Below are 115,343 nucleotides of genomic sequence, written 5' to 3' on the forward strand. Positions count from 1 at the left end.
ACTGGTTTTTGCAGGATTATGGACAAGTGTTTGTATCGTTGGTCCTACACTTTCTGCCATCAGCGAAGGCTATGACGTGTATGTAATTACCGATGCCAGTGGCGACGTTTCTAAAGAAGCACATGAAATGGCCGTAACCAGAATGGTACAAGCAGGTGCAAAACCAATCACTTCTTTACAATATCTTTTAGAACTGCAACGCGACTGGGCACGTCAAGAAACGTACAAAGCCGTTACCGACTTGGTTAAGAAATACGGAGGTGCTTATGGCATAGGCGTACTATATGCACACGAAATGCTGAAACATTAATTAACAAAAATGGGCCGTGCCTCGGTACGGCCCTCTTTTTCTCTTTTACTAACCTTAGCTCTTCCAAACATGAAAAATTTTACACTACTACTTTACACATACTTTCTGCTCGCTACAATGCAGGGCATCGCACAAAATAGCCCTACGCTTATTGTCCACAATGCCAAAATACACACCCTAGACCACAACAACTCGGTCAAGCAAGCAATAGCCGTAGCCGATGGAAAAATCATCAAGACAGGTACCAATAGCGAAATCCTCAAGCTTAAAGCCAAAAATACGACCCTAATAGATGCCAAGGGCAGTACCATCATACCCGGCTTATTTGACTCCCACATGCATATCATCCGCGGTGGAAGATTCTATAATACCGAACTTCGATGGGATGGCGTACGCTCCCTCAAAAAAGCATTGTCGATGCTAAAAGAACAAGCAGAACGAACTCCTTCTGGACAATGGGTGCGTGTTGTAGGAGGTTGGAATGCCTACCAGTTTGAAGAAAAAAGACTTCCAACGCTAGACGAAATCAATGAAGCTACAGGCAATGTGCCTGCTTTCATACTCCATCTATACGGACATGCCTACCTCAACAAAGCGGGTATTGCAGCATTAAAGATAGATGCCGACACTCCAAATCCTAGCGGAGGACTGATTGAAAAAGATACCAACGGCAACCCAACCGGAATGCTCATTGCCGAACCCAACGCCTACATCCTTTACGCTACCCTTTCCAAACTTCCTGAATTGAGCAATGAAGAAAAAGTCAATTCTACAAAACTGTTCATGAGTGAAATGAACAGGCTGGGCGTAACCGCCATTATGGATGCCGGAGGCGGATTTCAAAACTACCCTGATGACTATGGCATCACCACAAAGCTTTGCGAAGAAAACGCCCTAACCGTACGCATGCCCTACTATCTGTTTGCCCAAAAAGCGGGCAACGAGCTTGCCGATTATACCAAGTGGATCAGCTCTGTAGAAATTGGCGACGGATGTGATGTCCCTTCAGACGGAGCCAAGCGCTTCGGAAAAATGCCAAAAATGGAATACCATGTGCAAGGCGGCGGAGAAAATCTGGTAATGAGCGCAGGCGATTTTGAAAATTTCGACAAGCCAAGACCCGAATTAAGTCCTGCCATGGAAGGCCAGCTAAAAGCAGTGCTGTCACTGCTGATAAAAAATAGATGGCCGTTCAGGATACACGCTACCTATAATGAAAGCATCACCCGATTCTTAAATGTCATCGAAGAAATAAACCAAGAAACACCCCTTGACGGACTGCTGTGGTTTTTTGACCATGCCGAAACCGTTTCTACAGAAAACCTGCAGCGAATCAAAAAGTTACAAGGCGGTATCGCCATACAGCATCGAATGGCCTATCAAGGAGAGAACTTTATCAAGCGTTACGGAAAAAAAGCCGCCGCCAATACCGTACCTATCAAAAAAATGATGGAAATGGGTATTAAAGTCGGTATGGGTACCGACGGTACTCGAGTAGCGAGCTACAACCCATGGGTAGGGCTATATTGGCTTTCGACCGGAAAAACACTAGGCGGCTTAAAATACATGAGCGAAGAAAATATACTTGACAGGACAACAGCCTTGAAACTGTTTACCCAAGGAAGTGCCACGCTCATCAACCTCGATAAAGACAGAGGCATACTCAAAGAAAACTATCTGGCTGATTTCATACTCCTTTCAGACGACTATTTTACAACATCAGAAGACAAGATACTCAACATCGAATCCAAGCTCACTATCGTAAATGGCAAAGTAGTGTATGCCAACGAAGAATACCGAAACTATGCCGCCCCTCAGCCTAAAGCCATCCCTGAGTGGAGTCCAGTAAACTATTATGGAGGATACCAAAAAAACTAAGCCATGAAAAAAGCAGCCTACCACATCGTAGCATCCGATCTGAAAAATCCGTTCTATAATCTCGCGATGCTTTTTTTCAGGACAGCCGTAGCCGTACAACTTATAGCCGTACACGGACTAAAAAAACTAGGCATTGGTGTTGAAAACGCAGAAGCCATTCCTAATCCACTAGGATTCCCATCGGCGCTCAATGACGGCATTGCTATTGCCGCAAATGTTTACCTGCCGGTACTGCTTATTTTTGGTTTTCTCACAAGGCTCGCTGCCTTGCCTGCCTTGGCCGTAACGCTGACCGGATATTTTATAGTGCACGCCCACGACCCCTTATCCGTAAGCGATATCCCATACATGTACAGCATTTCGCTGCTCCTAATCGTATTTTTGGGCAGCGGCAGATATTCAGCCGATTACCTCCTCAGCCAAAAAATCAAAAGACTAGCATGATATGAACCGAATCGTTTATTTGCTTTTAACCTTCGGGCTTGCCGCCTCCATGACGGCTCAAACCCAAGCCGACTTCAAACCGCTAAGGTATGATGATAACTTTAGCTATCTGGAAGAAGACACCCTTCCAAGTACCTACGAAAAGATTAAATACCTGCCCCTTGGAAATAAAAAGCACTACCTTTCGGTCGGAGGAGAAATACGGGAGCAGTACATCTATACCAAAAACAATGGATGGGGAGACCTTTCAGATGCTCCCGATGGCTACCTGCTGTCGCGCTATCTGCTTCATGCCGACCTAAAGTCTGGCCGATTCAGAACTTTTATTCAATTGCAAAGCAGCCTGGCTTATGGCATAGACAATCCCAGTCCGGTCGACCACAACACCCTAGACCTGCATCAAGCATTTATAGAAGCTGTCGTTTTAAGCGATGAAAAAAGCAAGCTCAATATTCGGGCAGGCAGGCAAGAACTCCTCTATGGCTCACAAAGGCTGATTGGCGTACGCGAAGGTCCCAACAGCCGCATCGCTATGGATGCCGCCAAATTGCTGTATAAGCAAGACCAATTTCAAAGCGATCTGTTCTATGCCCACCCCGTTGCCAACAAGCCAGGGACATTTAATGACCCTTTCAATGAAAAGGCTCTTTTATGGGGAAGCTATACCGTAATCAACAACTTGAAATTCTTAAACAATATCGACCTGTACTACTTAGGCGTATGGAAAAAACGAGCCGAATATGATGCCGCTTCAGGAGAAGAAATCCGCCATTCTTTAGGCTTTCGGGTATGGAAAAACAGCAACCGTTGGAAATACGATATCGAAGCCGTTTACCAATTTGGAAAACTGTCGCAGGCTACCGTATCGGCTTGGACCTTATCTTCCAACATCAGCTATAAAGCCACAAGCCTAAAATTCAAGCCCGTATTCGGACTAAAGTCCGAAATCATATCAGGAGACAAGACCAGCAACGACAACAAGATACAGACATTCAATCCGCTATATCCCCGGGGCGCCTACTTTGGCTTGGTAGCACTCATCGGGCCAGCCAACTTGTTTGACATTCATCCCTCTTTAGAGCTCGAAATAAGCAATTCGTGGAACCTCGGTATCGATTATGACCTATTCTGGCGCTGGAGTACCAACGATGGACTCTATGCTCCTAACATGCAGCTGCTCTATTCCGGACAAAACACGACCAAAAGCTTTATCGGCTCCCAGCTCGCTGCCACTATCGATTATACGCCAAGCCCTTTTTTGAGTCTTACGCTCGAAGGCGCCTGGTTTGACAGCGGTGCCTTTCTCAAAGAAGCCGGAGCAGGAAAAGACTATTTCTATAGCGCATTTACGGCACGAATACGGTTTTAACCTTACATTCGTTCTGGCAAGGCAGCTTATATCATAAATACACCTCTCGTAGGCGCTTGTCAAATGGCACAGAACCAAAGAGGCTCAAATTTTCCTCTTTATCATTCACCACCTCGCCTCCAAAGCCGCTAGAGAAGCATCCGCTGCAGGCTGCTTTTTGAAGTTGCAAAAATCATTCTCTGCTACCTGCCAGCATCTCGTTGTCATAAAAAGCGGACAGGCCTCCTGCACAAAAAATAAATCCAGTATCTTTGTAATGGCTTTAGGGGTATTCTGAAAAGAATTGAGAGAGTCCCTTTGAACCTGATGCGGTTAAAACCGTCGTAGGGAAAAGCGTGCAGGCACTATCGTGTCTTGCCCTGTCTTTTTATTCCAAAGCATCTCCTGCAGCCATTCAGTCATAAACTAAACCTAAATGGAATGGAACAGAACCTTTGGAAACACATCATCGCCGTCAGGCAATCTTCTCCCTTAGTGCATAATATTACCAATTTTGTGGTAATGAATACTACCGCCAATGCCCTGCTCGCTGTCGGTGCCTCGCCTATCATGGCACATTCCCATGCCGAAGTCGAAGAAATGACGAGTCTCTGCCAGTCGCTCGTTGTCAATATCGGAACCCTAGACGATTATTTTGTCGATGCCATGCTATTGGCCGTACAAAAAGCCAATGAGCAGAAAAAACCTTGGATACTCGATCCAGTAGGCGCTGGAGCCACCTCATATCGCGATGCCGTATTGTCGCAACTGTTAGCTCATAATCCTGCCGTTGTGCGCGGCAATGCCTCAGAAATACTTGCCTTGGCCAAAGCCAACAGCACCGCAACCAAAGGTGTAGACAGCACCGCAAAGAGCGATGAGGCCGTTGATGCCGCCCGTTTTATCCAGCAAAAATACGGTTCGGTAGTCTGCATTTCTGGCGAAACCGACATCATCGTCTCCCAAAACCAGACTGTCTTTATCCGCAATGGCAACGCCCTAATGACAAAAGTAACCGGACTCGGCTGTTCTGCCAGTGCCGTGATAGGCGCCTTTGTCGCCGCCGTTGCAGCTCCTGCCGAAGCCGTTGCCGCCGCTATGGCACTGTTTAGCATAAGCGGCGAGCTGGCTGCAAGACAGAGCAATGGCCCCGGTACCCTGCAGGTACTGCTGCTGGATAAGCTCTATACCCTTTCTGAGCAAGAATTTAACGACTCCCTAAACATCCGATATGCGTAGGCGATCCTTCCCTTACCTATTGTATCTTGTCCTTTCTGAAGCAGACTGCCTAGAAAAGAATTACCTGCACGTAGCCGAACAGGCCATAATCGGGGGCGTAGACATTATCCAGCTAAGAGAAAAAGACCTAACTGCCAAAGAGTATATCGCCAAAGCCCAGCGGCTCAAAGAAATTACAGACCGCTACGCCATCCCATTGATCATCAATGACAATCTAGAAGTCGCAAAAAAGATAGGCGCCTTCGGCATCCATGTCGGCAATAACGATGTCCCGCCTACCCACATACGGAAAGAATGGAAGAGCTGCCAGAGCCTAGGCTATTCTATCGAATTTATCGAGCAACTGCAGAGCAAAGAAACCGAAGCGGCAGACTGCCTCGGCATAAGCCCTGTCTTTCATACCCCTACCAAAAAAGATACGGTCACTACCTGGGGCATTGAAGGGATAGCTGCCCTGCGGAAACTGACAGACAAGCCGCTGATAGCTATTGGCGGCATGAATGCTGCCAATGCCGAAGCCGCCCTAAAAGCAGGAGCCGACTGTATAGCCGTGGTATCGGCTATCTGTGCCGCAGCCGACCCGCAAAAAGCAGCCTACGAACTCAAAAACATACTACTCCGAAACTTATGAAACACTACACCTATCCTTCTGTATTGGCAATAGCCGGATTTGACGGAAGCGGAGGCGCGGGCCTCCAAGCCGACATCAAGACCATTTCGGCCCTCGGCTGTTATGCCACTTCGGTCCTTACGGCCCTGCCAGTACAAAATACGCAGGGCGTGCGCAACATCTACCCTATTCCTTACCACGCCGTTAAAGAGCAGATTGAGGCCGTCATGGACGATATTATGCCTCAGGCCATCAAGATCGGAATGGTACACACCAGCGAATTGGTCGATGTCATTGCAGCCACATTGCAGCGCTATCCCAAAGTGCCCGTCATTTTTGATCCTGTCATGGTTGCTACCAGCGGACACAGGCTGATTGAAGAAGCGACTATCGAAGCCCTCATAAATACGCTATTCCCCATAGCCGCCCTCATTACGCCCAACCTAGATGAGGCCGCTCTGCTGGCTCAAATGGAGATAAAGACTGTCGAAGACATGTATCTTGCCGGAACCAAGATCTTGAAATTAGGATGCAACGGCTTACTGCTAAAAGGCGGCCACCTCGAAGGAAAAAAGATCACCTCTCTCTATTTCCAAAACGACGGGAAGGTACTTTCTTTTGAATTTGAAAAATTTGATACCACCAATACCCACGGTTCGGGCTGCACGCTCTCTTCTGCCATTGCCAGCTATAGGGCACAAGGAAAAAGCCTTGCCGAGGCTGTATTGCTCGGACAAGACTACGTGCACCAAGCCATCTATAATGGAAAAGACGTGCTCGTTGGCAAAGGAAACGGCCCGCTGAACCACTTTTTTAACCCTCAAAAACTAATCAAAAATGACCTGGACTGAACATGCCTGGCAAGCTATTGCCCCAATCTATAAAAGAATTATCGAGATGCCTTTTCTTGCCGAATTGTCCAAGGGCACGCTTGCGCAAGAGCGCTTCCAGTTTTATATTATGCAGGACTCGGGATATCTGGAACATTTTGGAAAGGCGCTGGCACTGCTGGGAGCCAGGGCCGCAGCCACAGAAGATGCTCTGGCCTTTATGCGTTTTGCCGAAAATGCCCTCGTGGTCGAAAGCCTACTGCACGAATCCTACCTTAAAGACTTTGGAATTCCGGACAAAGGAACGCTTGAACCTGCCTGCCACCACTACGTCCATTTTCTAAAGAGCACGGCTGCCCTAGACGCTGTAGAGATCGGAATGGCGGCCGTTCTGCCCTGCTTCTGGATCTATAAGGCCGTGGGCGACCATATCAGCAAGAGCCCGCAGGCCCCTGCCAATCCGTACCAAAAATGGATCGATACGTATGGGGGCGAAGAATTTGGGATTGCCGTACGACAGGCCATAGCCATCTGCGACCGTGCCGCCTCGGCAACAACGGAACAGACGCGCGCCGCCATGACCAAAGCTTTTATTACGGCTTCGCGTTTGGAATATGATTTTTGGGACGGTGCCTATCAATTAAGAATGTGGAAATAGGCTAAAGACAAGAGTACTGCCTATGCATACAGCGCTTCCCTGATATTAATTAAAATCTGTAGCGCTTTTTCCTCATCAGGACACCCTGACAGGGTTGACGTCTTATACTTCTCCTCAATCGAAGCAATCAGCCTATCAGCCAGATCCAACAGCTCGTCGTATTCTCTTTCGCCTGCCTTTATGGCCAGCAGTTCGTCCCGATTCGGAACGCGGATAGTTAGTTTTCCAGTAGCCAGAATCTGCTCGGCCGTCTGCAGCAGCCTAATCGTATGCATCATGTTCTTGCTGTCGTAGTTCTTTCCGTGCTGCTGGTTGGTCTGGTAGCGGTCTTCGTTGCGTTTGTCAATCCAGTTCCAATATTCTGTATATTCTTTACAATATTTCGAATAGCCGTCTTGGTTGCAAGACAGATAAGCTATCGACTCTTCCCATTTCGGAACAGACGAAAGCGACACCTCATTAGAGCTTTCTTTTTGGACAATCCCCTTATAGCCCAGCGAGCCGTCTGCATCATAAAACAACGCAAACATATCTCTAGAATTCGGCAGGTTGATGAGTCCGCAGCGCTCTTGGCGGTATGCTCGTTCTTCCAGCCATTGCAATAATGGCACGGTAGCATAGCCCTGCAGTATATAACAGAAATCCAGCAGGCTTTTCTTCTCCTTAGCCATCGGATTCACGATTTTCTTTTTCAGTCCCCTAGCCTTTCGGATCTGCGTCACGGCATAACCTGCAAAAGTATCCTTGCAGAGTTTCGACAGAAAATCTTCTATTCTCAAGCGTTCCATCAGCGGATGCTTATAAAGGATACAATCCTCTGGCGTCGCCAAGATTTCTAATATATTCGGATTGTTCTTGAGCAGCAGCTCCACAAAACGGCCGATCTCATAATACACCTCATCATTAGTGGCATTGGCAACCTGCGGAATATAGTCCAATCCGTAGAACTTTTCTTTCGGCAGGTAAAATACTCCCTTGATATCGGTATCAGAGGCAGGCGTATCCAGCCCAAAGGACTTGCTCCCTGAGATTGCTTCAAAGAGGATAAGATTTTGTGATTTAAGGTCTTGGATGGTCATTAAACAATTCTTTTTAAGATAGTTTCTACTTCTTCTAAAAAGACACTGCTGTCTTCTCTTATGGTGACTGCCCTTTTCTTTCCTTTCAACAATTCGGTAAATTGGTTGTCTTCAATATTGACATCAAAAACATAGCCTCCATACTGCAGCACCGTTCTTGCCAGTTCCATAGGCAGGTTGGTTGCTCCCGAAGTTCCGATGATAAACAATACGCCCGTATTTTTTGCAGCCCGCAAAGCCGATTCCGATTTAAAATAATGTTCATTATAATATTCATCAAACCAAAGCACGTTTGGTCGAAGGTCTTCCCCACATTTCGGACAGCGTACCAATTTCCATTCTGCTTCCGTAATAATGTCCTTATCTCTGTTCTTAAGGTCTATCCCTTCAGGAAAAGGATACAATTCTCTCGAACACTCGTCGCCGCACCTCACGAAATCAAAATCGCCATGAATCAGATAAGTTCGCTCTGCTGAACTTCCTGCTTTTTTATGCAGGCTGTCTACATTTTGAGAAATCAAGACAAACCTGTCCTGCAATAAATCCTCTATTTCTTTTAACTTATGATGTCCAGTGTTAGGCTGTGCCGCTTCCGTAATCGACTTCCGATACAAAAACCATTTCCACACCTCCATCGAAGCTACCTGAAACATCTTATAAGTTCCGATGTCCTGTGCCTTATAGTTTTTAGAACCCGAAACCCAGTATCCATCTTTTCCACGAAACGTAGGAATACCGCTCGCTGCCGAAATACCTGCACCGGTCAAGAAGGTAAAAAGGTTTTTCTTTTCTTTTGATAAGACTTCTTTTAGTATGTCTTCTAACTCTTTCTTGTTCATTCCTAACTTATTAAAAATGCTATACTACTTCTATTCTTATCGTATCAATCCCTTAAAAACCCTATCCAATTCCCCACTCATCTTCTTCCCACTACCCAAGCTTCCAGCATTCTCCTGATTAAATCGTATGGTCTCCATCAAAAAGTCCGTAATCAACACCTCTTTCGGATGCAGATAACTTTCGCCCTGTTGCGCCTTGATATCCAGCAGCTCCCTAACTTTTTCCTGTACCTCTAAAGGCGCAATCGGCAGCAGCTCGGCAAAAGCCACAGGCGGAAACGTATTTTTTTCAATAATCCACTTCCCTGCCAATGCCGTACGCAGCGCATAAAAATAACTTTTTAGCTTGACCTCTTCGGCAGAGCAGACTTCCATAAAATTCTTGGTCGTGCCCAGATAATGGTGCAGGCAGGCAACGGGCGAAAAGCAAGCCTCCGCCAAAGGCAGCAGCTGTTCCATAAAAGTCTCGTTTCTATAATACACAACAGGCGAATGTAGCCACTCCAGCAAAGGTGCATTCGATTTAGCCAATAACTTTACCGTTTTCCGCAAATCCCAGCCCGAACCGTCTAAGTCGTCTTCGGTCATAAACTCAATCACGTCGGCCTGTTCCCAAAGCGACAAGTAATAATCAAGGTCGTGCTTATAGATAAAACGTATGTCGTAGTCGCTGTCTGGAGAAGCAAATCCCCAGGCACGGCTACCCGATTCGCAGGCAAAAAGGATCTCTACTCCTTTTTCTTTTTCTACCTGCTCCAATTTATAAAGTATCTTATTTATCATCGTCAGTAATTTCTCAAATTTAATAAAAAAACAATCGCAAATACACTCAAAAAAACAACCTCTTTTTGAGCAAAATTTTAGGGGTTTTGTTCGGGTCTCGTTCGGGTCTTGTTCGGGTGACCTTCGCAAAAAAACATCTTTTTCCGAACAAGACCCGAACAAGACCGCAACAACACTGGGATAAACCCTAAAAAAACGCCTATTTTTATCAAAAACAAGCCAAAAAAAGAAACGATAGCTCCCTATAAACAAATTTATTTATAGACTGCCCCGCCACCTTCCTTACTAAACAGGATTCCAGCCTATTAAAAACGGTCTGGACAAGACTGCGAGGGTGGTTCAGGCTGTTGCCTGCGCCGGAGAAGCTACTTCCTGATAAAAATTATCAATTACAAAACGCAATATTTAATTTATTAGCCTAAGTTTGCAGTAGTGGCCTTATAACCAAGCTGCTGCCTTCCGCCTACCGCCCCTCAAATCAGAATCTGCCACACAGACCGTATGCCCCAAACAAGGCGGTTGCAGTACAAAAAGAGCGCCACCCATACCACAAAACCGACCAACACGAGCAATGCTTATGAAAAAAATTACCCTCTGGACAGCGGGCCTGCTGTTTGTATTTTCCTCAGCCTATAGCCAAAAAGAACTTTGGGGCTACCGAATGACTTCAATCGGTATGCCCGGCAGCAATGACGGCCAGATTATCAAGACTCCTCTTGTAGGAACCGATACCGAACCGGAAACGGTGTACTCTTTTGATCCTACGGGACTGACAGGACGGTATCCGAGAGGCAAACTGTTTCAGGCGTCTAACGGAAAATTATACGGTGTTACGAGCTACGAGACTACCGTTCCCGCTCCGGGAGTACCTTCGGGCGTTTTGTTTGAGTACGACCTTACGACCGACCGCTACAAGCTTCTTTATAGCGGTCTTGTCAACGCCATGCATGCCGTAATCGAGCCACTTCCGGGTGTGCTGTATGGCGTGACCAACGGCGGCAGTTCGGTGTTCAAGTACGTTATCGATTCAGAGCAGTTCAGCATCGTGGCTACCCTGCCTCCCTTTATATACAACGGCAGCAACCAGTACCCGAAATTGATAGCAGGAATGATGAAGGCTTCCGACGGAAATCTCTACGGCGTTACGTCTATGGCGCCTTCTACGCAAAATATTCCCTATCCGGGCGGCATCTACAGGCTCAACCTTGCTACGGGACAGCTCGTCAAGGTCTATGTCTTTGGCGTGGGCGGCTCTGATATCATGTATCCTATGTATGAGAGCGGATTGGTAGAAGGCGCCGCCGGAAAACTTTACGGCACGGCTCTGGGCGGCGCACATATAGGCCCTCAAGGCGTGGCTCCGCTCGGAAGCGGCACGCTCTATGAATTTACGATAGCCGGCGCTACCATGGCCAAAAAGTTTGATTTCGACTATGCAGTCAACGGGGCCAACCCAAGCCCGCTCGCCAAGAGCGCAGACAACAAGCTCTACGGTACCTTGGGCGGAAACAACAACAGCGCTCTTGCCAACGCAGACGGGCTGGTCTTTGAATATGATCTTGCCACAGGATCCTTATCGATGCCTCATATTTTTTCTTATGTTGCAGATGATCTGGTCCGGTCGCCCTACGGCGCGGTGCTAAAGGGGAGCGATAATGCTATCTATGGCAACAGTCCGCAAGGAACCTTCAAGCTCAACTTAACCAACAATACGGTCATCCGCAAGATGATTGCCAGCAATACGTCTGAGCTAAAAGACCTTATCGAAATCTGCCGCAAGCCGTCGTACCGATTCTTTGATACGGCCTCGTTTATCGTCTGCCAGAACAACCCGTTCGTGTTCGACGTGCACAATACCAACGCCGCAAGCTACGTATGGAGAAAAGGCTCTACGGTGCTGCCCTTGCAGACTACCGGAATACTCAATATTGCCAGCCTTACGCTGGCCGACAGCGGCATCTATACCTGCACCATGACCAACGCCTGCGGCACTACCGTGACCATGCCTTTGCAGCTTACGGTTGACGGCTGCCTAGGACTGGACGAGGCTATCGGCCTTAAAAATGCCATCAAGCTGTATCCTAATCCTGCCGCGAATGTCTTAAACCTAAAGCTTCCGGAAGCGGCCGATTTTGCCATACAGCACATTTCGATTACCAATATGCTGGGGCAGCTCGTCTATAGCGGCGCTTATGACAGTCCGGCTATAGAGATCAGCTTCCTAAAAACAGGACTCTACCAGTTGCTGTTGACAACGGACAAAGGCGACTGGAACGGCAAATTTGTCAAGGAATAATTTCCATACAAATTAGCTTCGTATCAACCTTATAGGCTATCAAACCAACCCAGAATAACAAACCGACCATGAAGATAAAACTACTATTCTTTGCAGGCCTGCTGCTCTGTTCTTTACAGAGCTTCGGGCAGTTCATCACCGAATGGAACACGGGCGCTTCGACCACTATCACGGTTCCGACTACCGGAACGGGCTATAATTATACGGCTACCATAGCGCGGCTGGATACTCCGGCCGTCATACTCACCACCCTGACCAACGTAACGGGCAATGCTTCTTTTACGGGATTGGCCATAAATACGGCCTATCAGGTCAAGATTACGGGTGCTTTTCCACGCATCCATTTTAACAATGCGGGCGACAAGACCAAAATAAAAAACATCACGCAGTGGGGCACTATTGCCTGGAGCAGCTTTAGCAATGCTTTTTATGGCTGTACCACGCTAAATATCACGGCTACCGACGTGCCCCTGCTTGCGGGAGTGACCTCTATGAGCCATATGTTCCAGTTTTGTACGGCCTTGAACGGCCCTGCCAATATCGGCAGCTGGAATACGGCTTCGGTTACCGACATGAGCTACCTCTTTAGCGGGGCTTCTCTTTTTAACCAAAATATCGGCGGCTGGAACACGGCTGCGGTGACCAACATGAGCAATATGCTGGCCAATGCCACCGCATTCAACCAGCCTATCGGAAGCTGGAATACGGGTGCCCTAATGACCATGGATTATCTTTTTTATGCAGCCAGGGCCTTTAACCAGCCTATCGGGAACTGGAATACGGCAAATGTCACAAATATGGACAGCGCGTTTTCGCAAGCTTCTGCCTTCAACCAGAATATCGGCAGTTGGAATACGGGAGCCGTGACCACTATGCGCAGCATGTTTACTGGCGCGACGGCCTTTAACCAGCCTATCGGGAGTTGGAATACGGGAGCCGTGACTACGCTAAGCGGCATGTTTAACGAAGCAACGGCCTTTAACCAAAATATTGGCAGCTGGAATACGGCTGCGGTGACCGACATGTCTACTCTGTTTTCTGGTGCGACCGCGTTTAACCAGAATATCGGCGGGTGGAATGTCAGCGCTGTTACCAACATGAACGCCATGTTCCGTCAGGCTGCGGCTTTTAACCAGAACATCAGCGGCTGGAATGTTTCTTCGGTCATCAACATGCTGAATCTATTCCTGCAGGCGACCTCTTTCAACCAAGACATCAGCAGCTGGGATATTTCCTCGGCGCTTTATATGGATTCCTTGCTTAAAGATGCTACAGCTTTTAACCAGAACCTTGGCCCTTGGGGAGAACACTTGAATCCGAATGTCATCTTGGGCAGCTTTTTCGGCGGCTTTTTAGAGAACTGCGGCATGAACGTCGCCAATTATGACGCGACACTGGTGGGCTTTAATACGCACGGTCCAAACGGCATTACCATGGGAGCTTTGGGAATGTACTATTGCAATGACGGCGCGGCTGCCCGTGCCAACCTGATCCTGCCGGTTGCAAGCGGCGGAAAGGGATGGAACATTTCGGGCGATACGTCGCTGGCGGCTTCTACCCCGCTGCTGGCTACGGCCGGCAGTGCCGTGACCTTGACCTATGCGGGCTGCAATTACGACTGGTCGAATCCGTCGAACCGTGCCCGAAAGATGCTGACGCTTAACCCGAACGGCAATAGCCTGGCATCGTCTGGCGTATCCATCAACCATAACAGTATCGGTACGCTTCCGGCGGGAATCGCTTCTTCCAGCGGCTACTACCAGATCAGCAACGGCACGAACAGCGCCAGAGTCAGCAACCGTCTGGTAACGGTTATCGATGCCGGAAACCATACCGCCAATGGGGGCGTCATCGCCAGGGTCTATTATTCGACAGCAGAATATACCAATCTCGTCATCAATACGCCTCCTGCGGGAGAAATCGTAGATGCGGGATGGTTCTTGTCTAGCACGACTACGGCTGCGGGCGTGGTGGCTGGCTTGTCTGCCGCTGCCTACGCGCTACCGGGTGCCGAAAAGATCGTTCCATTCAATTCGGGTTCTGAAAACGGCATTGCTTTCGTGGAGTTCAAGCTTTCAAAGATGGGGACTATCGGGCTGTATGCCAAGACACAGGATGGGCCGCTCTCGCCTGCCTTGTCTGTGCCAGACAATGGCAAGAACAGCCAGCTGGTACTGTATCCGAATCCTGCGAAGAACCTGCTGCACCTGAAACTGCCAGACAGCCAAGACGGACCGATACGAAAAATAACGATAACTAATTTGCTGGGACAGGCCGTGTACAGCACTGCCCAAAATATAACGGATATCGATATCGCTAGCCTGGCGGCCGGAATGTACCAGATTGTGCTTTCGACCGACCAAGGGCATTGGAGCGGGAAGTTCGTAAAGGAATAAAAGACTAGCCTTAATTCAGATCTTTAAGCTGATTTTGGATGTATAAAGAAGCTTGCATGCGCCATTTTCGGTTGCCAAGCTTCTTTAAAAATGGCCGCAGATGCTTTGCATATTCGCGGTTGCGGTATCTTCCTTTATTGTATAGATTTTTCATACTATCCCTAAGGTTAATCTTCACGACTTCCATCATCGGCCATTCGCACCATCTTGGGCGTAAACTTGGCGACCACGTCTACCAGTTCTTGCTGCGCGGCCATGACCTGGTTGATGTCTTTATAGGCCATAGGCGCTTCGTCTAGTCCGGCACCGATTAGGGTCACGCCATGCTGTTTTAAGATACCCTGCATCTCGTTTTTGGTAATCGTCTTGATGGCTTTGGTACGGCTCATCTGTCGTCCGGCACCGTGCGAAGCCGAGTTGATAGCATTTTCTTCTCCTTTTCCTCTCACCAGAAACCCGGGCGCGGTCATGCTTCCGGGTATGATTCCCATCACGCCCTTTCCGGCCGGAGTGGCTCCTTTTCGGTGTACGATGACTTCTTCTCCGTTCCAGACCTCTTTCCATGCAAAATTATGGTGGTTTTCGACCTTCGCCAAGACCGTAGCACCCAGCGCCTGCTGCATCTTGTTATGGATAATCTCATGGCAGGCAGAAGCATAATCGCCCGCCAGGTTCATGGCAATCCAGTATTCTTGGCCCAGTTCAGAATCCATATCCAGATACGCCAGGTTTCGTGCGGCTTCAGGCAGTCGGCATACTTCTTTGGCGATCTTGGTATAATGTCCGGCAACCGTAGCGCCAAAACCTCTGGAACCGGAATGCGTCAGCAGCGCCACGTATTTTCCTTTGGGAATGTCCAGTACTGCATCATCGGCTGCAAATTCCAAGATTCCGAATTCGACAAAATGGTTTCCTCCGCCAGACGAACCCAGTTGCGACCAGGCTTTGTCTTTCAGGTTCTTGATAAACGGGTTGGTCTCAAAATCGGGACTTTCCAATACCGCATGGTCCGATTTGTACTGTCCGTGGAAACCGTGTCCGGCTCCAAATTTAGAATGGGCTATCAGCTCTCTCTTGAACTTATCTTCGTTCTGGTAATAGAAATCTTCTGGAATATCGTATACCGACAGCGCCATACGACATCCGATATCCACGCCCACTCCATACGGAATGATGGCATTTCGGGTGGCCAGTACGCCTCCAATAGGCAGTCCGTAGCCTTGGTGCGCATCGGGCATCAGGGCACCGGCAGCCGTAACGGGCAGCTGCATTGCTACCTTCATCTGCTGGATAGCGCCTTCTTCGATATGGTCGAGTCCGTAAGACGAAAAGGCTTTCGGCTGTGGGTTTAGTGATATAAAATCTTCTGGCTTTTCATTTGCTTTTTCGATCAATGCCGTGGCCAGCTTTCCGAAAAGCGCATCGTCTATATAGTTTTCTGGAGCTTGCAGCACTTTTTTATAGTGGTCGAGCATCTGCTCTTTGGTAAGTCCATTTCTCTTTTTGTTTATCTTTAAGGCCGTCCCGATGATGCTTCCTTGCGGGTATCCTAATTCTAGGAGGTCTGTACCGTTGATTGGTGTTTTCATGTCTTTTGTTTTTTGATGGTACAAAGATGCAACCACACCTACGCAATTATTTTGCGCAGTTATTTTTTATTCTGAAATTGACACTTTAAGCAAATTTATGTAGTATTGTATATAAATAGCTTGAAATGGATTCTTATGATATACTTTTAAATTCTTTAAGGCAGATTACGGCACTTGAGCCCGAAGAAGAATTACTATTCAGACAGGCTTTCAAGCCGTATGTAGTAAAGAAGAATGATTTCTTTTTGCAATCGACCGAAATAAACCGTCGATTAGGATTCTTATGCAAAGGACTCGTACGTTATTTTGTTTTTAAGAATGATGAAGAATCTACTTTAGAATTTACTAAAGAAGCCGAATTTATTGCAGATTATGGCAGTTTTCTATCCAAAGAGCCTTCGCTTCAGAACATCCAGGCTCTGGAAGATTGTGAGTTGCTGGTAATTGAATATGAAGAATTGCAAAAATTATATAAAGTCTCTAGAAACGCTAACCTGTTGGGCAGGGTCATTATTGAGCATCGCTTTATTATTATGGTCAACCAGTTACTGACTGTTCATCGCTATACTCCCGAAGACCGATACCGTTATTTTTTAGAGCACTATAAAGACCTTGTGCAAAGAATTCCCCAATATATTATAGCTTCTTTTGTAGGCGTAAAGCCGCAATCCCTCAGCCGGATAAGAAAGAGAATTTTGTGATGATTTGTTAACCCAGGTGCATCATTTTTAGTAGAATACGCCATTACATTTGTTTTGATTACACTTTAAAAGAATTGTAAACCCGTGCGCTGTCAAAAAACACCGCACCTAAATCAAATCAAAATGACATTACTCATCATCTTTATCGTATTTGGATTTTGCTTTTTAATCGAGCGATTGGTACCCGGCTGGAAATTACCCGAGGTTCCAACTTGGACTATCAGGGTTCTGGCTGTAAATTTTATCCAGCTCGGCATTGTGGTATTGGCAGGATATACTTGGGAAGTATGGCTGGCCAAAGTTTCTTTATTTAAATTATCAGAATTTGTAAGTCCCTTTTGGGGAGGGCTGATCGCTTACTTTATCGCTACTTTTATTTTTTATTGGTGGCATCGATGGAGACATAAGATTGATTTCTTGTGGACGCATTTCCACCAAATACACCACAGTCCCCAGCGCCTAGAAGTAATTACCTCTTTCTATAAACATCCTTTAGAAATGACAGTCAATTCAATTATAGGGAGCTTGTTGGTTTTTACTACGTTGGGACTGAGCCTCGAAGCAGGCGCCATATATACGCTATTTACCGCGCTGGGAGAATTCTTTTATCATACCAACGTCAAAACACCACAATGGATAGGCTATATTTTTCAGCGTCCGGAAATGCACAGGATTCATCATGAATATGACAAGCATACTAATAATTATGGCGATATTGTTTGGTGGGATATGTTATTCGGGACTTATGAAAACCCCAGAGAGTTCAAATCGGCCTGCGGCTTTGACGACGAAAAAGAACAGCGGTTGGTTGACATGCTCAAATTTAAGGATGTGCATAAAGAATAAAATATGCTTTCATTTTTTAATCTGATTCTAAAAAGCCGGGCCAATCATGGGAATTGGCCGGGCTTGCTTTTGTAACCCTGATGAGATTCGAACTCACATTCCCTCTCGGGCATTGCGGCTGTAAATACGCTTCCCTACTTTCCCTAACGATTTCGGTGCTTCTGTAAATTCTACCCATTAGTCCGCGCAGGTCTAACCGGAATATCCGCAAACACTATGGTAAGTAAATTTTGCCATAGGCTTTTCCTTTTAAGCTACAAGGCCGTAGGACTGTCATTCTTGACAAAACAAAGATGATTGCTCTTGTACGCAATTATTTTGCGCAGTAAAAAAGAATTTCTATTTTTGGCTGTAAGGCTTTATCGAGCCTGCCTATCTTGCATCTTAAAGCTAAGAAAAAATGTCTCAAAACAAAAATGCGCTTATCCGGTATAAGACGATTGACAAGTGCCTGCAGAACCACTACCGGAAATGGACTTTGGAAGACCTGATGGAGGCCTGCTCTGATGCCTTGTTTGAATATGAAGGCAAGGAAAACTCCGTGAGCAAGAGAACGACCCAGCTCGACATCCAGCTTATGCGCAGCGAAAAGCTGGGCTATAATGCGCCCATAGTGGTCTATGACAAGAAGTATTACCGCTATGAGGACGAGGAGTATACGATTACCGATATTCCCTTGACAGAAACGGATATCAATGTGCTGACGGAGACGGTTTCTATGCTCAAGCAGTTCAAGGATTTTTCTCTTTTTAGCGATGTGTCCGACATCTTGCAGCGGCTCGAAGATAAGATCTATGCCGAGAAATCGCATACCAAGCCGGTCATCTACCTCGACAAGAACGAGAACTTGAAAGGACTGCATTTTTTGGATACGCTATACCAGGCCATCATAAAAAAGGTGGTCGTGCTGCTCACCTACCAGTCGTTCAAATCGAAAGAGCCGCAGCAGTTTGCCTTTCATCCGTTTGTGCTCAAAGAATTCAACAACCGCTGGTTTTTGGTCGGCAAGAAAAAAGCATCGCTGCCTGTGGTCAATCTTGCCTTAGACCGTATTGTTGCTGTTGATTTTGATTTTAACCTTCCGTATATCGAAGAAAACTTTGATGCCGAAGATTTTTACAAAGACATCATCGGGGTCACGGTCAACCAAGGACTCAACGCTCGAAAAATAAGCCTTTGGGTCGATGCTGATAATGCGCCTTATGTACTGACCAAGCCGTTTCATCCATCGCAGACTATTGAAGAGCAGCGGGAAGACGGAAGTATCGTCTTCTGCCTGAGGCTCAAGGTTAATTATGAGTTCGAAAGGCTGCTGCTGGGCTTTGGCGAAGGCATCGAGGTCTTGGCACCGGAAAGCCTGAGACAGCGCATCAGGGAAAAGCTGAAAAAAGCGCTGAGAAATTATGAATAGGCCGTTAAACAAATCATAATGGCCTGCATCCGTATCAGATAAAAACAGAACTTCGCCAAATGCAATTACAGTACTTCACGCCGAAAAGCAAGCTTCTTGCCCGATACCTTGAGGGATATTATTTCTTGGAAAAGGAAAGGGACGAGCCTGCGGTAGAATACCTGACGTTTCCAAACAATTTCAGCATCGTATCGCTGCTGCAGGATACGCAGCTGACCTTGGCTGGTAATAGCGTGCTTATTGAAGAAAAAACAGGGGGCGATTTTACCTCGCAGCTTATCTGCCATTACGAGAAGCCTATCAAGATACGCTACGAAGGGCGGGTTCGAGAGATTACGTTCTATTTTAAGCCGCTGGGACTGAATGCTTTTATCGAAAAGCCGCTGCAGCAGTATCTGGGAGATTCGTTCCGTTCGTTTCTGCCGTTCGAAGATTATGAGGCCGCGATGAAGTCGGTATTGGCCGAAGAGAGCCTGGACGAACAGCGGAACAGCATCGAAAACTATTGGCTGTCAAAGTTTTTGGGATTTGAGCACGAACTCTTGCAGGATATCTTGTCTGACCTTACGGACAAGACAAAAGACTATGCTATAGAGGAGCTGGCGGAGAAATACCATACCAGCCGGCAGAATATCAGCAGGCAGTTTAGCATCCATATTGGCAAGACACCGTCGGAATTCAAGAAGACGCAGCGCTTTCGGCAGACGATGGCGAAGAACATGGAGGGCACGAACCTGACCACCTTGAGCTATGACAATTCTTTTTATGACCAGTCGCACCTCATCAGGGACTTCAAGTCGTTTACGGGGCTGACACCGAAAGCGTTCTTTAAGTCGATATCGCTGCAGGAAAATGCGACCATAAACTGGCTGTTCTTATAGCAGCGCAGATTGTTTTGACTTCTTTTGCTTACCGTTTTTTCTTGACGAGCTTTAGGGTATGCTGGAGTGCCTTGGGACTGTCCCAAGCAAAATGTCCGGGTATCACATAGCTCGGCTTCGGGTATTTGTTGATCAGCTTTTTCATTGTTCCTTCCCAAGCATCGATGTCGGCATCGCCAGTATATCCGAGATCATTGTTTTCGGTACTTTTTATAAGACATCCGCCATACAGTACTTTTTCCTTTTCGAACCAAACAACGATATTGTCCTGAGTATGGCCTGCACCTGGATAAAAAGTCTCAAATTTCTTATTTCCGACAGTAAAGACGGTGTCCTTTTCAAAATGGTAGGCTGCCTTGGCATTGCCCTCTTGAACGGACAGCTCATGTGTCAGCTTGGATGTATAGGTCGGGATGCCGTGCTTTTTATAATAGTCAAGCCCTGCCGAACTGTCGTCATGAAAGTGCGTAGCGATGCAGAGCACTACTTTTTTCTGGTGCCTTTTGTAGATGCTGTCTAATAGCGGCTGAAAGTCGGATTCGTCCCAAGGGGTATCGATCAAGATAACGCCTTTGTCCGACACCACATACATGCTGTTGGATGGGAAGGGCTTGCCGTCGAGGTCTTTGTAGGTCGTATAGACGTAAAAGTCATCCGTCAGGGGCGTGATCGTAAGCTTGGGTGTTTCTGCCTGCCCGAAAAGGGTATTGGAGAACAGCAGCAGGATAGCGAATGCTGCTGTGACATATACGGGCTGTTGGGTGCTGGTGTTGTGTTTTTGTAGGATCATTTTTGATTTTGGATTTTTGATTTTGGCGGGGTGTCTTGTCTGGGTTCTAAGAGGTTTTGGGCATGATTACTCGTTTCCTTTAGGAATCCATTTTCCTACTTCGGGAGCTTTATAAGCTTCCATCTTCTGGAAAAGTGTTTCGGCATCATCGCTCACAAGAATCATCTGCTCGTTGATGGGCTTTAAAAAGCCTTTCTGGGTCATGTTGGAGACAAACTCGAGCAGCAGGTCATAAAATCCCGCCACGTTCAGTATGCCTATCGGTTTTTTATGGAGTCCGAGCTGGGCCCAAGTGAGCATCTCAAAAAACTCTTCGAGGGTACCAAAGCCGCCCGGCAGGACAATCACGCCGTCGCAGAGCTCGTTCATCTTGGTCTTTCTTTCGTGCATGCTCTCTACAAGAAGCAGTTCCGTCAGTCCTTGGTGTGCTATTTCTTTGTCTTTCAGAAAATACGGCAGGACTCCGTAGGCTTTTCCGCCCTGCCCTAGAACGCCGTCGGCTACGGCACCCATGAGTCCTACATTGGCACCTCCGTAGACCAGTTCGTAGCCGTGTTTTGCCATAGCTTCTCCTAGGGCGAAAGCTTGTTTTTCAAAGGCCGCATCGGTACCGAAGCTGGAACCGCAGAACACTGTTATTCTTTTTATGCTCATAGCATTTCTTTTTTTGTAGGGTTCAAATATACGAAATGGGCCCGAGAGCCCATTTATTATTTGTTTGTATACGACTGTTAGACTGGCTTTGCCAATTCCTTAATGTCTTCTATTTCGAGTATGGATTTCGGATAGCCTTTCTGCACGGCATGAATCATGGCCTGCCCTACTTGCTGCATCGTGAGCGATTTTTTCGGGAACAGAATCGGAATTATCGGTATGATGATCTTAAAGATAGCCTTTATGTTCTTTTGGTCTTTGAAGGGCTTCATGAATCCGGGACGGAAATTGTATTCGCCCCTAAACGGCAACTTTAGCAGCGCATTTTCGGTGCGGCCTTTTACTCTTGCCCACATGATGCGGCCTTTTTCAGAACTGTCGGTATGACTGCCGGAAACGAAAGTAAAGACCATGTTCGGGTTGATTGCTGCCAGAACTTTGGCAAAAGCGAGCGTCGTATCGTAGGTGATGTACGTATAGTCGGCTTCGTTCATCCCTATCGAGCTTATGCCGGCGCAATAGAAACAGGCGTCGTATCCGGTTAAGGCAGCTGCATATTGTTCCAGCTTCATAAAATCCGGCACGATAAGCGCTTCTAATTTTGGATGGCTTAAGGGCGATGGCTTTCGGTTGACCATCAGTACTTGCTTTACGGCTGGGTTCTGCAGGCATTCTAATAGCACTCCTTCTCCAACCATGCCTGTCGCTCCGGTAATGATTACTTTCATATCGTATTGGGTATTTGCTGTATGCTAGTGATACAGTCGTTATCTTTTAGGGCAAAAGTCCGTAGTCTGTACGCTTTCTGCTTTGCTGTAAGGTTCAATTGTGCTTTGTTGTAAAGTCCACAAATGCATTATGAATTAGGAATTACGAATTATGATTAGAAGACAGGATTAAGGATAGAGTGCCTTGGCGTGTTTTGTCGAGGCAGTGATGAGCTGTTTCATGATGTCGATGTCGATATCTGCGAGTTTTTTGATGTAGACACAGACCTTTCCTGTCTTGTGTTTTCCGAGTTTCTGCAATAATTCTTCGCGGGTCTCAAATTCGTCTATATACAGCACTATCGAATCTTTTCTTGGCGAGAATGCGGCATAAGGCATGTCGCCCTCATGGCCGCTGTTGTATTTGTAATGGTAGCTGCCGTATCCGATGATGCTGCCTCCCCACATTTTGGGAGGGTATCCTGTAAGTTCTTCATAGATAGCGGCTATCTGGAAGCAGTCGTTTCGTTTGGTCTCGTCTGGAACCGTGTTGATAAAATCTGTTACGCTGGATTGGGTTTCTGTCGTCTTGTTTTTTGCCATGGCCTTTGTGTTTCTCTATTATTGGAACCTGTTGCAATGCACCGCTAATATACAAAAAAGCTGCCCTGCATGATAGCAGGACAGCTTGATAAATAATTGTTTTCATGGAAGGAATCAGGATGCTAAAAGTGCATCTAGATTTTCTAATCCGGCTGTAAATCCTTCCTTGAAGCCCATTTCGAGGATCTGTTCTAGGTCAGCCAGCTCTTTGTAGCTGATTTCGATAGTCACGATAGTCGAATCGGCTTGCTGCTTGAAGGTGTTGTTCCACAGCGATCTAGAGAAATCCGTATTTATAGTACCGTTCTCGTCGCAGAAAGCGTCATAGGCCGAATAGCTTTGTGAAACTTTAATGTCTTTATAGTCGGCTCTCGCCCAATGTTGCGTACCATCAGGGCCTACCATGGCATAGAGCCAGGTTCCGCCTTCGCTGAAATCCATCGATTTGGTTTTGGCTTTCCATGGTTTTGGCGCCCACCATTGGTCGAGCAGTTCGCTCGTGGTCCACGCAGCCCATACCTTGTCTAGAGGTGCTGCAAATTCCCTTTCTACTTTGATTTTCTTATTTTCCTTGTCAACAGAAAAATTCATTAAAAGATTGTTTCTCATTTTTTTTACTTTAAATTACTCAATACTATCGAGTTGGCAAAATAGTTTCCTAAAAAAGTGATTTCAGAAACGTTCAATGCGCAACTCATCAGTTGCAAATATATGCAACTTTTTGGTTGCACAAAATAATTTAGTGTTTTTTTTAACTTGTTGGATTACGATAGCACCGAAAAACAATCCGTGACAGCCTACCACACATACAAAATAGAATAGATGTCGGGTCCGGAACCGGCATAGAGTAAATTGAGCTGATCCGCCAAATAGAGGCCATTGACGATGAATTTATAGCGGTATTCTCCTTTGGGCAGCGAAACGGTACAGGTCCACCTTCCCTTTTCTTTTTGCATCGGAAGGATTGCCCAATTGGAAAAATCGCCCGTAAGGGAAACCTGCTCGGCTCCTTCAAAATCATTCATCGTGAACGTAACAGTCTGGTCGTGCTGCTTGCCGAAGAGCGTGGCGGCGTAATTGTCGGGGTCGGCAGCAAGCGCTTTGGCAAAGTATCGGTCGCTTTCGGCAATCCTGCCCTCTTTGCGGTAGGCTGTCGCAAGCCAGGTATCGATTTCGAGTTTTTCCGGGTAATACGCTTTCAGCCGTTCTAAGAAACGGATACCGTCTTTGGTATGGCCCATGGCTATTGCCTGTGCGGCCAGCTCAATGGCATCGTTGTTCTTCAAGTTGTAGTCATGGGGATGGTATTTTCTTAATGAATCATAGGCAGTCAGGGCACTGTCAATGCCTCCTGCTGTATATTTTTCTAGTATCACCGGAGCAACACTCTTGGGGAAATAGGCCTGCATGTCTTGAAAATGCTTGCCTTTTTTAAGCTCTTCGTGTAAAGAAATAACGAACGGAAGGGCAAAGTCGTTTTTATAATACAGATGGATGGTTTTCTTTTTTAATTCTGCCGCCATGGAATAATTGGAAACGAGATTGCTTGGCTTTTTTTGCGCTGTCTTTTGCAGGATCTCTACAATGTCTTGCAGCTGATAGTTCTTTTCCTGACGTAAATATTCTTTGGCAAGATCCCTTCGCCAGCAGGCTTCATGGTGCTCGTTGTTGATGCTGTAGTTGGTCAGTGCAAAATTCTTTGTGGCACGTCTTACAATATAACTGCCGTGTACCGTAGCATAGTCACCGCTGGCATCGCTTATAAAAAGCTGGGCTCCCGTGAGGCGTACCAGATTAAACTGGGAGATGAATTGTAGGGCTTCGTCTACGGTCTTGCATTGCTTCAGGATGTCTGTAGCTACTTCGGTTTCCCTGTCTGTCTTTTTAGGGTCGCGGGCGGCAGGAACTTCGTCTATGGCAGTATAATCTACAAAGAGTCCTTTGGTATTCATGCCGCCTTGAGGGTTCTTATACATCTGGCTGTTGGTTTTTTCATCGGACGAAAGTTCTGTCCAGATCATATACCCATAGGATTTTTTGAGGGCAGGAAAATACCAAAGCCTGTAGTTAAGAGAAGGAACTTCGTCTTCGTTATTGCCAATCCAGACATGACGCCCGTCGTTCGCAATAAATATCGTGCAGGCATTGGAAGCCGGCAGGCTGAAAAAGATAGAGAATAGGAAAGCAACGAAAATTTTAAGGTAAGTGGTCATAGGTACGCTGTTTTTAAAGGCCAAAATTAGCCTGAAAAACAGCCTTGTTTGTTCGGGTGGATATATCCGAACAGGTTTTATTGCCTGTTATTGCTCTTGGCGTATTCGGTAGGCGACATCCCGGTCCACTTTTTAAAAGCGGTATTAAAGGCCGTCTTTGAATTAAAACCGGAAGCAAAGGCAATGCCGACCATGTTGAGTGCTTCTACTTTATCTGAAGCCAGCAGCCGTTTTGCTTCTTCTACTCTTTTGCTGTTGATGAAGTTATAGAAATTGCCGCCCGTAGCTTCATTGATCAGATAGGAAGCATCGTGTATGCTGATTCCGAGCTTGTCTGCCAAAACAGGAAGGCTTAGTCCGTTATCTAAGAAAATCTTTTCTTCAATAACCAGCTTGTCTAGCTTTTCTGATAACAGGGCCAGCTCGGCTTTGTCTAGCCGTTCTGTTTTTTTGGGCTGTTTTAGTACGGGAGCTTCAAAAAGCGCGGTTATGTCTTGCAGTTCTTTTGTGTCGAATTCAAAAATAGTACGCTGCCGGATGGAAAAATAGGCTAGGAAAAAGACAGCGCCCGTATAGACGATCGGCATGATATCTAGCATCTGCGGCAGGCCTATCAAGGCATCATTGATCCAGAAAAGCAGCATGAAAATCAAGATGAGTAAAAAGTACCGAAGCCAGTCTAGGCTTATCTCTGAAGTCGCTGCTGCTATGAGGCGCAGGTTCTTTTTGTGCCGAATCAGGGCAAGATAACAGAAGATTATGTAGGCTGCCAACTGTACGGGCACTATATCGCGAACTAAAAAATCTGCAGAACCGATGCTAAATAGCTTTACCAACATGAGGTTGGTGGTTTCAGAAAATCCCAGAAGGGCAATGCCCGTATAGGCCAAGAAGGGCAAAAAATGTAATACGTCTTTCTTTGCAAAAGATTTGGTGGGATTCACAAAATAGAGCGTGCTTAGCCAAAGACTGGGCGCCATGATAAACTGCAGGGCATTGAGCCATAGGCTAAGATTGGCAAAAGGATATTCTTCGCTTCTAAGGCTGACTTCTAAAAAGGAGCTTCCCATCAGAAAGACAAACAGGGCAAGCCATCTGTTGGCTTTTAGGTTCTGTCCCAGCGGATGGAAAAAAAGCATAAAGCTCAAGAGAAGGCAGGCTCCGGCAGAAAAGCACATTAGGAAGACGTTCATCGGTACTAATAAGGTTATTTAGGCTATTTAAATAAACAGCACTACATTCTAAAATAGTGTTATGCTTTGGGCGCAATAGATTGCAATTGATAGAGTTCGTCTATCATTTCCTTAAAAAGATCCAGCAATGATTTTAAAAGTGCGATATCTTCTACCGATCCGTCTAAAAAGAAGGAAAGTTCGAAATGGTTCTTCGGAAGCTTCTCTTCCCAAATTCCTTTTTGGTCAGACATCAGTATATTTACTTCTTTCTGCAGTGCTATAGAATCTCGAATGTTTTTATTGCGTAAAAATGATTTTATTTTCAATTCGTTATTGGCCTTAATAATAAACGCTTTGTCAAATTCAGGGTAGCCGATTGCTACATCTTGTCCGCCAAATAGTTTTTCAATTTTCCGGGCAAGACCAGCACGATAAATCTCAAATTGGAAATTGTCTAATGAAACCAACGGGGCGATTACTCTAGTCATTTGCTGGTTGTATTTCCCGGACCATAGCGTATAATGGTCAAAAACAACCAGCCAATCTTTATGTTCAATCTCGGTCCGATCCGAATGCCAGGAATGTCCTTCTACAAATCTTCCTCCAGTTGCTCTAGCAAATTCTTTCCAAATAGTAGTCTTTCCTTCAAAAATAGTCCTCATAGCATCATAAGTTAATTCAGAGCTTTTCTTTATTTCTTACTAAATAGCGTACTTCAAATATAAACAAAGCTAAAATACCTTACAGTCAAACTAGTGTTTTGTTTTGGCAGCAAGTAATTCACGATTTCTAAGGTGGCAAGAAGCTTTAGTTAGGCCATTGCAAAAGACTCGTCCAAATTTATATATTTGTATCTAAAATTATCCTATGCTGCACCAATTCCCTTTCTATCTGGCTGTTATTCTGGCCATTATTTTTCTGGTCATGCTGGCCAACAAGATCAAGATTGCCTACCCTATCTTATTGGTATTGGCGGGCTTGGCTATCAGCTTTATACCGGGCATACCTCCGGTTAAGATAGATCCTGAGTTGATATTCATCATCTTCCTGCCGCCGCTGCTTTATGAAGCGGCCTGGTCGACCTCTTGGAAGGAACTTTGGCGCTGGCGCAGGATTATCGGCAGCTTTGCCTTTTTGATCGTATTTCTTACGGCTTTTGCCGTTGCTTTGGTATCCAGCCACTTTATCCCCGGATTCACGCTGGCGTTGGGATTCCTTTTGGGCGGTATCGTATCGCCTCCTGATGCGGTGAGCGTAGGCGCCATATTAAAATTCGTAAAAGTGCCGAAAAGGCTGGCTTCTATGCTGGAGGGAGAGAGCTTATTGAATGACGCTTCGAGTTTGATCGTCTTTCGATTTGCGTTGATTACCATAGGTACGGGACAGTTTATCTTGCAGGAAGCCGCACTGAACTTCGGCTGGATGGTCTTTGGAGGAATAGGCATCGGCGTGCTTATCGCGTTCGTGTTTTTTAAAGTGCATAGGCTATTGCCAACAGACGTCAACATGGACATCGTGCTTACGCTGGTGGCGCCTTATATCATGTATATGGTTGCGGAAGAACTGCACAGTTCGGGAGTCTTGTCTGTCGTGAGCGGCGGCTTGTTCTTGGCCACGCGAAACCATCGTTTTTTGTCCGGAAGCAGCAGGCTCAGGGCCGTAAATGTATGGGAGTCGCTGGTATTTGTGCTGAACGGACTTGTATTTATGTTTATAGGATTGGAACTTCCGGAAATCGTGAACGGCTTGGAAGGCGTGAGCATAAGCGCTGCCATGGGCTACGGCGTATTGATTACGGCTGTATTGATTGTCGTTCGTATCATATCTGCGTATGGGGCGGTTATTTTTACGCTGATTGTCCGAAATTTTATCGCGGTAGCCGACACCCGAAATCCGGGGATAAAAGGACCGTTTGTTTTAGGATGGGCGGGCATGAGAGGCGTGGTATCCTTGGCAGCAGCACTGTCGATTCCAGTACAATTAGACAACGGGGCTGCCTTTCCGCAACGCAACCTCATCTTGTTCATCACTTTTGTTGTCATCTTGCTGACGCTGGTCGTGCAAGGCTTGACGCTTCCTTTTATTATCAAGAAATTCAACTTGCCGGAATACGACCATCTGCTTAGTGACGAGGAATCGTATCATCATATGTACAAACAGCTGGCCCAGCAAAGTCTGGAACATCTAAAGACCAAATACTCCAAAGAGCTAAAAGAACAGCCTGTCTTGCAGCAGATAGCCCGCAAATGGGAAGACAGCAGCGTTTTGCTGGATGATGCCTCGATGGCTTCGGAATGCAAGACCGTCTATCTCGCGATGCTCGACCAGCAAAGGCATTGGCTGCGTACCTGGAACCATGACCATCATGTCAATGAAGAGGTTGTCCGAAGGCACTTGCGCCGTCTGGATATTGAGGAAGAAAAGATGCAGTTTCAATAGACCGACTGATTTGTTTTTAAAATAAAAAAAGAGTGCCTTAACAAACAAGGCACTCTTTTTTATTATTCTCTTGAAGCATATTGGACGATATCAATCCCTACTCCATTCGGGTCTTCGATGGCAAAGTGCCTGTCGCCCCAGGGCTCGTCTCTCAGGTCGATCTTGATAGCGATGCCTTTCTTTTTTAATTCTTCATACCGGCTGTCGACGTTTTCGACTTCGATGGTCAGGTACATCCCGTCGCCCAAAAAAGGCTTGTGGAATAACGGCTGCTGCGAAGGATGATTCGGCAATAGAAAGCTGATCTCTGCTTCATGGTTGGGCGTGTGCATAAGCAGGTAAAATTCATTTTCGAAGGTGACTCCAAATCCTAGGACATCGGTATAGAATGCCTTGCTTTCGGATAGCTTGTTTGTTACAATTCCTGCGTTTAGTTTCATGGGTTTTTCGGTTTTAACGGTTAGACTTTTTTGAGCATAAAAATGTGCTGATGTGCCAGCCAACAATAAAATTAATAGTGCTTTTTTCATAATGTTGCTTTTTTACATTACAAATTTCTCAAAACACGATTGGATTAGATTGTAAAAAATAGACATAATTACCTTCCGAAGGCTTTGCTCGGCGTCACGCCATAAAAGTTTTTAAAGTCTTTGATAAAATGGGATTGATCGTAATAACCTACGTCATAAAACAGCTTGTTCTCCCTAAGGCTCTGGCTGGAAGGCTTGGCTTTTAATATATTTTGGAATCTCACGACCTGGCTGAAGGTCTTGGCACTGGTCCCGACATAAAAATCAAACAGCCTATGGAGCTGCCTCGGACTGATTCCCGTATCCAAGCCATTTTTGATGTCGACCACGCCATAATTTTTAAGGATAATCTGGATGGCATCGTAGAGCCTGTTATCATAATTCAAGCTGACTTTTTGCAAGTGGCCTATAAAAAAGGAATCTAGCACATCTGTAATCCTGCTAAAATCCATAGCGGCGTCGAACCGGCTTCTGATAAACGCGGCAACTTCGGGCAGGACCAATTCTAATTCTTGGGAACGGTTGCTCAGTTCAAAGGCTGGGACTGAAAATAATTGCGTGAACATGGTCGGCAGAAATCGAATGCCGATATAATGAAAGTTTTTGTCGAGAATAAATTCGGTGTATTTTTTGCAAAAGCCCATGACAAAGTTTTCTTCGGGCCTGTGCAGCTCAAAAAAGATATCAATACAGCCGTCGGCCACAACCCGATAGACGAATTCGTTTTCTAGCGGTGCATTTGTCTTTAATTGCCAATAGCAGTAAATAGTATCCTGCAATGCCAGACTTGGAGCCTTATCTTGATAGAGCACTTCAAGATTATAAGGCGTAACCGTAGGCTGCAAAGGCGTGAATAGCTCTCTTATTCTCATTCATTAATTATAAGGATTATACAAATTTAAAATTATTTTATTGCTGCTCTAGGAAATCTATAGCCTGAAACCGCATTTAGGTGCCGGATAAAAAGCAACGGAAGTTATCAAAAGATAATTATTCTGTTAAAAAAACAAATTACTATGCATGCATAATATTTTATTTTGTACATTTGGAATAAGCTAATACTTATGAAAGACAAAACTATAGACTATATTTTGAGAGCGACATGGCAAGCGGTCTCACGCATGTATAATGAAGAAGCCGCCAAATACGGCGCAACTATGGCTACAGGATTCGCGTTATTGAGCCTTGATAAAGACAAAGGGTCGCCTTCGACCACGCTAGGACCTAAAATGGGAATGGAAGCTACCAGCCTTACCAGAACCTTGAAATCGATGGAAGACAAAGGATTGATTACACGCAAGAAAAATCCAGTTGATGGACGCGGCGTGCTGATACACCTTACCAAATTCGGAAAAGAAAAAAGAGAGCTCTCTAAAAATACCGTACTGAAATTTAATGAGACCATCCGAGAGCACATCTCCGAAGAAAAGCTGCAGCACTTTATTGAGGTAGCAGAAACCATCAACAATCTCATTGCAGACAAGCATATCTTTTTGGATATCGAAGAAGAAAAACAGATACAAACAACAAACAAATAATATAAAGGAATGAAACGACTCATTAAAAAAGTTGCTGTCATTGGTTCGGGAATCATGGGATCGGGCATTGCCTGCCATTTCGCAAATATCGGCGTAGAAGTACTGCTGCTCGATATTGTGCCTCGTGAATTGACCGAAGCAGAACAGAAAAAAGGCCTGACGCTTGAAAGCAAAGTGGTCAGAAACCGAGTAGTAAACGAACATTTGGCGAATGCGTTAAAATCAAAGCCCTCTCCTATCTACAGCTTGAAATTTGCTGACAGAATCAAGACAGGGAATACGACCGACGATTTGTCTAAAATAGTAGAAGCCGACTGGATTATTGAAGTCGTGGTCGAAAGGCTCGACATCAAAAAGCAGGTTTTTGAGCAGATTGAAAAATTCAGGAAGCCGGGTACTTTAATTACTTCAAATACCTCGGGAATTCCGATTCACTTTATGAGCGAAGGAAGAAGCGAAGATTTCCAGAAACATTTCTGCGGAACGCACTTCTTTAACCCTGCACGATATTTAAAACTCTTTGAAATTATTCCGGGACCAAAAACTTCGACAGAGGTATTGGATTTCTTGAATGAATATGGCGAAAAGTTCTTGGGCAAGACATCGGTCATTGCAAAAGACACGCCTGCATTTATCGGAAACCGTATCGGTATCTTCGGAATCATGAGCATGTTCCATCAAGTAAAAGAATTGGGACTTACTATAGAAGAAGTCGATAAATTGACCGGACCGGTTATCGGCCGACCAAAATCGGCAACCTTCAGGACAGTAGATGTTGTTGGATTGGACACACTGGTGCACGTAGCCAACGGATTGTATGAAGGCGTTCCGAACGACGAAGCACACGAACTGTTCAAGCTGCCAGAATTCATCAGCAAGATGATGGAAAACAAATGGTTAGGAAGCAAGACAGGCCAAGGATTCTACAAAAAAGTAGACAAAGACATCCTGTCGCTTGACCTCGATACGCTAGAATACAGAGCGCCGAAGAAAGCTTCTTTCGCAACATTGGAGCTCACAAAGACCATAGACAAGCCGATTGATCGTTTCAAGGTTTTGGTTAAAGGAACGGACAAAGCGGGAGAATTTTACAGAAAAAACTTTTCTGGCATGTTTTCATATGTTGCCAACAGGGTACCAGAAATCACCGAAGATTTTTATAAGATAGACGATGCCATGAAAGCCGGCTTCGGATGGGAAAACGGACCGTTTGAAATCTGGGATGCGATTGGCGTTGAAAAAGGAATCGAATTGATGAAAGCCGAAGGCTATGAACCTGCTGCTTGGGTTACGGAAATGCTGGCATCTGGCAACAAATCTTTCTATACTATAAAAGACGGGGCTACTTATTTTTATGACAGGGCTTCGAAATCACAGAAAAAAGTACCGGGACAGGATGCGTTTATCATCCTTAACAACATACGCGAAAGCAAAAAAGTATGGAGCAACAGCGGCGCCGTAATCCATGATTTGGGCGATGGAATCTTAAATCTGGAGTTCCAATCAAAAATGAATACTATCGGAGGCGATGTGCTGCAAGGCATCAACAAAGCCATCGATTTAGCTGAAAAAGAATACTCCGGTTTGGTTATTGGAAACCAAGGCGCTAATTTTTCTGTCGGCGCGAACATCGGAATGATTTTCATGATGGCCGTCGAGCAGGAATATGACGAGCTTAATATGGCCATCAAACTGTTCCAAGACACGATGATGCGCGTGCGCTACTCCGGAATTCCTGTGGTAGTCGCTCCGCACGGAATGACCCTAGGCGGTGGCTGCGAAATGAGCATGCATGCCGACAAAGTAGTTGCAGCAGCAGAAACGTATATCGGTTTGGTGGAATTTGGCGTTGGGGTTATCCCTGGCGGTGGCGGTTCGAAAGAAATGGCACTCAGGGCATCCGACTTGTTCCGCAAAAATGACGTGGAGTTAAACGTATTGCAGGAATATTTCTTGACAGTAGCGATGGCAAAAGTATCGACTTCTGCTTACGAAGCGTACGACTTGGGCATCTTGCAGCATGGAAAAGACGTCGTAGTCGTCAACAGAGACCGTCAGATTGCAGAAGCTAAAAAACATGCCTTATTGTTAGCAGAAGCCGGATATACGCAGCCTGTGAGAAGAAAAGACGTCAAAGTCTTAGGCAAACAAGCCTTGGGAATGTTCTTGGTAGGAACCGACAGCATGGAAGCCGGACACTACATCTCCGAGCACGACAAGAAAATCGCAAACAAGTTGGCTTATGTAATGGCGGGCGGCGATTTATCGGAACCAACCTTGGTCACAGAACAATATTTACTGGACATTGAAAGAGAAGCCTTTTTGTCATTATGTACAGAAAGAAAGACATTGGAGAGAATCCAGTTCATGCTGACTAAAGGGAAACCATTGAGAAACTAATCGAGACATTAAAGAAACTAGAAATGAAAACAGCATATATAGTAAAAGCATACCGCACAGCCGTCGGAAAAGCCCCAAAAGGAGTCTTCCGCTTCAAGCGTCCTGACGAGCTAGCCGCAGAAACCATCCAGTACATGATGAATGAGCTGCCTGATTTCGACAAAAAACGAATCGACGATGTCATGGTCGGAAATGCCATGCCGGAAGCCGAGCAAGGACTAAACGTAGCCCGTTTGATTTCCCTGATGGGACTAAAAATAGACGATGTTCCGGGAGTGACCGTAAACCGTTACTGCGCTTCGGGATTGGAAACTATCGGAATGGCGACTGCAAAAATCCAGTCGGGAATGGCCGATTGTATTATTGCCGGTGGTGCCGAAAGCATGAGCTTTATCCCAATGGGAGGTTACAAACCTACTCCAGATTATGCCGTTGCCAAAGAAGGGCACGAAGATTACTACTGGGGAATGGGACTGACAGCTGAAGCAGTTGCTAAGCAATTCAAGGTCTCTCGTGAAGATCAAGATTTGTTCGGTTACAATTCGCACCAAAAAGCATTGAAAGCACAGGCAGAAGGCAAATTTGACAAGCAGATCGTTCCTATCACCATCGACCAGATTTTTGTAGATGAAAACGGAAAGAAAGCTACCAAATCGTATACGGTTACCAAAGACGAAGGCCCAAGAGCCGACACCTCATTGGAAGCCTTAGGAAAGCTAAAACCTGTTTTTGCTGCTGACGGAAGCGTTACGGCAGGAACCTCATCGCAAATGAGCGACGGTGCCGCATTCGTAATGGTCATGTCGGAAGAATTGGTAAAAGAGTTAAACCTGGAGCCAATCGCAAGACTAGTAAGCTATGCCGCGGCAGGTGTTGAGCCAAGAATCATGGGAATCGGTCCCGTAAAAGCCATTCCAAAAGCATTAAAGCAAGCGGGAATGTCGCTGAACGATATCGAATTAATCGAATTAAACGAAGCTTTTGCATCACAGTCATTGGCCGTTATCCGTGAATTGGGCATCAATCCGGATATCGTAAACGTAAATGGAGGCGCAATTGCATTAGGACACCCGCTGGGTTGTACCGGAGCTAAGCTTTCCGTGCAATTATTTGATGAAATGAAACGAAGAGGCAACAAATACGGTATCGTAACTATGTGTGTAGGTACTGGACAAGGAGCTGCTGGGATTTACGAAATACTATAAATAGTTGAAAGCGGATAGTGGATAGTGGATAAGTGGATATGAGACATCATTTTAAAAAATTTAGAATTTAGGAGATTATATGGATTTTCAAAATTCTTTGCAATCCTCTTCTCTATAAACTATCCTCTATCAACTATAAACTATGCTCTATTATCTTAAAAAACTCTAACAAAAAACAGAAAAAACAATGGCAGATACAATCGAAAAAGACGTTACCCGTGGCGGGCAGTTTTTGGTAAAAGAAACAAAAAGCGAAGACATTTTTACTCCGGAAGATTTTTCGGAGGAACAGTTGATGATGAAGCAAACGGTAAAAGAATTCGTAGATAAAGAAATCTGGCCGAACAAAAATCGCTTTGAGAATAAGGATTATGCCTTTACAGAAGAATGCATGCGCAAAGCTGGAGAACTAGGACTTCTTGGCGTTGCTGTTCCTGAAGAATACGGCGGTTTAGGAATGGGATTCGTTTCTACCATGCTGGTTTGCGACTACATTTCGGGCGCTACAGGATCGTTTTCTACGGCATTTGGGGCGCATACCGGAATCGGAACCATGCCGATTACTTTATACGGAACCGAAGAACAAAAGAAAAAATACGTACCAAAATTAGCTTCTGGCGAATGGTTTGGCTCGTATTGCCTGACCGAACCTGGAGCGGGATCGGACGCCAATTCTGGAAAAACCAAAGCAGTTTTGTCTGAAGATGGCACACATTACAAAATCACAGGTCAAAAAATGTGGATTTCTAATGCGGGATTCTGTAGTCTTTTCATCGTATTTGCTAGAATCGGCGACGATAAAAACATCACCGGATTCATTGTAGAAAATGATCCGAATAACGGAATCTCAATGAACGAGGAAGAACATAAATTAGGCATCCGTGCCTCCTCTACCCGTCAGGTTTTCTTTAACGAGACAAAAGTTCCTGTAGAGAACATGCTTTCAGAAAGAGGAAACGGCTTTAAGATTGCTATGAATGCCTTGAATGTGGGCCGTATCAAATTAGGCGCTGCCTGTCTTGATGCCCAAAGGAGAGTGACTTCGGGAGCTGTAAAATATGCGAACGAAAGAATCCAGTTCAATACGCCAATTGCAAACTTTGGGGCCATTCGCTCTAAATTAGCAGAAATGGCTACGTCTTGCTATGCAGGAGAAAGCGCTTCCTATCGCGCTGGAAAATCCATTGAAGACCGAATTAATGCACGTGTTGCCGAAGGCGTTTCTCACCAAGAAGCAGAATTGAAAGGAGTTGAGGAATTCGCTATCGAATGTTCTATCTTGAAAGTAGCTATTTCAGAAGACGTACAAAATTGTTCAGACGAAGGAATACAGATTCTTGGAGGAATGGGATTCTCTGAAGACACACCAATGGAAAGTGCCTGGAGAGATGCGAGAATCGCAAGAATCTATGAAGGAACGAATGAAATCAATAGAATGCTTTCTGTCGGAATGCTTGTCAAAAAGGCAATGAAGGGCCATGTGGATTTGCTTGGACCTGCTATGAAAGTGGCTGAAGAATTGATGGGAATTCCTGATTTCAATACACCTGACTATTCTGAGTTATTCGCTGAAGAAAAAGAACTGATCGCCAAATTGAAAAAAGCATTTTTGATGGTAGCTGGAAGCGCCGTACAAAAATACGGTCCGGATTTAGATGCACACCAGCAATTGCTGATGGCTGCGTCCGATATCTTGATTGAGATCTATATGGCCGAATCTACCATCTTAAGAACCGAAAAGCTGGCAAAATCAAAAGGTGCCGAAAATGTAAAAGAACAGATTGCGATGGCGCAATTGTACTTATACAAAGCTGTAGATATTGTAAATGCCAAAGGAAAAGAAGGTATCGCTTCTTTTACAGAAGGCGACGAGCAACGAATGATGCTGATGGGATTAAGACGTTTCACGAAATACACCAATCTACCAAATGTGGTTGCCTTGCGTGAAACTATTGCTTCAAAGTTAATTGAAGAAAACCAATATTGTTTTTAGTTAAGTTTAAATAGTTGGTCAATGAAAAAGCCGCCACAATAAATTGCGGCGGCTTTTGTTTTTGCTTTTGGCGGGATTAAATTTCTTATAAAGGCTTTCTCCCTTGAATAATTCTAAGCAAGATAATAATGACTGCGATCACTAATAAAATGTGGATCAAGCCGCTGGTAGCAATTCCTGTTCCTAGCACTCCGAAGAATCCTAATGCCCAGATAATTACCAAAATAACTGCAATTGTATAAAGCAAATTTCCCATAATGTTTTGTTTTTTATTGGTTAGACTATTTGTTTATAAATTATTCTAAAGGCTTTCTTCCTTGTATTACTCTTAAAAGTACGACAATTATTGCAATTACAAGCAAAATATGAATAAGATTGCTAGTAACCATTCCTCCTAAAAAGCCTATGGCCCAGATAATTATCAGGATTACGGCGATTGTATAAAGTAGATTTCCCATGGTATATGAATTTGATTGATAACGATTTTTATAAGGCTTATTTTTTAGCAGTGGTGGTTTGCAACTGCTGGATGGCATCATGATGGCCTTTTAAAGCAACTACTTTTCCTTCAAGATAGGCTTTGATTTCTACATCTTGTGTTTTCTGTCCATCTTGCGTAAAATCTTCTATAGCTTCGTGATGGTCTTTATAAATACGGTCAAGGTATTCTTTGTCGAAGTTTTTGGCATCGACCTTGTTCAGACGGTCATATTCTTTTTGTCCGTCTTCCGTAATTGCGGAAGGAATTGATATCTGTTTTCCTTTGGCCAACGTCGCTAATTCATTAAAGGAATCGTTATGATGTTTCTCCATCATCTTTCCTAAATCTTTTACGGCTGTCGAAACTCCTTTGGCTTGGGCTAATTTCCCGAGCTCTCTCTGCTGCAAGTCGAATTCAGCGGCATCGACAAGGATTTCTGCATCTTCTTCGGCTTTTTTGGTATCGTCAAACTTGGTTTCGTTTTCTTCTTCTGCAACTTCTTTAGGGTCTTCTGTTTTTGGTTCGTTTTTACAGGATGTCATTCCAAAACTTAGTGCCAAGACAGCCAAGCTTAGTATTGCTTTTCCAAAAATTGCGGGCTTTTTCATAAGATATAGATTTTAGCTGGTTCATAAATAATTTTCAGTTTATCTAAATTACCCAATAAAAAACCCATCCTACTTATACAATTAGTCTTTTATGTTATACGATTTTGCTGACACGAATTTTAGTATAAATCAGACTCTATCAAAGGAAAAAATTGGGGCATCCTTGTTCTTCTTGCCAAGAATTAAGTCGGTAATAATTTCTGCTGCAATAAGACTGAAAGTAATCCCGTTTCCTCCAAAACCTAAAGCAAAATAACTGTTCGGAAGCTTGTCATATGTGCCTATAAAAGGAAGTCCGTCTTTGGTAGAACCAAAAGTTCCCGTCCAGCTGAACTCAGGCTTAAAATGCAAATGAGGAAAAAGAGTATTGACGTCCTTGGTCAACTGCTTGGTTTTTTTGTTGATAAGCTTATTCCTCTTGTCAGGATCGTGAAAATCTTCATCCCTGCCTCCTACCAAAACCCTGCCGTCTGGTGTTGTCCTTATGTACAGATACGGATCAGCTGTATTCCAAATCAATACCTCGTCCTTCCAAAATTTCTTTTCGTTATATTGTTCGCTAACGACGGCATAGGTAGATTTTAGATCGACTATCTTTTTATCGATAAACTCCACAATCTCATAGCCTGTGGCATAAATTACTTTTTTTGCTTTTATCGTAAAACCCGTTTCGGTCTTCAGCACAGCTCCGTCTTTTTTTGTCTTAATATCGACAATAGGACTTCTGTCATAAATATTAAGCTCCTTCCCTGTTTTAAACTGTAATAAGCGATGCGTTAGCGCATAGGCATTGGTCTGTGCGCCATGATTCGAAAGAATTGCCAGCGGAGCTTTGAATCCGTATTGGCTATAAATCTGTTTTTCGTTGAGCAGTTTTACATCAAATCCGGCTTGTTTTCTAGCTTCAAATTCTTTTTCCAGCATCGGAATATCTTTTTTATAAGCAGCATAGTAAAGGCTTTTCTTTCTTTCAAATTCTTCCGCTTTGACTTTTTTTGCAATCTTTTCCAATTCATCAATGGCATAATCGCAAAGCTGATAGGCTCTTTCTGCAGGTTCCTTTCCAATCATTTCAATCAATTTATGCAGCGGCGTGTCAATTTCATACTGAAGCAGCGAGGTACTGGCTGATGTACTGCCTAACCCGATAGTCCGGGCATCAATCATCGTGCATTGTATTCCGGCATTGAGAAGATAATAACGAACTAATGCTCCAGAAATGCCAGCACCAATGATGACCACATCGGTTTCTATGTCTTTGTCCAGTTTTGGAAAAGTAAACGGTAGGCCGTCTTTGATCAGCCAAAAAGGCATTCCTGATTTTAGGTTCATGGAGATTATTTTAGGATTATGTCTATTAAAAATAAGTATAAAGCTTCAAAAGTCAGTTTCAATTGTGACTAATTTAAGTTTTGTTCAACACACTTTCTAAGGATTTTAATGTCAACCGACAGCGTAAAAGGCAACCTTTAAATATTTTTTGTCTTCTTAATAAAAAACATAGCTTTGCATCAGAAATTCAAACCATGATCAACCCATCGGCACACGGCTGGATAGACAAGTTTTTTGCAGAACAGAAACATCTGCAACTTCCTGTCGTGGGCTATCCTCTGGAGTTTTATAAAAATACAAGAGCGACCGGCTTTATCTACGGCCATGTGGTTTCTTTCGATACGCCGATGCCTATTGATACTAAAGGATGGATTTCTGAAGAATACTCTAAAGTAGCGCTCTTGAATACGCTTTATGGCGTTTACGGTTTGGTCTCCCACGAATCAAATTCCAAAGACTTTATCACAAGAGCTATCGCTTTTTACAAAGAAATGCATCCTAAAGGGTTTACGCTTTTGGATAAAATGCTTCCGGAAAGCCTGCCGTCGCACAATCTTGAAAAGATTATTGCCGAACGAGTTCAAACCAACGAAGACATCATCAGCAAGAACTTTTCGCATATCTTGACGAATGCTTTGTTGTTTATGGATGTATTGGCTTTTCAGCAGTATCTGATGAATAATGCTATTCCTGAGAATTACTTAAAAAAGCTGGAAGAAACTATTGTCAGCATTATCTCTTTAGCTTTGAAGACTAAGCTTAAGAAGTCACAGTATGACGATTTGCTAATCAAGCTTTTTGAAGCTTCAGTCCGTTATACGAAATTTTCAAAAGTGAATGTCCAAGACCTTGAAGCTTTGGAATTAATTTTTTTCACCCAGCAGCTAGAAAAGCTGTACCTGATAGACATGGCTGGAATGGCACTCTGGAATGATATGGAAATGGAGAGCAACGAGGCTTACTTTCTTTACGAGCTTGCAAAAACCATGAATGTTCCTGATAATTTTGTTACCGAAAGTATTGTCTCGACTGACAATTTTATCAATAAGTATAAAAAGCAGATTCCGTATTTTAATTATTCGAATCCTGTCAAGCACTTTTACGATCAGGCCACCCAGAATGTAAAACTACTGATTACGCGAAATAAGTCGCGATTGGCAAAAGAATTGGCTAACAACGGCGATCTGATGCTTTTACTTACACATTCCACACACCGCAGCTTAGATGCAAAAGAGAAGAAAAAAGTAAAAAAACAGCTTTTGGAAATCTGCAAGACGATTCCATCGCTGACAATCTTTTTATTGCCTGGAGGAACTTTGCTATTGCCGATACTTATAAAATTTATCCCGCAATTGTTGCCTTCCACTTTCAACGAAAATCTGGAATCCGAAGAATAAAAAAAGCCTCTTGATTCAAGAGGCTTTTTTTTATTTAGAATTTTAGTTGGTAGACGCTGTCTAGGTCTTCATTACCGCAAAGGTTTACTTCTAGGTCTTTTACGATACCTGAACTCAACCCGTATACCCAACCATGGAGGCATAATTCCTGTCCGTTTTTCCAAGCACCTTGTACAATTGAAGTTTTAGCCAAGTCATACACTTGTTCTTTCACGTTCAATTCTACAAAAGAATCAAAACGTTCTTTTTCATCCAAAATTGAATCCAAATAGTGGTGGTGATGTCTGTAAACGTCTTTAATGTGGCGAATCCAGTTATCAATCAAACCAATCGAATCGTTGCCCATAGCTGCTTTTACACCGCCACAGCCGTAATGTCCACACACAATAACGTGTTTCACTTTCAAAACGTTTACGGCATAATCCAAAACACTAAGCATGTTCATGTCAGAGTGTACGACCATGTTGGCAATATTTCTGTGAACAAAAACTTCGCCAGGTTGTGCTCCGATTACTTCGTTGGCAGGAACACGGCTGTCTGAACATCCGATCCATAATAATGGTGGCGACTGCCCTTCTGCTAATTTTTCGAAATATTTCGGATCTTGACTAATTTTAGATTCAACCCATTTTTTGTTACCGTCTAATATCTTTTTATAAAAATCGCTCATTGTTTTTAGTATTATAATTTTAAAATTACGTCGGTTATATCGACTCTTTATTGTTTCTTTCGTTTTCGACTAATGCAATACATCTGTCATAATCGGCTTTGGCTTGTTTTCTTAGTCTTGCTTCTTCGTAATTTTCGAAGAAGACATGATTGGATTTATCGTCAATATCATCCAATTCATATGCTCTTTTAAAGCCTTTTAGTTTTACCTTGATATTTTCTTCAGCGGCCTTGATGGTTGCAAATTCTTGAATCAAGTCTAATACGTCGTGGGCAATATATACCGTATCCGAAGCATTGATTACGACTTTAGAATTTTCTGGTATTTCAGCTAAGGTTGTCTTGATGGCAGCCTTGTTCAAGAAAGAAACTTCTTGTGCCAAATCAATTCGGATCACGTCGCCATCTTCAAATTTCTCTTTTCTAAAGCGGTAGGCTCTTTTTAGATTTCCTCTCAAAATAAAGATGATACTGATGATGATACCCAGGGCAACTCCTTTTAGCAAATCTGTGAAAACTACTGCTAATGTTGTTGCAAAAAATGGAAAATATAAGTATTGATTGCGGGTTATCATTTTTCTAAATTCGATAACATCTCTAAATTTATAAATACTGTAACCTAAGATTACTACTGAAATAGCAGCAAAAACGATTACTGCAGTACCTACTGTTTGAGTTATATCATAAGCAATCTTGATGGCAACTAATGAGATAATCAATAAATTAATTGCTTTTGGCATATAAGAAGCAAAGTGCTTGATATTGGGAACTGCTAGTTTGTAACCTACCAATAAAAGTACTGCTGCCAAAGTTGCTAAAGGAATTTTATTAAGCAGAAAAGGTATCGCCAAAACGCTAATCAGTAATAAAACACCATGAATGATGGCCGACATTTTTGATTTTGCGCCTGCGTTATTATTTGCAGAAGTTCTTACTACAACCGAAGTCATTGGCAAACCTCCAAGAAGAGCGCTCAACATATTTCCAATTCCTTGTGCTTTTAATTCAACATTAGTATCGGTATATCTTTTCTGAACATCCATTCTGTCTGCAGCTTCAATACACAAAAGTGTTTCAATTGATGCGACAATTGCTATTGTAGCTCCCACTATCCAAACTTTCGGATTCAGGAATCCTGCAAAATCTGGCAAAACGATTATGTTTTTAAAATCTTCTAAACTTGAAGGAACTGGTAGAGCAACTAAATGTTCCTTAGAAATGGCAAGTGAGCTTCCCGAAGTTATAAAAAACTCGTTTAATAGAATTCCGACAATTACAGCCACCAATGCTCCTGGAACCAATTTTAAACGTTTTAGAAAACTTAGCTTGTCCCAAGAAATAAGAATAGTCAGCGATACGAGGGTTATGATAATTGAACCGATTTGGATATAATCCAAAGCTCCTAATAGCGATGAAAATGTATTACCACCATCGTTCTGAAGAAAACTTTCATCTCCTTCAAAATCACTGTCGTATCCAACGGCATGAGGAATTTGTTTTAATATAATGATGACCCCGATACCGGCAAGCATTCCCTCAATTACATTCGTCGGAAAATAATTGGATATGCTTCCGGCCTTGATAAATCCAAGAATCAACTGAAGCAATCCAGCGATTAGTACAGCTGTCAGGAATATATTAAAGGCTCCCAAATCTGTAATAGCAGTCAAAACAATTGCAGTCAGGCCGGCTGCAGGTCCGGAAACACTGATGTGAGAACGACTCAAGAAGCCTACTACTACACCACCTACGATTCCAGCAATAATACCTGATAGTGGCGGTGCACCAGACGCTAAGGCGATACCCAAACATAATGGAAGCGCCACCAAGAAAACCACTAAACCAGAAGCGAAGTCTGATTTAAGGTTAGCAAAAAGATTGATTTTTTTTGTCATACCTAAAAAAATTTAATACAAGAATTTAGATCACATTAAAGAAATGCAACCGTAGATTTTGAAGTATTCAAAATCTTAAATTGTATTAAACCTGTTCGGGCGGTGGAGAAAAAATGCTTGAAGCCGCATTATCGTGCTTCAAAGTGTGTTGTGAAATGATAAGGCTTGATGAACTTTCTGTATAGTTTGAGAAAGTGATATAATCTGTCGCTTTTAAAGCAGCTTTTAATTCTTTACAGCAGTTATGGTTGTGCTGTTCTTCTTCTGACATGCTGTAAACCATAGACGTATCAATGTCTTCCTTTATCAGACTCACAACCGTGGGTGTGACGATAAAAGTCATAAACATTAATAAAACTAATTTTACTGCCAATTTCATAAGCGCGAAAATAGAAATTTCAATCGTTATTTTAAAACATCCTAAATTAATTTAATCAAATTTTAACAACAGAAAAAAATGCAACAGCTACTCTATCGTAATTGTTGCATTTTTCATAAAAAACACGGAATTAATTTCCGAAATTCTAACCGACTATATTTTCTCTTCAAGCCAAGCTTTCATCATCCAGATTGTTTTTTCCTGTTCTTTGATAAAGTCGCTCATCATCGAATTTGTTCCTTCGTCGTTTGCTTCTGCAGATTTTGTCAGAAGATCTCTTTCTATTTTTAGCAGATCCGATAAGGATGTTACGATCAAATGTACCGCTTCTTCATCTACAGAAATATTTTTCCCTACTTTTAATTTGTTGTTTTTAATGTAATCTTCGAACGTGTGTAACGGCTTTCCTCCTATGGTCAAGACTCTTTCAGCAATCAAATCAATTTTGAGCTGGGCATCGTTATACAATTCTTCAAATTTCACATGGAGATCAAAAAAACGCTTTCCTCTAATATTCCAATGTATTCCTCTTAAATTTTGATAATATACTTGAAAGCTTGAAAGCAGTATGTTTAGATCATTTGAAATTTCTTCGGTTTCTTTAACTGGCAATCCTAAAATATTAGTTTTCATTGTTGGTTGATTTTATAATTCTTAAAAATTCTCTATCATAAAATTACAAAAAAATAGCCTATTTAAATCATAAATAAATCTTATAGTTTTTATATTTGCATCATAAATTATTATAGTAATGACAATCACACAATTATATTATGTCTTGGCAGTCGCCGAGAATAAAAACTTCACCCTAGCAGCCGAGAAATGTTTTGTAACACAGCCAACGCTGAGTATGCAGATCCAAAAACTGGAAGATGAGCTAGGCATTTTGATCTTCGACCGAAGTAAAAAACCAATCCAGCTGACAGAAATTGGACAGAAGATTGTGACTCAAGCGAAAAATATCGTCAATGAATCAGACCGTATACAGGATATTGTAGACCAGCAAAAAGGATTTATCGGTGGTGAATTCAAATTAGGAATCATTCCGACGATAATGCCCACGCTCTTGCCGATGTTCTTGAATAATTTTATAAAAAAATACCCGAAAATCAAGCTGATAATCGAGGAACACAATACGGAAGAAATAATCACACGTCTAAAAAACGGACATCTCGATGCGGCAATAGCGGCGACTCCGTTGGAAGATGAAAAGATAAAAGAGATTGTTTTGTATTATGAGCCATTCGTCGCTTATTTCCCAGAAAACCATCACAGTTTTCAAAAAGAAGAAATAGAAGTGGATGATATTGATGTGGATACTTTATTATTATTGCAGGATGGACATTGTTTCCGGGACGGCATCTTGAATTTGTGTAAAAACGTCAATAATTCTGAAGCTTCACCTTTCCAGATTGAAAGCGGAAGCTTTGAAACGCTTATCAAATTGGCTGATGAAGGATTAGGAACGACGCTTCTTCCTTACCTCCATACTTTAGACCTAAAAGAAAAAGACAAATTGAAGCTTCGTCATTTTAAGGAACCGAAGCCTGCCAGAGAAGTAAGCCTTATATTTCCGAAAAGCGAACTGAAAATACACATTATCGATGCGCTCCGTCAAGTCATTGCGGGCGTGGTCAAAGGCGCTATCGTCTTTCAGAATGTACAGATAATAAGTCCGCTGTCAAAGAAAACACAATAAAAAAGGAGCCGATTGGCTCCTTTTCTTTATCTGTTAACGATTAATAAACATTCTTTTAATTCTGGTTTTTCGACTGTGTAGCTTAAAAGCCATTCCGTTAGTTGCTCAATTTCATAAGGAAGCAATGATCGTATTGCTTTTTCAAGCTCTTTGCAAAACAACAAAGGATCGAAACTCACTCTTTCAAGAATAGATTTCGTATAAGCAAACATAGGTCTTGTCATAGTGAAAATTTAATTTGGAGGTTACTATTGTTGTAAGAACGTTTGTAAATTTACAGAAATTAAATACTGCATTTCCATAAAAAAACGTTAATTGATATAAAGTATTGTATTAATTAACATTTTTCTTTCCGATTTGCAAAACCGGAATCTAACTTAACTTTCTAGCTCTCAGCATTTCTCTCTTCCCAGGAGGGCCTGCTAATTTTTCTACTGCAAAACCAGCTTCGACCATCGCTTTTTTTATAGAACTGCGACAGGCATACGTAACCAAGATTCCTTCAATTTTTAAAGCCTTGAACATGATTTGGAAAATTTCCAGGCTCCATAGCTCAGGCTGGACTCTATACCCAAAAGCATCAAAATAGATTAGGTCGTATTTATTTTCATCTGCAATTTCTTGAAACTTTATGTTTTGCTTTTCTAATAAAAAATTAGGAGCTAGAAATACTTTTTCGTTCCATTCTGACTGATGCATTTTCAGAAAAACGGCTTTATCCTTTTCTGCATCGAGTTCAGAGACATAATTCATCTTTGAAGCATCTTCTTCTGAAACAGGATAGGCTTCAATTCCGGTATATTCTATTTTCTGTTCAAGATCTTTAGCTTCCAGATACGTGATGAACGCATTGAGTCCGGTTCCGAAACCAATCTCCAAAATAGAAACGGACTGACCTTTGAATAAGGAAAGTCCGTTTTTTATGAATACATGTTTTGCTTCTTGTATTGCCCCAAACTTTGAGTGGTATGTCTCATTCCACTCAGGGAGCAAAATCGACGTCGAGCCATCCGATGTCTGGATAATTTCTCTTTTCATTATTCAATAAATAACTTTTTAATTCTTGGAATCGGCCCGCTGCATTTTACTTCATGGCAGGCAACACAGGCAGAAACCGCTTTATTGAAATGTGCTTTTGCATTTTTAGGATCCTCATAGATCAATTCTTGAGCCTTGATAAAAACGGCAGCCTGTTCTTTGAAAAAGGCATCATTTTCAGTTTCGTCAGTCATTGCTCTTTTGTGGATTTCTAAAAAGTGCGAAGGAAACTTGCCTATTGTATCGCCATTTTTGATACGCTCTTTCAGACGCTGGTTGTCGACATACATCTGTTCCATAAGTGCTGCCATTTCTGACATCTCATACATTTCGAACTCTTTTGCATCTGTTTTTGCAGGAGCATCTTTTTTAGTGACAGGCTTTATTTCTTCCTTCTTATTACAGCTAGAAAGCACAATGATTCCAAAGAAAATTAAAAGGTAATTCTTCATTATTTGCTGATTAAAACCCCATCGGCTTGGAAAGCATACGTAATTTTTGGTTCTGTGATTTTATCGATTTCCGCTTGAGATTTTCCTCCGTCTTTAGCATAGTGCTTCAATTCGGCAACAGAAACCTCGTCAACGAAAGCTCTTCCGCTAACAACCGCCTCTTGGCTATCTGCGTTCAATGGAACGAAAAATCCATAATCTTTAAAACGCACGAAAGATTCCGCTTGGTTAGGCAGTTCCATTTTCATCCAGCATCCTTTTTTCTTGCAGACAGAGTTGATTTTTGACTTGAACTTTACTGCAATCGTATCTCCTTTTTTCATGGATTTGTATTTTTGAAGCATCTGCTCTTTGGTCAATGCTTTATCTGCCGCAATCTTATCTCCAAAAGAAGCATACTCTACTTTGACTTCTTTGGCAGGAACGACTTCAATTTCTTTTTCAGGACTAGTGTTTTTTTCAAGGTCAGCAACCTGCTCAGTTTCAACTGAAGCTACAGCGACTGAATCGGTTTTAGGAACGCTATCTGTAGGAGTCTCCATTGTTTCCTCTACTTTTTCTGTTTCATTTTTTTTGTCAGCACAGCTTGCCAAAACCATTAGTGAGCAAGCCAAAACGAATATATTCTTCATGTAGGTATAGATTTTAATTTCTGCTACAAAAATAGCGATTTCACTATAACATGAACCCTCATAATTAATAAATTTTAGGTTTTATTGCTAATTATATAAGATTTTAAGCCGTAAACAATTAATTTTAGAAAAGTGGCAATTCTGAGGAAGATAATTCCTTTTTTACACCAAAACTTTCCAAATTTTATTAATTTAGCAACATTAAGATTTATTGAAAATTAGCATCAAACAAAAGCCATTCAATATTTTGATTTTCAATATTTTACAACCTAAACTAACCTCAACCAAATGAATCTAAGCACCAATAACGAAATCGATATAGTTAGAGCTTCATCTACAAAAATTAATGATATTGATTTTGACAATCTTGTCTTTGGAAACATCTTTACAGACCATATGCTGATTTGTGATTTCAAGGACGGAAAATGGCAAAAACCGACTATCAAGCCTTATGAGCCTTTTCTTCTTGATCCTTCTGCAAAAGTCTTCCATTACGGACAGGCCATATTTGAAGGCATGAAGGCTTATAAAGACAATAATGATGATGTCTGGCTTTTTAGGCCAGATGAAAATTTTGATCGTTTCAACAAATCCGCCAAAAGAATGGCAATGCCAGAAGTTCCTGAAGAGGTATTTTTAGGCGGACTGCATGAAATCTTGAAAATCGAAAAAGACTGGGTTAAAAAAGGGAAAGGAAATACCTTATACATACGTCCTTTTATGATTGCAACCGGAACAGGCGTTGTTGCTGCTCCTTCTTCACAATATCGTTTTATGATTATCCTTTCGCCTGCAAAAGCATACTATTCTGGCGAAGTGAAGGTAATTATTGCAGAACATTATAGCCGTGCCGCAAATGGCGGAATTGGCGCTGCAAAAGCAGCAGGAAACTATTCTGCCCAATTTTATCCGACGAAACTGGCAAACGAGCAAGGTTTTCAGCAAATTATCTGGACCGATGATGCCACGCATACCAAGCTGGAAGAAGCAGGAACAATGAACGTTTTCTTTAGAATTAATGATACTTTATTTACGGCTCCGTCAAGTGAAAGGATTTTGGACGGTGTCACTCGAAAAAGCATCATAGCGCTGGCAGAAAAAGAAGGAATCGACATACAAGTTCGTTCTGTTTTGGTTTGGGAACTTGTAGAAGCTGCAAAAAACGGAACTTTAAAAGAAATTTTTGGTGCCGGAACCGCAGCAGTAATCAATCCTATTGTTGGATTCTCTTATAAAGATGAATATTTTGAGCTTCCAAAACTAGAAGATTCGGTTGCTCTGAAATTGAAAGACAAATTGACCAATATCCAATATAAATTGGAAGAAGATACTTTTGGCTGGACCGTTAAGATTTAGAAACTTTTAAAAATATAAGAATATGCTGTATCCATTTATTACCATCGGGCTTTTAATTGCGTTTGTTGCTTATCTTTTATATTTAGCTTTTGTAAAGAAAAATTTAAAACAGAATTTAAGCACAGTCGTTTATCCTGGATTGTTTTTTATTTCAGTTTGGGCGGGCTTATATTTCCTAGTTTTTGTATAATTCATAAAAAAATCCCGAAAGTGTTTTCGGGATTTTTTTTATTTCAATATTAGGGAAAAATCAGGCTTGAAGTAATTCGGACCTTTCATCACTTTTCCGTCTTCGCGGTAGATTGGTTTTCCGTCTTCTCCTAATTTGCTCATGTTGCTGCGCTGAATTTCGTCAAAAACTTCTTCGATTTTATGCTGTAGTCCGTGTTCGATTATCGTGCCGCACAAAATATAAAGCATATCGCCTAAAGCGTCGGCTATTTCAACCTTATCGTCATTCTGTACTGCTTCAAGATATTCCTCGTTTTCTTCTTTCATCAAATTGTAGCGTAGCATGTTTTTGCTTTCGCCTAGATCTCCTTTGGGAGTTTCACTAACTCCAAGCCCAAATGCTTGGTGGAATTCCTTTACTGCGTTGAGTTGTTTCTGCATAATCTTCAAAAATTAAATGGTACTGCAAAATACTGACTTTTGAGTACAAATAACTACTTTTGCATAAAAACTTATACACTATGTTTACTCAAGGTCAATGGACTTTTGCCGGTTTCTTTGTCGTCGCTTTTATAGTGGCAATGATTTACGCCTACCGAAAAGATCTGAAGCTGCACAAGATATTTTACAAAAAAAGCTATTTGGTTTTATTAGGCTTTTTAGCTTTCATCGGATTATTATTTGTCATAAAAGTTTATCTCAAGCATTAAAAGAAACGCCTCGATTTCTCGGGGCGTTTCTTTTAAACTTCTATTTCTTTTTTAGTTTTCTTCAGGAAGGAAACCATACGTCTTAGAGTAGTAAAGCATTTGTTCTGCAAAAGTTTTTGGCTGTTGAATTTCAAAAGAAGTGATTTCTCCTTTGTCATCCATCTTAGGAACCAAAACAGGATTTACGAATCCGCTATACGGAGCCGATTTGAATTTCTTGTTTCGATCCAAAACTTCTTTGTGTAATTTCTGGTCAACTTTTACGCCATAATTTTCTACCAATGCTTTTCCAGCAGCAAAATCTCCTTCTGATTTAATTCGCTGAGTTTCTTTCAAAAGCTGTCCAAACAATTCATGAAGTTTTTCATAATTCGTAATATTGAAATAGGTTTTTCCGTCACGAGTAATTTTTTCGATTACATTGTCTTTTTTGCCTTTTTCAAAAACCCAAGCACTCACCCACTGACGGTTTCTCATGTGCGCTTCTTCGATATCAGCACTTGGTTCTAAACGGATCAATTGTGTCATCAATCCATTTCGGATATAACCGTCATAAGCTGCCATTCCGACTTTTTTCCAATCCTCAACCAAACCTAATTCTTGCAATTTTGGATTGTACAGATAAAACAAGCCAACTAGGTCAGCTCTTCCTTCTTCTAAAGTCGAAGCATAGCTTTTTAGGGTTTCTTTTGGCGTTCCAACACCCGGATTGATTTGGCCAGAAGCATGTCCGACAACTTCATGCAAAGCCGTATGCAGCTTATCTGCCACTTCTCCATATTTCTCTTCCAATTCGATTTCTTCTTTATCATTTGCAAATTCTTTCAAACGATCAGAACCACCAGCATGGTTATACGAATCTACTATATTTCCTAATGAAACCGATTTTGAGCCATGTTCAGCACGAATCCAATCTGCATTTGGAAGATTGACTCCAATTGGAGTACTAGGCGAAGAATCACCCGATTCACCAGCCACGACAACTACTTTATAGGACACTCCTACAACATTTTTCTTTTTATGAGCCGGCATAAGTGTCGAATTGTCTTCAAACCATTGGGCATTTTTAGAAATTACTTCCATCTTTTTAGACATGTCGAAGTCTTTGATCTGCACGACAGATTCGTAAGAACCTCTGTAGCCTAGCGGGTCATTGTACACTTCTACGAAGCCATTGATATAATCGATATTTCCTTCTGTAGCTTCTGTCCAAGCGATGTTGTAATCATCCCAAGTTTTTAAATCACCCGTTTTGTAATATTTAATCAGTAACGCAATAGCATCGCCTTGTTTTTTATTTTCCGCAACTCCTTGCGCTTTTTCTAACCAATAGATAATCTTATCGATTGCTGGTCCGTACATACCGCCGCTTTTCCATACTTTTTCTTCAATCTGTCCGTTGGCATTGCGAACCAATTTAGAGTTTAAACCGAAAGAATACGGTCTTTCAGCATCTGGGCTTTTTTTAGTTTTGTAAAAAGCTTCTGCTTCCTTATCAGTGATTCCTTTATCATAAAAATTGACAGCCGAACCCGCAAGCAATCCTTTTGATTCGTCAAGGTTTACTTTTTTAGCATCTTGATCGTTAAACAAAATTTCTACGACTTCTAGAGCCAGTGTGGTTTTAGTTTCTGAAAGCAATTTTTGGAAATAGTCTTTTGTAAAATCAGGCTTGATTTTATCGCTTGAATAATGGTGGTGGATTCCGTTAGAAAACCAAACTCTTTTTAAATAGATTTCGAAATTTTTCCAATCCTCAGAAGCCTTGTCACCTTTGTAGTTTTGGTAGATATTTTCTAGCGCTTTTCTGATTTTTAGATTGTGCTTGTAGTTTTGGTCCCAATGAATATCGCGGCCAGCCATACCTGCTTGCGTCAGGTAATACACTAATTTTTGTTCTTTCAGGGTAAGGTTTTCCCAACCCGGAACTTGATAACGCAATACTTTTATATCTGCAAACTGCTCGACTTCATACTGAAAATCCTCTGTGTTTGCTGCAACTTCTTTCGACTCTTCTTTTTCTTTTCCGCAAGAAACAAGAAATGCCGATGCAAGAAATATCCCTGCAATGGTTTTTAATTTCATATTCTAAATTTTGGTTATTTACTATTAAAAAAACAAATATAACGATTTCTTCATGGAACTAAATGCAAGGCTTCGGATCAATTGATTGCAAACAATTTTTCTTACTTTTGCATAAAGGAAAAACGCCTAAAAATAAATTTTTATGAGAATACTGAAATATATATTGCTGTTACTGCTTCTTGCTATAATCGGACTGACTGTTTATGTGGCAACACAGCCTGGAGAATTCGAAACAGAGCGAAGCAGGGTTATCAAAGCACAAAAATCAGTTGTTTTCAGCTATGTCAACGATTATAAAAACTGGGAAGATTTCGGAGCATGGAAAGACGACGATCCGAACATGCAGTTTACCTATTCAGATACTACGATTGGAAAAGGAGCTTCTTATTCTTGGAAAGGCAGTTCTGGCGAAGGAAAAACAGAAACAATATTTGAAAAAGAAAATGACAGCATTGCCCAAAAAGTAATTTTTTCTGGCAATGAAGGCAAAGCTTACTTGACTTTTAAGGATACTGTCGGAGGCACAAAAGTGACATGGCATTCCAAAGGAAAACTAAGTTTCATGGCAAAAGCTTATGCAGTCTTAAAAGGCGGCAGTGCAAAAATGGTCGGCGATATGCAGGAACGAACTTTAGCCAAACTAGACAAGGTCATTTCGTACGAAATCAATACGTATTCTATAAAAGTAGATGGCGTTGTCCAAAAGACTGGTGGCTATTACTTCCAGCAAAAAATAACTTGCAAAATTCCAGAAGTCCAAAAAAATGTAAGTCTTGTGCTGCCAAGCATGTTGCGCTTTTTTAAAGAAAATAATATCACGCTGACTGGAAGTCCTTTTGTATTATATGACACTTATGACGTTGCTAATAACAAAGCAAGCTTTTCTGTATGCCTGCCGATGCGTGATGAGATTTTTACTGCCGAAGGAAGCGATTACACTAGCGGAAAACTAGAGCCTTTCCAAGCTTTAAAAACAACATTGAATGGTGATTATTCACACAGCAAAGAAGCTTGGGATAATGCTTTTGCTCATATCAAGAAGAACAATTTGACGGAAAATAAATCAGGAAGCTATATTGAAGTATATTCAGTTTCTACATCGCAAGTCAAAAACCCTTCAAAATGGGTTACCGAAATTTACGTACCGGTTGGAAGCTCAGCTCCCGCAGAAGCTACAACAGTTCCTGCTCCTACAAACGAGGCTGCTACTACTTCTCCTGTGACTAAAACTCCAGCGCAACCAGCTGCCAAACCAGCAGTTCGAGAAGCTAAAGTCATCGAATAATTTATACCATTTTTATACAAAGCCCAGCATTGTCTGGGCTTTTCTTTTTAGCAAAAGTGAGCTAATGCATATTGTGATTAAACCTTTTCGCTTATCTTTAGTCTTATCAATAAAAATTGCTTTTGCTCGACGAACAGACTTTCATAAAAGATCTTTTGAATCCAAAAACGCAGAATAAAGCGTTTCAGTTGCTGTTGTCTACTTATCAAAAACCGTTGTACAATCACATCCGAAACATTGTTCTGAATCATGATGATGCTAATGACGTGCTGCAGAACACTTTCGTTAAGGTTTTTCAGCATCTGGCGAATTTTAAAGGAGAAAGCAAATTATTCTCATGGCTTTATCGGATAGCAACGAACGAGGCAATAACGTTTCTGAATGCTAAAGCCAAGCGTAATGGAATGACCAGCGAGAATTTTCAGCAAAAGCAGATAGAAAGCTTAAAAGCCGATTCTTATTTTGAAGGTGATGAGATTCAACTGAAGCTTCAAAAAGCAATCGCAACCTTGCCCGAAAAACAGCAATTGGTTTTCAAGATGCGGTATTTCGAGGAACTAAAATATGAAGAACTGTCGGAAATATTAGGAACTTCGGTTGGCGCGTTAAAAGCTTCGTACCATCATGCCGTGAAGAAAATCGAAGAATATATGCTTAAAAATTAAACCTTTTTAGATTTATAAAGTCAAAAGAACATGAACTCATTTAATTTAGAAAACTCGCCAAAAATAAAGTCCGGATTCAAGACGCCGGACGGATATTTCGAGAATTTTTCGGAACAGATGCTTGCGAAAATCGCTCAGGAGGAAAAACCTGTAATTTCAATTTTCCAAAGAAGGAAAAATTGGTTTGTGGCAGCCGCAGCGGTTTTAATTTTAGGAATCTCAATTCCTTTCTTGAATAAGACCGACACAGGCAACACATCAGTTGATGAGGAAACTATGGAAAATTATCTGGCTTATCAATCCACTATCAGTCAATATGACTTGATCAATCTGCTGGACAACGAAGATATCGAAGCGTTGGAATCTGACTTAAAGGTTGATGATGCTGTGGTCGAGAGTGCCTTGTCTGACAATACTAATTTAGAAAACTACTTAACAGAATAATTATGAAAAATCTATTTACGCTTATTTTGCTTGCTTTTGCCTTATCCGCTTCTGCGCAAGGTAACGATAAAAGAGAGCAGATCAAGGCCTTAAAAACAGCCTTTATAACTACCGAATTGTCTTTGACTTCTGATGAAGCTGCAAAATTCTGGCCTGTTTACAATGCTTTCGATGAAAAACAATTTGAATTAAAGCATCAGAAAATGCGAGCTCTAGGCAAAAAAATCGAAGGAATTGATTCCATGTCTGACAAAGAAGCATTAGTTGTAATCAATCAGATGGAAGATTATGAAGAAGAACTATTCCAAAATAGAAGAAAGCTTGTCAGCAGTCTGAAATCGATTATAAGTCCTGTAAAAATCCTGAAATTAAAAAAGGCAGAAGATGATTTCAATAGAAAATTATTAAGACAATACAAAGAAAAAGGCCCGAGAAAATAGGGCCTTATTTTTTAAATTGAATCTTGATAATTTTGTTTTTTCCGGCAGCAATCGCAGTATGGTTATCGATAAATCGGATCGTGTAAAGGTCTTTGTCTTTAGAAAATTGCTTCCAGGTGGATCCGTTGTCTGAAGAATAATACAATCCCGAATGCCCAACCGCCACGATTTGTTTTCCGCCCGATTCCGGAACAAACTGAACACAGGAAGCATAGCCAAACCCTGTATTTTCTCCAATCAGCGTCCAAGTTTTTCCTCCGTTTATAGTTAGTGCTTTGTTTTTGGAATTCAATTCCGGTTTTTCATAATTACCTCCTACGGCAAATCCTATATTCTCGTCATAAAAATCGGCTGAAAAAATCCCAGTCATAGCTTCGCCTTGGACAATCGGAGTATTGAAAACCTCCCAAGAATCCCCCTTATCAGAAGTATAAAAAATTCGAGCTTTTTTCCCTCCCGAAACAATCCAAGCAATATTATTCTTTACGACTAAATTAGTATTGCTTGCTGCAAAAGCCGCTTCGCCTGACACAATTTTAGGAAGCTTATCACAGGGTATCTTATTCCATGTATTTCCAGAATCTCTCGTGATAATTACCGAAAAGCAGCTATCTGTAGGATCCCCTATCGCGATACCGTCTTTATCATTCCAAAACTGCATGGAATCGAAGAACGTTTTTTCGTTATCGTCTTTATAAACAAGTTTTGTTCCGGAACCGTCTTTCGCTACTTTATAAAGCAATCCTGGAGTACCCACGCTCATCATAAAAATGGAACCGCTGTTTTTGGCAATGCTCCTAAATTCTGGATTGATGCTGTCTTTTGAAATCGTTTCTTGAAATCTTTCTTTAGTTGCAATATCGTAATACCCATACCTTCCTTTATCGGCAGCATACCAAATCTTGCCATTGTCAGCAATAATCGCTCTAATGCTGATCGTATCCAGCAAGAGAGTATCTATAGTTACGCTTGAAAAATAATCACTTTTCTCTGATTTTATTTCATGCTTACATTCTGAAAATAGTAGCGGTAGCAATAAAACATATAGTATGTTTTTCATGGTATTTTTGGTTATTAGGTTGCAAAGAAACAAAAGAATAAACAGCTTTTTTAGAAATTATTATTGACAATCAGCCAACTGCAAAAAAATCCGATAAAATACAAATCATGATTATTATGCATAAAAATAAACGCTATAATATTTCCAAACATCCAAATTAATATAAAAAATAATTAAGGAAATGTCTGAACTTTTTCTATCACATTGTAGCTAAAAAAAGGATTATCATAATTCTTATCTATATTTTTCTTTCAAACGATAAATCGTTTATTTTATTTGTATTAATTCTAAATAAGTCTTGCTTGCTTGTCTTTTGCGAATTACTTTTGCACAGCATTTAAATCTAATCTAAATCTTATTCAAAATGAATAAATTAATAATGACATTACTTGTCAGTGTCTTTTTCAGTACGATTTCATTCGCACAAAATGGCATAGTAACTGGCAAAATTGCCTCAACAGACAACACACCGCTTGAATCGGTTACCGTTACTGTAAATGGTACTAGATTCGGAACCCAAACGGATTCTGAAGGTAAATTTGAAATAAAAAATATAAAAACCGGCGACTACGTCTTGAAAGTTACTTTCGTGGGATATACTTCTAAAGAGGTTCCTTTTACTATCGTAGAAAACCAAACAACTGCTTTAGAAAACATTTCGCTGAACAACAAGAATGAGACTTTGGCAGAAGTCGTGATTACAGGAAACATCAACAGATATACAAAATCTGAAAGTAATTATGTTTCAAAAATGCCCATCAAAAATCTTGAAAATTCTCAAGTGTATAGCGTAGTTACCAAAGAATTGATGAAAGACCAATTGGTTGTCAATCAAGATGAAGCTTTAAAAAATATTCCTGGATTGTACCAATTATGGGCTTCAACTGGCCGTGTTGGTGATGGAGGTTCTTACTTTTCTTCACGCGGATTTATTACGCAAAGCTTATTGAGAAATGGTATTGCAGGAAAAATCACGAATAATGTTGATGCTTCCAACTTAGAAAGGCTAGAAAGTGTTAAAGGTCCTTCGGCTACGCTTTTTGGCAGCTTGCTTACTTCCTACGGAGGTTTAATCAACCGAGTAACAAAAAAGCCGTATGATAACTTTGGCGGAGAAATTTCGTATCAAGCAGGAAGCTACGGTTTAAACCGCGTGACTGCCGATATCAACACTCCAATCAACGATGACAATACCGCTTTATTAAGAGTAAATGCGGCTTACAATAATGCGAATACCTTCCAAGATTACGGACATACAAGAAGCTACTTTTTCGCTCCGTCATTCTCTTATCAGGTAAACGAAAAGCTTTCTATTTCTATTGATGCGGAACTATCAAATGTAGACGCTTCCTCAATGCCTCTGATTTATATTCCGTTTGGCCAAACTCCAAACAGCTTAGGCCTTCACAGTGCAAATGATATCAAGATGAACTGGAAAAGATCATTCGTAGGTGATGAATTTATGATGAATACAAAAACAGCCAACATTTTCGCACAAGCTAACTACCAAATGTCGGATAACTGGAAGTCTCAGACGGTTTTTAGTACCAGTTCGAACCAATCTGTCGGGCCTCAAACTTGGTTCTACTTATTAGGAAATAACGAAATGTCGAGAAACGTGTGGAACATCGACGGAAGAGATAACATTATCGAATTCCAGCAAAATTTCAACGGAGAATTCGAAATTTTCGGAATGAAAAATAGATTCTTGCTCGGCGGTGATATCTACCGTTCAGAAAGCAAAGTTGGTTATGGTTATCTGCCGACCTTCTTCTATTTTGATACCGTAAATTACGCCGGCGCAAACGACAACTATTATAATTTTACGCCGCAAGCAGCTGAGGCTTTGTTTGCCCAAGGAACACATTACAAAACACACAGTTCTTTGACAACATACAGTGCCTATATTTCTGACGTAATTAATGTTACAGATCGATTAATCCTTTCGGCTGCATTGCGTTTTGACCACTATAACAATGAAGGAAATTTTGACCCGGCAGCCAATACGACTTCTGGAGCTTTTTCTCAAAATGCCTTGTCTCCAAAATTCGGTGCCGTGTACCAAATTATAAAAGACCAAGTTTCTGTTTTCGGGAACTACCAAAACAGCTTTAGAAATATTGGTTATCAATTAGCCGATGTAAATGGAATGCCTCAATTGAAAGCTTTCGATCCAGAACAAGCCAATCAGTTTGAAGCTGGGGTGAAAATCAATACATTCCAAAACAAAGTAAGCGCGACTTTTAGCTATTACAACATTGAAGTAAAAGACATTCTTAGAACCGGACAGTTAGCAAACACTAGCGTTCAAGATGGAAACCAAACCAGCAAAGGTTTTGAAGCTGAAATCACTGCCAATCCAATTCCTGGCTTAAATTTCATCATAGGTTATGCGTTCAATAACAGCAAGCTAAACAATGCCAATGCAGATGTAAACGGACTAAGACCAGAAACCGCAGGCCCTGAAAATATGGTCAACTACTGGATCAGCTACAGCTTGCAGGCCTCAAAATTGAAAGGTCTAGGCTTTGGTTTTGGAGGAAATTATGCCGACAAGACATTTATCTATAACAGAAATCCATTAAGCTCTGGCAATAGCGCCGATGTACAGACTTTTTCATTGCCATCTTACGCAGTCATCAATGCGGCATTGTATTATGACCAGCCAAAATACAGGCTTTCATTAAAGGTAAACAACCTTACTGATGAATTGTATTTTAATGGTTATACGACAATAAATGTACAAGCGCCAAGAACTTTCATGGGAAGCGTGTCGTATAAATTCTAGATGAATTTCAAAAAAAGCATACGATTTTTACACAAATGGCTCGGACTCACCTCCGGGCTTATTGTGTTTATAGTGAGCATCACCGGCTCTATCTTTTGCTTTCACGACGAGATTAAAGACTTGACAAGAGACTATCGAAAAGTGAAAGTTGAAAGCAAATCGTATGTTTTAGCTTCAGAATTGCAATCAAAAGCAAAAGAACTTTTTCCAACAGCTACCGCAGACATGATTGTCTTTTACGGAAAAGACAGGCCTGCAATTGTGTATTCAAGCATTAACGACAAACCCTACAATTTATATTTCAATCCGTATTCAGGAAAATTTTTGAAGCAGGAAAGCATCGAAGATGATTTTTTTGCCATCGTAGAAGACCTACACATGCACCTTTGGCTGCCGCCAGAAATCGGAAAACATGTTGTCGGAATCTCAACTATTATTTTTATTGTGATGCTCCTCTCCGGAATCATATTGTGGTGGCCGAAGAAACGCAAAGACTTAAAAAACAGAATAAAAATCAAGTGGAAAGCCAAATGGCGCCGCGTGAATTACGACTGGCACAACGTGACTGGATTTTATATCTCGCTGTTTGTCTTGGTCATTGCTTTGACAGGCCTCACTTTTTCCTATGAATGGATGCACAAGACAATGTATTTTGTCGGAAATCTTGGGCAAGACAATCCAAAAGACGATTTTTCTCCAGCAATTGATACTACGCTAACCTCTTCTTCAAAAGCAAATCCTATGGATATTGCACTTTCACAAGCATTCAAGATCAAGCCTGACGACGAAATGTTTTTTGTCTGGTATCAAGGCGAAAAGGCAGCAATCATAACAGGTTCGTATCCCGATGCGATGGACTTTGACCATCAGTCCAATTTAGATTTCCATCCTAAAACCGGTCAGCTTTTAAGCTCGAATTTATACGAAAATAAAAACCCTGGTACACAGCTACAAGAAATGAATTACGGATTGCATACTGGGCAATTCTTCGGAATAACCGGAAAAATAATCGCTTTTATATTGAGCCTATTTGCAGCAGCTTTACCTGTAACCGGATTTATAATTTTCTGGGGAAGAAGAAATAAAAAAGCAAAAAAATAAATTATTGGCAAAGAAAAACAAATACGGCTTCAAGCATTGGATTGGAAAAATACACCTCTGGCTCGGGATGGCTTCTGGCTCGATTGTTTTATTGCTCTCCGTTACAGGCTGTATTTATGTTTTTAGTGTCGAGATTACAGAAGCATTCCGCAAAGACGCAATGTACGTTTCGGAAGTAAAGCCGAATACGATTCCTATTTCAAAGCTTTGGGACGATACGCAGCAAAAAATTGGCACCTCAATTAAAATCTCTAATGTAAAAGTCTCTAACAATCCTGAAAAAGCATGGATTTTTGGATGCTACAAAGGAAATGACGATGCCATCACCTACTTCGGAGCAATCGACTATTACAAATCAATTTATGTAAATCCTTATTCTGGAGAAATTTTGGCTATTTACGACGAAGAAATGGACTTTTTCAACATCGTAAAATACATCCACTGGAGCTTATTGCTAGAAATAGGTCTTGGCCAGCAAATTGTAGGCTGGTCAACCTTTATTTTTGTGATAATGCTTATTACAGGAATCATTTTATGGTGGCCCAAAAACAAGGCGGCTCGTAAACAGCGGTTTAAATTCCAATGGAAAGAAACCACGAAGTGGAAACGAAAAAACTATGACATCCACAACATCTTTGGATTTTATATCGCTACCATTGCATTGATTATCGCCTTTACAGGAATGGTCTGGGCCTTCTCATGGTTTCACAATCTTGTTTATGTTGCAGGTTCTGGAACTACTAATCCGCCAGAAATAGTTACAAAAGAAGCACACAAAAATCTTCCGAAAATTTCCAATGTAATGGAAACTGCCTTAGAAAAAACAAAGTTGGCTTATCCCGATGCCGATGCTTTCAGTCTAGGAAAACCTGCGGATTCGTTAGCAACTGTCGATATTTACGTACAGCAAAATGAAAACACCTACTATGTTTCGCATCAGATGCGCTTTGCGCAGAAATCAGGAGAAATGCTGCTGAACAGAAATCATGCTGATAAGAATTTTGGTGAAAAACTAATCACCGCCAATTACGACATCCACGTTGGCGCGATACTAGGATTCCCTGGAAAAGTCTTAGCATTTATAGCTAGTTTTATCTGCGGACTGCTTCCTGTTACTGGCTTTTTAATCTGGTATGGCCGAAAATTCAAGAAAAAAACAGCAAAGCCAATCAGACATTAGCCTTGCTATCAAACATATAAATCCAAAGCAGCCTTGAATACCTAAAATTAATCGTGCACAGCAAGAAAGCAGCTGCAACGATAAACAAAAGGCTGTGAACCAGACTGGTCACAAATAATCTTGAGATAAAAAAAGTAGCGACCATTTCGGCAACAGCAAGGCCGTAACTAACGTACATCGCACCAAAGAAATACCCTGGCTCTTTCACAAACTTATGCCCGCACTCTGAGCATTCAGGGTGCATTTCAGGCATTTGGAACAAAAATGGATTCCCGTTGGTTTTAAAAACTTTCCCTTTTCCGCAATTCGGACATTTATTCTGAATTACATTTTTTAAAAATGACATGACTTTATTGTTTTATTAGGACAAAGTTCAGAAATAAGACAAGCTTTCACAATAGAGTAAATACGCTAAAATTTGTAGTATTCGGACATTTTAAAATTTATTCGTATATTTATTCCATGGAAATGATTAGCGTTTTAGACATCAGCCAGCTCAAGCTGGACGAAGGGCAAAAAGATTTTTTTGTCAATAGGATACCTCCTCACATTTTAGAGAATCACAGCAAGATAACACGACCGCACAAGCATAATTCTTACTTGGCTATTCTTTTTACGAAAGGCTCTGGAAGGCACGAAATTGATTTCAATTCCTATGAAATCAAGTCTGGAAGCGTCTTTCTTTTGGCACCGGGAAAAACGCACCATTGGGAACTTTCAGAAGATATCGACGGTTATATTTTTTCGCATACTTCTGATTTCTATGATTTGCATTATTCACACAACAGAATGCACCAGTTCCCTTTTTTTTATTCGATTCAAAACACTCCTCATTTAGCTTTGGATACAAAAAACAGCAAGAAAACGGAAGCTTTATTCCAAAAGCTTTTTGAAGAATATCACACCAAAAACAATTTTCAGCAGCAGCTTATCTTGAGCTATATTGATATTATTTATGTAGAATTATCGAGATTATATCTTGAGGAAAATACGCAGAAAATAATCCGATCCAATTCTTATTCTGAAAAATTCCAGCAATTTGAAGATTTGATTGAAAAAAATTACATCACAGAAAAGTCGCCTTCGCAATATGCTGACTGGATGAACATTAGTCCGAAACATTTAAACAGGATTACAAAAACCGTCATCGGAAAAACAGCTTCTGAGGTAATTGCAGACCGGATTATCTTAGAAGCAAAAAGAAGATTCTTGCATACAAAAAATAGTTTTTCGGCCATTGCCGAATCTTTGGGTTATGAGGATTATGCTTATTTTTCAAAATTATTTAAGAAAAGCTCAGGCCTTACTCCTACTGGGTTTTTAAAACTTTACTGATTGCCCTAAAAAATCTTGGCACAGATATTGGTTATTACAAATCAAAAGAAAAAAACATCAGTCAAGAACACTTAAAATAATTAGAAATCATGAAAACGAAATTAATAACATCTGCCCTCTTTGCATTTTTATTTACAATTCAAATTCAGGCACAAGACAGGACAACCGTTACTGCCAACAGCAATGACATCAGTGACAACCTCGACTTAAAAGCCGTGGCTTCCATTTTTGGAGATTCTGAAGATTTGGCTGATTTTGAAAGAAGGCTGAACGACCCAAAAATACAGATTTCTAATCTTGACTTGAACGGCGACAATCAAGTAGATTACTTAAGAGTCATTGAAACCGTAGAAAACAATACCCACTTGATCATTATCCAATCGGTATTAGAGCGCGATGTGTATCAAGACGTTGCAACTATCGAAGTGGAGAGAGACGGCAATAATAACGTGCAAGTCCAAGTTGTAGGAGATGTGTATATGTACGGTACAAATTACATTTATGAGCCTGTATATGTTTCAAGACCCGTAATTTTTAATGTCTTTTGGACAAATTATTACAGACCTTACTATTCTCCTTGGTATTGGAGTTATTATCCAACTTACTATTATGCATGGAATCCTTATCCTGTTTACAGATACCACAGACATGTGCACAACCATATCAACGTGCACAACCACTATAACTATGTAAGCACGAGAAGAAGTTCAAGAGCCGAGGCTATGTACACTACGAGACGTTCTAACGGATACGAAAGACAACACCCAGACAGATCATTTACGCAAAGAAACAATGTGAGCAACAGGCACGAATTAGTTCAAACCCGTCAAGGATCAACTAGAAACCAAGCTGCTACAGGAACTAGAGCTTCAAATGTAACTCGAAATACAACTACATCTGGAACTAGAAATTCTACAACGACGACAAGAAATAGTTCAAACACAAACAGGACATCAACTCAAACGAGAAATAATGATACGCGTACTTTGAATTCTTCAACAAGAAATACGACACGTTCGGAAAGCACTCCGGTTAGAGTAAACTCAACAACGAGAACAAGTCCTGCTCGAACAGAAGCGCCAGCAAGAGTCGAAAGTAATACGCGAACCAGCTCAACGCAAAGAACGCAAGCACCGACAAGGACAAACACGTCAAGAGCGGAAGCGCCATCTCGAAATACAGCGCCTACAAATGTCAGCAGAGGCAATTCAGCACCTAGACAAAGTGCACCGCAACAGTCAAGAAGCAATGACGGAGGAAGTTCAAGAGGCAACTCTAGTTCTAGAGGCGGAGGCTCAAGAGGCTAAACCCTAATTTCACAAATAACAAAGGAGGCTCCAAAAGGCCTCCTTTTTCATGCAATACCTCCGCATACAAACACATTGGCAAACAAGCAAAAAATGTGATACCTTTGCACATCAATTACATAAAATGAGATTACACAGAAATTTAGTTTATACAACTATCGATTCATTGAGCGCTATTTTCAATGACGGAGAATATGCAGATAAAGTCGTAGCAAGAGCTTTAAAAAAAGACAAGCGTTGGGGAAGCAGCGATAGAAAATTTGTAGCCGAAACCATTTATGATATCGTTCGCTGGAAAAGACTCTACATGGAAATCGCAGAAGTTAGAGAACCTTTTGACAGAGACAACCTTTGGAGAATTTTTGCAGTCTGGGCTGTGCTTAGAGGATATCCGATTCCGGATTGGAGACAACTTGAAGGAACTCCAGAGCGAAAAATAAAAGGCCGTTTTGATGAGCTTTCTAAAGTCAGAAAATACAAAGAATCTATTCCAGATTGGATGGATGAATTGGGCGTAAAAGAACTTGGTGAAGAACTGTGGGCTAAAGAAATTGCGGCACAGAACCAGCCAGCAAAAGTAATCTTGAGAGTCAATACGCTAAAAACCACCAAAGAAAAGCTTCGTGCTATTTTAATGGACCAAGATATAGAAACAGAATTCTTGAAAGACCAGCCAGACGCATTAGTATTGAAAGAAAGAGCCAACGTTTTCTTGACAGATGCTTTTAAAGAAGGTTTTTTTGAAGTACAAGATGCCAGTTCGCAATTAGTCGCTGCATTCTTGGATGTCAAACCTGGAATGAGAGTTGTTGATACCTGCGCTGGTGCAGGAGGAAAAACGCTTCACATGGCTTCATTGATGGAAAACAAAGGGCAGTTGATTGCTATGGATTTATACGAAAGTAAGCTGAAGCAGTTAAAACTGAGAGCGAAAAGAAATGGTGCTTTTAATATCGAATACCGAATTATCGATACGACAAAAGTGATCAAGAAATTACATGAAAAAGCAGATAGAGTATTAATTGATGCACCCTGCAGCGGTTTAGGAGTCTTAAAAAGAAATCCTGATGCGAAATGGAAACTACAGCCTGAATTTATTGACAATATCAGAAAAGTACAAGCTGAAGTTTTAGAAAACTATTCCAAAATAGTAAAGCCGGGAGGAAAAATGGTGTATGCGACTTGTTCCATCTTACCCTCTGAAAATCAAGAACAAGTTAAACGTTTCTTAACAACGGATATAGGGAAAAACTTTACCTTTGTCAAAGATACGAAGATCTTGGCGTCGGAGTCAGGATTTGATGGATTCTACATGGCGTTGTTTGAACGAAAAGAAGAAAAAAAATCATAACATGAAGAAAAATTACACTTTCTTATTCCTGCTCTTTGCCGCAATTGGATTTGCACAAGCTCCGGCAGGTTATTATAATTCTGCTACGGGTACTGGATATACTCTAAAAACACAGCTTTATAACATTATAAAAAATCACAATGATCGTGGTTATGCTGGTTTATACACAACGTACCAAACCTCTGATGTAAAGCCGAATGGCAAGGTTTGGGATATGTATTCTAATTGCGATTTTACTTTTGGCCCTGTTACAGGCGGCGGTAATCAAGACAACGGAACCGACCCTGCAGGACAAGAGTGTGTGTTTTTTAACCGTGAACATACCGTTCCGCAAAGTTATTTTGGTAATTCTACCTTGCCAATGTATGCAGATGCGCATTTCGTATTGCCTACAGATAAAGTTGTCAATGCAAAAAGAGACGATTATCCGTTTGGAGTTGTACAAAATGCGTCATGGACGTCTATAAATGGATCAAAATTAGGGAACAACCTAAATTCTGGATATTCTGCAGGATATGCATCTACTGTTTTTGAGCCTATTGATGAATATAAAGGTGATTTTGCACGATTGCTTTTTTATTTTGCAACACGATATGAAACGCAACTGGCAGGCTTTTATACTTCCTCTTCTTCTACATCAAAAGTAATGTTTGATGGTTCAAGCGGAAGAGCCTTCTCTCCTACTTTTTTAAACATTTTACTGACTTGGAATCAGCAAGATCCGGTTAGCGCTAAAGAAATTGCAAGAAACAATGCCGTTTATGCACGCCAAAATAACAGAAATCCTTACATCGACAATAATGCCTATGTAACTGCAGTTTGGGGAACTCCGTTGTCCATTCCTGCTTATGAATCTTTAGCAGCGATTGCAGTATATCCAAATCCTTCCAACAATCACAAGATCAATATCGATTCAGAAGTACAATTGGACGAAATACAGCTCATAAACATCAACGGGCAGATCATGCAGCAAATCAAGAATCCGTTGTCACAAAGCAATACCTATACTTTAGAAAATCTTCCTTCTGGATTTTATTTCTTAAAGCTGACTTCTGATAGCCAATCGACAACAAAAAAAGTAATCATAAACTAATTGCTTTTTACATATAAATCTTACAAAATGCCTGATTGTCAAAATTTCAGGCATTTTTTTATTTGATTATTGCGTTAAATTTTAAAATTCTATTGGCAAAACAAATTACATTTGTCGTCCAAAATTTAATTTAATGAAAAACTTTTACGCTTTTGCACTATTGCTTACAGTGGCCCTTGGCTACGGCCAAATTCCAACTGGATATTACAATAATGCTACAGGTACAGGCTATGCCTTAAAAACCCAATTAAAAACAATCATCTCCAACGGCCACAATCCCAAATCCTATGATGCCTTATGGACATTATACCAAAACACGGCATATAAGGATCATTACTACGAAAACGACAATACTTTGCTAGATGTCTATTCTGAGAAACCGGGAGGTACAGATTCTTATACTTTTTCAGTGCCTTCTGATCAATGCGGAAGTTATACTGGCGAAGGTAGCTGCTATAATAGAGAACATGTTATTCCTAAATCTTATTTTGCTTCTGCCGCCCCTATGTATTCGGATGCGCACCATCTTTTTCCAACAGACGGATATGTCAACAACAAGCGCGACAATTTCCCTTTTGGAAAAGTCGGAACTGCAACATGGACATCTACAAATGGATCAAAATTAGGCCCTAATCTTAATTCTGGCTATTCTGCAGGATTTACCGGAACTGTTTTTGAGCCTATAGACGAATTCAAAGGAGATATCGCAAGAGCTTATTTTTATTTTGCTACCAGATATGAAAGCAACATGCCCAGCCTTTATACAAATGCTCCGTCAACAACAGAAGTAAAGGCAATGTTTGACGGTTCAAGCAATAAGGTTTTTTCTAGTACTTTTCTAAACATTCTACTGACATGGCATCAGCAAGATCCTGTAAGTCCACGAGAAATTGCTATCAACAATGCAATCTACAGCCACCAAGGAAATAGAAATCCTTATATTGATCATCCAGAATATGTCAATACAGTTTGGGGGAATGCTCTTTTTACTCCTTCTTTTGATGCTTTATCTATAATTGCTGTATATCCAAATCCATCGAACAATCATAGGATAAATATCGATTCAGAAGTACAATTGGACGAAATTCAATTGGTAAACATCAATGGACAGATAATGCAAGAAATTAAAAATCCGGCGGCACAGAGCAACACCTATACTGTGGAAAATATTCCTTCTGGGTTTTATTTCTTGAGACTGACTTCTGATAGCCAATCGACAACAAAGAAAGTAATCATAAACTAATTGCTTTTTACATATAAATCTTACAAAATGCCTGATTGTTAAATTTCAGGCATTTTTTTATTCGATTATTACGTTAATTTTAAAATTCTATTGGTAAAACAAATTACATTTGTCGTCCAAAAATTTAATTTTAATGAAAAACTTTTACTCTTTTGCAATGATGCTTTCTGCTTCATTTGCATTTGCGCAAGCTGGTGGCCCTGCCTCTTATTATAATGGAGTCGATTTCAGTCAGACTGGAAATACTTTGAAGACAGCTCTTGCACAAAAAATTACCACTACCCACACCAAAACTTTAAGTTATGACGATGCTGAAAAAGCCATCCAAATAATTGATCTTGATCCGCAAGACGCTACAAATACCAATGTCTTGCTTCTGTATGGATTCAGCAACAATATATGTCCTTCATCACAAGCAGACGATAACGACCACAGACGAAGAAATAAAAATAGCGATGGCGGTGGCGCTACCTGCCAATGGAACAGAGAGCACACATATGCCAAATCTTTAGGAACACCAGCTTTAGGAACTTCCGGACCTGGTGCAGATGCTCACCATTTAAGAGCGTCTGATGTACAAAGAAATGGGGATAGAGGTAGTGAAAAATTCGCAGCAGGATTTGGAAATTCACGTGATATAACTTCTTCGACATGGTATCCTGGCGACGAATGGAAAGGCGATGTTGCCCGAATGATGATGTATATGTATCTTAGATATGGCAATCGCTGCCTGCCAAAAAATGTTGGCGTTGGCACAGCTGTAGCAAGCGATTCCAACATGATTGATTTGTTCCTTCAATGGAATGCCGAAGATCCTGTTTCGCAATATGAAGACAACCGTAATACTTATTTAGGTAATGCGAGCAATGCTTATGGTCAAGGAAACAGAAATCCTTTTATTGACAATCCATATTTGGCAACATTAATTTGGGGAGGTCCTGCAGCTGAAAATCGTTGGCCGTCGCTTTCTACTCCAGATTTCAACCCGCTTTCTGCTGTTGCAGTTTATCCAAATCCATCAAATAACCACAAAATCAATATCAATTCTGATATGGTTCTGGATGGAATCCAGCTGATAAATATCAACGGACAGATTGTGCAGGAAATTAAGAATCCAGCATCTCAAGGAAATACATATACTTTAGAAAACTTACCTTCTGGGTTTTATTTCTTAAAGTTAGCCTCTAATAATCAGTCAGCTACCAAAAAAGTAATTATAAACTAATTTTTTTAGCTTTAGAATACAAAGCCTTTCTGATGGTTCAGAAAGGCTTTTTTTTTATATATTTATGCAAAATAAATTTTACGATGGAAGAGAATTACTTAGATATAAACAGAGAAACTTGGAATGAAAAAACAGACATCCACATCGATTCTGAATTTTATGACCAGAAAAGTTTTTTAGAAGGAAAGAATTCCTTGAATTCGATTGAGTTGGATTTGCTGGGAAGCCTTAAAGATAAAAAAGTACTGCATTTGCAATGTCATTTTGGTCAAGATACCTTATCATTGTCAAGATTGGGTGCCAAAGCAACAGGTGTTGATTTATCAGACAAAGCAATTGCTAGAGCAAGAGAAATGGCAGAAAAATTAGGTATTGACACTCAATTTATAAACTGCGATATCTATAGCCTTCCTGATCATCTTGATGAAGAATTTGATATTGTTTTTACCAGCTACGGAACCATCGGCTGGCTACCTGACTTGGATAGATGGGCAAAAGTCATCCACAAATTCCTGAAACCTGACGGCAAATTCTTATTGGTAGATTTTCATCCAGTTGTATGGATGTTTGATGATGATTTTGACAAGATAGGCTATAATTACTTCAAAGATGAGCCTATAATTGAAACCGTAAACGGAACTTACGCGGATAAAAATGCGCCTGTAGCCCTAAAGACAATCAATTGGAATCATTCCATCAGTGAAATTCTCAACAGCCTTATCCAAAACAAGTTAGAAATAGGTTCTTTTGACGAATACGATTACTCACCTTATGATTGCTTCAACAAGACAGAAGAATTTGAACCCAAGAAATATCGTATCCAACACATAGGAAACAAGATCCCTATGGTGTATGCTGTAGTCGCAACCAAAAAACAATAGGCATAAAAAAACTCCAATTAGAAAATTGGAGTTTTTTATTATTTTAAATTTCTACGAATTAGTCATTCATCGAAATCAGGAATTCTTCATTATTTCTTGTCTTCTTGAAACGATCGTTGATAAAGTCCATCGCTTCTACCGGATTCATATCTGCCAAATACTTACGCATGATCCACATTCTTTGAATCGTTCCTTCATCCAAAAGCAAGTCGTCTCTTCTTGTACTTGAAGAAGTAAGATCGATTGCTGGGAAAATACGCTTGTTCGCAATTTTTCTATCCAATTGCAATTCCATATTTCCAGTTCCTTTAAATTCTTCAAAGATCACCTCGTCCATTTTAGAACCTGTTTCGGTCAGAGCCGTTGCGATAATACTTAGAGAACCGCCATTTTCAATATTTCTTGCAGCACCGAAGAAACGTTTTGGCTTCTGAAGTGCATTAGCATCAACACCACCGCTCAATACCTTTCCTGAAGCTGGCTGTACCGTATTATAAGCTCTTGCCAAACGCGTAATAGAATCTAAAAGAATCACTACATCATGACCGCATTCTACCAACCTTTTTGCTTTTTCCAAAACAATATTGGCTACTTTTACGTGTCTGTCAGCTGGTTCGTCAAATGTAGATGCAATAACTTCTCCTCTAACACTTCGTTGCATATCAGTTACCTCTTCTGGTCTTTCGTCAATCAGTAATACGATTAAGTATACTTCTGGATGGTTTGCAGCAATCGTATTGGCAATATCTTTCAAAAGCATCGTTTTACCTGTTTTTGGCTGCGCAACGATCATACCTCTTTGTCCTTTTCCAATTGGAGAGAACAAATCGATGATTCTTGTAGAAATAGAGCTTTGTTTTCCTGCCAGATTGAATTTTTCTTCTGGGAAAAGCGGCGTCAGATGCTCAAAAGAAACTCGGTCTCTAACAACCTGTGGATCGTGTCCGTTAATTTTTAGGACTCTTACTAACGGAAAATATTTTTCTCCTTCTTTCGGCGGACGGACCACACCTTTTACCGTGTCCCCTGTTTTCAATCCAAAAAGGCGTATTTGTGAAGTAGAAAGATAAATATCATCAGGCGAAGCTAAATAGTTATAATCTGATGAACGCAAAAACCCATACCCATCAGGCATCATTTCTAGAACGCCTTCACTTTCAATTATACCATCAAATTCAAAATCAGCATCTCTAAAATTAACTTTTTTGTTGCCTTTGAAATTTGGATTTGTATTACCGTTCGGATTCGAATTTGGGTTTTGGTTAGGATTTTGGTTCCCGTTTCCGTTAGGATTATTTTTTTGGTTCGGATTCAGCTTTTGGTTTTGCTGTTGCGGTTGTTTTGCCTGTTTTTCAATGTTCTTTTCAACAGGAATATTTTCTGTCTCAACAGCTGGCTGTGTCACTACAACTGTCTCGTCTGTATTATTTTCAGCAATTTCCTCAGAAATGGCTTGCGGTTTATCAAAATTATTTTTCTTGAATTTTATCAGCTTTCGTTCTTTTTGAACTGGCGGTACTGCCGCATCGAGAGTAGTATTAATAGCTGGTTTTGGAGTAATTGCAGGTTTTGCTATAGGTTTCCTTTTTTCTTGAATGGGTAATTCTTCTGCTGGAGTCGGATTAGGTTCAGAAAAAAGAGTAGTGTTCTCTTCTTTTACAATTTTCGGTTTCTTTTCCGGAAGTATTCTAGTTCTTTTTGATTTAGTTTCTCCAGTTTCAGCCGACGGAGCAGGAGAAATAACTTCAGGATTTGCTGCTTGATAATCCAGTATCTGATAAATCAAGGCTTCTTTTTTTACTCCGTTAATCTTTATTTTTTTGGTTGCTTTCGCAATATCTTGAAGCTCAGACAGCTTCATTTCTTTTAATACAGAAATATCAAACATGAATGTTATTTGAATTAATTGTTTGGAATCTTTGAAGAGTAGTTGTGATTGTAATTTTTTTCGAAATGGATGATCCGCTAAATGAAGTGCTTACGGATTACTTATGCAATAATACGAATAAATTTTTATCATGCAATAGTATTTATGAAAAAGAAAATATATTTTTGTGGGACAAAACAGAGAATAATGATTCAGAGAATCCAGACTATCTATCTACTGATTGCCTTTATTATTATGGGAATATTGCCTTTTGTTTTTCCATTAGAAACTTCTTCTGCTGGTCAAAAAACATTTGCAATGGATCACATGTCGGATATGATTTTGTTTGGCCTGAGTGCTGCTCTTTCCCTAATTACTATTTTTTTGTTTAAAAACCGAAAATTGCAATTTGTCTTGGGCAGATTGAACATCATATTAAATTTAATTTTATTAGGATTATTTGTATATCATTCGCTAAGCTTATCCGGAGAGGTGGCGACCTCAGAGAAGGGTATTGGGATGTTTCTACCTATTTTTTCTATCGTTTTTTTAGTGCTTGCAAACAAAGCCATAAAAAAGGATGAAGATCTCGTAAAATCTGTGGATCGATTGAGATAAACCTATAAACTTAGTTTTATTTAGTGCGTAAAAAAGCCTGGACAGTGTCTAGGCTTTTTTTGTATTTCATCGATTTTTATCGCATTTCGTAAGGTAAATTAAATTCTTGTGGCATTACTTCAAAAAAAAAAGTTAAATTTGGTTAAGCCAATTTCCCCATAAATGGACACAAAAATAAGAATATATCTAGCTGACGATCACCAAGTTCTGATTGACGGAATGCTTTCTATGCTGAAGACAAATAAGAGATTTGAGGTCGCCGGATACTCCCTAAACGGTGAAAATCTAGTTGAAGATGTCTTAAAAAACAAGGCAGACGTACTTGTTATGGACATTAACATGCCTAAAAAAGACGGCATTGAAGTACTGCGTGAATTTTCTGTAAAAGGTTTTTGCTGCAAGGTCATCATTCTCTCCAGCTATGATGACGTGAAAATCATAAAAGAAGTATTGAAACTAGGCGCTAATGGTTATCTTAGTAAACAAAGTGCCGGAGAAAATATTATTGAAGCTATAAATGCAGTCGCAAATGGCGAAGAATATTTCTCACAATCCATACGCGACCGGATTTTTGACTCGTTTTCTAAAATCCCACAGCAGAGTTACATTAGCGAAGCCATGCCGCTTTCTTCAATTACAGAAAGGGAATTGGAAGTACTGAAACTTATTACAATGGAATATAGCGGAACACAGATTGGAGAAGAGCTGAATATCAGCACCAATACCGTTGAAACCCACCGAAAAAACTTAATAAAGAAACTCAATGTGAAAACCACAATTGGGTTGGTAAAATATGCCTTGAAACATAACTTAATTAATTAACCTATAAATCAGTAATTATGTCACTATTTTTAAAAAACTATGGAGTTGGAAAAGATGAAGAATCCTTTAAAGTAGCTTTTCAAATTCCAATTAACTGCGAGTATACAACTTATTTAGATCCTTATGATGTTAACATCATCGCGGTTACCTTAAAGCCATACGAAAAAGATCCTTCACCAGAGTTTGTACTTTATGAAGAGTCTTATACTTGTATTGACAATGTATTAACTGTAGATTTCGAACTACCTGATGGTAATTCTAACGGAGGAGGAGGCCTTGGTGATCCTGTAACTAAAAAACCAAGACTTAGAATAGATGATCTTAAAATGGACTAATTTCAAATTTCCGTTTTGGACAATACTGCTATTCTTTACTTTTTCTGGATTTGCCATTACTCAAAATAAACCTCAAGACTCTTTATCTTATTACATTGAGAACAAAGACTATCTGAAAGGATTAAAATATTCGAGAGAAAAGTCAAAATTTTATCTAGAAAACAAAGATTACAAAAAGTATTGCGATGTCAGCCTCAAAAAGGCTGACATCTATTTTATGCTTAACGATAATCAAAAATCCTTTGAGACGTTATTTAAGGCATTAAAAATTGCCGAAGAGCACAATATCACAAAATCTAGAATGGAAATCTTAGAAGATATTGGGCATCGTTATGCCTCTATCCGAAATTACGATAAGGCAAAAAACTATTACTACAAATCTCTTTCTATAGGCCGAAAAAACAAGCTTATAAACCAAAATTCCTTTATATACCAAAGGCTTTTCAAAGTCCATATCATGACAAATTCCGATAGTGCTTTTTACTATATGGAAAAAATAATGAAAAGTGCCAAAGAATTAAATGACCCGAATGAATTAGCCTTCAGCTATAATAATTATTACAGCTATTACATCACAAATCAGAAATACCATCTGGCTAGGAAGTACTTGGATTCTTCTATGTATTACTCTGAAAAGTCAAACAATATCAGGCAAATTTGTACTGCATTGAGCAATTTGGGCTATCATTATCTCGTCGTCGAAAAAAACTACAAAAAAGGTATCGAGCAATACCTAAAATCGTTGGCTATAAATCCAAAAGATACTATCTCTCAAGAGGTCGGAGATACGTATCTCAACCTGTCATACGGTTACGAAATGGTCGGCGATTATAAAAATGCCATCGATTACATGAATAAATATTTTCATGTCAACGAGACTATCTATGAAGACAATATAAAACGAGCTATCTCTGACGTTGAAACAAAGTATAAAATTGAGAAAATCGAAAATGAAAACAAGGAAAAGCAACGGTTACTAGAAGAAAAGCAAAAAAATAACCAAAAGATAATCTTGATTTTTATTGCACTTTTTGCCTTCAGTACTATTCTATTCTATTTTTTCTATCAAAACTTAAGGCTTAAGCAAAAAAATAAATTTATAGAATTTGACAGGCAGATTAAACAGAATATAATCAACGCAACAATCGACGGACAAGAAATCGAGCGAAAAAATATTGCTACTATATTACATGACAGCATCAGTGCACTCTTGTCATCTGCCGGACTTCATCTTTCTGCCTATAGTGCAAACAATCCTACTGAACATTCGGAAGAGATACAAAAGACAAGGGCCATTCTAAAAGAAGCACATGACAATGTAAGAGACCTATCGCATGAATTGATTCCGCCATTGTTGGCCAAATTTGGGATTTTCCATGCTTTGCAGGATTTATGCGAAAAGAATTCCAATTCGATTCTCCAATTCGAATATTCAAGCTATGTACCACAAGGAAAACGCTACAATGAAGAATTTGAAATGCGCGTCTATTTTATCATCGCAGAGCTTTTCAATAATATCATGAAACATAGCAAAGCTTCAAAGGCGTATATCACTTTAGAAGAAAACGGCGACCAGCTCTTGATAACGATTGAAGACGATGGTAAAGGATTCGACACCAGCAAAGAACTCTCCAGCGATGGTTTCGGACTTACACAGATAAAATCTAGGATAAAACATTTGAAAGGCAGCATTACCATCAACTCAAAAATAAACGCGGGAACGCTGATTTATATCAAGATACAGATTTCGAAAGCTTAAGGCTTCTTCCCTATCTCAATCACTTCTAAATCTTTGATTTTATCGCCTTCAATTACAAAACGAAGCATTGTACGTACTTGATGAAAACCATGGATTCCGCAAGCGCCTGGATTCATATGGAGCAGGTTTAATTTTTTATCAAACATTACTTTCAATATATGGGAATGTCCGGTAATAAAAAGTTTAGGTGGATTTATTGCAATCTCGTTTTTGATAGCAGGGCTATATTTTCCAGGATATCCTCCGATATGCGTAATCCATACATCGACATCTTCGCACCTAAACCTATTGTGGAGCGGAAATTCCATTCTTGCTTTGTCGCCGTCAATATTTCCAAAAACAGCACGCAGGGGCTTGTGCTTTTTTAGAGTATCTGTCACGTTCAAATCTCCGATATCACCTGCATGCCATACTTCATCAGCCTGATCGACATACTTTAAGATTGTATCGTCAATATGGCCATGCGTATCGGAAAGCAAAAGAATTTTTCTCATCAATTTTTAAATTATATCTGGGTAAAATTACAAAGTTTCCATTTCTAAAGCCGAAGATCCGATGTTTTAGTTCATAACTTTTAAGAAAAAATTGAAACTTTGCATCCCAACTTATAACTATCTTTGTTCCTCAAAAACTTTGGATTTACTTCACCTTGAGATATTTCATCGAATTCGCGTATAACGGAAAAAATTATCACGGATGGCAACAGCAGCCCAATGCTCCTTCTGTTCAAGAAACATTAGGCAAGGCGCTTTCTGTCTTGCTCAGAGATACGATAGAAATTATGGGAGCCGGGAGGACTGATACTGGTGTTCATGCCAAGCAGATGTTTGCACATTTTGATGTGGAAAATTCGTTAGACATTAATTTTTTAAAAGCAAAGCTGAATTCTTATCTTCCAAAAGACATTGCCATCATCCATATTCATTCTGTAAGTGACGATGCACATGCTCGTTTTGATGCTGTGAAACGTACGTATGAATATCATATCAATACTATAAAGGATGTCTTTGAGGAACAGCACAGCTGGTATTTCCACCAAAAACTGGATATTGAAAAGATGAATCAAGCTGCAAAAATTCTTTTTGAGTTTAGCGATTTCCAATGTTTTTCAAAGGTAAATACCGATGTCAAGACGTTTCAATGCAAAATCATGGAAGCGGATTGGAAACAAAATGACAATAAGCTAATTTTCACGATTGCAGCAGATCGCTTTCTCCGAAACATGGTCCGCGCTATTGTAGGCACCTTGGTAGAAGTCGGAATTGGAAAAACAAGTTTGGAAGATTTCAGGAAAATCATCGAAAGTAAAGATCGAAATCAAGCAGGGCCTTCTGCTCCGGCACACGGCCTGTTTTTGACAAAAGTAGAATATCCTTATATTTACAGCAACGAGCCCGCTGACAAAAAATAGCCTCAAATAAAGCAATGAAAGCATCAGATACCAAAATATTTAAACGAATAATGGAGTACACAAAACCGTACAAATCCCGATACTATTGGGTTATTGTGTTTGCGGTTACCTTGTCGATTTTTGCGGCACTCCGTCCCTATTTATTAAAACAAACAGTCGACAGCTACATACAAAAAGAAGATGCCACAGGTTTGCTATACTTCATCCTTTTGATGGCAGGAGCCTTGATCGTAGAGGTTGTCTCTCAATTTTATTTTGTCTTTCTTGCCAACTGGCTCGGACAAGACATCATCAGGGATATTCGCGTAAAGCTTTTCAACCACCTGATGAGCTTTAAGATGAAATATTTCGACAATGAACCTGTCGGAAAGCTCGTAACCCGCTCCGTTTTCGATATTGAATCTATTTCTAAAATTTTCAGCCAAGGATTGTTTATGATCATAAGCGACCTGCTGAAAATGGTTGTCGTACTGCTCTTTATGTTCTACATGAACTGGAAGCTTACGATTATCGTCATGTGTGCTATGCCTGTTTTGGTCTATGCGACACGTGTTTTCCAAAAAAAGATGCAGGTTGCTTTTGAAGAAGTACGAACGCAGATTGCCAACCTGAATACGTTTGTACAAGAGCGCGTGACCGGAATGAAAATCGTACAGCTTTTTTCAAGAGAAGACATTGAATATGAAAAGTTCAAGATAATCAATGATAAGCATAAAAAAGCGTGGATCAAAAACGTTTGGTACAACTCGATCTTCTTCCCGATTGCCGATATTGTTTCGTCTATTTCGCTAGGATTGGTCGTATGGTACGGCGGACTGAATATTTTGGCAGGAAATGGCTCGACAACGTTTGGAGACTTATTTTCATACACTATGTTTATCGGAATGCTTTACAATCCTTTACGTCAGATTGCGGATAAATTTAATGAGATGCAGATGGGAATGATTGCCGCAAACCGCGTTTTTGAAGTTTTAGACACCGAAGGACATATCCAAGACAAAGGAAAAGTTACAGCTCCAACTTTCAAAGGAAATATTGATTTTAAGGATGTGCATTTCAGTTACACTGGCAAAGAAGATGTCTTAAAAGGCATCAATATTCATGTAGAAGAAGGGGAAACTATCGCCATCGTGGGGGCCACTGGAGCAGGAAAATCAACCATCATAAACCTACTGAATCGTTTTTATGAAATCAATGGAGGCGAGATTCTTATTGATGGTACCGACATACGAGATTTCACTCTAAAAAGTCTTAGGAATCAGATTGCTGTCGTATTGCAAGATGTTTTCCTTTTTGCAGATACGATACACAACAATATCACTCTCGAAAATCCGAATATTTCTAGAGAAGATGTTATCAAGGCGGCAAAAGAAATCGGAGTGCATGATTTCATCATGACACTGCCGCACGGCTATGATTATAACGTAAAAGAACGTGGCGTAATGCTGTCTTCTGGTCAACGCCAATTGATAGCTTTTTTAAGAGCTTTTGTTAGCAACCCAAGCATTTTGATTTTGGACGAAGCGACTTCATCTATCGATTCGTATTCTGAAGATTTGATCCAAAGAGCAACAGAAACCATCACCAAAGGCAGGACATCAATCGTAATAGCGCATCGTTTAGCAACTATCGTCAATGCCGACAAGATTATCGTCATGGAAAAAGGAAATGTTGTAGAACAAGGAACGCATTATGAATTGATCAACAAAACGGAAGGTTATTATAAAAATCTCTACTACTCACAATTTGCAGTAGAAAGCTAAAAGAAAGCCATGAAATTATTTTTCAAACTTCTTTTTATAGTAATCGTATTAGAGATTATAATCACGATATTCTGTACGTTTATCATGGAAGAGACTTCCAGTCGACTTTTAAAAAGCATTTGCAGTTTGCTGATTATATTTCTAAGCTTTCCGATTTATATTATCGATAAAAGCTATCCATTTTATGCGCAAGGTTCTGCTAATTTCGGCTTGATGCTTATGCTGATCAATGTAGTATTGCAGACATTAATTTTATACGGGTTCATTAGAATCGTATCTAAAAAGAAAAACGGATACTAACAAGGCTTGTGGAAACTTTGCAACTCCGAAACTTTTCCATGACCAAATAATTAACTATTTTCGTACTCTCAAATAACAAGAAAAAATTATATTCTAATGAAATACGATATTATTGTTTTAGGAAGCGGTCCTGGCGGTTATGTAACAGCCATCAGAGCAGCGCAATTAGGCTTTAAAGTTGCCATAATCGAAAAAGAAAATCTGGGCGGTATTTGCTTGAACTGGGGATGTATCCCAACCAAAGCGTTGTTAAAATCAGCACAGGTTTTTGATTACCTAAAACATGCTTCTGACTATGGCTTGACCATTGAAAAATTTGACAAAGACTTTAATGCCGTAATCTCACGTTCGCGCGGTGTTGCTGACGGAATGAGCAAAGGCATCCAGTTTTTGATGAAAAAGAACAAAATCGACGTTATTGAAGGTACTGGAAAAGTAAAAGCCGGAAAGAAAATCGACGTTGTTGGCAAAGACGGAAAAACTACAGAATATGATGCCGACCATATCATCATTGCAACTGGAGCTCGCTCTCGCGAATTGCCAAACTTGCCACAAGACGGCAAAAAAGTGATCGGATACCGCCAAGCGATGTCGTTGTCTGAACAGCCAAAATCAATGATTGTTGTAGGTTCTGGAGCGATCGGAGTTGAATTTGCGCATTTTTACAATGCAATGGGAACTGAGGTTACTATTGTTGAATTTATGCCAAATGTAGTTCCTGTAGAAGACGAGGATATCTCAAAACAATTTGAGCGCTCTTTGAAAAAAGCAGGTATCAAAGTGATGACCAATGCTTCTGTTGAAAAAGTAGATACTTCTGGAAACGGCGTAAAAGCTACCGTGAAAACCGCTAAAGGAGAAGAAATTCTTGAAGCTGATATCGTACTTTCTGCTGTCGGAATCAAATCGAATATTGAAAATATCGGTCTTGAAGAAGTTGGAATTGCAACTGACAGAGATAAAATCTTAGTAAATTCTTACTACCAAACGAATATTCCTGGTTACTATGCTATCGGAGATGTAGTTCCTGGACAAGCCTTGGCACACGTTGCTTCTGCAGAAGGAATTCTTTGTGTTGAAAAAATCGCTGGCCTTCATGTAGAGCCTCTAGATTACGGAAACGTTCCTGGCTGTACGTATGCGACTCCAGAAATCGCTTCTGTTGGTTTGACAGAAAAACAAGCTAGAGAAAAAGGCTATGAATTGAAAATCGGTAAATTCCCTTTCTCAGCTTCTGGAAAAGCTAAAGCGGCCGGAACTCCTGATGGTTTCGTAAAAGTAATCTTTGATGCTAAATATGGCGAATGGTTAGGATGCCACATGATTGGTTCAGGCGTTACCGATATGATTGCCGAAGCTGTCGTAGCTAGAAAATTAGAAACTACAGGTCATGAAATCATCAAGTCGATTCACCCACACCCAACTATGAGCGAGGCGATCATGGAAGCTGCTGCCGATGCTTATGGAGAGGTAATCCACTTATAAAATTTCAGATTGCAGATTTTAGATTTGCAGGAAGAACAAAATAAAAAAAGCCGTTTTGAAATTCAAAACGGCTTTTTTGTGTTTTATATATATACCTACTAATAAAGCAAAAAGTTGATTCCTATATTGAAAGCGCTTCTTGAATTGGTAATTTGGTCTCCATCATTATTTTTAAAAACTTCGGCAATCCCGCCCTGTCCTTCATATTCGATAAAAAACTTAAGCTTGTCCGATACTGGAATTTTTACACCTATTCCAAAGGCAATACCGCCATCCACTGTATTAAAACTATCCTTTAGGTCAGAATCAAGCTCCGTATCTTTTGCACTCATCAAAAAGCCAATGTAAGGCCCAAAGTTTAAATACCAATTTCTCTTGCTTCCGAAATGCCATCCTGCCATTACCGGAACCGTAATATAATCTACATTGATATCTGTTCTCACAAATCTAGATCCACCAGGACCTACAACTGGAATAAGGTCATTGTCCCATCCTTTTCTGTCATAGATGAATTTAGCTTTGATGCTCCATCGATCAGAAAAATAATAATCTGCCGTAGCGCCTAAATTGAAATTGATACTTGGATCAGCTGAGTCATAGGTCGTGCTGATATTGGAACTGTTCAAGCCTATGCCCAAACCAAATTCCAATTTCCCTTTGTCTTGTGCTGTGGAGGTAAAAATGAAGCCCAAGATAGCCATTGAGGTAATTAATGTTCTTTTCATAAAGTTTGTTTTTACGCAAACATAAAGAATAAATTAGAACTGTATATCAAATAACTATGAAATTTATCTCGGAAAATTATATGGTTTTCAAAGCCTCAATTAGCAGGTCGATGTCTTCTTTTGTATTAAAATGGCTCAAAGAAATCCGCAGGCTGGGCTTTTTAATATCTTCTTCTGAAAGCATTTCTTTCAACACATGCGAAGGTTTGATACTTCCTGACTGGCAGGCGCTTCCTCTTGAAACAGCAATTCCTTTCATGTCGAGGCTAAAAAGAATCATAGCCGTTTTTTCTTCAGAAAAAGGCAATAGCACATTGATTATATTATAAAAACCGTCAAGATTTCCATTAATTTTAAAATTAGGAAAATAAAGCCGCAGTTGCTCAACAAAATAGTTTTTGATGGATAAAATATGCTTTCTTTCCGCATCTAAATTTTCATACGAAAGTTCCAAAGCTTTTGCCATTCCAGCAATATTATGGATGGCCTCTGTTCCGGCGCGAAGTCCTTTTTCTTGTTCACCGCCAAAAATCATCGGCTGTAATCCTGAATTTTTTCTGATAAAAGCAAAGCCAATCCCCTTCGGTCCGTGGAATTTATGAGCGCTGGCAACGATAAAATCTACTTCTGTCTTTTGCAGGTCGATTTCTGTTTTTCCTATAGACTGTATGGTATCGGAATGAAAAAAGGCCTTATATTGTTTACAAAGTCTTGCCGTTTTTTCGATATCGAGAATAGTTCCTGTCTCATTATTTACGTGCATCAATGAAACTAACGTCGGAATTTCTTGCGAAAGCAATTCTACTAAATGATTGATATCAATCTCTCCATTCGATTTCAGATTGACATAATCTACTTGAATAGCATATTCTTCCTGCAATGCTAAAACAGAATTCAGCACCGCATGATGCTCGATTTTGCTTGTGATAATTCTTTTTATTTTTAAATCTTCGACTGCAGAACGAAGAATCCAATTATCGGCTTCTGTGCCGCCAGAGGTAAAAATAATTTCCTGAGCCGTCGCATTGAGCTGTTTGGCAATTAATTTTCTTGAAGATTCGAGTATGTTTTTGGCCGTTCTTCCAAAACTGTGGGTTGATGAAGGATTTCCATAATCTTCCTGCATCACGCGAGTTATTTCTTGGATAACTTCTGGTCGCAAGGCTGTTGTGGAAGCATTATCGAGATATACATTTTTCATGATACAAAAGTCGTGATATAAAATGAATTACAAAATATCTTTGGCTTGCAGTTCTTTTGGCTTTGACTTAAAAATATGCTTGCTGTTGAAAACAATAATCGAAAGCAATATCAGAGAATAGGCTATAATCTGAAAAGGGGTAATTTCTTCTTTGTAATAAAAAATGGCTAGGAAAAAGTTGATCAGCGGATTAATATAAAGCAAAATCCCTACTGTAGAAGAATTAACTCCTTTTAAGGCATATAAGTTCAGGAACAGCGGTATAATCGTAAACAGGACAACGATAATTACCAAAAAGAAATAAAAATCAAATGCTGTGGGAACTTCGGAACTATAAAAAGGATAAAACGGCAAAAGAATGATGGCCGTGGTCGTTAATTGCAGCGTTAGCAATAAAAACTTATCGATTGCCGTGTTTTTTCGCTGTGAGACAAGATACAAAGCATACGTGGCAGCCACAATCAAGCTGTAAAAAATATCCATAAAATGATTAAACGACAGCAGAACACAGCTAAAGATACTCAAACCAACAGCTGTCCATTGCCATTTGTTTAATTTTTCCTTTAGGATAAAATAGGCAAAAACAGTCGTCAGGATCGGACAGACGAGATAGGCAAATGAAGCCGCCTTCACACTCACATGGTTCATAACGTAGATAAAAAAGAACCAATTGGCAGATAAAAGCAAGGAGCCTCCTAATGTGAGAAGGACAACGTTTCTTTTTTGAACCGGCGACATGAGTTTGAAGTTTTCCTTCGTTTCTTTCAAGGTTTTTCTTCTAAAAAAAAGATTGATTCCCATCATCAAGACGACACAAAGGAATACCCTATAAAACAAAATATCTAAGGACGGATAATTATGTAATGGCTTTAAAGCCAGACTGAAAAATCCCCAGATTATAAAGGCCGTAATCGCCGCCAAATAGTATTTTGAAAGTCTCATGTAGAAGTAAAAAATCCGAAGCAAATGTAGGTAATACAATCTGCTCCGGATTCTTTATTATGAATTCGTTAAGATAAATTAATGTGCTCCTTCGGCTTCGATAGCATCTACATCTATGTTCTGTCTTTTTAGGATTCCTTTTACCGCAATCGCGAAGAAAGTCAAGTAAGCAAAACAAATCACAGGCACAACATACGAAGCGTGTATTCCGATGATATCAGACAATTTTCCTTGGATTGGAGGAATGATTCCACCACCCAAAATCATCATGACCAAGAATGCAGAACCTTGAGCTGTGTATTTTCCTAGACCTGTAATCGACAATGTAAAAATTGACGGCCACATGATACTGCAAGCTAATCCACCTGCAAGGAAAGCGTAGATCGCTACAGTTCCTGTTGAGAACAATCCGATTAGCATAGCAATAACACCCATCATTCCGAACAAGATTAATGTTCTTGCTGGTTTGTTTTTACTAAGGAAGAATACTAAAACTTGCAGCAATACGCAGATTACATAATAATACAACGGCGTCATATCTTGCTGCGCAATCGTATTTACTCCTATAATTACTGAGAAAGCAATCAACGGAACAATAATCAAAGCCAATTGTCTTTTGCTGGCACTTAGGTTAAAAACGCTGATAGCTCCAGCCCAACGGCCAATCATCAAGCTTCCCCAATACATTGAGATATACGGTGCAATTTCTGAAGATTGGAAACTTCCGAATTCTGGCAGTTTCAGCAATTCTCCTAAGTTACTACCTACGGCTACTTCTACTCCAACATACGTAAAGATGGCAAGCATACCCAAAACCAATTGAGGGTATTTCATGGCACCCCAGCCTTCGTTTTTCTTTTGCGCGCTTCTGTTGGCAAATAAAAGTCCGCCCACAATCACTACCAGAGCTCCAGAAAGCCAGTACATTCTATATTTTTCAAGAGGATGTCTGATAGCTTTGATTTCTGCATGCTGTGGCTCTACGCTTAATTCTAAAACTTTGATTTCATTTTTGATTTCTTCAGAAGCGGTAGTTTTTTGCTCTTCAGTAAGTACTTTGTCTTTCTTGATTTTTACCAAATTGTCGCTCAGCTTCTTGATTTCTTTTGTAGTAGGTTCAATTGATTTTTCAATTTCTACTATTCTTATCGCTTCTGGCGAGTTGTAGCTGTTAAAAACCGGCGCAAACATAATTGCCAATAATCCCGTCATTATGATTAATGTCGTCAAAGCTTTGTTTGCTTTTTCCATAGGCTCATCAGAGATTCCCGCTGGTAATTTTTTTGAGAAGTAAAATACGCTGGCCGCAATCAAGAATAAGATTCCTACGCCTACGTATAATAAAATTACTTTATCTAAACCTAAACCTTTAATCTGGTCGTCGCTAACTGCTGCTGCTGTTCCGAATAAGGCGAAACCAACGATGATAGGTCCGATTGTAGTTCCAAATGAGTTGATTCCTCCTGCTAAATTCTGACGGCTCGTCCCTGTTTTTGGATCACCCAATAAAACCGCAAAAGGATTGGCCGCTGTCTGTTGTAACGAAAAGCCTAAAGCCACGATAAACAAACCGACAAGCATTCCGGCGTATACATTCGCTTCAACCGCAATAATCATGGCTCCAGCTCCTAAAGCAGAAAATAACAATCCGTAAACGATACTTCTTTTATAGCCCCATTTTCCGACTAAGTCTTTTCCATTTACAGCTCCAAATATAAAAAGCAGCAACGCTCCTAAATAATAAGCCGTATAAAAAGCAAAGTCAATCAGCTGTGACTGAAATTGGTCTAGCGAAAAATAGCTTTTGCAAAAAGGGATGAAAATACTGTTTCCAGCAGCAATAAATCCCCAAAAGAAAAATACTGTAATCAAAGTATACAGCGCAGGATAATTTGTTTTAGTTTCTGAACTCATTTATTAAGATAGTTTAGTTAAAGCAATAAAAAATATGATTGTATTTAAAAAAAAGATTTAATTTTTGATAAATATACATTTATATGAAAACATCGAGCAACAGATTACAAGATAGTTATTAACGAAAACGATTTCTTAAGCTGTTTTTTAATCAAAATACAACGTTTGCGAAACCTTTTTTACGCGTTTTTTTCTATTCTGATTTTTTAACCTCTGATTTTGGTCCAATGCCGTTATTATTAAAAGCTTCGATTTGGAAATAATAAGCATCCGAACGATCCAATCCGTTAAAATAATATTCATTTTTGCCATAGACCATGATAGAACCGTATAATTTCTCAGGCGATTTTCCAAAATAGATTACATATCCGTCAGCATTTGGTTCTTGCTGCCATTTGAACCAAACGTTTCTCCTCTCGCCCTTTTTCTTAGCTTCCGCTCTTAGAGGCGCAAAATTTTGCACTGCATTTGGCTTTGTACCGGAGCCTTTTCCAAAAACCCTAAAACCGCTGATTGCAAATTTCCCTGTAGGCATCTGTATATTTTCTAGCTTTAGATATCTTGCCGTAATCGGTTTTTCTAATTCGATATAATCGTGTGGCACGTCTTTGGTATTTTTGCTTTTATCGACAGCTTTTTTCCAGCTTTTTCCATCATTCGACGAATAGATAATATACTTGTGACCCGTAGTTGTTTCCGGTTTGCCCATTAATTCTACATCCTGATCTGCATAATTAATCTGGATGGCATTGATTGTAGACTTTTCGCCTAAATCTGAAATCAGGTATTCTCCTTTATTTGAAGTTTTTGCCGACCAATAGGTCTTTATATCTTCATCTGTCGCAAAATTAGCTTGGAAGCCGCCCAAAGTCGACGAAACTTCGACAGGCTTATTGTAATTCAAAAGCATCCAGCCAGAAAAGTTTTCATTCAAATGATTCTTTTTTTGCGATGGCAGGTACGTTGGATAGTCGCCGTAGGCTGTGTTTGAGTACATGATTCCGTCTTCATCAAAACCAGCCGGCCAGATTCCGATTCTTCTTTCGAAATTATTTTTTGTAGAAATTACGATGGTTGAAACATGCCAGTACTCATTGTTGGTGTCCTGATAAGTTGCCCCATGCCCTGCTCCTCTTGCAAATCCGCCCGGCTTATAGGAAAACGGATTGTGCGATTGGTATTCAAAGGGCCCAAGAGGATTGGAACTGACATATACTCCATCTGCATAACCGCTAAATTCCGTTCCAGGCGCGCCGTATTGCAGGTAATACTTATTGTTATGTTTGGTCATAAAAGCACCTTCAGTAAAAGGCTGCAAGAAGGTATTGTCATTGTATTCTCCAAAACGTTCCCAGCCGTGCTCGTCATCATTTAAGGCTAAAACAGGAATACGCTCACCTTCGGGCTGGAAGGTCTTGCGGTTCAGTTTCATTCCGTACAAAGGATATAAATTGCTAGAACCGTAATACATATAGACTTCGTCTTTTTCTTTATCCCAGAAAATCTGCGGATCCCAAGCACCAGCTTCTGATTTATGTACCAGTTCTTTCCAATCATCTACTTTTGGATTCTTGCTCATCCAGATTGGAAATTCTTTGGTATGCGTCGAACCGATTACCAACAACGTATCATTGACAAAAGACAGAGACGGCGCACAGAGCTCGTCATACACTTTATGCTCCGGACGGAGGAATTTTCTTGGAATGAATTTCCAATCAAGCATATCGGCGCTATGCCAATAGCCCCATTGGTTCGTAGAAAACAAATAATATTCTCCCTTGAAATTAGTGATTACCGGATCAGCTGTTGCTCGGTGTTTTCCTTGGGTTACAAAATTAGGAATCGGGCAATAGCCGTAATCTACATTTATCGGATTGCAATATGTTTTTTGTTGCGAAAAACTTTCTCCAAAGGAAAGCAGCAAAGCTCCTATCGCAATGGTTTTGAATGTATTTTGCAGGTTTCGTTTTTTTAAAAAATTCATCGTACTGATTTTATGTCTGGCTTATTTTGCTGGAAAAATACTGATGGCTGTTCCTCCGCCTGCAGCTAAATTCAGTTTCAGCTTGCTTTTTGAGGTAACTTCGATAGTCTTGATTTCGTAATTGATCGGATTTTTCTCCCAATGCGCTGTCTTTCCATCTTGATAAATGGTCGCCTTGTATTTTTTTCCTGGCGTTAAGAAATCAAGCGAAATTGTCGTATTCCTAGGATTTTCATCTGTAATGGCTCCAACAAACCAATTTTCGGTTCCTTTTGCTTTTCTGGCAATGGTTAAGTAATCTCCAGGTTCAGCTTCAAGGTATTTGCTTTCGTCCCAATCTAAGGCCACGTCTTTGATGAACTGAAAAGCATCGGAATACTTCTCATAATTTTGTGGCAAATCGGAGGCCATCTGCAACGGAGAATACATCGTTATGTACAATGCTAATTGCTTAGCTAAAGTCGTATGGACCTGCTCTTTTTTATTCGGATCGTAATGACTCATCTTGATTTCGAAAACTCCAGGTGTATAATCCATCGGACCTCCTAATAATCTCGTAAAAGGAAGAATAGTTTCATGTACAGGTGGATTTCCGACACTCCAACCGTTGAATTCATTACCTCTTGCTGCTTCTGCTGCGATATAATTCGGCCATGTCCTGCTTACGCCTGTCGGTCGAGAAGATTCGTGAGAGTTGACCATAACCTTATATTCCGCGGCTCTTTGCGGTACATAGTTGAAATGATTTACCATTGCCTGTCCGTCATGAAATTCTCCTCTTGGAATAATTTTTCCAACATATCCTGTTTTTACCGCCGGATAGCCGTATTTTTTCATAACGTTATAGGCTCTATCCAAGCGTCTTTCGTAATTAGCAACAGAACCTGAAGTTTCGTGGTGCATGATCATTTTTACGTTTTTAGACTTTGCATAATCGCTAATTTCCTGAATGTTAAAGTCTGGATAAGGCGTCGTAAAGTCAAACACCTCTTCTTTCCAATTCCCGAACCAGTCTTCCCAGCCTATATTCCAGCCTTCGACCAAAACGCCATCAAAACCATGCTTTGCTGCAAAATCGATGTATCTTTTTGTATTTTCAGTAGTGGCTCCGTGTGGTTTTTTGCCAACACTCTTTTGCGAAGCATCTTGCGTACCGCTCAAATCCCAAGTAGAGATTCCGACGTGCATTTCCCACCAAACACCAACGTATTTCATCGGTTTGATCCAAGACGTATCGTCAATTTTTGAAGGTTCGTTCAGATTCAAAATCATTTTGGAACTGACAATATCTCTTGCGTCATCACTGACCATAATCGTTCTCCAAGGCGAAACTACCGGCGTTTGAAGATAGGCTTTATCACCGATAGCATTCGGTACCAAATGTGATTTCATCTTATAATTGGCAACATTGACATCTAAGTGCATGACTGGATAATTGACCACAGCGGCTTCAAAAATATTGAGATAAAGATTGTCAGCCGATTTCATCATCAAAGGCGACTGCACGACATATCTTCCTCCAATCGATTTGACGGCAATACCATTATTGAGATTTAGCTTGTCATTGTCAATTTCTGATAATTTTGTCTCGTTGTAAACATATTCTTGGCTGTCGTAATCGCCAGGAATCCAGAAAACTTTGTGATTGCCTGTCAAGTTAAACTCTGTCTTTTCATCAGAAATAATAAAATAGTTGAGTTTTTCTTGTTTTGGGAATTCATATCGAAAGGCAACGCCTTCGTCATAAACCTTAAAGACAATATCTAATTTTCTTCCTGTATCTTTTTGAACCAGCGAAAAAGTGGCTTGGTTGTATTTGTTTTGGATTGTCGACTGCTCGCCAAGAACGGGCTTCCAGCTTTCGTTGACACTTTTATTTTCGGTATTTGTTATGGTGAATCCTGTGTCTAAAGCTTCGATATCTTTCAATGCAATTCCTAATAAGCTTTCATTTACGACTTGCTTGTTTTTGTAGGTTACTGAATACGATAGTTTTCCTTCTGCAGTCAGTTTAAATGCTACCGAAATTTCTTTGGAAGGAGATTGAATTGTCTGGGCGTTTAGGATTCCAGCCAAAAGGAGAAGGCATAAGGTAAGGGTGTTTTTCATACTATATAATTTATCTAAAAGCAGCTAATTGATTTTTTAGAAAAAAGCCCTTTAGGTTTCTCTAAAGGGCCATTTCAAAACTCACAAAAAAAATTATTTAACTAACTCAAACTCTAATTTCATAGTTGTTGCAGAAGTACCTCCGACAAAAACTTCAAAGTCGCCAGGTTCTGCAGCAAATTGCATATCGATTCCGTAAAATTTCAAGTCTTCTGCAGAGATTTCAAATTCTACAGTTTTCTTTTCTCCTTTTTTCAAGAAGATTTTTTGGAAACCTTTTAGTTCTTTTACTGGCCTAGTCACAGAACCGACTTTATCATGGATGTATAATTGGACTACTTCTTCTCCATCATAATTTCCTGTATTTGCTATCTCAACGGTAGCTTTTAATTTTTGGCTGAAATTGATTTGGTTGGAAGATACTTTAAAATTAGAATAGCTGAATTTTGTATAGCTCAAGCCATATCCGAATTCATATAAAGGAGAATTGTCTACGTCAATGTAACGGGATTTGTATTTCTGCTCGTTATCTGCTGTTCCCAAATAAGGACGTCCTGTATTTTTATGGTTGTAATAGATTGGAATCTGACCGACATTTCTAGGAAAAGTCATTGGCAATTTGCCGCTTGGGTTGTTGATTCCATAAAGCGTTTGAGCAATGGCATCGCCACCTCTTGTTCCAGGCCACCAAGCTTCTAGGATTGCATCCATGTTTTTGTCTTCCCATTCTAAGGTCAGCGGCCTTCCGTTTAATAGAACTAAAATAATCGGCTTGCCTAACTTTTTCAATTCTGCTAGAAATTCTTTTTGGATTCCTGGCAAATCAATATTGGTACGAGAAGCTGCTTCGCCGCTCATGTTTTCGAATTCACCCATCACGGCTACAATAACATCTGCATTTTTGGCATTGTTAATCGCATTCTGGATCATATCTCTTTTTGCATCAACAATCTCTACACCTTTTGCAAAACTGATTTTGCTCTTGTCCGTGATGATTTTGTTTACGCCTTCTTCAACGCTCACTGCAAATCCGTTTCTATCGCCAGAAGCTGCCCAAGAACCAATGATGTTAAACTCATCGCTTACCAAAGGTCCGACAAAAGCTACTTTTTGTTCTTTTTTCAACGGAAGCACATTGTTGCTATTTTTCAGCAAGACTAACGATTTGTTGGCTACGTCCAATGCCGCATCTAGATATTCTTTTTTGTAGATGACTTCTTTTTCTCTTTTTGCATCGTTATATCTGTACGGATCTTCAAAAAGACCTAGATCGTATTTAGCTTCCAAGATTCTACGGCAGGCATCATTGATTTGAGCTTCAGTAACTTTCCCTTCTGACAATGATTTTTTCAATTGTTTCATGTAGATGCCACCCACCATGTCCATATCGACACCAGCGTTTAAAGCCAATTCTCCGGCATGCTTTTCATCTTTTGCGAATCCGTGCGGAATCATTTCGTTCATTCCTGTATAATCTGTCACTACGAAACCGTCAAATTTCCATTCGTCTTTAAGAATTCCGTTGACCAAAAATTTGTTTCCTGTAGCCGGAACGCCAGAAATCTCATTGAATGATGTCATGAAAGTCCTAACACCAGCATCTACAGTTGCTTTAAATGGAGGCAGATAGGTTTCTCTCAACACTCTTTCTGACATATCTACTGTATTGTAATCACGTCCGGCTTCTGCAGCTCCATAAGCAGCGAAGTGCTTCGTACAGGCTAAAATTGTATTATTTAAAGAAAGGTCGGTTCCTTGAAAACCTCTTACTCTTGCAAACGCTAATTTTGAACCTAGGTACGTATCTTCGCCAGCGCCTTCTGAAACTCTTCCCCAACGCGGGTCACGAGCGATATCCACCATTGGAGCAAATGTCCAGTGTACACCTCCTGCTGCAGCTTCGGCCGCTGCAATTTTAGCTGAAAGCTCAACCGCTTTTAAGTCCCATGAAGCCGATTCTCCTAAAGTTATCGGAAAAATAGTTCTATAACCATGGATGACATCATAGCCAAAAAGCAACGGAATTTTAAGTCTTGAATTTTCAAGGTTCATCTTTTGAAGCTCGGCCGTATATTTAACAGTTGTCGCGTTCAAAATAGAACCGACATTACCTTTTTTAATTTGCTCTATATAGTTATCTCCAGAAACAGGTCCGGTGATAGTACCATCGGCTGTAAATTGAACCAACTGTCCTATTTTTTCATCAATGGTCATTTTGGCCATAAGTTCAGAAATGAATTCTTTCCTTGGCTTGATCTGGCTTTTTTTCTTATCCTTTTGGGCGTTTACCGTAAGGGAACTTGCTAATAATAATAGTAATACTGCTTTGAATTTCATTATGCTATTTATTTGGGAAATTTGTTTATTGTTTATGCTGTTTCATTATCCATTCATAAATTTCTTTGTTGTCGTATACTCTGGTCCAGCTGTCGTGATTGGCATCGTCAAAAATGGTCAGTTCGATATCTTTGCTGCACGATTTTAGCTTTTTATAGATTGCGATTGAATAATTCACATCGACCACATCATCTACCAATCCATGAAAGATTCGCGTTGGTATGTCTTGAATCTTGCAATTTTCCATCATCGGAACTCTATCCACAAAACCGGCAATAGGAACAAGAGCGGCAAACATTTCTGGATGCAAAAATGCCAAGTTCCATGCTCCCCAAGCTCCCATGCTCAAACCGGTGAGGTAGATACGGCTCGGGTCGATATTGTTTTCTTTTTGGACTTTTTGTATCAATTTATATAAGACTTCTGCATCCCAATATTCATTTTCAGGGCATTGAGGCGCAAGAACGTAACTATCTAATTCATTATTTTTTAAATATTTAAAAGGGCCGTGTACTTTTACTTTTTCAATATCTGAGCCTCTTTCGCCAGAACCGTGCAGAAAAACGAGCAGCGGTTTCTTTTCTTTTGTATTTTTCGGAATATGCAATGCATAGTTCAATTTATTCTTTTGAATAATTTCGGTTGTAATGGTTCCGGTAATGTCTTTCTGCGCAAAAGAACTACCGGAAACCAATAAACCTAATAAAGCTAACTTTATTCTCATCTTTTAAAATCCGTATTTTCCGGAATGAAATCCAAGATTTAATAAGCCTTGGCGTACTTCTGGAGCATTCATGAATAGATTCCAGAGCAAGCCTGAGCGGTAATTTTCAAGCATAACGACAATAGGCCCTTGATCAATTGCAAGGTATCTGTTTGCCGTCCAATTGTAATGTTTGCTGTGGGCATCATAAAAACCTGCCGGACCCCATAGCTGTCCGCTATAATTTTCATAAAAATTTCGCATAGCGGCCAATGATTCTGCCGGAGTATACACAATCGAGCTTATAGCAGCTGTCGGAGAAATAACTCCTATATCATTGCTTGGCATGTGCGCATTATATCCTATACTTCCGTTTGGATTTCTAGAATACGATGCTGTCAGTCCCCAATAATTAGGGCCGTATCCTGCAAAATTTCCAGCATTTTCAACACAGTGCTGGTAATTAATTTTAGTGTGGTTTACATTCACATTCCAATAATTTGCATATTGGTCTGTCAATTGTGTAGGATCTAATCCTAAATACGAATAGTGTGCCCAAAATAAAGGACCTCCAGCCTGCTCCGCACCGTTGTGTTTCAGCAATAAAGGAATTCCGTATTTTGTAGCTGCAGAAACGATACCTCCATTTCTTGCCCAACCTTGATGGTAGGCTGTTGGCGCTATCGAATGTGTTGGCGAAGCACTGGCTAGCACATAAGTAATCAGGCATTCGTTGTAGCCTTCTAAAGGAAAATTCATTTCCCAAGCATAGTCAGGCGACCAATGCCAATACAAGACATTTTGATTGTTTCTGTACCAATTCCAATCCACACCTTTCCATAGATTGTCAAATTTTTGGGCCAATGCTTTTTCTTCTTCGGAACCGTTTTTGAAAAATTCACGAACGCAGATAATACCTTGGCATAAAAATGCAGTTTCTACTAAATCGCCGCCGTTATCTTTTTGTCCGAAAGGCTTGACACGCCCCGTGTTGCCGTCCATCCAATGAGGCCAAGCTCCATGGAATCTGTCGGCATTAGCAAGAAAATCAGCAATGGTATTTAATCGAGATACTGCTTCACTTCTGGAAACATAATTTCTTGAAGTTGCCGCAATGATAGACATCAGGCCAAAACCTGAACCTCCAGTTGTTACGACATTGGAATCGTTTTCTGGGTAGTTGCCATCAGGATGGTATCTTTCTCTTGCGAGCTTTGAATTCGGCTCTGCAAAATCCCAAAAGTATTTGAACGTTTGTTTTTCCACTACATCAACCAATTGCTCATCGGTTAATGGTGTTGGAGTTGAAGGTGTGGGCGAATCGTCTCCTTTTGGAGACGATTCGTTTGAACCACAACTTGTAATTATTAAAAATATGAAAAGAAGGTATTTCATTAATCGGGTTTAAATTACCAATTCAGGTTTTGGCCCATCGCTGGTGTTTGTATTAGTTGAGCGTTTGGTATTGGAAATAATTCGTGTTTTCCAACTTCGAACGGCTTGCCGTTTGCTTGCATAGCTTGTGCCGCTTGGCCAGTTCTTACTAAGTCAAACCATCTGTCGTGTTCGAAAGCCAATTCTAGTCTTCTTTCTTTCCAGATAAGAGTTCTCAACAAAGCTTGGTCTCTTGTGGTGATTTCGCCTAAGTTTACTCTATCACGAACTTCTTTCAATGAAGACAAGGCTACATCTTGGTTATTTAATTCATTAGCGGCTTCTGCGCGAATCAAATATATTTCTGCAAGTCTCAATACTCTGATGTTTTTATCGCCGTCTCCTGCGCCTGCATTTGCGCTAGAGTAAGCTTTTTCATTATACATCGGGTTTTCTACAGCATTGCTTACTTCACGTCCATCATACAAGGTTTCTCCTCTGAAAATGATTGTAGCATCTCTTCTGATCACATCGCCTTCGGCATTAAAAGCGTCTAAAAGGTTTTGAGATGGCGTATTGAATCCCCAGCCCCAGCCACTTGGACCTCTAGCTCCTTGTGTTTCAGAATATTGCTGAACACCATGCGCTAATGCTACACCACGAGCTTGAACTTCAAAAATGGACTCTACACCGTTTTCTGTATTGGCTCTCCAAATTTGTGCATAATCAGGCTCAAGACCGTATTCTCCAGAAGTGATTACTTCATCAGCGTACTCATACGCGTTCTGCCAGTCTTTTTGATAAAGATATACTTTAGCTAATAAGGCTTTTGCAGCACCTTTGGTAGCTCTTCCTAAATCGGCTGGCGCATATTCGCTTTTCTCTGGCAATACTTGAATCGCTTCAAGCAAGTCTTGCTCAATAAAATCATAAACTTGGTCTTTTGGAGCTCTTACGATTAAATCGACATGTTGCAAAGGCACGTCACCGAAAGCTCTTACCAAGAAAAAGTAGTGGTACGCTCTAAGAAATTTAGCTTCACCAATAAGCCTGTTTTTGTAGGCAACATCAGTAAGTCCGTAATTTTCGGTATAATTTATTGAGTAAGAAGCACGGCCGATCGCTTTGTACCAGTTTGTCCACATGGCTTCGACAGAACCTGCCGTAGCCGTGAACGTAAGTCCGTCAAGCAATCCTTTATCTCCTCCTGGATCTCCAGGCGAGCTGCCTTTATCGGCATTATCAGAAATAATTTCAGTAATTCCTAAATACGAGAAAGCATAATCCCAGCTGGTCATCATCCCGTAGATACCGTTGACAAACTGCACCGGCTCAAAGTTCTGGTTGCTATCCTCTTCTGTCACGTTTTCTCTTGAATCAACATCAAGGAAATCGTCACATCCCACTAATACAGCAAAAGCAAAAGTGAGGCATGCTATTTTTTTATAATTTATTTTCATAGTATTTTTTCTTAAAATTCAATGTTTACACCAAAAATGAATGTCTTGATATTTGGATAGGCATCTACTTCAATTCCTGCAGTTTCTCTAGGAACACCACTGTTGTTAAGTTCTGGAGTGAATCCTGAATATTTAGTAAATAGGAAAGGATTTTGTGCCGTTCCGTAAATTCTAAGTCTAGAAATCTTAAACATGTCTTTGAAAGTATATCCTAACGTAATGTTATTGATTCTAAAGTAGTCACCGTCTTCTAGGAAGTAGCTTGAAGATAGCGCATCTCTATTTGCACCAGGATTTGTGTTTGTTGATCCTGGACCTGTCCAACGACCGTTGAAAGTATCTTCTGCGATATTTTCACCACCATCGATACGTTTTCCTTTTAGTCCGTTATAAACTTTGTTTCCGCCTACTCCGAATCCATCTACAGATAAATCGAAGTTTTTGTACATCAAGTTGATGTTGATACCGTAGCTGAATTTTGGAATGTAAGAACCGAAGAATTTTTTATCTCTATCGTCAATCACACCATCGTTGTTTTGATCTTTATAGCGCAAGTGTCCAGGTGCTGGGGATCCGATGTGCGGATTAGCATCAATTTCAGCTTGAGTCTGCCAAACGCCGTCAGCTTCTAGCAACCACCAAGAATATAAAGGCTGTCCTTCTTGAATTCTTTTTGTGATTTGTCCGTCACCAAGGCTTCCTCCTGTCATTCCGTCGTAAGCTGGCTTAACACTTTCAAGCGTGTTTTTATTTCTAGCATAATTTACTCCGATGCTATAAGAGAAATCATCTGAAATATTATCTTTCCAGTTAAGCGCTAGCTCATACCCTTCATTTCTAACTTCTCCTCCGTGATCAAAATAATTAAGTTCGTTTGGAGAGTTTAATAATGGCGTTATGTTAAGGATTGCATTTGTGTTCAGCCTGTTGTAATAGTCAAAGCTTCCTGATAATCTTCTGTCAAGCAATTCGAAGTCAAGACCTGCATTGATTTCTTTAGTAACCTCCCAAGTTAAGTCGGTTACTGGAGTTCCTGAACTGGCACCAAAAACCAAATCTTGGTTAGGTCCGAATACGTAGTTGTTATTGTTAATACCTGCGCCGCCATCTGTTCCAGGAGAAGTATTGATTGTTGTAGCGTTAAAAGGAACGTTCGCATTTCCTACTTCACCATATCCTACTCTAAGCTTAAGGAAATCTAGGTTTTTCACATCGCTTAAGAAGCTTTCGTTAGTCAATACCCATCCTGCGCTTACAGAAGGGAAAGTACCCCAGTATTTTGAATTTTGCTTGAAGATACTGTTACCATCTCTTCTGATTGTTCCAGAGATATAGTATCTCTCGTCGAAATTATACTGCAACCTTCCAAAATAAGACAATACTTGTGTTGGAGTTGAGTAGAATTGATTCGCTACTTTTCTGTAATCAGCAGAAGCTAAGTTGATGTTCCAATATTGTTCTTGTTCAGGAACGTTGAATCCTTGCATGTACGACTCATAAATATCATTCTTTCTTTCTTGAGTCACACCTGCCGTAGCATTAAGGTTATGCTTTCCGAATGATTTGTTGAAAGTCAAGTAAGTATCCCAGTTGTATCGGAAGCTTTCAACATCTTTATAAGAAAGAGAGTTGTTAGCCCAGTCCACAACACCTGGATTTGATGCAGCATTCGCCGCAAATTGAGCACTAGTTCGGATTGGATCTGCTGTAAGCCACCTGCCTCTAACGTCGTTGAAAATTCTTGTTTTTGAATACGACTTAGTAGCTCCAAATCTAGAAGTAGCCGTAAGCCCTTCTACAATAGTATAGTCAGCTTGAATTAATCCTTGAAGCTCAACCATTTTGTTTTTTTCATTTTGGTAGAAAGCATTTGCAACTGGGTTACCAATCGAATTCAATCTTCCTCCTGTTTCTCCAGGCCCTATGATATACCCTACTTCTCCTGTAGTTCTATTCCAGAAGCTTTGTGCAAATCTTCCATCAGGATAGTAAACTGGAACAACCGGAGCTTGCTTGTAAGCTTCAGTAAAAGAACCGTACGGTTTAGGAGTTGATTTTGAGAAAGAAGCACTGAAATTTTGAGTAATTTTTAATTTTCCATCAATCGCTTTAAGTGTATTACTAGATCGCAACGTATTTCTAGAAGCTTCATGTCCTTCTAAAAGTCCGTCTTCAGTATAGTTATTGAAGCTGAAGTAGTAAGTTGCATTTTCTGATCCTCCAGAAAAAGAGATATCATTGCTTTGTGAAAAGCTTACGCCTGTCAATTCATCATACCAATCTGTATTGTATGGCTGGTTGAGATTAAGTCTGTCTGGAGAACCAATTGCCGCTTGTTTTTCATTAAAGAAAGTAACATATTGGCTTGAATTGGCCATTTTTACAGGGTTCAATGTCGATTTTGCGCCATAGAAAGAATTTACCTTAATAGTAGTCTTTCCTTGTTTTCCTTTTTTAGTTGTAATAAATACGACTCCGTTGGCAGCATTCGATCCGTAAATTGCAGAAGAAGCTGCATCTTTCATGATATCAAAAGACTCAATGTCGTTTGGATTCAGATTGGCAATGCTTCCTGTGATGACACCGTCTACCACAAACATTGGCGATCTTCCTGATTCCGCAGTTCCTAGACCTCTGATGATAATTGTTGGTGTAGCACCAGGTGCATCATTTGCTATGATGTTTACACCCGCGGCCTTACCTTGTATAGATTGCAAGGCGTTGTATGCCGGCTGCTTTGAAATCTGGTCTGATTTGATTGTAGAAATAGCACTGGTCAGGTCTGTCTTTTTCTGTGTACCGTAACCTACGACCACCACTTCTGAAAGTTCTGTGCTTGCCACTTTCATAGACACGCTCATGTTAGCCGCTGCATTTACTGTCTGGCTTACGTAACCCAAAAATGTAAAGGTGATGGGCTCGCCTTCTTTAGCATTAATTGAAAAATTTCCATCAAAATCTGAAACCGAACTTGATGTAGAACTTAAAATGTTAACTCCTGGGAGCGGAATTCCATTTTCATCCAGTACCTTACCTTTTATATCCTGGGCATGGAGATGTCCCTGAAAAAAAAGAAGTACGAATACCCCGAAAATAAAGTTTTTCATTTGTTTATATTTTGTTAAAAGTTAGTGATACCAAAGTAACGAATTACAACGTTGTAGTAAACTTATGAAAGTCACTACATGAATACATCATTTTCACTTAAAAAGAAAATAAAAAACTGAATAACAATGTTTTATAAAAAAAGACACTACATTTAAAGAGGCATTAAAAACGGTTAATGATGTAGTATTGATGTGTTGTTATTTAATAAAAATATTATGCCAATATTTTATTATTATTAAAAAACAGGTCTTTCTTATATATTAATCATAAACTTAGAAAGATTATCATCGGAAGTAAGACCTAATTTCTTTCTTAATCGATAACGATGTAGCTCCACCCCTCGAAACGAGATATTCATCAATGGAGCGATTTCTTTGGAAGATAAATTCATCTTAAGATAAATGCAAAGCTTAATATCTTTTGAAGTAAGCACTGGAAATTTATTAGACAGCTTGTGAACGAATTCTTCATGGCTTTGCATCAAGTTATGTTCAAAGCTTTCCCATTCATTTTTATTCAGCGCATTGATCTTGATTGACTTTTTGATCTTGCTTTTGATCTGGTTGACATCTGTCTCTGTTTCAAGAATTTCCTGAATGCTGTCGATCATTTCGCTTTGCTTCGCAATAGAAAGCGACTTTCCAGCCACTTCATAGGCTTTGTTTTGCACTTCAATTTCTAAAATGTGCTTTTCATATTCCTGAAGTTTCAGCTTATTCTCTGTATTCAGTTCCAGCTCGAGGATTTCTTTTTGGTGCTTCAACTCTTCTTCTTTTAGCTTGATCTTTTCCAGATACCTGATCTTATTCCACCTATAATAGAGAAAGAAACTGCCGGAAATAATGAGCACGTAAAACACTATCATCCAGACAGAAAAATACCAAGGCTTTCTGACATTAAAATTATAAGAGGCGACTTTTACAAATTTTTTACCGTCATTATAATAAAATTCAAGCTCTTGGGTGCCGCTGCTCAAGTTATTTAGAATTAGATGTCCTTTTTTTATTGGAATAAATCCGTTAGAATCGTTTAGCTTGTAAAACAAATCTGGACGGTTGTATCCTAAATATTCCGTTATCACATTAACTTCAACAGACTGATTGTATTTGATGCGCGTATTTTCGTCAATAAGATTGCCTTGATAATAGGCTTCTGCGTAGATGCCCTGTATTTTTCTTTTGCTTTTGTTGATTTGGAACGAAATAAAGCCGTCGTCCAAGTTCATCAGATACTGATCACCATCTTTATATACTTTTATATTTTCGATGATGATTCGCCCTTCATAATACTTTTCCGGAATCAGCTCCCATACAAATTCATTTTTTACTTGAGAAACAACATATAGAAGGCCATTTTTTAATACAAGGAAATTTTCGTCATCAATAGGTATTATATCTGATATATTTTTAAAAGAAGCATTAAAAAGCTCGTCTTTTACCAACTTTCCTGAAATAGAATTGTACACATACCAATAATTGTCAATCAAAAAAAGTATTTCGTTTTTGTAGCTAAAAAGCTTGACGCCGTAATCGTTTTTTATGTTATTAAGCTGTGAAATATTTTCGACCTTTTTGACGCTGAAGTCTTTATTATAGGTAATCCTATATAAGCTCCTGTAATTGTCTGCTGCCCATAATTCTCCTGGCTTATTTTGCGCAATGTTTTTGATTGGTTTTTTTAGCCCATCCAAGAATTTGAATTTCGATAAGTCTTTTGTGTCTTCATAAACAACAATTCCCGCATAATTTCCCTGAAAATATACATTCTCAAATTCGCCTTTCAGGAATTTCCATCCTCCATTTACCTGACTGACTTTTTGCAGTCGCGCTGTTCTTCCATCATATAAAAATGTTCCGTCATTGTGGCCAATGATAAATTCGTTGTCTCTTTTATAGATATCCCACACCTGACCTTGCGAATTAGGCAAAACTTCCAGCATTTTATTTTTGCAGGTGAAAATTCCATGATTGGTCACAAAAAGATAGCCGTCGTTTATGGTTGAAAGCGAATATACCGAACCCAAAATACCCGAATTATCAGAAAACACGCGAAGCGGAGAGTTAATTTCTACATGGCAGATTCCATTATCCAACCCAAGCCACAAATCTTTTTCCTTATCGATACCGATAGACAATATCGCGTTATTTTTAAGCGCGTTCTGCCTGTTCAGGTTCTTATAACTGTTATTATTTAGATTTATGATGTAGAGCCCCTGCAAGCCGCTTCCTATAACCAGGGTATTGTCATCTACAAATTTTGCCGAAACCAATACCTCGCTCTTAACCACGGAATTTAAAGGATGATTCCAAGGAACCAGCTTGTCGTTTACTACGACAAAAACACCATTGTTTTTTGTAAAAATATAAACCTGCCCTTGATGTTTTTCAATATTATGTATTACATTTTCTTCCAGGATTTCCCAATTCTTTTTCTTGATGAATTGGGTTCCTTTCATAATATAGATACCTTCCCGAACAGTCGCGACATAAATCTCATCATCGACCAGATAGCAATAAGAAACCTGGGAAGGAAATTCTACTTTTTTAATCGTATTTCCGTCATAAATAAAAATTTCATTAAACGTCTGGAAATACAACTTGCCTTTGTACTTAAAGATTTTCCATATCTCTTCGTTATCGGAACTGCCATAGAAAATATTTTTGCCGTTGGTCAGCGAAAAATATTTCATCTTACCGTTGATTCTTTTCCAATAGCCAAATTCTTTATAGGAACCTGAATAGACTCTGTCTTCGTCAATAAATATAGAACGGATTACAGTCTTGTTCGGAAGCGCATACTTTTCCCATTTGACACCATTGTACCGCAAAAAATAATGGTTGTTTGCAAAGTACATGGCGTTATCTTGACCTTGAGTAACATTCCATACCTGATTGTCTCCATTATAATCAGACTTGGTAAAATTTTCAACAAAAGGCAGAAGTTCTTGTGCCTGAGAACACAATGAGAAAAGCCAAAGTAATAGGATCTGTAGGGTTTTAAATTTCACGGTTTAGTGATTTGCTTTCCAAATATAAGAACATATTCGATTTTAAGCATTCTATTCCGAAGCTTAAATAAAAATTAATGTAGTCTGTCAGAATAATAAAAAAAACTATTTTTGCTATAAATTCTATTGAAATGAAAAAGTATTTTGGAATACTCTCTTGCTTGTTTTTATTAAGTGCCTGCGATGATGGCGACCTGACTTTTGATTCCTTCGATTTTAGCAATGCGACAGCAGCGAATTGCTCAACGAATGGCGAGGTATTGAACTCCGTTTTTAAGCTGAATAATAATGAAGCATTGCTGATAAAATTTCCGACAAACGTTTTTCCTTTCAGAAATCTAGAAGGAACCAGCAATCTGCAAATTTCAGCAGCTAATAAGATTATTTATCGCGTTTTTAACGGCGAAGTTCCAACTGATTATTTTTGCTCCTTGATCCCTCCTGTATCTCCTAATGTCATCGACGAATGGAGCACTGCAGATCAATCTAGTGGCAAAATAGAAATCAAAACAACCCCTGTAGATAATACGACTACTATTGAAGCAGCAAAATATGACCACTCTATTGTTTTTAGAGACATTACCTTGTCGAATGCGAATAGCGGAACGGTAACCTATACTGAATATATTTTCGGGAAATACCAAACTAAATCAAATATTACTTTTGCTTTTGGCGCAACACCCATCCAAAAATGCACAGACGGCAGATTGTTTAAAATATTTGATTCCAATGTAGGAAATGCAGAAAACAAACAAAATCTCAACGAGGTGATAATACTGAATCTTCCTGCTTCTGTTTTTCAAGGGCCGGCAGGCTTGGCAACTTATTTGGTAAACGACACCAATCAGCTTACTTATAGAATATATGGCGGAGATGTTACGCCTACTTCTCTATGCAGTACAGATGGCGCAGGATTGCCTACTTTGTATGAAGAATGGCAAGCTGAAGATGGAGTGGCCAGCAATGGCATTATCCCGGCAACTGGTGAAATCAAGATCGAAACTTTAGTAGACGGTGCAAATCTTGTCCACACGATTACACTTACGAATGTAAAATACAAAAGAGTCGGAGCTACAAACAATACCTTTGTACAAAGCATCCAAACGTTTGGAGATTATAGGACGGCAAATTAGTCTTCAATACAAAAAAACAAAAAAGCCCAATAAAATTTATTGGGCTTTTTTTTATCTATTAGGATTCTGCTTGATGTAAACTTCTGTAGCGCCTAAACCATATTTTTGGTAATCGGCGTCTTGAAAAACAATTTCATCGTAACGACCCAGCAAAAAATCGAGTTCCGATTTTAAGACACCTTCACCGACGCCGTGTATAAAAACAATTTTCGGTATCCTGTTCTTGATCGCAAATTCAATATGTCTTTTTGCCGTTTCAGTCTGTAACGTCAGGATATCATAATTGGACATTCCTCTTTTGTTGGGAACTAGTTTTTCAATGTGCAAATCAAATTCTGGAGCAGCTCTTTCGTCTTTTGGTTTCTTTTCTTTTACAAAACTTCTTGGTTTTGGAATTTCCTTCTCTTTTAAAACCTGACTTAAATTATGACTTCCGATTCCAAAATTCAAATCACTGGAATTCTGAATTTTAACCAATTCATTGACAAAATATGTCAATTGAAATCCATCGTCAGTTTCTATCGTCACTTCGTTATTTTTAACTGATAGAACAACACCATTAACCGCTTCATCAAGCACCGTCACTCTATCTCCTTTAGCTAACATCATCATCAGAATTATCTTGGTTTTTACTTGGCACTTTAGCTGTCAGTCTCATCATTCCATACATAAAAATGATGATTGCAAGAATCATAATATACACATTGGGATGCGGCTTGCTCTGCTCGTATAAAGCAAAAACTCCAGCAAGGGCCATTATGGGAACATATATTTTTTTCATAACAATTTTAATTGTAGTCTGCCAAAAGTAGTAAACTTTAAAAATAATTATCTGGTTAAGAACAAACTTTATGCTTTTTTCGTAAAATTGTACAATCAAATCTATACGACCATGGAAGAATACATGATTCCCTGCATGAACAAGAAAATTTTCGGAATAGACTGCCTCGGATGCGGTACGCAAAGAGCCCTGGCCTTGATCTTAAAAGGTGAGTTTGTCGATGCCTTCCATATGTTTCCAGCCATTTACACTACAATCTTGTTTTTCATGGTTTTAGGGCTGAATTTTATCGATAAGACAAGAAATTATCATAAATTAATAATTTCTTTAGCCATAATCAATGCTACAATAATGGTAATTTCTTACATTTACAAAATAACCAGCTAATAACTAAAACCTCTTTACTCTTATGGAAAAACAAAAATTACCTAATGCTCAAGCCGTTCTTATTCTTGGAATCTTATCTATCCTTACTTGCTGTTGTTATGGCGTAATCGGTCTGATTCTAGGTATCATAGCAATCGTGCTGGCAAAAAAAGACACAAAGCTTTATCTGGAAAACCCAGAGTTGTATTCTAACTATTCGAATATCAATACAGGAAAAATTCTTGCGTATATCGGAATCGCATTGAGTGCAATTTATCTGATTGTAAACATTTATTTCTATGTGGCTATCGGACCAGAAGGAATACAAGAAATGCAACAAGAATGGATTCGCCAGATCCAACAGAAATAATTATCACGAAGAACCTATAACAAAAAAGCCGCTTTACAGCGGCTTTTTTAATTTCTATTTCTCAAATTCTCTGAGCGTCTTGATGATAATCGAAACGCAATCCAAGAGCTGTTCTTCGTTCATGACCAAAGGCGGCGCAAAACGAATAATATTGCCATGCGTAGGCTTCGCCAAAAGGCCATTATCACGCAATGACATACAGATATTCCAAGCCGTGTCGCTTTCTTCTGTATCATTAATTACAACGGCATTCAGCAATCCTTTTCCTCTAACCAACGTCGCAATAGTGCTAGTCTTGATATATTCGCCTAGCTTTTCACGGAAAATATTCCCAAGACGAGTCGCATTCTCAGCCAATTTTTCTTCTTTCACAACTTCTAATGCCGCAATAGCAACTGCAGCCGCTATAGGATTTCCTCCAAAAGTAGAACCGTGCTGTCCTGGCTTGATTACATTCATGATGTCATCATTGGCCAACACTGCCGAAACTGGATAGGCGCCTCCTGACAATGCTTTTCCTAATATCAAGATATCTGGTTGTACATTTTCATGGTGAACAGCCAATAATTTTCCTGTTCTGGCAATTCCTGTCTGCACTTCGTCTGCAATAAACAGTACGTTATGTTTCTCACAAAGCGCTTTTGCTTTCGCTAGGTAACCTTCTGATGGTACATAAACACCCGCTTCTCCTTGAATCGGCTCTACTAAAAAGCCTGCAACATTTTTCTGGGTTTCCAGCACATTTTCTAAAGCTTCTAAATCATCGTAGGCAATACTGATAAAGCCAGCAGTGTAAGGGCCAAAGTTTTTGCGCGCATTTTCATCATTTGAAAAAGAGATAATCGTCGTAGTTCTTCCATGGAAATTCCCATCACATACGATAATCTGCGCTTCGTTTTCTGGGATTCCATTTTTTTCGTAAGCCCATTTCCTGCAAAGCTTGATAGCCGTCTCGACCGCTTCTGCCCCCGTATTCATCGGCAATACTTTATCAAATCCGAAATATTGAGTTACAAATTCTTCATATTTCCCTAGCTTGTCATTGTAAAAAGCCCTTGAAGTCAGCGTCAAGGTTTGTGCCTGATTTACTAAAGCTCCTATAATTTTTGGATGGCAGTGTCCTTGGTTTACCGCAGAATAAGCCGAAAGGAAATCATAGTATCTTTTTCCTTCCGTATCCCAAACGTATACGCCTTCTCCCTTGCTTAAAACTACAGGAAGCGGATGGTAATTGTGTGCGCCGAATTTATCTTCTAAAGAAATGGCTTCAGAAGCATTGTTTTTTTCTAAAACTGACATTGTGAAAGTATTTTAATTCTTCAAAAATCAATTCCTTCTTGTGGAGAGAAATCATCCATATCGCATTGCAAAATTAGTGAATCTAAATTGATTTTCAATCGTTGTAGTAAACGAATACAAACGGAAATCCCATTTCTCCAACTGACTTTTCAGATGCAAAAATGGGATTCATATAATTTTAAATAGGCTATTTATCAAGGAAGTACCAAAGTAGCATTTGATGTGATTTTCGTATTCAGCAATCGTGAAATCGGACAAGTTGTCTCTGCCTTTTTTACCAATTCTTGAAACTTATCTGTTGAAATATCATCAACTCTTGACAAAACCGACAGATGTGATCCGACAACGCTTCCGTCTTGGAAATCAACATCACATTTGGTTTCGATGGATGCCACTGTAAATCCTGCTTCGTTTAGATAGGCCGTCAATTGCATTGTAAAACAGCCTGCATGCGCTGCCGCAATCAATTCTTCCGGATTGGTGCCATTTCCTTGTTCAAAACGGGTTTTGAATGAATATTGTGCATTGCTCAATACCGTGCTTTGTGTAGAAATCTTTCCGTTTCCTTCTTTTAATGAGCCTTCCCAGACTGCTGTAGCGTTTCTTTTCATAACTGTTATAGATTTGTTTTACCTAAAATTACGAAAAGCAAAAGCGGAAAGGAATTAAATTTCATAAACTTTAACAAAAGAATCTAAGCACTGTCTCTTTCTTGAAACAGCTGCAACAGCTTTAACGTAGTATTCCAATTTCTGTCCGTTGCCTTTACTTTGAGCTTGCTTTCGATCAGCTTGTTCGTAAGTTTTGAATTCCCAGCCGGATTGTTGTATTTCATAAAAACAACACGGTCTTTAATGACAATCTCATCGGGTTCAAAATTGGCTTTTTTGAGTAGTTCTATATTTTCTTCGGCAGGCTTAGAACCTAAAAAAGTAATATACAGCTTTTTCAAATCGATCTCTTTTTCTTTCAGGTAGGGATTATTTTTAGAAACCGATTCCAAAGTTTCTTGGTTGATAACGACAACAGAAACATCAAATCCAAAATGCTTTTCGATAAGGTCATGGATTTGGTTTTCTACCGCTTCAGGAGAATTTTCTAAAGAATCAAACAAGATATTCCCGCTCTGAATATATGTTTTAACATTTTGATAACCATTATCTTCCATAGCTTTTCTTAAAGTTTCCATTTTAATCAGTTTTTGACCGCTGACATTGATTCCTCGAAGAAGAGCAAGATGAGATTTCATAGCCTTTTGTTCTTTAAATTCCTTTCAAATTTATAAAAAAACAAGCTTGTGCAACGTCTCAAATGACAATGGAAAAATTTTCTTAATTTCAATTCAAAAAACAGAACAATCGCTTATTTTTGCCGTATGGGAAGAAAGAAGACAGACAAGATCGTTTTTGAGAATATAAAGGTGCTGGATGCAGGCGCTAAAGGAGTTTCAGTTGCAAAAGCACCAGACGGAAAAGTAATTTTTATTCCGAATGTAGTGCCCGGCGATGTGGTAGACGTACAGACTTTCAAGAAAAGAAAGGCGTATTATGAAGGAAAGGCCATAGCCTTTCATGAATTTTCTGAAGACAGGATCGAACCAGTCTGCCAGCATTTTGGAGCTTGCGGAGGCTGTAAATGGCAAAACATGACGTATGAAAAGCAGCTGTTCTACAAAAACAACGAAGTCTTCAATCATTTAAAAAGAATCGGTAAGATAGAACTGCCAGAATTCGAACCGATTTTAGGTTCTGAAAAGCAGTTTTTCTACAGAAATAAGATGGAATTTTCTTTTTCGAATGCGCGTTGGCTGACCGAAAAAGAAATCGAAAGCGATGAGGATTTAGGAAATCGAAATGCCCTTGGCTTCCACATTCCGAAAATGTGGGACAAGATTTTAGACATCACGGAATGCCATCTGCAAGAAAATCCGTCCAATGCCATCCGCAATTCGATTCGTGATTATGCAAACGAGCACAACCTTGCTTTTTTTAATCCTAGAAACCACGAAGGCCTTTTGCGTACGTTGATGATTCGTACGGCTTCTACAGGAGAAATCATGGTATTGATTCAGTTTTTTGAAGAGAACAAAGAACAAAGAGAAGCCTTATTGGATTTCCTTTTGGAAAAATTCCCAAATATCGTGTCGCTGCAGTATGTTATCAATGGCAAGCCAAACGATACGATTTACGACCAAAACGTAATTCTCTACAAAGGGAGAGATTATATCCTGGAAGAAATGGAAGGGCTAAAATTCAGCATTAATGCCAAATCTTTTTACCAGACCAATTCAGACCAAGCGTACGAACTGTATAAAATCACACGTGATTTTGCTGGGTTGACAGGAAACGAACTGGTGTATGATTTATATACGGGAACGGGAACCATTGCTCAATTCGTCTCTAAAAAAGCGAAAAAAGTAATTGGTGTCGAGGCTGTTCCTGAAGCGATTGCCGATGCTAAAGAAAATGCAAAGCGTAATAATATCACCAATTGTGAGTTCTTCGTCGGCGATATGAAAGTTGTCTTTAACGAAGCTTTTATCGCCCAACATGGCAAGCCTGATGTGATTATTACCGATCCACCAAGAGACGGGATGCATAAAGACGTGATCCAACAGATCTTAAAAATTGCTCCAGACAGAATCGTTTACGTGAGCTGCAGCTCGGCAACCCAAGCACGCGATCTGGCTTTGATGGACGAATTCTATAAAGTTGCAAAAGTTCGCCCTGTGGATATGTTCCCGCAGACGCATCACGTTGAAAATGTTGTACTTTTGGAAAAAAGATAAAATTGATGAAGAAATTCCACACTATAATTGCGTCACTTTTTATAGCCGTTTGTTTTTTCGGATGCGAGAAGGACGATATTTGTTCGGGTACCACTCCCACTACTCCTAGATTGATTATCGAATTTTACGAAAAAGACAATCCTTCGGTCTTAAAAACGGTAACCAACCTAAAAGCTGTAGCTGTGGATGGATCGCCAAACGGAGTTGTTTTCAATGACATCCTGCTATCGACAGACCCTAACCGTTATTTGGCCAATTCCAACAAAATAGGACTGCCTCTAAAAATCAATGGCGAGACGACAGAATATACGCTTACGCTAAATTCGACCAGCGCAAATCCTGCTATCCGGAACGCAGATAAGATTACCTTCAATTATATGACTAAAGAAATCTACGTTTCCAGAGCTTGCGGTTATAAGACTAATTTTGACCTAACGGGAAGTCCTATTCAAGAGCCAAATGCCGTTGACAGTAATAAATGGATCAACAATATTATTGTCGAAACACCTAATATAGAAACCGAAAATGAAATACACATTAAAATCTATTTTTAATCTGGCTTTAGTGCTGATTTCATTATCCGCTGCTGCTCAAGAAAAGAAACCCGATACGATTGTTCCAAAGACCGAGCGCTATGGCTTGCGTGTCGGAGCCGATCTGTATAAAATAGCAAGATCGATCTACGATAAAGATTATAAAGGTTTTGAAATTACGGGAGATTACCGCCTAACGCAAAAAATCTATATTGCTGGCGAAATCGGTAATGAAAACAAGACAACAGACGAGCCTCAATTAAACTTTACGACAAAAGGAACGTATTTCAAGGCAGGTTTTGACTACAACATCTACAAAAACTGGCTGGACATGGAAAACATGATTACGCTTGGCATGCGCTATGGCGTAAGCTCGTTTTCTCAAGAATTGAACAGCTACACCATCTATAACCCTAATCCTTATTTTGACGAAACGGATGTTGTTACCGTATCTCGCAAATACAATGGACTTTCGGCTCATTGGATAGAATTCGTTGCCGGCGTAAAAGCAGAAGTGTTCGACAACCTTTTCATGGGCTTTACGCTTCGCATGAACCGTTTGGTTTCAAATAAAAAGCCCAGCGATTTTGACAATTTGTACATTCCTGGTTTTAACAGGACGTATGATGGTGATTTTGGCGTAGGATTTAATTACACCATAAGCTACTTCATTCCGATCTACAAAAAGCAAAACCTTCCTAAAGTGGAGGAAGAAAAGAAAAAGGAAGAATAGCTATTTTAGTTGCTTGATTCCTTTCATGAAAATCCACTTCATAAAAAGTTTTTCTCCGTCATTCGTTTTTATAGCTTGAAATTGAGGCGAAAGAATCGTGCCTACTACAAATGCCGTTAACGGAATCCAGAATCCTTGCAAGTTAGTATAAGCAGCTACTAAAAAGCGCACAAGAATAAACAAAGCGGCGAAGCACAATAATTGGTATAGGAATGCTTTTGTTTTTAAAGTCATTATATGAATTCGTTAGATTAGAGATAGGCTCTGTTGAATAATCGATGCAAAGCTAATTATAAAATTATTTTTCCGAAAGTTTATAGATAGAAGTATTTGCTTTGGAATTGCTTATCAAAACAGCATAATCAATAAAACCAGCCGTCGATTTTTTACTATAGTCGATCTGTTCTTTAGGTTTGGGCGTCAAAATAACTTCCATTAGATCAGAAGTACCGATCTGTTCATAAGGGCTTCCGTTTTGGTTGAGCCTGAAAATGGTCATGTCTGAAATCTTCTGTTTTTTCAATTCGTCAATTCCCTTAAAGTATTCTTTTTTATAATCACCGATACCAAAGCCTCCTTCGGTTGTTGATTTTTTATAATTGCCTTTTTTATCATAAATGACATCCCAAAGTACTCTTGATTTGGTCAAATAGCCTAGAATTGAAACTATTTCTTCTTTTTTATAGATTTTATTTTCAATCAACTGCGTGAAAAATGAAGGAGAATTATCATCTTCTCTAATTTTCATCAAATGCGCAAAGCCATATCTAAAAAATTTCAACTCATTGTCGTAATTATAGATTTTTGATAAGGCAATGTAGTTATTATAAATAGCTTTTTCTCTGGAACTTTCTCCAAAACTTTCCTTTATCGTCGCAATCAAATGATGAAACTGGTTCTTATCAGTTATAAATTTCTCATAGGATTTTTGATCTGCTTCATAATCCGCTACAAATTCTCTGAGCATTTTCTTAGCATAGTTTTCTTTATAGGGAGAATAGTTTGCCGTATCTTTTTCGACCATCTCCTTCAAGACGTCCAATTTCTTCCAGCTTCCTATTCCGTTATTCGCTAATGACAGCAAATGCTTACAGGTATATTTGTAGCTCACAATAGGGTCAGCGCCTAAAACTTTTATTTTCTTGTCTGATGCCAGATCGTCATTTATCTTTTTAAGGTTTTTCCATTTCATGAAGGTTTCTACAGAACGTTCTTGAGGCACTCTTCCGCCATAGGTTTCAACCAGATCTTTCAACAATTTCTCGTCTCCATTTTGGAGGTATTCGTTAAAGAAATACGCAATGCTATAGTCAGTTTCAGGAAAATAGAATCGGATAGTATTATTTTTTAATACCGATTTCAAAAGCAATAGTTCTGCTTCCTCTGTTTTGGCACTTCCATGATAGGCTCCAAATCCTATTATTTTCATCTCCGTTTGCGGAAATGCTGCCAGCTTATTTAAGTCAAACTTATTATTTGACAAATAATCCTGCTTGCTTTCTTGTGAAAAAGCCAGATGCAAACAGAACAAACATAAGAGCAACAAAATTTTGGATTTCATAAGCGCACGCTATTACTTTTATAGAATTATGAAGTAGGCGGCGCGAATTTGGCTCTTTTACTACCCTCATACATTTCATATTTTACCAATCGTGCTTCCAGGCTTCCGTTAAAAAGCTTGATTTTTCTTGACGGTTTTAGCCCCACAAACTTCAAAGCTTCGAGATTTGCCGTAATAAACCAAGCATTTGTACCCGGATAATTCTGTTTTAGGGTATCGCCAATATTTTTATAAAAACGCTCCATTTCGATATCTAAACGTTCACCATAAGGCGGATTGAAAACCATATGCAGCGGGCCTTGCGTCGTTTTTTCGGTATCGAAGAAATTCTTTTCTGCGATAGAAACATATTCGTCTAAATTGGCATTTCTTATGTTGTCTTTTGCTTTTGAAACCGCCGACGGCGCTTTATCATAGCCTTGAATCGTATAATGGAATTCCTTTATCTTTTTCATCAGCGAATCGATAATCTGGTCGAAAAGCTCATTGTCCCAATCCTTCCATTTCTCAAAAGCAAATTCTTTTCTGTTTAGATTCGCCGGAATATTGCAGGCAATCATTGCGGCTTCCGCCAAGATGGTTCCCGAACCGCACATCGGGTCTAGAAAATGCCCTTGTCCGTCCCAGCCAGAAAGCAACAGCATTCCTGCCGCCAATACTTCATTGATAGGCGCTATATTGGTCGCTGTCCTGTAGCCTCTTTGGTGAAGCGAATTTCCAGAAGTATCTAAAGCAACCGAAATCTGGTCTTTATCGATATGAATATTGATTCTCAAATCAGGGTAATCCTTATCAACACTAGGCCTAGCTCCTGTCTTATTTCTAAATTGGTCCACAATCGCATCCTTACTTTTCTGAGAAACGAATTGCGAATGCTTGAAGTAGTCCGAATGTACCGTCGTATCGATTACAAAAGTCTGGTTGGAGTTCATATACTGCGACCAATCGATTCCCGAAATTCCTTTGTACAAGCCTTGCTCGTTTGTAGCTCTGAAATAGTAGATCGGCTTCAAGATTTTCAAGGCAGTTCGCAGCGAAAGATTGGCTTTATACATAAATCCTTTATCACCGACAAAACTCACCATCCTCACGCCTTGTTCTACGTCTTGCGCTCCTAAAATCTGCAATTCTTTTGCTAATATTTCTTCAAAGCCAAAAAAGGTCTTGGCTATCATTTTAAAATTTTCCATATGGATTTTACCCTCTAAAATGGGCACTACTTATAGTTATATTCTGCAAAAATACACTAAATTTGTGGCTTAAATAAATACGATGCAAAAAGAAAAAAATACTTGGTTTGCCTCTTGGTTCGACACTCCATATTACCACATACTCTACAAAGACCGAGATTATGAAGAAGCCCAAGTGTTTATGGACAATATCACGAATTATCTCAATCTTCCTGAAGACGCAAAAATATTAGACCTAGCCTGCGGAAAAGGCCGCCATTCGGTCTATCTCAACCAGCTTGGATACGATGTCACGGGTGCTGACTTATCTGAAAACAGCATTGCCGAAGCCTCCAAATCTTCAAATGCTAAATTGCATTTCAAAGTTCACGACATGAGGGTTTCGTTTGATGAGAAATTCGACGCGATTTTCAATCTGTTTACCAGCTTTGGCTATTTCGAAAACGACGAAGACAACCTTACGACTTTAAAAGCCATAAAAGAAAGCTTGTCTGAATATGGTTTTGCCGTCATCGATTTTATGAACGTGCATCACGTTATCCAAAATCTGGTTCCGGAAGAAACCAAAACCGTAGAAGGCATCGATTTTAAGATTAAACGCTATGTAAGGGATGGCCATATCTTCAAAGAAATCGACTTTGAAGACAAAGGCGAGAAATTCCATTTCGTAGAAAAAGTCCAAGCCCTGACACTAGAGGATTTTGAAGAGATGATGGAAGAAGCGGGTATTTTCCTCCTAGATACTTTCGGGGATTATAAATTAAAAAAATTCTACAAGCACGAAAGCGAACGATTGATAATGGTTTTCAAATAATTTAGGTCGAACCTCCACTACTAAATTTCTAAGTGTCACTATGAATAACATTTTGCCTTATATACTGCCCCTGCTTTCCGTTTTAATCGGCTATGCCATCGCATTATTCCTAAAACCAAAGAAGAAGACCAACCTGAAACTATTGATGGCTTTTAGCGGTTCATTCCTGCTTTCCATTACGGTGATGCACCTGCTACCCGAAGTATATGAAGCCGAACATCATGCCCATCACGACCACGGTCATGAGCATTCTAATGTTATAGGGATTTTTATCATGCTCGGAATCTTATTCCAGATTATCTTAGAGTTCTTCTCAAAAGGAGCGGAACACGGACACGTTCACGGCCATGAAGAAATCCACAAAATGCCTTGGCTGCTATTCATCAGCCTTTGCATTCATGCATTATTAGAAGGATTTCCTGTAAGCCACCATCATGACTTGGCATTAGGAATAGCCATCCATCACTTGCCGATTGCCATTATCCTGACTTCTTTTTTCGTCAATGCAAACCTCAACAAGACGGCTATTTTGCTATTTATGATTGCCTTTGCAATAATGACGCCTTTAGGAACCGTTCTTTCAGAATACCTTCCTTTCTTGACTGCTTATTATACCGAAATCACTGCAGTCGTAATCGGAATATTGTTCCATATTTCGTCTACGATTATTTTTGAAAGCAGCGAAGGGCATAAATTCAATCTTGCTAAGCTGTCGATGATTGCGATTGGAATTGTAGCGGCTTATTTTATATAAAATCAAGCTAAATTCAAAGCCTAGCCTCCTGCTTTAGTAGGCAAAACTTTGTAACTTTGAAACTAATTCACTTTGCACTTTAAAAAATGAGCTTCATTAAAACCACAGAGCAATCTTCAAAATACGAGCACTTAGAAAAAATGCCTATTGCAGAACTGCTTCAAAACATCAATAACGAAGACAAGACCGTTCCGCTTGCCGTTGAAAAGGCACTGCCGCAGATTGAAAAATTGGTTGAAAAAGTAGTCGAAAAGATGAAAAACGGCGGCCGATTATTCTACATCGGAGCCGGAACTTCTGGACGCTTAGGAATCGTCGATGCTTCTGAATGTCCGCCGACATTTGGCGTTCCATTTGATTGGGTCATCGGAATTATTGCCGGAGGCGACACTGCCATCCGAAAAGCAGTAGAATTTGCAGAAGACGATAAAGAACAAGCTTGGAAAGACCTGCAAGAGTGGAATATTACTGAAAAAGATATTGTTATCGGAATCGCTGCTTCGGGAACTACGCCTTATGTTATCGGAGGCCTGCAGAAATGCAATGAAAATAACATCGCCACAGGAAGCATTTCCTGCAATGCCGGAAGTCCGCTGTCACAGACATCTAACTTTCCGATTGATGTGGTAGTCGGACCCGAATTCGTAACCGGAAGCTCCCGAATGAAAGCCGGAACCGCCCAGAAATTAGTCCTAAACATGATCTCGACGGCAACGATGATCCAGCTCGGAAAAGTCAAAGGCAACAAGATGGTCGATATGCAATTGAGTAATCACAAACTAGTAGGGCGAGCTGTAGGAATGATTATGGAAGAGCTTTCCATATCAGAAGATGAAGCAAAATCATTACTCGAAAAATACAAGAACGTCAGGAATTCTATAGAGAATTATAAAAAGTAACCTATGAATACTGATAAAAAAATACTCCAAAAAGGAATCTTATACCTGTCCATCGCAATGCCCTTGCTTTTTCTAGGTCCTGTCATTATCCACAGTGCTTTTAAAAACCAGAGCCATCCGTGGTATGTAGTTGTTTTGGGCTTTGGTATTTTAGCCTGTTTGGGAGCCATGATGATGTTATTTTTGGGAATCCGAAAAATCATGAACAGCCTATTCAAGAAGCGATGAAAGAAACGATTCACATAGGCAAGACGTTTACCAAAGTAATCCATACCGAAGAATCGGTTACCCATCGGGAATTTGAAAACTGTACTTTTATAGACTGCGACTTCTACGGCAGCAACTTTTCACAAAGCCAATTTTTAGACTGTACTTTTAAAGGCTGTAACCTTTCAATGATAAAGCTGAATGCGACAAGCCTAAAAAACGTCGAATTTGAGGAATGCAAAATGATGGGCATTGCCTTTGAATATTGCGATGATTTCCTATTCGAAGTAAAGTTTAAAGACTGCATGTTAGATTTTTGCTCTTTTGCGAACAAGAAAATGCAGAAGACTCAATTTTCAACTTCGTCCATGCAGGAAGTCAATTTCTCTGGTACCAACCTCACCAAAGCTATTTTTGATGACGTAAATTTAAACGGTGCCTTGTTTGACAAAACCATCCTGATGGAAGCTGATCTGTCAAAAGCCTATAACTTTTCGATCGATCCCGAATTAAATTCAATAAAAAAAGCAAAGTTTTCGCTGAAAGATGCGGGCGGCTTATTAGAAAAATACAACTTAAAACTCGTTTGATATGGAAGCAAATTCTCATTTTTTAGAAAGTGCGAAAAAGCAGTTTTTGTACTATAAGACACTAGGCGAAAAAGCAATACATCAATTAGAAGACGAACAGCTTTTTGTAGCGCTAAACGAAGATACCAATAGCATTGCCACAATTGTAAAGCACCTGCATGGCAATATGCTTTCGCGCTGGACCGATTTTCTTACTTCAGATGGAGAAAAAGACTGGCGCAAGCGAGATGATGAATTTGTAGACACCTACCAATCCAAAGAAGAGCTGCTAGAAAAATGGAACGAGGCGTGGGACTGTCTTTTTAATGCGCTAAACCCGTTACAGCCGGAACAGCTTACCGATATCATCTATATCCGAAATGAAGGCCATACCGTCGTGGAAGCAATCAACAGGCAGCTGGCACATTATCCGTATCATATCGGACAGATTGTCTTTTATGCCAAGCTGTTAAAAAAGACCGAATGGGACAGCCTTTCTATCCCGAAAAACAAATCGGGAGATTATAACGCTGCCAAATTTTCAAAAGAAAAGTCCATTAAAAATTTTACCGACGACGAACTAAAAGGCTTAAACTCTAAATAAATGAAAAAAATACTTCCTTTCGCATTACTTTCACTAGGACTGTTGTCCTCTTGTTATACGGTAGAACGCAACTGCAAAGACTTTAAAACTGGAGAATTTGAATTTGCATACGAAGTCAATGGTGTAAAAAAAACATCTCATTTTGTAAGAAACGATACGTTGGAAATTGATACATTTGAGGGAAAGACCGACAGTTCCTCTGTCCGATGGATTAACGATTGCGAATATGTCTTGGAAAAAATAAATCCGAAGAATATGGCCGAAAAGCAAGCAATCCACATGAAAATTTTGAGTACAACCGAAAATTCTTATACATTTGAGTTTTCAAAATTAGGAGACGTAAACAAACAAAAAGGAACAGTAACCAAAATCAATAAATAAACATCAAAATGGAAGTATTTTTAAATCCGGACGCTTGGATCGCTTTGCTAACCCTTACCTTTCTGGAAATCATCTTGGGTATCGACAACATCATCTTTATTTCGATTGTAACCGGAAAATTGCCTGTTGAGGACCGAAAAAAAGCCACAAGAATAGGTTTGTTCTTGGCCATGTTTATGAGAATCGGATTGCTTTTCGGAATCACGCTTCTTATCGCCATGAAAGCGCCGTTGTTTTCTTTTGATTTTGGATGGTTTAGTGCCGATATTACCGGACAAGCCCTAATCTTATTACTCGGAGGATTGTTCTTGATTTATAAGAGTACTAAAGAAATACATGAAAAAGTAGACCATAAAGGCGAAGAAGAAAAAAGCTTGGGCAGCGCTGCTAAAAAATCATTCTCCAACGTTATCCTTCAAATCCTGCTGATTGACTTGATTTTCTCCGTTG

General features: G+C 40.1%; 112 protein-coding genes and 1 riboswitch (2 of these 113 cut by a window edge). Of the genes, 59 read left to right on the forward strand and 53 right to left on the reverse strand.

What is annotated here, in order from left to right; all coding sequences use genetic code 11:
* From CLV94_RS00285 to tenA, 8 genes are all read left to right on the forward strand, one after another.
* On the forward strand, positions 1-310 hold the 3' end of the coding sequence (locus tag CLV94_RS00285; RefSeq protein WP_121374475.1) for a hydrolase. The gene continues 380 nt to the left of window position 1, outside the view; the window shows 310 of its 690 coding nt (coding positions 381-690); its start codon lies beyond the left edge, outside the window; its stop codon occupies positions 308-310.
* A 69-nt stretch (positions 311-379) separates the two neighbouring features.
* On the forward strand, positions 380-2,188 hold the full coding sequence (locus CLV94_RS00290; protein WP_121374476.1) for an amidohydrolase: 1,809 nt from the start codon (positions 380-382) through the stop codon (positions 2,186-2,188).
* Positions 2,189-2,191: 3 nt separating this feature from the next.
* Entirely contained in the window at positions 2,192-2,632 is a 441-nt protein-coding gene (locus CLV94_RS00295) for a DoxX family protein (protein WP_121374477.1), read from the forward strand.
* A gap of 1 nt (position 2,633) precedes the next feature.
* Positions 2,634-4,001 carry an alginate export family protein gene (locus tag CLV94_RS00300; protein WP_121374478.1) on the forward strand — a complete coding sequence of 456 codons (1,368 nt, stop codon included), beginning with the start codon at positions 2,634-2,636 and terminating at the stop codon, positions 3,999-4,001.
* A gap of 254 nt (positions 4,002-4,255) precedes the next feature.
* Positions 4,256-4,348, forward strand: a riboswitch (TPP riboswitch).
* A gap of 73 nt (positions 4,349-4,421) precedes the next feature.
* Positions 4,422-5,219: a hydroxyethylthiazole kinase gene (gene thiM / locus CLV94_RS00305; protein WP_121374479.1), complete on the forward strand. Its 798-nt coding sequence runs from the start codon at positions 4,422-4,424 to the stop codon at positions 5,217-5,219.
* Positions 5,212-5,850, forward strand: coding sequence for a thiamine phosphate synthase (thiE, locus tag CLV94_RS00310; protein WP_121374480.1), 639 nt, complete (start codon positions 5,212-5,214; stop codon positions 5,848-5,850). Before thiM ends, thiE begins: the two co-directional genes overlap by 8 nt.
* The gene (thiD, locus tag CLV94_RS00315; RefSeq protein ID WP_121374481.1) at positions 5,847-6,680 is read left to right on the forward strand and encodes a bifunctional hydroxymethylpyrimidine kinase/phosphomethylpyrimidine kinase; all 834 of its coding nucleotides are present in this window, start codon (positions 5,847-5,849) and stop codon (positions 6,678-6,680) included. Before thiE ends, thiD begins: the two co-directional genes overlap by 4 nt.
* Positions 6,667-7,317 (forward strand): thiaminase II, encoded by a 651-nt coding sequence (gene tenA / locus CLV94_RS00320; protein WP_121374482.1) that lies wholly within the window; start codon positions 6,667-6,669, stop codon positions 7,315-7,317. Before thiD ends, tenA begins: the two co-directional genes overlap by 14 nt.
* Positions 7,318-7,337: 20 nt before the next feature.
* Here tenA and CLV94_RS00325 read toward each other — a convergent pair whose 3' ends face one another.
* From CLV94_RS00325 to CLV94_RS00335, 3 genes are read right to left on the reverse strand one after another with little or no spacing between them, the layout of a single operon-like run.
* Positions 7,338-8,396, reverse strand: coding sequence for a DNA polymerase beta superfamily protein (locus tag CLV94_RS00325; protein WP_121374483.1), 1,059 nt, complete (start codon positions 8,394-8,396; stop codon positions 7,338-7,340).
* On the reverse strand, positions 8,396-9,235 hold the full coding sequence (locus tag CLV94_RS00330) for an SIR2 family NAD-dependent protein deacylase (protein ID WP_121374484.1): 840 nt from the start codon (positions 9,233-9,235) through the stop codon (positions 8,396-8,398). Before CLV94_RS00330 ends, CLV94_RS00325 begins: the two co-directional genes overlap by 1 nt.
* 36 nt (positions 9,236-9,271) lie before the next feature.
* On the reverse strand, positions 9,272-10,018 hold the full coding sequence (locus CLV94_RS00335; RefSeq protein ID WP_121374485.1) for a nucleotidyltransferase domain-containing protein: 747 nt from the start codon (positions 10,016-10,018) through the stop codon (positions 9,272-9,274).
* Positions 10,019-10,595: 577 nt separating this feature from the next.
* On the opposite strand from CLV94_RS00335, the gene CLV94_RS00340 reads away from it, so the two are divergent.
* A complete protein-coding gene (locus tag CLV94_RS00340) occupies positions 10,596-12,314 on the forward strand; it encodes a T9SS type A sorting domain-containing protein (protein WP_170148718.1) in 1,719 nt (572 codons plus the stop codon).
* 68 nt (positions 12,315-12,382) lie between these two features.
* A complete protein-coding gene (locus CLV94_RS00345; RefSeq protein ID WP_121374487.1) occupies positions 12,383-14,710 on the forward strand; it encodes a BspA family leucine-rich repeat surface protein in 2,328 nt (775 codons plus the stop codon).
* 10 nt (positions 14,711-14,720) lie between these two features.
* On the opposite strand, the gene CLV94_RS16955 is transcribed toward CLV94_RS00345, so the two are convergent.
* Both CLV94_RS16955 and CLV94_RS00350 read right to left on the reverse strand, forming a co-directional pair.
* Positions 14,721-14,864 carry a hypothetical protein gene (locus CLV94_RS16955; protein WP_170148719.1) on the reverse strand — a complete coding sequence of 48 codons (144 nt, stop codon included), beginning with the start codon at positions 14,862-14,864 and terminating at the stop codon, positions 14,721-14,723.
* 13 nt (positions 14,865-14,877) lie between these two features.
* Positions 14,878-16,299 (reverse strand): RtcB family protein, encoded by a 1,422-nt coding sequence (locus CLV94_RS00350; RefSeq protein WP_121374488.1) that lies wholly within the window; start codon positions 16,297-16,299, stop codon positions 14,878-14,880.
* Positions 16,300-16,424: 125 nt separating this feature from the next.
* On the opposite strand from CLV94_RS00350, the gene CLV94_RS00355 reads away from it, so the two are divergent.
* The 4 genes from CLV94_RS00355 (at position 16,425) to CLV94_RS00370 (ending at position 20,138) form a co-directional block, all read left to right on the forward strand.
* Entirely contained in the window at positions 16,425-17,000 is a 576-nt protein-coding gene (locus CLV94_RS00355; RefSeq protein ID WP_121374489.1) for a Crp/Fnr family transcriptional regulator, read from the forward strand.
* A gap of 123 nt (positions 17,001-17,123) precedes the next feature.
* Positions 17,124-17,846, forward strand: coding sequence for a sterol desaturase family protein (locus CLV94_RS00360; RefSeq protein ID WP_121376176.1), 723 nt, complete (start codon positions 17,124-17,126; stop codon positions 17,844-17,846).
* 400 nt (positions 17,847-18,246) lie between these two features.
* Entirely contained in the window at positions 18,247-19,257 is a 1,011-nt protein-coding gene (locus CLV94_RS00365) for a helix-turn-helix transcriptional regulator (protein WP_121374490.1), read from the forward strand.
* Between the two features lie 59 nt (positions 19,258-19,316).
* Positions 19,317-20,138 carry a helix-turn-helix domain-containing protein gene (locus tag CLV94_RS00370; RefSeq protein ID WP_121374491.1) on the forward strand — a complete coding sequence of 274 codons (822 nt, stop codon included), beginning with the start codon at positions 19,317-19,319 and terminating at the stop codon, positions 20,136-20,138.
* Between the two features lie 28 nt (positions 20,139-20,166).
* Here CLV94_RS00370 and bla read toward each other — a convergent pair whose 3' ends face one another.
* The 8 genes from bla to CLV94_RS00410 all read right to left on the reverse strand — a co-directional run bounded on the left by bla (position 20,167) and on the right by CLV94_RS00410 (position 26,942).
* Positions 20,167-20,928, reverse strand: a complete 762-nt coding sequence (gene bla / locus CLV94_RS00375) for a BlaB/IND/MUS family subclass B1 metallo-beta-lactamase (protein ID WP_121374492.1) — start codon at positions 20,926-20,928, stop codon at positions 20,167-20,169.
* A gap of 66 nt (positions 20,929-20,994) precedes the next feature.
* Complete coding sequence (locus CLV94_RS00380) at positions 20,995-21,582, reverse strand: LOG family protein (RefSeq protein ID WP_121374493.1); 588 nt, start codon at positions 21,580-21,582, stop codon at positions 20,995-20,997.
* Between the two features lie 77 nt (positions 21,583-21,659).
* Positions 21,660-22,310 carry an NAD-dependent epimerase/dehydratase family protein gene (locus tag CLV94_RS00385; RefSeq protein ID WP_121374494.1) on the reverse strand — a complete coding sequence of 217 codons (651 nt, stop codon included), beginning with the start codon at positions 22,308-22,310 and terminating at the stop codon, positions 21,660-21,662.
* Between the two features lie 168 nt (positions 22,311-22,478).
* Entirely contained in the window at positions 22,479-22,892 is a 414-nt protein-coding gene (locus CLV94_RS00390; protein WP_121374495.1) for a DUF1801 domain-containing protein, read from the reverse strand.
* 114 nt (positions 22,893-23,006) lie between these two features.
* Positions 23,007-23,501 carry an SRPBCC family protein gene (locus tag CLV94_RS00395; RefSeq protein WP_121374496.1) on the reverse strand — a complete coding sequence of 165 codons (495 nt, stop codon included), beginning with the start codon at positions 23,499-23,501 and terminating at the stop codon, positions 23,007-23,009.
* Between the two features lie 188 nt (positions 23,502-23,689).
* Positions 23,690-25,105: a hypothetical protein gene (locus CLV94_RS17090; protein WP_211331171.1), complete on the reverse strand. Its 1,416-nt coding sequence runs from the start codon at positions 25,103-25,105 to the stop codon at positions 23,690-23,692.
* Positions 25,106-25,182: 77 nt separating this feature from the next.
* Positions 25,183-26,298: a helix-turn-helix domain-containing protein gene (locus tag CLV94_RS00405; protein WP_121374497.1), complete on the reverse strand. Its 1,116-nt coding sequence runs from the start codon at positions 26,296-26,298 to the stop codon at positions 25,183-25,185.
* Positions 26,299-26,357: 59 nt separating this feature from the next.
* A complete protein-coding gene (locus tag CLV94_RS00410) occupies positions 26,358-26,942 on the reverse strand; it encodes a DUF3137 domain-containing protein (protein WP_121374498.1) in 585 nt (194 codons plus the stop codon).
* A gap of 205 nt (positions 26,943-27,147) precedes the next feature.
* Between CLV94_RS00410 and CLV94_RS00415 the strand changes: the two genes are divergently transcribed.
* A complete protein-coding gene (locus CLV94_RS00415; RefSeq protein WP_121374499.1) occupies positions 27,148-28,719 on the forward strand; it encodes a Na+/H+ antiporter in 1,572 nt (523 codons plus the stop codon).
* 62 nt (positions 28,720-28,781) lie between these two features.
* Here CLV94_RS00415 and CLV94_RS00420 read toward each other — a convergent pair whose 3' ends face one another.
* Both CLV94_RS00420 and CLV94_RS00425 read right to left on the reverse strand, forming a co-directional pair.
* Positions 28,782-29,159 (reverse strand): VOC family protein, encoded by a 378-nt coding sequence (locus CLV94_RS00420; protein ID WP_121376178.1) that lies wholly within the window; start codon positions 29,157-29,159, stop codon positions 28,782-28,784.
* Positions 29,160-29,317: 158 nt separating this feature from the next.
* Positions 29,318-30,121: an AraC family transcriptional regulator gene (locus tag CLV94_RS00425; RefSeq protein WP_121374500.1), complete on the reverse strand. Its 804-nt coding sequence runs from the start codon at positions 30,119-30,121 to the stop codon at positions 29,318-29,320.
* A 192-nt stretch (positions 30,122-30,313) separates the two neighbouring features.
* Between CLV94_RS00425 and CLV94_RS00430 the strand changes: the two genes are divergently transcribed.
* The 4 genes from CLV94_RS00430 to CLV94_RS00445 all read left to right on the forward strand — a co-directional run bounded on the left by CLV94_RS00430 (position 30,314) and on the right by CLV94_RS00445 (position 36,385).
* Positions 30,314-30,787, forward strand: a complete 474-nt coding sequence (locus CLV94_RS00430) for a MarR family winged helix-turn-helix transcriptional regulator (protein ID WP_121374501.1) — start codon at positions 30,314-30,316, stop codon at positions 30,785-30,787.
* 9 nt (positions 30,788-30,796) lie between these two features.
* Positions 30,797-33,187: a 3-hydroxyacyl-CoA dehydrogenase/enoyl-CoA hydratase family protein gene (locus CLV94_RS00435; protein ID WP_121374502.1), complete on the forward strand. Its 2,391-nt coding sequence runs from the start codon at positions 30,797-30,799 to the stop codon at positions 33,185-33,187.
* 23 nt (positions 33,188-33,210) lie between these two features.
* Positions 33,211-34,392 (forward strand): acetyl-CoA C-acyltransferase, encoded by a 1,182-nt coding sequence (locus CLV94_RS00440; protein ID WP_121374503.1) that lies wholly within the window; start codon positions 33,211-33,213, stop codon positions 34,390-34,392.
* Between the two features lie 187 nt (positions 34,393-34,579).
* A complete protein-coding gene (locus CLV94_RS00445) occupies positions 34,580-36,385 on the forward strand; it encodes an acyl-CoA dehydrogenase family protein (protein ID WP_121374504.1) in 1,806 nt (601 codons plus the stop codon).
* A gap of 85 nt (positions 36,386-36,470) precedes the next feature.
* Here CLV94_RS00445 and CLV94_RS00450 read toward each other — a convergent pair whose 3' ends face one another.
* The 4 genes from CLV94_RS00450 to CLV94_RS00465 form a co-directional block, all read right to left on the reverse strand.
* The gene (locus CLV94_RS00450) at positions 36,471-36,641 is read right to left on the reverse strand and encodes a lmo0937 family membrane protein (protein WP_121374505.1); all 171 of its coding nucleotides are present in this window, start codon (positions 36,639-36,641) and stop codon (positions 36,471-36,473) included.
* Positions 36,642-36,681: 40 nt separating this feature from the next.
* Complete coding sequence (locus CLV94_RS00455; protein WP_121374506.1) at positions 36,682-36,843, reverse strand: lmo0937 family membrane protein; 162 nt, start codon at positions 36,841-36,843, stop codon at positions 36,682-36,684.
* Between the two features lie 37 nt (positions 36,844-36,880).
* Positions 36,881-37,474 carry a DUF4142 domain-containing protein gene (locus tag CLV94_RS00460; protein WP_121374507.1) on the reverse strand — a complete coding sequence of 198 codons (594 nt, stop codon included), beginning with the start codon at positions 37,472-37,474 and terminating at the stop codon, positions 36,881-36,883.
* Positions 37,475-37,603: 129 nt separating this feature from the next.
* Positions 37,604-38,806, reverse strand: coding sequence for an NAD(P)/FAD-dependent oxidoreductase (locus CLV94_RS00465; protein ID WP_121374508.1), 1,203 nt, complete (start codon positions 38,804-38,806; stop codon positions 37,604-37,606).
* Positions 38,807-39,000: 194 nt separating this feature from the next.
* Between CLV94_RS00465 and CLV94_RS00470 the strand changes: the two genes are divergently transcribed.
* Positions 39,001-40,203, forward strand: coding sequence for an LETM1-related biofilm-associated protein (locus CLV94_RS00470; protein ID WP_121374509.1), 1,203 nt, complete (start codon positions 39,001-39,003; stop codon positions 40,201-40,203).
* 34 nt (positions 40,204-40,237) lie between these two features.
* Here CLV94_RS00470 and can read toward each other — a convergent pair whose 3' ends face one another.
* The 4 genes from can to CLV94_RS00490 form a co-directional block, all read right to left on the reverse strand.
* On the reverse strand, positions 40,238-40,873 hold the full coding sequence (gene can, locus CLV94_RS00475) for a carbonate dehydratase (RefSeq protein WP_121374510.1): 636 nt from the start codon (positions 40,871-40,873) through the stop codon (positions 40,238-40,240).
* Positions 40,874-40,907: 34 nt separating this feature from the next.
* Positions 40,908-42,767 (reverse strand): SulP family inorganic anion transporter, encoded by a 1,860-nt coding sequence (locus CLV94_RS00480; protein ID WP_245982397.1) that lies wholly within the window; start codon positions 42,765-42,767, stop codon positions 40,908-40,910.
* Positions 42,768-42,852: 85 nt separating this feature from the next.
* Entirely contained in the window at positions 42,853-43,146 is a 294-nt protein-coding gene (locus CLV94_RS00485) for a hypothetical protein (protein WP_121374511.1), read from the reverse strand.
* A 153-nt stretch (positions 43,147-43,299) separates the two neighbouring features.
* Positions 43,300-43,779 carry a Dps family protein gene (locus tag CLV94_RS00490; protein ID WP_121374512.1) on the reverse strand — a complete coding sequence of 160 codons (480 nt, stop codon included), beginning with the start codon at positions 43,777-43,779 and terminating at the stop codon, positions 43,300-43,302.
* A gap of 118 nt (positions 43,780-43,897) precedes the next feature.
* On the opposite strand from CLV94_RS00490, the gene CLV94_RS00495 reads away from it, so the two are divergent.
* A complete protein-coding gene (locus CLV94_RS00495; protein WP_121374513.1) occupies positions 43,898-44,845 on the forward strand; it encodes a hydrogen peroxide-inducible genes activator in 948 nt (315 codons plus the stop codon).
* Between the two features lie 26 nt (positions 44,846-44,871).
* Here CLV94_RS00495 and CLV94_RS17120 read toward each other — a convergent pair whose 3' ends face one another.
* From CLV94_RS17120 to CLV94_RS00515, 4 genes are all read right to left on the reverse strand, one after another.
* Positions 44,872-45,069 (reverse strand): hypothetical protein, encoded by a 198-nt coding sequence (locus CLV94_RS17120; protein ID WP_121374514.1) that lies wholly within the window; start codon positions 45,067-45,069, stop codon positions 44,872-44,874.
* A 148-nt stretch (positions 45,070-45,217) separates the two neighbouring features.
* Positions 45,218-45,883 carry a tRNA (5-methylaminomethyl-2-thiouridine)(34)-methyltransferase MnmD gene (mnmD, locus tag CLV94_RS00505; protein WP_121374515.1) on the reverse strand — a complete coding sequence of 222 codons (666 nt, stop codon included), beginning with the start codon at positions 45,881-45,883 and terminating at the stop codon, positions 45,218-45,220.
* Positions 45,883-46,335, reverse strand: a complete 453-nt coding sequence (locus tag CLV94_RS00510) for a hypothetical protein (RefSeq protein ID WP_121374516.1) — start codon at positions 46,333-46,335, stop codon at positions 45,883-45,885. The genes mnmD and CLV94_RS00510 overlap by 1 nt, the downstream gene beginning before the upstream one ends.
* Complete coding sequence (locus tag CLV94_RS00515) at positions 46,335-46,967, reverse strand: DUF4920 domain-containing protein (RefSeq protein ID WP_245982399.1); 633 nt, start codon at positions 46,965-46,967, stop codon at positions 46,335-46,337. Before CLV94_RS00515 ends, CLV94_RS00510 begins: the two co-directional genes overlap by 1 nt.
* A gap of 288 nt (positions 46,968-47,255) precedes the next feature.
* Between CLV94_RS00515 and CLV94_RS00520 the strand changes: the two genes are divergently transcribed.
* Positions 47,256-48,323, forward strand: coding sequence for a branched-chain amino acid aminotransferase (locus CLV94_RS00520; protein ID WP_121374517.1), 1,068 nt, complete (start codon positions 47,256-47,258; stop codon positions 48,321-48,323).
* A gap of 228 nt (positions 48,324-48,551) precedes the next feature.
* Here CLV94_RS00520 and CLV94_RS00525 read toward each other — a convergent pair whose 3' ends face one another.
* The gene (locus tag CLV94_RS00525) at positions 48,552-48,935 is read right to left on the reverse strand and encodes a pyrophosphohydrolase domain-containing protein (protein WP_121374518.1); all 384 of its coding nucleotides are present in this window, start codon (positions 48,933-48,935) and stop codon (positions 48,552-48,554) included.
* Between the two features lie 80 nt (positions 48,936-49,015).
* On the opposite strand from CLV94_RS00525, the gene CLV94_RS00530 reads away from it, so the two are divergent.
* Positions 49,016-49,204, forward strand: a complete 189-nt coding sequence (locus CLV94_RS00530; protein ID WP_121374519.1) for a hypothetical protein — start codon at positions 49,016-49,018, stop codon at positions 49,202-49,204.
* A 51-nt stretch (positions 49,205-49,255) separates the two neighbouring features.
* Here CLV94_RS00530 and CLV94_RS00535 read toward each other — a convergent pair whose 3' ends face one another.
* The gene (locus CLV94_RS00535) at positions 49,256-51,289 is read right to left on the reverse strand and encodes a dipeptidyl-peptidase 3 family protein (protein ID WP_121374520.1); all 2,034 of its coding nucleotides are present in this window, start codon (positions 51,287-51,289) and stop codon (positions 49,256-49,258) included.
* 142 nt (positions 51,290-51,431) lie between these two features.
* On the opposite strand from CLV94_RS00535, the gene CLV94_RS00540 reads away from it, so the two are divergent.
* From CLV94_RS00540 to CLV94_RS00555, 4 genes are all read left to right on the forward strand, one after another.
* Positions 51,432-52,574, forward strand: coding sequence for an SRPBCC family protein (locus CLV94_RS00540; RefSeq protein WP_121374521.1), 1,143 nt, complete (start codon positions 51,432-51,434; stop codon positions 52,572-52,574).
* Between the two features lie 122 nt (positions 52,575-52,696).
* Positions 52,697-53,239, forward strand: a complete 543-nt coding sequence (locus tag CLV94_RS00545; protein WP_121376180.1) for an RNA polymerase sigma factor — start codon at positions 52,697-52,699, stop codon at positions 53,237-53,239.
* A 30-nt stretch (positions 53,240-53,269) separates the two neighbouring features.
* Positions 53,270-53,683, forward strand: a complete 414-nt coding sequence (locus tag CLV94_RS00550) for a hypothetical protein (protein WP_121374522.1) — start codon at positions 53,270-53,272, stop codon at positions 53,681-53,683.
* 2 nt (positions 53,684-53,685) lie between these two features.
* The gene (locus CLV94_RS00555; RefSeq protein WP_220477616.1) at positions 53,686-54,123 is read left to right on the forward strand and encodes a sensor of ECF-type sigma factor; all 438 of its coding nucleotides are present in this window, start codon (positions 53,686-53,688) and stop codon (positions 54,121-54,123) included.
* 4 nt (positions 54,124-54,127) lie between these two features.
* On the opposite strand, the gene CLV94_RS00560 is transcribed toward CLV94_RS00555, so the two are convergent.
* Positions 54,128-55,183 carry a sialidase family protein gene (locus tag CLV94_RS00560; RefSeq protein ID WP_121374524.1) on the reverse strand — a complete coding sequence of 352 codons (1,056 nt, stop codon included), beginning with the start codon at positions 55,181-55,183 and terminating at the stop codon, positions 54,128-54,130.
* A 364-nt stretch (positions 55,184-55,547) separates the two neighbouring features.
* On the opposite strand from CLV94_RS00560, the gene CLV94_RS00565 reads away from it, so the two are divergent.
* From CLV94_RS00565 to CLV94_RS00575, 3 genes are read left to right on the forward strand one after another with little or no spacing between them, the layout of a single operon-like run.
* The gene (locus CLV94_RS00565) at positions 55,548-57,971 is read left to right on the forward strand and encodes a TonB-dependent receptor (RefSeq protein ID WP_121374525.1); all 2,424 of its coding nucleotides are present in this window, start codon (positions 55,548-55,550) and stop codon (positions 57,969-57,971) included.
* A complete protein-coding gene (locus CLV94_RS00570) occupies positions 57,972-59,072 on the forward strand; it encodes a PepSY-associated TM helix domain-containing protein (protein ID WP_121374526.1) in 1,101 nt (366 codons plus the stop codon).
* A gap of 4 nt (positions 59,073-59,076) precedes the next feature.
* Positions 59,077-60,252, forward strand: a complete 1,176-nt coding sequence (locus CLV94_RS00575; RefSeq protein ID WP_245982401.1) for a PepSY-associated TM helix domain-containing protein — start codon at positions 59,077-59,079, stop codon at positions 60,250-60,252.
* On the opposite strand, the gene CLV94_RS00580 is transcribed toward CLV94_RS00575, so the two are convergent.
* Positions 60,242-60,598, reverse strand: coding sequence for a DUF983 domain-containing protein (locus CLV94_RS00580; protein WP_121374527.1), 357 nt, complete (start codon positions 60,596-60,598; stop codon positions 60,242-60,244). The genes CLV94_RS00575 and CLV94_RS00580 overlap by 11 nt on opposite strands.
* A gap of 116 nt (positions 60,599-60,714) precedes the next feature.
* Here CLV94_RS00580 and CLV94_RS00585 point away from each other — a divergent pair, with 116 nt between their 5' ends.
* The 7 genes from CLV94_RS00585 (at position 60,715) to CLV94_RS00615 (ending at position 68,687) form a co-directional block, all read left to right on the forward strand.
* Positions 60,715-61,587 (forward strand): AraC family transcriptional regulator, encoded by an 873-nt coding sequence (locus CLV94_RS00585; protein WP_121374528.1) that lies wholly within the window; start codon positions 60,715-60,717, stop codon positions 61,585-61,587.
* An 89-nt stretch (positions 61,588-61,676) separates the two neighbouring features.
* Positions 61,677-62,894 carry a hypothetical protein gene (locus tag CLV94_RS00590; protein ID WP_121374529.1) on the forward strand — a complete coding sequence of 406 codons (1,218 nt, stop codon included), beginning with the start codon at positions 61,677-61,679 and terminating at the stop codon, positions 62,892-62,894.
* A 124-nt stretch (positions 62,895-63,018) separates the two neighbouring features.
* Positions 63,019-64,245, forward strand: coding sequence for an RsmB/NOP family class I SAM-dependent RNA methyltransferase (locus tag CLV94_RS00595; protein ID WP_121374530.1), 1,227 nt, complete (start codon positions 63,019-63,021; stop codon positions 64,243-64,245).
* Between the two features lies 1 nt (position 64,246).
* Entirely contained in the window at positions 64,247-65,338 is a 1,092-nt protein-coding gene (locus CLV94_RS00600) for an endonuclease (RefSeq protein WP_121376182.1), read from the forward strand.
* 133 nt (positions 65,339-65,471) lie between these two features.
* The gene (locus CLV94_RS00605; protein WP_121374531.1) at positions 65,472-66,581 is read left to right on the forward strand and encodes an endonuclease; all 1,110 of its coding nucleotides are present in this window, start codon (positions 65,472-65,474) and stop codon (positions 66,579-66,581) included.
* Positions 66,582-66,714: 133 nt separating this feature from the next.
* Positions 66,715-67,806: an endonuclease gene (locus tag CLV94_RS00610; RefSeq protein WP_121374532.1), complete on the forward strand. Its 1,092-nt coding sequence runs from the start codon at positions 66,715-66,717 to the stop codon at positions 67,804-67,806.
* Between the two features lie 83 nt (positions 67,807-67,889).
* Positions 67,890-68,687, forward strand: a complete 798-nt coding sequence (locus tag CLV94_RS00615; protein ID WP_121376183.1) for a class I SAM-dependent methyltransferase — start codon at positions 67,890-67,892, stop codon at positions 68,685-68,687.
* Positions 68,688-68,745: 58 nt separating this feature from the next.
* Here the strand turns inward: CLV94_RS00615 and rho are convergent, their stop codons facing one another.
* On the reverse strand, positions 68,746-70,575 hold the full coding sequence (rho, locus tag CLV94_RS00620) for a transcription termination factor Rho (RefSeq protein ID WP_121374533.1): 1,830 nt from the start codon (positions 70,573-70,575) through the stop codon (positions 68,746-68,748).
* Positions 70,576-70,761: 186 nt separating this feature from the next.
* Here rho and CLV94_RS00625 point away from each other — a divergent pair, with 186 nt between their 5' ends.
* From CLV94_RS00625 to CLV94_RS00640, 4 genes are all read left to right on the forward strand, one after another.
* Positions 70,762-71,172, forward strand: a complete 411-nt coding sequence (locus CLV94_RS00625) for a DUF4293 domain-containing protein (RefSeq protein ID WP_121376184.1) — start codon at positions 70,762-70,764, stop codon at positions 71,170-71,172.
* A 162-nt stretch (positions 71,173-71,334) separates the two neighbouring features.
* Complete coding sequence (locus CLV94_RS00630; protein ID WP_121374534.1) at positions 71,335-71,994, forward strand: response regulator; 660 nt, start codon at positions 71,335-71,337, stop codon at positions 71,992-71,994.
* 17 nt (positions 71,995-72,011) lie between these two features.
* Positions 72,012-72,329 carry a hypothetical protein gene (locus CLV94_RS00635; RefSeq protein WP_121374535.1) on the forward strand — a complete coding sequence of 106 codons (318 nt, stop codon included), beginning with the start codon at positions 72,012-72,014 and terminating at the stop codon, positions 72,327-72,329.
* Complete coding sequence (locus CLV94_RS00640; RefSeq protein ID WP_121374536.1) at positions 72,310-74,088, forward strand: ATP-binding protein; 1,779 nt, start codon at positions 72,310-72,312, stop codon at positions 74,086-74,088. Before CLV94_RS00635 ends, CLV94_RS00640 begins: the two co-directional genes overlap by 20 nt.
* Here the strand turns inward: CLV94_RS00640 and CLV94_RS00645 are convergent.
* A complete protein-coding gene (locus CLV94_RS00645) occupies positions 74,085-74,582 on the reverse strand; it encodes a metallophosphoesterase family protein (protein ID WP_121374537.1) in 498 nt (165 codons plus the stop codon). The two genes, CLV94_RS00640 and CLV94_RS00645, sit on opposite strands and share 4 nt — an antisense overlap.
* A 155-nt stretch (positions 74,583-74,737) precedes the next feature.
* Between CLV94_RS00645 and truA the strand changes: the two genes are divergently transcribed.
* The 4 genes from truA (at position 74,738) to lpdA (ending at position 79,047) form a co-directional block, all read left to right on the forward strand.
* Positions 74,738-75,499 (forward strand): tRNA pseudouridine(38-40) synthase TruA, encoded by a 762-nt coding sequence (gene truA, locus CLV94_RS00650; RefSeq protein WP_121374538.1) that lies wholly within the window; start codon positions 74,738-74,740, stop codon positions 75,497-75,499.
* 14 nt (positions 75,500-75,513) lie between these two features.
* Positions 75,514-77,262, forward strand: a complete 1,749-nt coding sequence (locus CLV94_RS00655; RefSeq protein WP_121374539.1) for an ABC transporter ATP-binding protein — start codon at positions 75,514-75,516, stop codon at positions 77,260-77,262.
* 9 nt (positions 77,263-77,271) lie between these two features.
* Positions 77,272-77,562: a hypothetical protein gene (locus CLV94_RS00660; RefSeq protein WP_121374540.1), complete on the forward strand. Its 291-nt coding sequence runs from the start codon at positions 77,272-77,274 to the stop codon at positions 77,560-77,562.
* Positions 77,563-77,658: 96 nt separating this feature from the next.
* On the forward strand, positions 77,659-79,047 hold the full coding sequence (lpdA, locus tag CLV94_RS00665; protein WP_121374541.1) for a dihydrolipoyl dehydrogenase: 1,389 nt from the start codon (positions 77,659-77,661) through the stop codon (positions 79,045-79,047).
* Positions 79,048-79,145: 98 nt separating this feature from the next.
* On the opposite strand, the gene CLV94_RS00670 is transcribed toward lpdA, so the two are convergent.
* From CLV94_RS00670 to CLV94_RS00725, 12 genes are all read right to left on the reverse strand, one after another.
* Complete coding sequence (locus CLV94_RS00670; RefSeq protein WP_121374542.1) at positions 79,146-79,772, reverse strand: porin family protein; 627 nt, start codon at positions 79,770-79,772, stop codon at positions 79,146-79,148.
* Positions 79,773-79,848: 76 nt separating this feature from the next.
* Positions 79,849-80,973 (reverse strand): cysteine desulfurase family protein, encoded by a 1,125-nt coding sequence (locus CLV94_RS00675; RefSeq protein WP_121374543.1) that lies wholly within the window; start codon positions 80,971-80,973, stop codon positions 79,849-79,851.
* A 27-nt stretch (positions 80,974-81,000) separates the two neighbouring features.
* Positions 81,001-81,915: an EamA family transporter gene (locus CLV94_RS00680; protein WP_121374544.1), complete on the reverse strand. Its 915-nt coding sequence runs from the start codon at positions 81,913-81,915 to the stop codon at positions 81,001-81,003.
* 78 nt (positions 81,916-81,993) lie between these two features.
* Complete coding sequence (locus CLV94_RS00685) at positions 81,994-83,829, reverse strand: MFS transporter (protein ID WP_121374545.1); 1,836 nt, start codon at positions 83,827-83,829, stop codon at positions 81,994-81,996.
* A gap of 193 nt (positions 83,830-84,022) precedes the next feature.
* The gene (locus tag CLV94_RS00690; protein WP_121374546.1) at positions 84,023-85,813 is read right to left on the reverse strand and encodes a discoidin domain-containing protein; all 1,791 of its coding nucleotides are present in this window, start codon (positions 85,811-85,813) and stop codon (positions 84,023-84,025) included.
* 21 nt (positions 85,814-85,834) lie between these two features.
* Entirely contained in the window at positions 85,835-87,922 is a 2,088-nt protein-coding gene (locus tag CLV94_RS00695) for a glycoside hydrolase family 97 protein (protein ID WP_121374547.1), read from the reverse strand.
* Between the two features lie 93 nt (positions 87,923-88,015).
* The gene (locus CLV94_RS00700) at positions 88,016-90,259 is read right to left on the reverse strand and encodes a glycoside hydrolase family 3 N-terminal domain-containing protein (RefSeq protein WP_121374548.1); all 2,244 of its coding nucleotides are present in this window, start codon (positions 90,257-90,259) and stop codon (positions 88,016-88,018) included.
* A 25-nt stretch (positions 90,260-90,284) separates the two neighbouring features.
* Entirely contained in the window at positions 90,285-90,983 is a 699-nt protein-coding gene (locus tag CLV94_RS00705) for a carboxylesterase family protein (RefSeq protein WP_121374549.1), read from the reverse strand.
* A gap of 3 nt (positions 90,984-90,986) precedes the next feature.
* Positions 90,987-92,357: a glucoamylase family protein gene (locus tag CLV94_RS00710; protein WP_121374550.1), complete on the reverse strand. Its 1,371-nt coding sequence runs from the start codon at positions 92,355-92,357 to the stop codon at positions 90,987-90,989.
* A gap of 14 nt (positions 92,358-92,371) precedes the next feature.
* A complete protein-coding gene (locus CLV94_RS00715) occupies positions 92,372-93,796 on the reverse strand; it encodes a RagB/SusD family nutrient uptake outer membrane protein (protein WP_121374551.1) in 1,425 nt (474 codons plus the stop codon).
* An 11-nt stretch (positions 93,797-93,807) separates the two neighbouring features.
* A complete protein-coding gene (locus CLV94_RS00720; RefSeq protein WP_121374552.1) occupies positions 93,808-96,903 on the reverse strand; it encodes a SusC/RagA family TonB-linked outer membrane protein in 3,096 nt (1,031 codons plus the stop codon).
* A 254-nt stretch (positions 96,904-97,157) separates the two neighbouring features.
* A complete protein-coding gene (locus CLV94_RS00725) occupies positions 97,158-99,911 on the reverse strand; it encodes a LuxR C-terminal-related transcriptional regulator (protein ID WP_121374553.1) in 2,754 nt (917 codons plus the stop codon).
* Positions 99,912-100,042: 131 nt separating this feature from the next.
* Between CLV94_RS00725 and CLV94_RS00730 the strand changes: the two genes are divergently transcribed.
* Complete coding sequence (locus tag CLV94_RS00730; RefSeq protein WP_121374554.1) at positions 100,043-101,044, forward strand: hypothetical protein; 1,002 nt, start codon at positions 100,043-100,045, stop codon at positions 101,042-101,044.
* 51 nt (positions 101,045-101,095) lie between these two features.
* On the opposite strand, the gene CLV94_RS00735 is transcribed toward CLV94_RS00730, so the two are convergent.
* Together CLV94_RS00735 and CLV94_RS00740 are read right to left on the reverse strand one after the other, a co-directional pair.
* Positions 101,096-101,650 (reverse strand): Smr/MutS family protein, encoded by a 555-nt coding sequence (locus tag CLV94_RS00735; RefSeq protein ID WP_121374555.1) that lies wholly within the window; start codon positions 101,648-101,650, stop codon positions 101,096-101,098.
* Positions 101,640-101,825, reverse strand: a complete 186-nt coding sequence (locus tag CLV94_RS00740) for a hypothetical protein (RefSeq protein ID WP_121376185.1) — start codon at positions 101,823-101,825, stop codon at positions 101,640-101,642. Before CLV94_RS00740 ends, CLV94_RS00735 begins: the two co-directional genes overlap by 11 nt.
* 111 nt (positions 101,826-101,936) lie before the next feature.
* Between CLV94_RS00740 and CLV94_RS00745 the strand changes: the two genes are divergently transcribed.
* Both CLV94_RS00745 and CLV94_RS00750 read left to right on the forward strand, forming a co-directional pair.
* Positions 101,937-102,212 carry a DUF2752 domain-containing protein gene (locus CLV94_RS00745; RefSeq protein ID WP_121374556.1) on the forward strand — a complete coding sequence of 92 codons (276 nt, stop codon included), beginning with the start codon at positions 101,937-101,939 and terminating at the stop codon, positions 102,210-102,212.
* Between the two features lie 22 nt (positions 102,213-102,234).
* On the forward strand, positions 102,235-102,561 hold the full coding sequence (locus CLV94_RS00750) for a CCC motif membrane protein (RefSeq protein ID WP_121374557.1): 327 nt from the start codon (positions 102,235-102,237) through the stop codon (positions 102,559-102,561).
* A gap of 54 nt (positions 102,562-102,615) precedes the next feature.
* On the opposite strand, the gene rocD is transcribed toward CLV94_RS00750, so the two are convergent.
* From rocD to CLV94_RS00765, 3 genes are all read right to left on the reverse strand, one after another.
* Complete coding sequence (gene rocD, locus CLV94_RS00755) at positions 102,616-103,860, reverse strand: ornithine--oxo-acid transaminase (RefSeq protein ID WP_121374558.1); 1,245 nt, start codon at positions 103,858-103,860, stop codon at positions 102,616-102,618.
* 194 nt (positions 103,861-104,054) lie between these two features.
* Positions 104,055-104,471, reverse strand: coding sequence for an OsmC family protein (locus CLV94_RS00760; RefSeq protein ID WP_121374559.1), 417 nt, complete (start codon positions 104,469-104,471; stop codon positions 104,055-104,057).
* An 83-nt stretch (positions 104,472-104,554) separates the two neighbouring features.
* On the reverse strand, positions 104,555-105,109 hold the full coding sequence (locus CLV94_RS00765; RefSeq protein ID WP_121374560.1) for a DUF1697 domain-containing protein: 555 nt from the start codon (positions 105,107-105,109) through the stop codon (positions 104,555-104,557).
* 126 nt (positions 105,110-105,235) lie between these two features.
* Here CLV94_RS00765 and rlmD point away from each other — a divergent pair, with 126 nt between their 5' ends.
* The 3 genes from rlmD to CLV94_RS00780 are packed head-to-tail and all read left to right on the forward strand — an operon-like array spanning position 105,236 to position 107,914.
* Positions 105,236-106,648, forward strand: a complete 1,413-nt coding sequence (rlmD, locus tag CLV94_RS00770) for a 23S rRNA (uracil(1939)-C(5))-methyltransferase RlmD (RefSeq protein WP_121374561.1) — start codon at positions 105,236-105,238, stop codon at positions 106,646-106,648.
* 5 nt (positions 106,649-106,653) lie between these two features.
* Entirely contained in the window at positions 106,654-107,202 is a 549-nt protein-coding gene (locus CLV94_RS00775) for a DUF6452 family protein (RefSeq protein ID WP_121374562.1), read from the forward strand.
* The gene (locus tag CLV94_RS00780) at positions 107,174-107,914 is read left to right on the forward strand and encodes a DUF6048 family protein (RefSeq protein WP_121374563.1); all 741 of its coding nucleotides are present in this window, start codon (positions 107,174-107,176) and stop codon (positions 107,912-107,914) included. The genes CLV94_RS00775 and CLV94_RS00780 overlap by 29 nt, the downstream gene beginning before the upstream one ends.
* Here the strand turns inward: CLV94_RS00780 and CLV94_RS00785 are convergent, their stop codons facing one another.
* The 3 genes from CLV94_RS00785 to CLV94_RS00795 form a co-directional block, all read right to left on the reverse strand.
* Entirely contained in the window at positions 107,915-108,148 is a 234-nt protein-coding gene (locus CLV94_RS00785; RefSeq protein WP_121374564.1) for a hypothetical protein, read from the reverse strand.
* A gap of 64 nt (positions 108,149-108,212) precedes the next feature.
* Complete coding sequence (locus tag CLV94_RS00790; protein WP_147406543.1) at positions 108,213-109,475, reverse strand: erythromycin esterase family protein; 1,263 nt, start codon at positions 109,473-109,475, stop codon at positions 108,213-108,215.
* A gap of 26 nt (positions 109,476-109,501) precedes the next feature.
* Complete coding sequence (locus tag CLV94_RS00795) at positions 109,502-110,665, reverse strand: THUMP domain-containing class I SAM-dependent RNA methyltransferase (protein ID WP_121374566.1); 1,164 nt, start codon at positions 110,663-110,665, stop codon at positions 109,502-109,504.
* A gap of 82 nt (positions 110,666-110,747) precedes the next feature.
* Here CLV94_RS00795 and CLV94_RS00800 point away from each other — a divergent pair, with 82 nt between their 5' ends.
* The 8 genes from CLV94_RS00800 to CLV94_RS00835 all read left to right on the forward strand — a co-directional run.
* Positions 110,748-111,479 carry a class I SAM-dependent DNA methyltransferase gene (locus CLV94_RS00800; RefSeq protein WP_121374567.1) on the forward strand — a complete coding sequence of 244 codons (732 nt, stop codon included), beginning with the start codon at positions 110,748-110,750 and terminating at the stop codon, positions 111,477-111,479.
* Between the two features lie 52 nt (positions 111,480-111,531).
* Positions 111,532-112,233, forward strand: coding sequence for a ZIP family metal transporter (locus CLV94_RS00805; protein ID WP_121376186.1), 702 nt, complete (start codon positions 111,532-111,534; stop codon positions 112,231-112,233).
* An 86-nt stretch (positions 112,234-112,319) separates the two neighbouring features.
* Complete coding sequence (gene murQ / locus CLV94_RS00810; RefSeq protein WP_121374568.1) at positions 112,320-113,132, forward strand: N-acetylmuramic acid 6-phosphate etherase; 813 nt, start codon at positions 112,320-112,322, stop codon at positions 113,130-113,132.
* Positions 113,133-113,135: 3 nt separating this feature from the next.
* Positions 113,136-113,360: a DUF6095 family protein gene (locus tag CLV94_RS00815; RefSeq protein ID WP_121374569.1), complete on the forward strand. Its 225-nt coding sequence runs from the start codon at positions 113,136-113,138 to the stop codon at positions 113,358-113,360.
* Positions 113,357-113,929: a pentapeptide repeat-containing protein gene (locus CLV94_RS00820; protein ID WP_121374570.1), complete on the forward strand. Its 573-nt coding sequence runs from the start codon at positions 113,357-113,359 to the stop codon at positions 113,927-113,929. Before CLV94_RS00815 ends, CLV94_RS00820 begins: the two co-directional genes overlap by 4 nt.
* Position 113,930: 1 nt before the next feature.
* Positions 113,931-114,512, forward strand: a complete 582-nt coding sequence (locus CLV94_RS00825) for a DUF1572 family protein (protein ID WP_121374571.1) — start codon at positions 113,931-113,933, stop codon at positions 114,510-114,512.
* Complete coding sequence (locus CLV94_RS00830) at positions 114,513-114,893, forward strand: DNA topoisomerase IV (protein ID WP_121374572.1); 381 nt, start codon at positions 114,513-114,515, stop codon at positions 114,891-114,893.
* A gap of 8 nt (positions 114,894-114,901) precedes the next feature.
* Positions 114,902-115,343: the 5' portion of a TerC family protein gene (locus tag CLV94_RS00835; RefSeq protein ID WP_121374573.1), read on the forward strand. 335 nt of this gene lie beyond the right edge of the window; only the first 442 of its 777 coding nucleotides appear in the window; its start codon is at positions 114,902-114,904; the stop codon falls past the right edge of the window.

Origin of the sequence: Flavobacterium endophyticum (assembly GCF_003634455.1) — a bacterium.
Classification (GTDB): Bacteria; Bacteroidota; Bacteroidia; order Flavobacteriales; family Flavobacteriaceae; genus Flavobacterium; species Flavobacterium endophyticum.

Bases quoted from the DNA above. Each gene is read 5' to 3' on its own strand.
- CLV94_RS00685 (WP_121374545.1), bottom strand. From the start codon at position 83,829: ATGAGTTCAGAAACTAAAACAAATTATCCTGCGCTGTATACTTTGATT.
- CLV94_RS00415 (WP_121374499.1), top strand. From the start codon at position 27,148: ATGCTGCACCAATTCCCTTTCTATCTGGCTGTTATTCTGGCCATTATT.
- can (WP_121374510.1), bottom strand. From the start codon at position 40,873: ATGAGCGATTTTTATAAAAAGATATTAGACGGTAACAAAAAATGGGTT.
- CLV94_RS00405 (WP_121374497.1), bottom strand. From the start codon at position 26,298: ATGAACGTCTTCCTAATGTGCTTTTCTGCCGGAGCCTGCCTTCTCTTG.
- CLV94_RS00795 (WP_121374566.1), bottom strand. From the start codon at position 110,665: ATGGAAAATTTTAAAATGATAGCCAAGACCTTTTTTGGCTTTGAAGAA.
- CLV94_RS00615 (WP_121376183.1), top strand. From the start codon at position 67,890: ATGGAAGAGAATTACTTAGATATAAACAGAGAAACTTGGAATGAAAAA.
- CLV94_RS00450 (WP_121374505.1), bottom strand. From the start codon at position 36,641: ATGGGAAATTTGCTTTATACAATTGCAGTTATTTTGGTAATTATCTGG.
- CLV94_RS00290 (WP_121374476.1), top strand. From the start codon at position 380: ATGAAAAATTTTACACTACTACTTTACACATACTTTCTGCTCGCTACA.
- CLV94_RS00815 (WP_121374569.1), top strand. From the start codon at position 113,136: ATGAATACTGATAAAAAAATACTCCAAAAAGGAATCTTATACCTGTCC.
- CLV94_RS16955 (WP_170148719.1), bottom strand. From the start codon at position 14,864: ATGAAAAATCTATACAATAAAGGAAGATACCGCAACCGCGAATATGCA.
- bla (WP_121374492.1), bottom strand. From the start codon at position 20,928: ATGATCCTACAAAAACACAACACCAGCACCCAACAGCCCGTATATGTC.
- CLV94_RS00535 (WP_121374520.1), bottom strand. From the start codon at position 51,289: ATGAAATTAAAAACCATTGCAGGGATATTTCTTGCATCGGCATTTCTT.
- rocD (WP_121374558.1), bottom strand. From the start codon at position 103,860: ATGTCAGTTTTAGAAAAAAACAATGCTTCTGAAGCCATTTCTTTAGAA.
- CLV94_RS00605 (WP_121374531.1), top strand. From the start codon at position 65,472: ATGAAAAACTTTTACGCTTTTGCACTATTGCTTACAGTGGCCCTTGGC.
- CLV94_RS00350 (WP_121374488.1), bottom strand. From the start codon at position 16,299: ATGAAAACACCAATCAACGGTACAGACCTCCTAGAATTAGGATACCCG.
- lpdA (WP_121374541.1), top strand. From the start codon at position 77,659: ATGAAATACGATATTATTGTTTTAGGAAGCGGTCCTGGCGGTTATGTA.
- CLV94_RS00720 (WP_121374552.1), bottom strand. From the start codon at position 96,903: ATGAAAAACTTTATTTTCGGGGTATTCGTACTTCTTTTTTTTCAGGGA.
- CLV94_RS00425 (WP_121374500.1), bottom strand. From the start codon at position 30,121: ATGAGAATAAGAGAGCTATTCACGCCTTTGCAGCCTACGGTTACGCCT.
- CLV94_RS00330 (WP_121374484.1), bottom strand. From the start codon at position 9,235: ATGAACAAGAAAGAGTTAGAAGACATACTAAAAGAAGTCTTATCAAAA.
- CLV94_RS00570 (WP_121374526.1), top strand. From the start codon at position 57,972: ATGAATTTCAAAAAAAGCATACGATTTTTACACAAATGGCTCGGACTC.
- CLV94_RS00760 (WP_121374559.1), bottom strand. From the start codon at position 104,471: ATGAAAAGAAACGCTACAGCAGTCTGGGAAGGCTCATTAAAAGAAGGA.
- CLV94_RS00825 (WP_121374571.1), top strand. From the start codon at position 113,931: ATGGAAGCAAATTCTCATTTTTTAGAAAGTGCGAAAAAGCAGTTTTTG.
- thiD (WP_121374481.1), top strand. From the start codon at position 5,847: ATGAAACACTACACCTATCCTTCTGTATTGGCAATAGCCGGATTTGAC.
- CLV94_RS00800 (WP_121374567.1), top strand. From the start codon at position 110,748: ATGCAAAAAGAAAAAAATACTTGGTTTGCCTCTTGGTTCGACACTCCA.
- CLV94_RS00520 (WP_121374517.1), top strand. From the start codon at position 47,256: ATGAATCTAAGCACCAATAACGAAATCGATATAGTTAGAGCTTCATCT.
- CLV94_RS00670 (WP_121374542.1), bottom strand. From the start codon at position 79,772: ATGAAAAGAACATTAATTACCTCAATGGCTATCTTGGGCTTCATTTTT.
- CLV94_RS00635 (WP_121374535.1), top strand. From the start codon at position 72,012: ATGTCACTATTTTTAAAAAACTATGGAGTTGGAAAAGATGAAGAATCC.
- CLV94_RS00820 (WP_121374570.1), top strand. From the start codon at position 113,357: ATGAAAGAAACGATTCACATAGGCAAGACGTTTACCAAAGTAATCCAT.
- CLV94_RS00410 (WP_121374498.1), bottom strand. From the start codon at position 26,942: ATGAGGACTATTTTTGAAGGAAAGACTACTATTTGGAAAGAATTTGCT.
- mnmD (WP_121374515.1), bottom strand. From the start codon at position 45,883: ATGAAAAGAGAAATTATCCAGACATCGGATGGCTCGACGTCGATTTTG.
- CLV94_RS00445 (WP_121374504.1), top strand. From the start codon at position 34,580: ATGGCAGATACAATCGAAAAAGACGTTACCCGTGGCGGGCAGTTTTTG.
- thiM (WP_121374479.1), top strand. From the start codon at position 4,422: ATGGAACAGAACCTTTGGAAACACATCATCGCCGTCAGGCAATCTTCT.
- CLV94_RS00390 (WP_121374495.1), bottom strand. From the start codon at position 22,892: ATGGCAAAAAACAAGACGACAGAAACCCAATCCAGCGTAACAGATTTT.
- CLV94_RS00480 (WP_245982397.1), bottom strand. From the start codon at position 42,767: ATGACAAAAAAAATCAATCTTTTTGCTAACCTTAAATCAGACTTCGCT.
- CLV94_RS00510 (WP_121374516.1), bottom strand. From the start codon at position 46,335: ATGAAGAATTACCTTTTAATTTTCTTTGGAATCATTGTGCTTTCTAGC.
- CLV94_RS00300 (WP_121374478.1), top strand. From the start codon at position 2,634: ATGAACCGAATCGTTTATTTGCTTTTAACCTTCGGGCTTGCCGCCTCC.
- CLV94_RS00695 (WP_121374547.1), bottom strand. From the start codon at position 87,922: ATGAAAAACACCCTTACCTTATGCCTTCTCCTTTTGGCTGGAATCCTA.
- CLV94_RS00745 (WP_121374556.1), top strand. From the start codon at position 101,937: ATGGAAGAATACATGATTCCCTGCATGAACAAGAAAATTTTCGGAATA.
- CLV94_RS00490 (WP_121374512.1), bottom strand. From the start codon at position 43,779: ATGAAAACTAATATTTTAGGATTGCCAGTTAAAGAAACCGAAGAAATT.
- CLV94_RS00525 (WP_121374518.1), bottom strand. From the start codon at position 48,935: ATGCAGAAACAACTCAACGCAGTAAAGGAATTCCACCAAGCATTTGGG.
- CLV94_RS00540 (WP_121374521.1), top strand. From the start codon at position 51,432: ATGAGAATACTGAAATATATATTGCTGTTACTGCTTCTTGCTATAATC.
- CLV94_RS00675 (WP_121374543.1), bottom strand. From the start codon at position 80,973: ATGAAAAATGTATATCTCGATAATGCTTCCACAACAGCCTTGCGACCA.
- CLV94_RS00690 (WP_121374546.1), bottom strand. From the start codon at position 85,813: ATGAATTTTTTAAAAAAACGAAACCTGCAAAATACATTCAAAACCATT.
- CLV94_RS00735 (WP_121374555.1), bottom strand. From the start codon at position 101,650: ATGTTAGCTAAAGGAGATAGAGTGACGGTGCTTGATGAAGCGGTTAAT.
- CLV94_RS00380 (WP_121374493.1), bottom strand. From the start codon at position 21,582: ATGAGCATAAAAAGAATAACAGTGTTCTGCGGTTCCAGCTTCGGTACC.
- CLV94_RS00345 (WP_121374487.1), top strand. From the start codon at position 12,383: ATGAAGATAAAACTACTATTCTTTGCAGGCCTGCTGCTCTGTTCTTTA.
- CLV94_RS00355 (WP_121374489.1), top strand. From the start codon at position 16,425: ATGGATTCTTATGATATACTTTTAAATTCTTTAAGGCAGATTACGGCA.
- CLV94_RS00340 (WP_170148718.1), top strand. From the start codon at position 10,596: ATGAAAAAAATTACCCTCTGGACAGCGGGCCTGCTGTTTGTATTTTCC.
- rlmD (WP_121374561.1), top strand. From the start codon at position 105,236: ATGGGAAGAAAGAAGACAGACAAGATCGTTTTTGAGAATATAAAGGTG.
- CLV94_RS00830 (WP_121374572.1), top strand. From the start codon at position 114,513: ATGAAAAAAATACTTCCTTTCGCATTACTTTCACTAGGACTGTTGTCC.
- CLV94_RS00550 (WP_121374522.1), top strand. From the start codon at position 53,270: ATGAACTCATTTAATTTAGAAAACTCGCCAAAAATAAAGTCCGGATTC.
- CLV94_RS00365 (WP_121374490.1), top strand. From the start codon at position 18,247: ATGTCTCAAAACAAAAATGCGCTTATCCGGTATAAGACGATTGACAAG.
- CLV94_RS00730 (WP_121374554.1), top strand. From the start codon at position 100,043: ATGAAAAAGTATTTTGGAATACTCTCTTGCTTGTTTTTATTAAGTGCC.
- CLV94_RS00790 (WP_147406543.1), bottom strand. From the start codon at position 109,475: ATGAAATCCAAAATTTTGTTGCTCTTATGTTTGTTCTGTTTGCATCTG.
- CLV94_RS00360 (WP_121376176.1), top strand. From the start codon at position 17,124: ATGACATTACTCATCATCTTTATCGTATTTGGATTTTGCTTTTTAATC.
- CLV94_RS00455 (WP_121374506.1), bottom strand. From the start codon at position 36,843: ATGGGAAATCTACTTTATACAATCGCCGTAATCCTGATAATTATCTGG.
- CLV94_RS00515 (WP_245982399.1), bottom strand. From the start codon at position 46,967: ATGAAGAATATATTCGTTTTGGCTTGCTCACTAATGGTTTTGGCAAGC.
- CLV94_RS00775 (WP_121374562.1), top strand. From the start codon at position 106,654: ATGAAGAAATTCCACACTATAATTGCGTCACTTTTTATAGCCGTTTGT.
- CLV94_RS00595 (WP_121374530.1), top strand. From the start codon at position 63,019: ATGAGATTACACAGAAATTTAGTTTATACAACTATCGATTCATTGAGC.
- CLV94_RS00555 (WP_220477616.1), top strand. From the start codon at position 53,686: ATGAAAAATCTATTTACGCTTATTTTGCTTGCTTTTGCCTTATCCGCT.
- CLV94_RS00470 (WP_121374509.1), top strand. From the start codon at position 39,001: ATGATCAACCCATCGGCACACGGCTGGATAGACAAGTTTTTTGCAGAA.
- CLV94_RS00385 (WP_121374494.1), bottom strand. From the start codon at position 22,310: ATGAAAGTAATCATTACCGGAGCGACAGGCATGGTTGGAGAAGGAGTG.
- CLV94_RS00750 (WP_121374557.1), top strand. From the start codon at position 102,235: ATGGAAAAACAAAAATTACCTAATGCTCAAGCCGTTCTTATTCTTGGA.
- CLV94_RS00530 (WP_121374519.1), top strand. From the start codon at position 49,016: ATGTTTACTCAAGGTCAATGGACTTTTGCCGGTTTCTTTGTCGTCGCT.
- CLV94_RS00560 (WP_121374524.1), bottom strand. From the start codon at position 55,183: ATGAAAAACATACTATATGTTTTATTGCTACCGCTACTATTTTCAGAA.
- CLV94_RS00485 (WP_121374511.1), bottom strand. From the start codon at position 43,146: ATGAAATTGGCAGTAAAATTAGTTTTATTAATGTTTATGACTTTTATC.
- CLV94_RS00630 (WP_121374534.1), top strand. From the start codon at position 71,335: ATGGACACAAAAATAAGAATATATCTAGCTGACGATCACCAAGTTCTG.
- CLV94_RS00705 (WP_121374549.1), bottom strand. From the start codon at position 90,983: ATGAGAATAAAGTTAGCTTTATTAGGTTTATTGGTTTCCGGTAGTTCT.
- rho (WP_121374533.1), bottom strand. From the start codon at position 70,575: ATGTTTGATATTTCTGTATTAAAAGAAATGAAGCTGTCTGAGCTTCAA.
- CLV94_RS00325 (WP_121374483.1), bottom strand. From the start codon at position 8,396: ATGACCATCCAAGACCTTAAATCACAAAATCTTATCCTCTTTGAAGCA.
- CLV94_RS00625 (WP_121376184.1), top strand. From the start codon at position 70,762: ATGATTCAGAGAATCCAGACTATCTATCTACTGATTGCCTTTATTATT.
- CLV94_RS00645 (WP_121374537.1), bottom strand. From the start codon at position 74,582: ATGAGAAAAATTCTTTTGCTTTCCGATACGCATGGCCATATTGACGAT.
- CLV94_RS00395 (WP_121374496.1), bottom strand. From the start codon at position 23,501: ATGAGAAACAATCTTTTAATGAATTTTTCTGTTGACAAGGAAAATAAG.
- CLV94_RS00295 (WP_121374477.1), top strand. From the start codon at position 2,192: ATGAAAAAAGCAGCCTACCACATCGTAGCATCCGATCTGAAAAATCCG.
- CLV94_RS00420 (WP_121376178.1), bottom strand. From the start codon at position 29,159: ATGAAACTAAACGCAGGAATTGTAACAAACAAGCTATCCGAAAGCAAG.
- CLV94_RS00580 (WP_121374527.1), bottom strand. From the start codon at position 60,598: ATGTCATTTTTAAAAAATGTAATTCAGAATAAATGTCCGAATTGCGGA.
- tenA (WP_121374482.1), top strand. From the start codon at position 6,667: ATGACCTGGACTGAACATGCCTGGCAAGCTATTGCCCCAATCTATAAA.
- CLV94_RS00465 (WP_121374508.1), bottom strand. From the start codon at position 38,806: ATGAACCTAAAATCAGGAATGCCTTTTTGGCTGATCAAAGACGGCCTA.
- CLV94_RS00785 (WP_121374564.1), bottom strand. From the start codon at position 108,148: ATGACTTTAAAAACAAAAGCATTCCTATACCAATTATTGTGCTTCGCC.
- CLV94_RS17090 (WP_211331171.1), bottom strand. From the start codon at position 25,105: ATGACCACTTACCTTAAAATTTTCGTTGCTTTCCTATTCTCTATCTTT.
- CLV94_RS00740 (WP_121376185.1), bottom strand. From the start codon at position 101,825: ATGAAAAAAATATATGTTCCCATAATGGCCCTTGCTGGAGTTTTTGCT.
- CLV94_RS00700 (WP_121374548.1), bottom strand. From the start codon at position 90,259: ATGAAATTCAAAGCAGTATTACTATTATTATTAGCAAGTTCCCTTACG.
- CLV94_RS00590 (WP_121374529.1), top strand. From the start codon at position 61,677: ATGAAAACGAAATTAATAACATCTGCCCTCTTTGCATTTTTATTTACA.
- CLV94_RS00440 (WP_121374503.1), top strand. From the start codon at position 33,211: ATGAAAACAGCATATATAGTAAAAGCATACCGCACAGCCGTCGGAAAA.
- CLV94_RS00585 (WP_121374528.1), top strand. From the start codon at position 60,715: ATGGAAATGATTAGCGTTTTAGACATCAGCCAGCTCAAGCTGGACGAA.
- CLV94_RS00710 (WP_121374550.1), bottom strand. From the start codon at position 92,357: ATGAAATACCTTCTTTTCATATTTTTAATAATTACAAGTTGTGGTTCA.
- CLV94_RS00780 (WP_121374563.1), top strand. From the start codon at position 107,174: ATGAAATACACATTAAAATCTATTTTTAATCTGGCTTTAGTGCTGATT.
- CLV94_RS00660 (WP_121374540.1), top strand. From the start codon at position 77,272: ATGAAATTATTTTTCAAACTTCTTTTTATAGTAATCGTATTAGAGATT.
- CLV94_RS00495 (WP_121374513.1), top strand. From the start codon at position 43,898: ATGACAATCACACAATTATATTATGTCTTGGCAGTCGCCGAGAATAAA.
- CLV94_RS00435 (WP_121374502.1), top strand. From the start codon at position 30,797: ATGAAACGACTCATTAAAAAAGTTGCTGTCATTGGTTCGGGAATCATG.
- CLV94_RS00715 (WP_121374551.1), bottom strand. From the start codon at position 93,796: ATGAAAATAAATTATAAAAAAATAGCATGCCTCACTTTTGCTTTTGCT.
- CLV94_RS00680 (WP_121374544.1), bottom strand. From the start codon at position 81,915: ATGAGACTTTCAAAATACTATTTGGCGGCGATTACGGCCTTTATAATC.
- CLV94_RS17120 (WP_121374514.1), bottom strand. From the start codon at position 45,069: ATGACAAGACCTATGTTTGCTTATACGAAATCTATTCTTGAAAGAGTG.
- CLV94_RS00655 (WP_121374539.1), top strand. From the start codon at position 75,514: ATGAAAGCATCAGATACCAAAATATTTAAACGAATAATGGAGTACACA.
- CLV94_RS00610 (WP_121374532.1), top strand. From the start codon at position 66,715: ATGAAAAACTTTTACTCTTTTGCAATGATGCTTTCTGCTTCATTTGCA.
- CLV94_RS00640 (WP_121374536.1), top strand. From the start codon at position 72,310: ATGATCTTAAAATGGACTAATTTCAAATTTCCGTTTTGGACAATACTG.
- CLV94_RS00335 (WP_121374485.1), bottom strand. From the start codon at position 10,018: ATGATAAATAAGATACTTTATAAATTGGAGCAGGTAGAAAAAGAAAAA.
- CLV94_RS00565 (WP_121374525.1), top strand. From the start codon at position 55,548: ATGAATAAATTAATAATGACATTACTTGTCAGTGTCTTTTTCAGTACG.
- thiE (WP_121374480.1), top strand. From the start codon at position 5,212: ATGCGTAGGCGATCCTTCCCTTACCTATTGTATCTTGTCCTTTCTGAA.
- murQ (WP_121374568.1), top strand. From the start codon at position 112,320: ATGAGCTTCATTAAAACCACAGAGCAATCTTCAAAATACGAGCACTTA.
- CLV94_RS00370 (WP_121374491.1), top strand. From the start codon at position 19,317: ATGCAATTACAGTACTTCACGCCGAAAAGCAAGCTTCTTGCCCGATAC.
- CLV94_RS00430 (WP_121374501.1), top strand. From the start codon at position 30,314: ATGAAAGACAAAACTATAGACTATATTTTGAGAGCGACATGGCAAGCG.
- CLV94_RS00460 (WP_121374507.1), bottom strand. From the start codon at position 37,474: ATGAAAAAGCCCGCAATTTTTGGAAAAGCAATACTAAGCTTGGCTGTC.
- CLV94_RS00765 (WP_121374560.1), bottom strand. From the start codon at position 105,109: ATGAAATCTCATCTTGCTCTTCTTCGAGGAATCAATGTCAGCGGTCAA.
- CLV94_RS00600 (WP_121376182.1), top strand. From the start codon at position 64,247: ATGAAGAAAAATTACACTTTCTTATTCCTGCTCTTTGCCGCAATTGGA.